The 115,343-nt window shown below is 65.5% G+C and carries 94 protein-coding genes and 1 pseudogene (1 of these 95 running past the window's edge); 28 read left to right on the top strand and 67 right to left on the bottom strand.

Features of this window, described 5'->3' with window-relative positions:
- Positions 1-2,103 carry the 5' portion of a PSD1 domain-containing protein gene (locus KF886_18975; GenBank protein MBX3179445.1) on the bottom strand. 1,296 nt of this gene lie to the left of the window's left edge, so only the first 2,103 of its 3,399 coding nucleotides appear in the window; it begins with the start codon at positions 2,101-2,103; its stop codon lies beyond the left edge, outside the window.
- A 425-nt stretch (positions 2,104-2,528) separates the two neighbouring features.
- On the opposite strand from KF886_18975, the gene KF886_18970 reads away from it, so the two are divergent.
- Entirely contained in the window at positions 2,529-4,127 is a 1,599-nt protein-coding gene (locus KF886_18970; protein ID MBX3179444.1) for a sigma-70 family RNA polymerase sigma factor, read from the top strand.
- Between the two features lie 285 nt (positions 4,128-4,412).
- Positions 4,413-5,873 carry an adenosylhomocysteinase gene (gene ahcY, locus KF886_18965; GenBank protein MBX3179443.1) on the top strand — a complete coding sequence of 487 codons (1,461 nt, stop codon included), beginning with the start codon at positions 4,413-4,415 and terminating at the stop codon, positions 5,871-5,873.
- A 110-nt stretch (positions 5,874-5,983) separates the two neighbouring features.
- Here the strand turns inward: ahcY and KF886_18960 are convergent, their stop codons facing one another.
- From KF886_18960 to ettA, 4 genes are all read right to left on the bottom strand, one after another.
- A complete protein-coding gene (locus tag KF886_18960) occupies positions 5,984-6,439 on the bottom strand; it encodes a hypothetical protein (protein ID MBX3179442.1) in 456 nt (151 codons plus the stop codon).
- Positions 6,440-6,500: 61 nt separating this feature from the next.
- The gene (locus tag KF886_18955) at positions 6,501-6,680 is read right to left on the bottom strand and encodes a type II toxin-antitoxin system RelE/ParE family toxin (protein MBX3179441.1); all 180 of its coding nucleotides are present in this window, start codon (positions 6,678-6,680) and stop codon (positions 6,501-6,503) included.
- On the bottom strand, positions 6,650-6,994 hold the full coding sequence (locus tag KF886_18950; GenBank protein MBX3179440.1) for a hypothetical protein: 345 nt from the start codon (positions 6,992-6,994) through the stop codon (positions 6,650-6,652). Before KF886_18950 ends, KF886_18955 begins: the two co-directional genes overlap by 31 nt.
- 323 nt (positions 6,995-7,317) lie before the next feature.
- Positions 7,318-8,994: an energy-dependent translational throttle protein EttA gene (gene ettA, locus KF886_18945; GenBank protein ID MBX3179439.1), complete on the bottom strand. Its 1,677-nt coding sequence runs from the start codon at positions 8,992-8,994 to the stop codon at positions 7,318-7,320.
- Between the two features lie 101 nt (positions 8,995-9,095).
- Here ettA and KF886_18940 point away from each other — a divergent pair, with 101 nt between their 5' ends.
- The 3 genes from KF886_18940 to KF886_18930 are packed head-to-tail and all read left to right on the top strand — an operon-like array spanning position 9,096 to position 10,586.
- The gene (locus KF886_18940) at positions 9,096-9,374 is read left to right on the top strand and encodes a hypothetical protein (GenBank protein MBX3179438.1); all 279 of its coding nucleotides are present in this window, start codon (positions 9,096-9,098) and stop codon (positions 9,372-9,374) included.
- Between the two features lie 55 nt (positions 9,375-9,429).
- The gene (locus tag KF886_18935; protein ID MBX3179437.1) at positions 9,430-9,960 is read left to right on the top strand and encodes an NUDIX hydrolase; all 531 of its coding nucleotides are present in this window, start codon (positions 9,430-9,432) and stop codon (positions 9,958-9,960) included.
- Positions 9,957-10,586, top strand: coding sequence for a lysophospholipid acyltransferase family protein (locus KF886_18930; GenBank protein ID MBX3179436.1), 630 nt, complete (start codon positions 9,957-9,959; stop codon positions 10,584-10,586). The genes KF886_18935 and KF886_18930 overlap by 4 nt, the downstream gene beginning before the upstream one ends.
- A 99-nt stretch (positions 10,587-10,685) precedes the next feature.
- Here KF886_18930 and KF886_18925 read toward each other — a convergent pair whose 3' ends face one another.
- The 9 genes from KF886_18925 to KF886_18885 all read right to left on the bottom strand — a co-directional run bounded on the left by KF886_18925 (position 10,686) and on the right by KF886_18885 (position 16,341).
- Positions 10,686-11,069, bottom strand: a complete 384-nt coding sequence (locus KF886_18925) for a DUF2809 domain-containing protein (protein MBX3179435.1) — start codon at positions 11,067-11,069, stop codon at positions 10,686-10,688.
- A 38-nt stretch (positions 11,070-11,107) separates the two neighbouring features.
- Positions 11,108-11,410, bottom strand: a complete 303-nt coding sequence (locus KF886_18920; protein MBX3179434.1) for a hypothetical protein — start codon at positions 11,408-11,410, stop codon at positions 11,108-11,110.
- Positions 11,407-11,685 carry a BrnT family toxin gene (locus KF886_18915; protein MBX3179433.1) on the bottom strand — a complete coding sequence of 93 codons (279 nt, stop codon included), beginning with the start codon at positions 11,683-11,685 and terminating at the stop codon, positions 11,407-11,409. Before KF886_18915 ends, KF886_18920 begins: the two co-directional genes overlap by 4 nt.
- Positions 11,686-11,802: 117 nt before the next feature.
- The gene (locus KF886_18910) at positions 11,803-12,765 is read right to left on the bottom strand and encodes a DUF1593 domain-containing protein (GenBank protein MBX3179432.1); all 963 of its coding nucleotides are present in this window, start codon (positions 12,763-12,765) and stop codon (positions 11,803-11,805) included.
- 53 nt (positions 12,766-12,818) lie between these two features.
- Entirely contained in the window at positions 12,819-13,076 is a 258-nt protein-coding gene (locus tag KF886_18905) for a type II toxin-antitoxin system RelE/ParE family toxin (protein ID MBX3179431.1), read from the bottom strand.
- A 3-nt stretch (positions 13,077-13,079) separates the two neighbouring features.
- Positions 13,080-13,283: a hypothetical protein gene (locus KF886_18900; protein ID MBX3179430.1), complete on the bottom strand. Its 204-nt coding sequence runs from the start codon at positions 13,281-13,283 to the stop codon at positions 13,080-13,082.
- 78 nt (positions 13,284-13,361) lie between these two features.
- A complete protein-coding gene (locus KF886_18895) occupies positions 13,362-14,288 on the bottom strand; it encodes an NAD-dependent epimerase/dehydratase family protein (GenBank protein ID MBX3179429.1) in 927 nt (308 codons plus the stop codon).
- A gap of 39 nt (positions 14,289-14,327) precedes the next feature.
- On the bottom strand, positions 14,328-15,521 hold the full coding sequence (locus KF886_18890) for a glycosyltransferase (protein MBX3179428.1): 1,194 nt from the start codon (positions 15,519-15,521) through the stop codon (positions 14,328-14,330).
- Positions 15,522-15,558: 37 nt separating this feature from the next.
- Positions 15,559-16,341, bottom strand: coding sequence for a tetratricopeptide repeat protein (locus KF886_18885; protein ID MBX3179427.1), 783 nt, complete (start codon positions 16,339-16,341; stop codon positions 15,559-15,561).
- A 244-nt stretch (positions 16,342-16,585) separates the two neighbouring features.
- Here KF886_18885 and KF886_18880 point away from each other — a divergent pair, with 244 nt between their 5' ends.
- Entirely contained in the window at positions 16,586-19,501 is a 2,916-nt protein-coding gene (locus KF886_18880) for a tetratricopeptide repeat protein (protein ID MBX3179426.1), read from the top strand.
- On the opposite strand, the gene KF886_18875 is transcribed toward KF886_18880, so the two are convergent.
- The 14 genes from KF886_18875 to tpx all read right to left on the bottom strand — a co-directional run bounded on the left by KF886_18875 (position 19,479) and on the right by tpx (position 34,705).
- Positions 19,479-21,314: a sigma 54-interacting transcriptional regulator gene (locus KF886_18875; GenBank protein MBX3179425.1), complete on the bottom strand. Its 1,836-nt coding sequence runs from the start codon at positions 21,312-21,314 to the stop codon at positions 19,479-19,481. The two genes, KF886_18880 and KF886_18875, sit on opposite strands and share 23 nt — an antisense overlap.
- A 208-nt stretch (positions 21,315-21,522) precedes the next feature.
- On the bottom strand, positions 21,523-22,953 hold the full coding sequence (locus KF886_18870; GenBank protein MBX3179424.1) for a sugar transferase: 1,431 nt from the start codon (positions 22,951-22,953) through the stop codon (positions 21,523-21,525).
- 42 nt (positions 22,954-22,995) lie between these two features.
- Positions 22,996-24,192 (bottom strand): sugar transferase, encoded by a 1,197-nt coding sequence (locus KF886_18865; protein MBX3179423.1) that lies wholly within the window; start codon positions 24,190-24,192, stop codon positions 22,996-22,998.
- A gap of 196 nt (positions 24,193-24,388) precedes the next feature.
- Complete coding sequence (locus KF886_18860; GenBank protein ID MBX3179422.1) at positions 24,389-24,835, bottom strand: hypothetical protein; 447 nt, start codon at positions 24,833-24,835, stop codon at positions 24,389-24,391.
- 34 nt (positions 24,836-24,869) lie between these two features.
- Complete coding sequence (locus KF886_18855; protein ID MBX3179421.1) at positions 24,870-25,664, bottom strand: undecaprenyl-diphosphate phosphatase; 795 nt, start codon at positions 25,662-25,664, stop codon at positions 24,870-24,872.
- Positions 25,665-25,766: 102 nt separating this feature from the next.
- Positions 25,767-26,420 (bottom strand): hypothetical protein, encoded by a 654-nt coding sequence (locus KF886_18850; GenBank protein MBX3179420.1) that lies wholly within the window; start codon positions 26,418-26,420, stop codon positions 25,767-25,769.
- A 1-nt stretch (position 26,421) separates the two neighbouring features.
- Complete coding sequence (locus tag KF886_18845) at positions 26,422-27,072, bottom strand: hypothetical protein (GenBank protein MBX3179419.1); 651 nt, start codon at positions 27,070-27,072, stop codon at positions 26,422-26,424.
- The gene (locus tag KF886_18840) at positions 27,069-27,635 is read right to left on the bottom strand and encodes a sigma-70 family RNA polymerase sigma factor (protein MBX3179418.1); all 567 of its coding nucleotides are present in this window, start codon (positions 27,633-27,635) and stop codon (positions 27,069-27,071) included. Before KF886_18840 ends, KF886_18845 begins: the two co-directional genes overlap by 4 nt.
- A gap of 84 nt (positions 27,636-27,719) precedes the next feature.
- On the bottom strand, positions 27,720-29,120 hold the full coding sequence (gene cysS, locus KF886_18835) for a cysteine--tRNA ligase (protein MBX3179417.1): 1,401 nt from the start codon (positions 29,118-29,120) through the stop codon (positions 27,720-27,722).
- A 101-nt stretch (positions 29,121-29,221) separates the two neighbouring features.
- On the bottom strand, positions 29,222-30,250 hold the full coding sequence (locus KF886_18830) for an HDOD domain-containing protein (protein MBX3179416.1): 1,029 nt from the start codon (positions 30,248-30,250) through the stop codon (positions 29,222-29,224).
- 41 nt (positions 30,251-30,291) lie between these two features.
- On the bottom strand, positions 30,292-32,178 hold the full coding sequence (tadA, locus tag KF886_18825; GenBank protein ID MBX3179415.1) for a Flp pilus assembly complex ATPase component TadA: 1,887 nt from the start codon (positions 32,176-32,178) through the stop codon (positions 30,292-30,294).
- A gap of 60 nt (positions 32,179-32,238) precedes the next feature.
- Positions 32,239-33,162: a signal recognition particle-docking protein FtsY gene (gene ftsY, locus KF886_18820; GenBank protein MBX3179414.1), complete on the bottom strand. Its 924-nt coding sequence runs from the start codon at positions 33,160-33,162 to the stop codon at positions 32,239-32,241.
- Positions 33,163-33,271: 109 nt separating this feature from the next.
- Positions 33,272-34,012 (bottom strand): hypothetical protein, encoded by a 741-nt coding sequence (locus tag KF886_18815; GenBank protein MBX3179413.1) that lies wholly within the window; start codon positions 34,010-34,012, stop codon positions 33,272-33,274.
- Positions 34,013-34,189: 177 nt separating this feature from the next.
- Positions 34,190-34,705: a thiol peroxidase gene (gene tpx / locus KF886_18810; GenBank protein ID MBX3179412.1), complete on the bottom strand. Its 516-nt coding sequence runs from the start codon at positions 34,703-34,705 to the stop codon at positions 34,190-34,192.
- A gap of 177 nt (positions 34,706-34,882) precedes the next feature.
- Between tpx and KF886_18805 the strand changes: the two genes are divergently transcribed.
- Positions 34,883-36,511 (top strand): calcineurin-like phosphoesterase C-terminal domain-containing protein, encoded by a 1,629-nt coding sequence (locus KF886_18805; GenBank protein MBX3179411.1) that lies wholly within the window; start codon positions 34,883-34,885, stop codon positions 36,509-36,511.
- Between the two features lie 52 nt (positions 36,512-36,563).
- Here KF886_18805 and KF886_18800 read toward each other — a convergent pair whose 3' ends face one another.
- The 3 genes from KF886_18800 to KF886_18790 form a co-directional block, all read right to left on the bottom strand.
- Positions 36,564-37,931 (bottom strand): diguanylate cyclase, encoded by a 1,368-nt coding sequence (locus KF886_18800; protein ID MBX3179410.1) that lies wholly within the window; start codon positions 37,929-37,931, stop codon positions 36,564-36,566.
- A gap of 111 nt (positions 37,932-38,042) precedes the next feature.
- A complete protein-coding gene (locus KF886_18795; protein ID MBX3179409.1) occupies positions 38,043-40,364 on the bottom strand; it encodes a PIG-L family deacetylase in 2,322 nt (773 codons plus the stop codon).
- A 27-nt stretch (positions 40,365-40,391) separates the two neighbouring features.
- Positions 40,392-41,558, bottom strand: coding sequence for an exo-alpha-sialidase (locus tag KF886_18790; protein ID MBX3179408.1), 1,167 nt, complete (start codon positions 41,556-41,558; stop codon positions 40,392-40,394).
- A gap of 112 nt (positions 41,559-41,670) precedes the next feature.
- Between KF886_18790 and eda the strand changes: the two genes are divergently transcribed.
- Together eda and KF886_18780 are read left to right on the top strand one after the other, a co-directional pair.
- Positions 41,671-42,324, top strand: coding sequence for a bifunctional 4-hydroxy-2-oxoglutarate aldolase/2-dehydro-3-deoxy-phosphogluconate aldolase (gene eda, locus KF886_18785; protein ID MBX3179407.1), 654 nt, complete (start codon positions 41,671-41,673; stop codon positions 42,322-42,324).
- Between the two features lie 85 nt (positions 42,325-42,409).
- On the top strand, positions 42,410-42,616 hold the full coding sequence (locus tag KF886_18780) for a hypothetical protein (protein MBX3179406.1): 207 nt from the start codon (positions 42,410-42,412) through the stop codon (positions 42,614-42,616).
- A 152-nt stretch (positions 42,617-42,768) separates the two neighbouring features.
- Here the strand turns inward: KF886_18780 and KF886_18775 are convergent, their stop codons facing one another.
- Entirely contained in the window at positions 42,769-44,307 is a 1,539-nt protein-coding gene (locus KF886_18775) for a hypothetical protein (protein MBX3179405.1), read from the bottom strand.
- Positions 44,308-44,555: 248 nt separating this feature from the next.
- On the opposite strand from KF886_18775, the gene KF886_18770 reads away from it, so the two are divergent.
- From KF886_18770 to KF886_18745, 6 genes are all read left to right on the top strand, one after another.
- Positions 44,556-47,072, top strand: coding sequence for an AAA family ATPase (locus KF886_18770; GenBank protein ID MBX3179404.1), 2,517 nt, complete (start codon positions 44,556-44,558; stop codon positions 47,070-47,072).
- A gap of 69 nt (positions 47,073-47,141) precedes the next feature.
- Entirely contained in the window at positions 47,142-49,712 is a 2,571-nt protein-coding gene (locus tag KF886_18765) for a hypothetical protein (protein ID MBX3179403.1), read from the top strand.
- A gap of 199 nt (positions 49,713-49,911) precedes the next feature.
- Positions 49,912-50,640 carry a hypothetical protein gene (locus KF886_18760; protein ID MBX3179402.1) on the top strand — a complete coding sequence of 243 codons (729 nt, stop codon included), beginning with the start codon at positions 49,912-49,914 and terminating at the stop codon, positions 50,638-50,640.
- Between the two features lie 307 nt (positions 50,641-50,947).
- Positions 50,948-53,092, top strand: coding sequence for a hypothetical protein (locus KF886_18755; protein ID MBX3179401.1), 2,145 nt, complete (start codon positions 50,948-50,950; stop codon positions 53,090-53,092).
- 102 nt (positions 53,093-53,194) lie between these two features.
- Positions 53,195-54,676: a peptidoglycan DD-metalloendopeptidase family protein gene (locus KF886_18750; GenBank protein ID MBX3179400.1), complete on the top strand. Its 1,482-nt coding sequence runs from the start codon at positions 53,195-53,197 to the stop codon at positions 54,674-54,676.
- A 241-nt stretch (positions 54,677-54,917) separates the two neighbouring features.
- The gene (locus KF886_18745) at positions 54,918-56,207 is read left to right on the top strand and encodes a hypothetical protein (GenBank protein MBX3179399.1); all 1,290 of its coding nucleotides are present in this window, start codon (positions 54,918-54,920) and stop codon (positions 56,205-56,207) included.
- 87 nt (positions 56,208-56,294) lie between these two features.
- Here the strand turns inward: KF886_18745 and KF886_18740 are convergent, their stop codons facing one another.
- From KF886_18740 to KF886_18695, 10 genes and pseudogenes are all read right to left on the bottom strand, one after another.
- On the bottom strand, positions 56,295-56,999 hold the full coding sequence (locus tag KF886_18740; GenBank protein ID MBX3179398.1) for a hypothetical protein: 705 nt from the start codon (positions 56,997-56,999) through the stop codon (positions 56,295-56,297).
- A gap of 416 nt (positions 57,000-57,415) precedes the next feature.
- Positions 57,416-57,838, bottom strand: coding sequence for a hypothetical protein (locus tag KF886_18735; GenBank protein ID MBX3179397.1), 423 nt, complete (start codon positions 57,836-57,838; stop codon positions 57,416-57,418).
- Between the two features lie 259 nt (positions 57,839-58,097).
- On the bottom strand, positions 58,098-59,990 hold the full coding sequence (locus KF886_18730) for a heavy metal translocating P-type ATPase (GenBank protein MBX3179396.1): 1,893 nt from the start codon (positions 59,988-59,990) through the stop codon (positions 58,098-58,100).
- A 319-nt stretch (positions 59,991-60,309) separates the two neighbouring features.
- Entirely contained in the window at positions 60,310-61,008 is a 699-nt protein-coding gene (locus KF886_18725; protein ID MBX3179395.1) for a hypothetical protein, read from the bottom strand.
- Positions 61,009-61,122: 114 nt separating this feature from the next.
- A pseudogene (locus KF886_18720) lies at positions 61,123-61,215 on the bottom strand (prepilin-type N-terminal cleavage/methylation domain-containing protein).
- A gap of 520 nt (positions 61,216-61,735) precedes the next feature.
- Positions 61,736-62,743, bottom strand: coding sequence for a hypothetical protein (locus KF886_18715; protein ID MBX3179394.1), 1,008 nt, complete (start codon positions 62,741-62,743; stop codon positions 61,736-61,738).
- 10 nt (positions 62,744-62,753) lie between these two features.
- Positions 62,754-63,521 carry an ABC transporter permease gene (locus tag KF886_18710; protein MBX3179393.1) on the bottom strand — a complete coding sequence of 256 codons (768 nt, stop codon included), beginning with the start codon at positions 63,519-63,521 and terminating at the stop codon, positions 62,754-62,756.
- Between the two features lie 46 nt (positions 63,522-63,567).
- Positions 63,568-64,500: an ABC transporter ATP-binding protein gene (locus KF886_18705; GenBank protein ID MBX3179392.1), complete on the bottom strand. Its 933-nt coding sequence runs from the start codon at positions 64,498-64,500 to the stop codon at positions 63,568-63,570.
- Positions 64,497-65,288: a hypothetical protein gene (locus tag KF886_18700; protein MBX3179391.1), complete on the bottom strand. Its 792-nt coding sequence runs from the start codon at positions 65,286-65,288 to the stop codon at positions 64,497-64,499. Before KF886_18700 ends, KF886_18705 begins: the two co-directional genes overlap by 4 nt.
- A 132-nt stretch (positions 65,289-65,420) precedes the next feature.
- Complete coding sequence (locus KF886_18695) at positions 65,421-65,801, bottom strand: hypothetical protein (GenBank protein ID MBX3179390.1); 381 nt, start codon at positions 65,799-65,801, stop codon at positions 65,421-65,423.
- Positions 65,802-65,989: 188 nt separating this feature from the next.
- Between KF886_18695 and KF886_18690 the strand changes: the two genes are divergently transcribed.
- Positions 65,990-67,138 carry a hypothetical protein gene (locus tag KF886_18690; GenBank protein ID MBX3179389.1) on the top strand — a complete coding sequence of 383 codons (1,149 nt, stop codon included), beginning with the start codon at positions 65,990-65,992 and terminating at the stop codon, positions 67,136-67,138.
- A gap of 266 nt (positions 67,139-67,404) precedes the next feature.
- Here KF886_18690 and KF886_18685 read toward each other — a convergent pair whose 3' ends face one another.
- The 9 genes from KF886_18685 to KF886_18645 form a co-directional block, all read right to left on the bottom strand.
- The gene (locus KF886_18685) at positions 67,405-67,812 is read right to left on the bottom strand and encodes a nucleoside 2-deoxyribosyltransferase (GenBank protein MBX3179388.1); all 408 of its coding nucleotides are present in this window, start codon (positions 67,810-67,812) and stop codon (positions 67,405-67,407) included.
- Positions 67,813-67,890: 78 nt separating this feature from the next.
- A complete protein-coding gene (locus KF886_18680; GenBank protein ID MBX3179387.1) occupies positions 67,891-69,786 on the bottom strand; it encodes a peptidoglycan DD-metalloendopeptidase family protein in 1,896 nt (631 codons plus the stop codon).
- 52 nt (positions 69,787-69,838) lie between these two features.
- Positions 69,839-70,894 carry a peptidylprolyl isomerase gene (locus KF886_18675; GenBank protein MBX3179386.1) on the bottom strand — a complete coding sequence of 352 codons (1,056 nt, stop codon included), beginning with the start codon at positions 70,892-70,894 and terminating at the stop codon, positions 69,839-69,841.
- Positions 70,891-71,310 (bottom strand): hypothetical protein, encoded by a 420-nt coding sequence (locus tag KF886_18670; protein MBX3179385.1) that lies wholly within the window; start codon positions 71,308-71,310, stop codon positions 70,891-70,893. The genes KF886_18675 and KF886_18670 overlap by 4 nt, the downstream gene beginning before the upstream one ends.
- Positions 71,311-71,368: 58 nt before the next feature.
- On the bottom strand, positions 71,369-72,256 hold the full coding sequence (locus KF886_18665; GenBank protein ID MBX3179384.1) for a metallophosphoesterase: 888 nt from the start codon (positions 72,254-72,256) through the stop codon (positions 71,369-71,371).
- A gap of 152 nt (positions 72,257-72,408) precedes the next feature.
- On the bottom strand, positions 72,409-74,706 hold the full coding sequence (locus tag KF886_18660) for an acetylxylan esterase (GenBank protein MBX3179383.1): 2,298 nt from the start codon (positions 74,704-74,706) through the stop codon (positions 72,409-72,411).
- A 191-nt stretch (positions 74,707-74,897) separates the two neighbouring features.
- Positions 74,898-75,578, bottom strand: coding sequence for a hypothetical protein (locus KF886_18655; GenBank protein ID MBX3179382.1), 681 nt, complete (start codon positions 75,576-75,578; stop codon positions 74,898-74,900).
- 818 nt (positions 75,579-76,396) lie between these two features.
- On the bottom strand, positions 76,397-77,623 hold the full coding sequence (locus tag KF886_18650; protein ID MBX3179381.1) for a hypothetical protein: 1,227 nt from the start codon (positions 77,621-77,623) through the stop codon (positions 76,397-76,399).
- Positions 77,624-78,263: 640 nt separating this feature from the next.
- A complete protein-coding gene (locus tag KF886_18645; protein MBX3179380.1) occupies positions 78,264-79,103 on the bottom strand; it encodes a MoxR family ATPase in 840 nt (279 codons plus the stop codon).
- 335 nt (positions 79,104-79,438) lie between these two features.
- Between KF886_18645 and KF886_18640 the strand changes: the two genes are divergently transcribed.
- The 4 genes from KF886_18640 to KF886_18625 all read left to right on the top strand — a co-directional run bounded on the left by KF886_18640 (position 79,439) and on the right by KF886_18625 (position 83,959).
- The gene (locus tag KF886_18640; protein MBX3179379.1) at positions 79,439-80,749 is read left to right on the top strand and encodes a hypothetical protein; all 1,311 of its coding nucleotides are present in this window, start codon (positions 79,439-79,441) and stop codon (positions 80,747-80,749) included.
- Positions 80,731-80,991 (top strand): hypothetical protein, encoded by a 261-nt coding sequence (locus KF886_18635; protein ID MBX3179378.1) that lies wholly within the window; start codon positions 80,731-80,733, stop codon positions 80,989-80,991. The genes KF886_18640 and KF886_18635 overlap by 19 nt, the downstream gene beginning before the upstream one ends.
- A 168-nt stretch (positions 80,992-81,159) precedes the next feature.
- Positions 81,160-82,299 (top strand): ATP-binding protein, encoded by a 1,140-nt coding sequence (locus KF886_18630; GenBank protein ID MBX3179377.1) that lies wholly within the window; start codon positions 81,160-81,162, stop codon positions 82,297-82,299.
- Between the two features lie 130 nt (positions 82,300-82,429).
- A complete protein-coding gene (locus KF886_18625; protein MBX3179376.1) occupies positions 82,430-83,959 on the top strand; it encodes an arylsulfatase in 1,530 nt (509 codons plus the stop codon).
- A 298-nt stretch (positions 83,960-84,257) separates the two neighbouring features.
- Here the strand turns inward: KF886_18625 and KF886_18620 are convergent, their stop codons facing one another.
- Positions 84,258-86,690: a heavy metal translocating P-type ATPase gene (locus KF886_18620; GenBank protein ID MBX3179375.1), complete on the bottom strand. Its 2,433-nt coding sequence runs from the start codon at positions 86,688-86,690 to the stop codon at positions 84,258-84,260.
- 92 nt (positions 86,691-86,782) lie between these two features.
- Entirely contained in the window at positions 86,783-87,073 is a 291-nt protein-coding gene (locus KF886_18615) for a metal-sensitive transcriptional regulator (protein ID MBX3179374.1), read from the bottom strand.
- A gap of 708 nt (positions 87,074-87,781) precedes the next feature.
- Between KF886_18615 and rraA the strand changes: the two genes are divergently transcribed.
- The gene (gene rraA, locus KF886_18610; protein ID MBX3179373.1) at positions 87,782-88,273 is read left to right on the top strand and encodes a ribonuclease E activity regulator RraA; all 492 of its coding nucleotides are present in this window, start codon (positions 87,782-87,784) and stop codon (positions 88,271-88,273) included.
- A gap of 81 nt (positions 88,274-88,354) precedes the next feature.
- Positions 88,355-89,236, top strand: coding sequence for a DUF115 domain-containing protein (locus KF886_18605; GenBank protein ID MBX3179372.1), 882 nt, complete (start codon positions 88,355-88,357; stop codon positions 89,234-89,236).
- On the opposite strand, the gene KF886_18600 is transcribed toward KF886_18605, so the two are convergent.
- Together KF886_18600 and KF886_18595 are read right to left on the bottom strand one after the other, a co-directional pair.
- Entirely contained in the window at positions 89,215-90,492 is a 1,278-nt protein-coding gene (locus KF886_18600) for a glycosyltransferase (GenBank protein MBX3179371.1), read from the bottom strand. The two genes, KF886_18605 and KF886_18600, sit on opposite strands and share 22 nt — an antisense overlap.
- Complete coding sequence (locus KF886_18595; protein ID MBX3179370.1) at positions 90,489-92,786, bottom strand: glycosyltransferase family 4 protein; 2,298 nt, start codon at positions 92,784-92,786, stop codon at positions 90,489-90,491. Before KF886_18595 ends, KF886_18600 begins: the two co-directional genes overlap by 4 nt.
- A 257-nt stretch (positions 92,787-93,043) precedes the next feature.
- Between KF886_18595 and KF886_18590 the strand changes: the two genes are divergently transcribed.
- The 3 genes from KF886_18590 to KF886_18580 all read left to right on the top strand — a co-directional run bounded on the left by KF886_18590 (position 93,044) and on the right by KF886_18580 (position 96,049).
- A complete protein-coding gene (locus KF886_18590; protein ID MBX3179369.1) occupies positions 93,044-93,214 on the top strand; it encodes a zinc-ribbon domain-containing protein in 171 nt (56 codons plus the stop codon).
- A gap of 834 nt (positions 93,215-94,048) precedes the next feature.
- Positions 94,049-95,077, top strand: a complete 1,029-nt coding sequence (locus KF886_18585; GenBank protein MBX3179368.1) for a Gfo/Idh/MocA family oxidoreductase — start codon at positions 94,049-94,051, stop codon at positions 95,075-95,077.
- A gap of 33 nt (positions 95,078-95,110) precedes the next feature.
- Complete coding sequence (locus KF886_18580; protein MBX3179367.1) at positions 95,111-96,049, top strand: ABC transporter permease; 939 nt, start codon at positions 95,111-95,113, stop codon at positions 96,047-96,049.
- A 31-nt stretch (positions 96,050-96,080) separates the two neighbouring features.
- On the opposite strand, the gene KF886_18575 is transcribed toward KF886_18580, so the two are convergent.
- The 9 genes from KF886_18575 to KF886_18535 all read right to left on the bottom strand — a co-directional run bounded on the left by KF886_18575 (position 96,081) and on the right by KF886_18535 (position 108,879).
- Entirely contained in the window at positions 96,081-96,494 is a 414-nt protein-coding gene (locus tag KF886_18575; GenBank protein ID MBX3179366.1) for a hypothetical protein, read from the bottom strand.
- Positions 96,495-96,528: 34 nt separating this feature from the next.
- The gene (locus KF886_18570) at positions 96,529-96,783 is read right to left on the bottom strand and encodes a hypothetical protein (protein ID MBX3179365.1); all 255 of its coding nucleotides are present in this window, start codon (positions 96,781-96,783) and stop codon (positions 96,529-96,531) included.
- Complete coding sequence (locus KF886_18565) at positions 96,767-97,333, bottom strand: RNA polymerase sigma factor (GenBank protein MBX3179364.1); 567 nt, start codon at positions 97,331-97,333, stop codon at positions 96,767-96,769. The genes KF886_18570 and KF886_18565 overlap by 17 nt, the downstream gene beginning before the upstream one ends.
- A 348-nt stretch (positions 97,334-97,681) precedes the next feature.
- Entirely contained in the window at positions 97,682-99,463 is a 1,782-nt protein-coding gene (locus KF886_18560; GenBank protein MBX3179363.1) for a GAF domain-containing protein, read from the bottom strand.
- 16 nt (positions 99,464-99,479) lie between these two features.
- Positions 99,480-100,352, bottom strand: coding sequence for an HDOD domain-containing protein (locus tag KF886_18555; protein MBX3179362.1), 873 nt, complete (start codon positions 100,350-100,352; stop codon positions 99,480-99,482).
- 171 nt (positions 100,353-100,523) lie between these two features.
- Positions 100,524-101,111 (bottom strand): NUDIX hydrolase, encoded by a 588-nt coding sequence (locus KF886_18550; GenBank protein ID MBX3179361.1) that lies wholly within the window; start codon positions 101,109-101,111, stop codon positions 100,524-100,526.
- 42 nt (positions 101,112-101,153) lie between these two features.
- Positions 101,154-104,270 carry an ATP-binding protein gene (locus tag KF886_18545; GenBank protein MBX3179360.1) on the bottom strand — a complete coding sequence of 1,039 codons (3,117 nt, stop codon included), beginning with the start codon at positions 104,268-104,270 and terminating at the stop codon, positions 101,154-101,156.
- A 55-nt stretch (positions 104,271-104,325) separates the two neighbouring features.
- On the bottom strand, positions 104,326-107,148 hold the full coding sequence (locus tag KF886_18540) for an FAD-binding protein (protein ID MBX3179359.1): 2,823 nt from the start codon (positions 107,146-107,148) through the stop codon (positions 104,326-104,328).
- Positions 107,149-107,259: 111 nt separating this feature from the next.
- Positions 107,260-108,879, bottom strand: coding sequence for an alanine:cation symporter family protein (locus KF886_18535; protein ID MBX3179358.1), 1,620 nt, complete (start codon positions 108,877-108,879; stop codon positions 107,260-107,262).
- A 401-nt stretch (positions 108,880-109,280) separates the two neighbouring features.
- Here KF886_18535 and KF886_18530 point away from each other — a divergent pair, with 401 nt between their 5' ends.
- A complete protein-coding gene (locus tag KF886_18530; GenBank protein MBX3179357.1) occupies positions 109,281-109,475 on the top strand; it encodes a hypothetical protein in 195 nt (64 codons plus the stop codon).
- A gap of 58 nt (positions 109,476-109,533) precedes the next feature.
- Here KF886_18530 and KF886_18525 read toward each other — a convergent pair whose 3' ends face one another.
- Complete coding sequence (locus KF886_18525; GenBank protein MBX3179356.1) at positions 109,534-110,313, bottom strand: ComF family protein; 780 nt, start codon at positions 110,311-110,313, stop codon at positions 109,534-109,536.
- Positions 110,306-111,625: an HDOD domain-containing protein gene (locus tag KF886_18520; protein ID MBX3179355.1), complete on the bottom strand. Its 1,320-nt coding sequence runs from the start codon at positions 111,623-111,625 to the stop codon at positions 110,306-110,308. Before KF886_18520 ends, KF886_18525 begins: the two co-directional genes overlap by 8 nt.
- Before the next feature lie 522 nt (positions 111,626-112,147).
- Between KF886_18520 and KF886_18515 the strand changes: the two genes are divergently transcribed.
- Positions 112,148-112,675, top strand: coding sequence for an ankyrin repeat domain-containing protein (locus KF886_18515; protein ID MBX3179354.1), 528 nt, complete (start codon positions 112,148-112,150; stop codon positions 112,673-112,675).
- Between the two features lie 4 nt (positions 112,676-112,679).
- Here the strand turns inward: KF886_18515 and KF886_18510 are convergent, their stop codons facing one another.
- Positions 112,680-114,344, bottom strand: coding sequence for a carboxypeptidase regulatory-like domain-containing protein (locus KF886_18510; GenBank protein MBX3179353.1), 1,665 nt, complete (start codon positions 114,342-114,344; stop codon positions 112,680-112,682).
- 400 nt (positions 114,345-114,744) lie between these two features.
- Between KF886_18510 and KF886_18505 the strand changes: the two genes are divergently transcribed.
- A partial coding sequence (locus KF886_18505) for a PTS sugar transporter subunit IIA (protein ID MBX3179352.1) occupies positions 114,745-115,343 on the top strand: 599 nt, incomplete at its 3' end.

The raw sequence follows: 115,343 nt of genomic DNA, 5'->3' as shown, positions 1-115,343 counted from the left end.
GCGCGCCGTGAGCGGGTTCTCGTGGGTCGCGATGGCCTTCGCCATCTCCAGGCGGCCGCTGCCTTCGGTGTAGGGCGCCGCGCCTTCCGGCGAGAGCACATCGAGAAACTTCCGCGGCACACTGTCGCCCCGGTTGCCCGGCTGGCCGCGGCGGAACACATACGGATCGAAGGGCGCGGTTTCTTCCAGCGCCATGGCGCGGTTCGGGCGGCCCGGGTGCGTGCTCTTGACCCGCGCGATGGCGTTGTCGCGATCGCGGACCTGGTTCTGCTGCGGCACCTCGCTCAGCGGCCACACATCGCCGCGCGCGATGTTCGAGGGGCTGTCCGTCGCGAAAAGCAGCTGGCGCACCGCTTCGAGGTTGGCGTCGGGCAGCGCGTCCGGCGCCGCAAGCGCCCGCTCCGGGCTCGTCGTCGTCATCTGCGTGTGGGACGCCAGGATGTCGCTCCAGGCCTTGACGGCTTCGGCGATCAGCCCGCGGTACCGCTCCGTGACCTCCTCCACCGACGCGGGGGGCTCGCCCTCGAAACGTTTCGCCACCAGCGGGTTCACCGCCTGGCCATTCAGTTGCTTGCCGGCAATCTGGGCCGCCAGCTCGGTGCTTTTCGCGGCGAATTCCTCCGCCGGCAGCGCGCGGTAGGCGAACCACGGCCCCAGCACGGGATGGTGCGCTTCCGACAGCGTCTTCAGGTGGTTGCGCCAGCGGATCAGGAGATCGCCCTTGAGCTCGTGCTCCTTCGCGACCACCTTCAGGTGGTTGTCCGCCATGTCCCACGCCTTGTGGGACGCCAGGAGGTAGTCGGCGGCCTTATCCCGGCCGTGCTTCAGCAGGTCAATCTGCAGGCGATCCACCAGCGCCTCCCGGTCGGCCTCCTTCTCCTGCAATTCCTTCTGGTACGCCTGGTACTCCGGGTCGTCCGGATCCGGCTCCTCGATCAGCGGCGGCTCGGCGGGCTCGGACGCGCTCCGGAAGATGCCGTAGAGCCCGTAGTAGTCGCGCGCGGAGATCGCGTCGTACTTGTGGTCGTGGCACCGCGCGCAGGAGACCGTCAGCCCCAGCATCCCCCGCGTGACGACGTCGATGCGGTCGTCCGTGACGTCGTGGATGTTGCCCACAAAGCGGCGCCCCAGCGTGACGTAGCCCAGCGCGGCCAGCGGGCGCCTGTCCTCGCCCAGGTCCATCAGGTCGGCGGCGATCTGGTGCTTCAGGAAGGTGTCGTACGGCAGGTCCTCGTTGAACGCGCGCACCACGTAGTCGCGGTAGGTGTGCGAGAAACCGAAATTGCGCTCCTGCTGGAACACATACCCCTTCGTATCGGCGTACCGCGCAATGTCCAGCCAGTGCCGGCCCCAGCGCTCGCCGTAGTGCGGCGACGCCAGGAGATGCTCGATGACCCGGTCAAAGGCGTCGGGGGCGTCATCCGCCTCGAAAGCGCGCACCTCCTCCATCGACGGCGCGAGCCCGATAAGATCGAGGTAGGCCCGCCGGATCAGGGTGCGACGGTCCGCCACGGGCGACATGCCCAGGCCCGCTTCCTCCAGGCGTGCAAGCAGAAAATTGTCCACCGGAGTCCGAACGGCGTCCGCGGACGCCACCGCCGGCGGGGTCACGTTCGAGACGGGCTGGTACGCCCAGTGCGAGGCGCGCGCCGCCGCCGTGCGTTCTTCCCACGTCAGTTCCTTGTTCGCCGCCACGATCTCGCCGCCGCCCGGCCAGGGACTCCCCATCGCCACCCACGCGTTGATCGCGTCGATCTGATCCTGCGGCAGTTTCGCGTCCGGCGGCATCTTCAGCGCGCCGTCATAGCGGATCACCGCCAGCAGGGAACTGCCGGCCGACTTGTCTCCTTCCAGCAACACGGGGCCGCCTTCGCCGCCGGACAGCATCGCCGCGCGGGAATCGAGCCGGAGTCCGGATTTCTGGGTTTCGGGACCGTGGCACTTGAAACAGCGCTCCGCAAGCACGGGCCGCACCTTCGTCTCGAAGAAGTCGAGGGCGTCCTGGCTGGGGTCGGTCGCGATGGCGCCCGCGGCCCAGATGTGGCCCCCCAGCGCCAGCAAACCGCCAGCCAGACGCCCGCCACGTGGAAACTTCAGGATCATGTATGTACTACTCCTCGTGTATGGGCTCTATCATCCCCGAAGTTCCCCGAAAGTTTCAATGCTCCCCGCTAAGCAACACTACTTAAACTATGAAATTCTGGTGTAACACCAATTTTCGGCGCGGAATGCTGTCCCTCTAGCCGGAGGGCAGGACAATGGCATTCAGATGTCTTCTTTGCGACGGTCGCCATCGAATTAGCTACAATGTCATAAGGGCCGCGTGTTGGAGCGCTGAAGACCTTGCCGGCAGAGATGCCGGCGCTCCTGCGCGCTCACTTCTCTTGATCCAAGGCTCCAAATCGCCTCAGTCATGCGCCCATACGCCGCGAGCGGGTTTAAATGCGCTTGCCGTGAACCCGAGAGTATCCCGAAACGCACGATGCGGGTCTTTCCGGGTATAATAGGGAGAATTCCGGATCCCCCCCATGAACGACCTTGCACAAACCATTCGCGCCGCCCAGGAAGGCGACACCACCGCGTTTGCGTCGCTGGTGCGCCGTTTCCACCATTTCGCCCACGATCGGGCCTATGCGTGGCTCGGCGATCACCACCGCGCGGAAGAAGTGGTGCAGGAGGCCTTTCTGGAGGCGGCCCTCAAGCTGCACCAGCTCCAGGCGCCGGCGGCCTTTTCGGCCTGGTTCAAGCGCATCCTGATCAAGCAGTGCGACCGCGTCACGCGCTTGAAGTCCCTGCCCTCGGTGGAGCTTTCCGCCGCGGCGCACCTGGCGGACGATAGTGCGCCCGCCGGGGAGCGGATTGCCCGCGATCGGCGGAGTTCCCTGGTGCACATCGCCCTCACGGTGCTCACACCCGACCAACGGGACCTGATCCACGCCGTCTACTGGGAAAGCGAGCCGCAGCAGGACCTGGCGCGGCGGCTCGGACTCCCGCTAACGACCGTGAAAAAGCGGCTCTACACCGCCCGGCAGCGGCTGGCGCAGTTTCTCCATCAGACGAACGAATTCGCCGATTCGCCGGACCCGGCGGACGTTTTCCCGCGCGAGGTACAGCTGTTCATGGCCGCCTGGCACGGGCACGCCCACCGCGTGGCCGCGCTGCTGGACGAATCGCCCGAACTGCTGGATGCCGCCAACGACGAGGGCCTCTCCCTGCTCCTGTTCGCGGCCCACGCGGCCCACTATGGCGGGAACAGCCGCGTCACCGACTTGCTGTTGTCCCGCGGGGCCCGGCCCGGACCCTTTGAAAAAGCCGCGCTCGGCTTCGGCGACGCCGCCGGCCGGGGTCCGGAGGTGGATACCCCGGGACCGTGGCGGCGCACCGCGCTGCACTGGGCGGCCTGCGGGGGACACGGCACGCTCGTACGGAGGCTGCTGCTGCTTGGCGCGGACCCGAACCGCCCGGATCAGTGGGGCTGCACGCCGGTGCACCTGGCCGCCGATTTCGGGCATGGCGACGTGCTTACCGCGCTCCTGGCCGCCTCGGGCGATCCCCGGCGCGTGATGAACAATGGCAAGAACCTGATGCACCTGGCGGCGCGCCATAGCAACCTCGACCTGCTGCGCATCGCCCACGGCGCGGGCCTCCCGTTCGATCTGTTCGCCGCCGCCTCGCTGGGAGACCTGGCGTTGGCGAGCCGCCTGATCCGCCGGGATCCCGCGCAGGTCAACGCGCGGTTGCGGATCGGTGCCTCCCCCCTGCATATTGCCGCGGAGCATGGTCACGCCGAGTTGGCGGAATACCTGCTTTCGCGCGGCGCGCGGCTCGATCCCATCAGCGCCATCGCGCTGGACCGGGAAGACGCGTTGATGGACCTGCTGGCGCGCCAGCCGAAAACCGTGGATCGGCGCGCGGGCTCGTTCGGGTTTACCCCTCTGCACGCGGCCTCTGTGCGCGGCCGCGAGGGGCTGGTCCGCCTCCTGATTCACCAGGGCGCGGAAATCAACCGGCCCGACCGCCTGTTCCGGAAAACCCCGATGCACGAAGCGCTCTTTTTCGGGCGCGAAAACGCCGCGCGCCTCCTGCGCGTGCACGGCGGCGAACTCCGCGCGGGAAGCGGCAATTAACAAGATCGATCCTTCGAGAGCCCAGTTTCGGTTGACCCAGTACTCCCTGCTTGCCGTCCCTGTAGTCCCTGTAGTCCCTGTAGTCCCTGAAAACCTCCCCTACTCCCCCTGCCTGCCTGTTGCCTCAAATCCCCTCCAAGCCCTATACTAAACCCCACGCCCTTCCCAGATTCTCCCCGCCGCGTATCCACTTGCATGCCGGGCGGGTCTCTTTAGACATCCCTGGGGAGCGCCCCGCGCGACTATCCAACGACGACACTTGACTCACCAAAGGAGAGACTATTCATGGCTGTTGCTGAAATTGACATTTTCCCGGCGATCGACGAAACCCTGCCCTACAAGGTCGCTGATATGAGCCTGGCGGCCTGGGGCCGCAAGGAGCTCGATCTGGCCGAGGTGGAAATGCCGGGCCTCATGGCCATCCGCGAGCGCTACGCCAAGGACAAGCCGCTGAAGGGCGCGGTGGTGATGGGCTCCCTCCACATGACCATCCAGACGGCCGTGCTCATCGAGACCCTCACCGCGCTCGGCGCCGAAGTGCGCTGGGCGAGCTGCAACATCTTCTCGACCCAGGACCACGCCGCCGCCGCCATCGCCGAGACGGGCGTGCCCGTGTTCGCGTGGAAGGGCGAGACCCTGGAAGAGTACTGGTGGTGCACGTACCAGGCCATGCTCTTCTCCGGCGGGCGCACGCCGACCATGATCGTGGACGACGGCGGCGACGCGACGCTGCTCATCCACCGGGGCTACGACTTTGAGGAGCACTACAACGCGCACGGCGTGCTCCCCGACATCTGCACGGACAACGACGAGATCCGGATTGTGGACTCGCTGCTGCACCGGATCCACGCCGAAGACCCGAACCGCTGGCACAACACGGTCGAAAACTGGATCGGCGTTTCCGAGGAAACGACCACCGGCGTGCACCGGCTCTACCAGATGATGAAAGAGGGCAAGCTCCGCACCCGCGCGATGAACGTGAACGACTCGGTCACCAAGTCGAAGTTCGACAACCTCTACGGTTGCCGCGAGTCCCTGGCGGACGGCATCAAGCGCGCCACCGACGTGATGATCGCGGGCAAGGTCGTCGTCGTTGCCGGGTATGGCGATGTCGGCAAGGGCTGCGCGGACGCGATGAAGGGCCTCGGCGCCCGCGTGGTCGTAACTGAGATTGATCCAATTTGCGCGTTGCAGGCGGCCATGGAAGGGTACCAGGTACTGCCCATGAGCGAAGCGGCGAAACGCGGCGACATTTTCGTCACCACGACGGGCTGTTGCGACGTGATCACGCTGGATCACATGAAGGCGATGAAACACAACGCGATCGTCTGCAACATCGGGCACTTCGACTCCGAAATTCAGATCGCCGCGCTCGAGCGCGAGCCGGGCGTCCAGGAACTGGAGATCAAGCCGCAGGTCGACAAGTTCACCTTCCCCGACGGCAAGTCCATCATCATGCTGGCCAAGGGCCGCCTCGTGAACCTCGGCTGCGCGACGGGCCACCCTTCCTTCGTCATGTCGAACTCCTTCGCGAACCAGACCCTCGCGCAGATCGCGCTCTACTCGCGCCCGAACGAATTCGAAATCGGCCAGGTTTACACGCTGCCGAAGGTCCTCGACGAAGAAGTCGCCCGGCTCCACCTCGAAAAGCTCGGCGTCAAGCTCGACACCCTCACCAGCGCCCAGGCCAAATACCTCGGCATTCCGGTCGAAGGGCCGTATAAGCCGGAGCACTACCGCTATTAGTCGGTGGCTATATTAGAAATGACGAAGCCCGGTGCGGGAAAGCGCGCCGGGCTTTTTGCATTTAGCTTTCTCTATCTCCGAAGGCTGCGGCGAGAGGGGTTGACAAGTAATCACACTTCATGTGGAAACTTGACGTGAGCGTAGCCCCCGGAATGATGATAGATCGTAAGGGTACGGCTTTCTGAGCACAGCATTACGACATCGCCGTCAAAGAACATTCCCAGATCGTAACTTCGAATGAATTCCGCGAGCTCACTCGAATCACATTTGAACGGTGGAAGCTGGCGCGACGAGCAATCATCCGTACAAATCCAAATCTCGCCTTCGTGGCCCGCATCGCTCAGGTTCAGTAAGGGATAAATATCTTCGTCGGAAAGCCTGGATGATTCGATTTCCCAGTCAACTTCGCCCAGTCGAACAAACCGATAGTCAATGCCTTGGTCGTCAAGCGCCCTTAAGATGTCATCGGGCATGAGTGAACGAAACGCATTTGTGTGCGTCCTTAGAGGAGGAACCATTCGCTGAAGCGCTTCAATCATTGGTAATAATGCCGGTTGTTCTAACATGCATTCGTCATCCGAAATACCACTCCCCCGGGGGCGATGATAAACAGGAATAAAAGTCTCACTATCGGTAGACTTCCCTGCGGTCATCAATAGTCACGACGAGGACCAGAAGCCGCCCATCGTGGATCTCGCAAATCACGCGGTAGGAGCCTACTCGAATTCGCCAAGCGGGTCTCCCCGAAAGCTTCATGCAACCCGGCGGACGGGAATTCACTCGCCGTACCGGTCCCTTATCTCGCATACGGCTTGATCGAACGGGACGGACTCACCGGACTCCGACTTTGCGGCATCGTATGCTCGAATATCGTCGAGGTCCTCAAGCTCTTCGAGGACCTGCTCCCATTTCGCCAAGGGTAGCACGAAGGGCTGGCCAGCATACTCCCCAAAGCGACGGCTCGGCTCATCCTCGCGCTCAGCCACTATCGCAAGGTCCACGAGGTCGCGTCCGATTTCCTTGTCTCGCGCAATTCGTAGGATGACGTCGTCTCGCTCCGATTTTGGCAATGCTTTCAACACGGCCAGGAAGCCCTCCGCCGTTGTTTCAGCGTTAGTCATTTCCGGATCTCCTGTGTGTATGCCACACCATTCTAACAGAAGCGAGTACCGACCTGCGGCAACGAGACCACGAATTTCCATGGCCTCGACGGGGTTCTCGCACCACTGTGGAATTCGGGAGGCGCTTCGTGGAAGACGCTCGGCAATCAGTACAGACTTCGCGCGGTCGTTGGGACCTTGCGCTTCCGTTGCCGCAGACAAGAATGTCCGCGATCCTTTGCCGTGCTTCCTCGTAATTTGCCGGACCGCTTGCTGCTATTGCTCCGCATTGCTGCTTCAGCCGACCGAAATTTCACCGCTCCGAACGACTCCGAGTCTAACCGCTACTTCCGCAGCTTCCGGTAGCGCGCGCGGCGGTTTTCGAAGAGCTTGTTGCCCATTTCCTGGACGCGCCAGGCCTCGTATTCCTGGTAGTTGCCTTCAAACCAGCGAACATTGCCCTCTCCCTCGAAGACCAGCAGGTGCGTGCAGACGCGGTCGAGGAAGAAGCGGTCGTGGCTGATGACCAGGGCGCAGCCGCCGAAGTTGAGCAGGGCCTCTTCGAGGAGGCGGAGCGTGTTCACGTCGAGGTCGTTGGTGGGCTCGTCGAGCAGGAGCACGTTGCCGCCTTCCTTGAGGAGCTTGGCGAGGTTGCAGCGGTTGCGCTCGCCGCCGGAGAGCTGGCTGGCCATTTTCTGCTGGTCCGCGCCCTTGAAGCCGAAGCGCGCCAGGTACTGGCGCACGGGCACTTCGAGCTTGCCGAGCTTGACGAAATCGGCGCCGCCGGCGACCTCCTCGATCAGGCTAACGTCGCCCGCGATCGAGCTGCGCTCCTGGTCGACGTAGGACAGGCTGACGGACGGCCCGACGAGCACGTCGCCGGCGTCGGGCTGCTCCTGGCCGAGGATCATGCGGAAGAGCGTGGTCTTGCCGGCGCCGTTCGGGCCGACGAGGCCGACGATGGCGGATCGGGGCACGATGAAGTTCAGGTCCTGGTAGAGCACGCCGTCGCTGAAGGCCTTGGCGACGCCCTTGAACTCGATGACCTGCTGGCCGAGCTCCGGGCCGGGCGCGATCTGGATGGTGGCGCTGTCGGCGTTTTGCTCGGCGGATTCCTTCGCGAGCAGTTGCTCGTATTCCGCGAGGCGCGCGCGGCTGAGTTCATGGCGCGCGGCGCTGCCCATCTTGATCCACTTCAACTCGCGCTCGAGGGCCTGCGCGCGGGCGGAGTTCTTCTTTTCCTGCGCGGCCATCTTCTCCAGCTTCTGCGCGAGCCACTCGGAGTAGTTGCCCTGCCACGGAACGCCCTGGCCGTGGTCGAGCTCCAGGATCCATTTAGTCACGTTGTCGAGGAAGTAGCGGTCGTGCGTGACGATGATCACCGTGCCGTGGTATTCGGCGAGCTGCGTTTCCAGCCAGTCCACGGTCTCCGCGTCGAGGTGGTTGGTGGGCTCGTCCAGCAGGAGCAGGTCGGGCTTTTCCAGCAGCGCCTTGCAGAGGGCCACGCGCCGCTTTTCGCCGCCGCTGAGCACGCCGACCTTCCGGTCGTCGTCCGGCAGGCACAGCGCCTCGCTGGCCTGGTTCAGCACCTGCTCCAGGTTCCAGGCGTCCGCCGCGTCGAGCTTGTCCTGCAGGGTCCCCATCTTCTCCATGCAGGCTTCCATTTCCTCGTCGGACATGGGCTTGGCCATTTTCATGCCGAGGTCCTCGAATTCCTTGAGCATGGCCATGATGTTGCCGAAGGAGGCCTCCAGCGCCTGGCGCACGGTCTGATCGGGATCGAGCACCGGCTCCTGTGGCACGAGGCCGCGCGTGAAGCCGCGGGTCAACTCCGCCTTGCCGTGGAAGTCGTCGTCCAGCCCGGCCATGATCTTCAGTACGGTCGATTTACCGGCGCCGTTCTCGCCCACGATGCCGATCTTGGCGCCGGGGTAGAAGCTCAGGTTGATGTCCTTGAGCACCTGCTTCTGGCCGTAGTACTTGTTCAGGCCGTACATGGTGAAGATGAACTGCTCTGCCATGAAATCCTCACTGGAAGGGTCGTAGGGAAGGGGGAAAGGGGCCGTCGAATGACGGCGCGCATTGTAGTATGCGCCGGATGGACCGTGCAAACAGTTGACAGTTGACAGTTGACAGTTGGATGTTGGACAGAGTGGACAGAGTGGACAGAGTGGACAGGGTGGACAGAGTGGACAGGGTGGACAGAGTGGACAGGGTGGACAGAGTGGACAGAGTGGACAGGGTGGACAGGGTGGACAGGGTGGACAGGGTGGACAGAGTGGACGGGGTGGACGGGGTGGACGGGGTGGACGGGGTGGACGGGGTGGACAGGGTGGACGGGGTGGACGGGGAATCGAGGCACTTTCACCCTGTGGTCTCCGCTGTCAACTGTCAACTGTAATCCGCCTTGCCCCGCTCCGTATACTGCGCAGCACCAGAAAGGGATCCACCCGGCCATGCGGATATTGGGAGAAGGCCGCTTTGTGCGGCTGCTGGAGCACGAGACCTACGAATACGTGGAGCGCAAGGGCTGCTCCGGCATTGTTTCGGTGATCGCTGTGACGGCGGAGGGCGAATTGCTCTTCGTGGAGCAGTACCGGCCGCCGCTGGGATGCCGGACGATTGAACTGGTCGCGGGCCTGGCGGGGGACGAGGGCGAGGAGTCGCTGGAAACCGCGGCGCGCCGCGAGTTGCTGGAGGAGACGGGGTACGCGGCGGATTCGTTGGCGTTTCTGATGGTGGGTCCGAGTGCCGGCGGAATCACGGCGGCGCGGGTCCACTATTACCTCGCGCGGGATGTGGTCCGGGTGCATGCGGGCGGCGGTGTGGCGGACGAAGACATCGTCGTGCACGCCGTGCCGGTCGCGGAAGCACACGCATGGGTCCAGCGGATGAGCGCGGGGGACCGGCTGGTGGATCCGAAGGTGTTTCTGGGGATCGCCGTCGCGCTGCACGGCTGGAACGGCGCCGCGGCGCCCGGCGCATGAATACCGCGCCCCGGCCCATCGCGCGCAACTTCGGGCAGGTCAATCGCCCGCTCCGGTGGATCTCACGGGCCTTGTTGCGGCTGGCGGGCTGGCGCCTTGCCGGGGCCGTGCCGCCGGAACCGAAGATCGTGGCCATCTTCGCGCCGCACACGTCGAACTGGGATTTTGTGGTGGTCTACCTGATGGCCAACGCCTTCGGCATCAAGGGCAATTTCTTCGCCAAGCACACCTTGTGCCGCCCACCGCTGGGCTGGTTCATGCGCGCGGCCGGCGCGATTCCCGTGGTGCGGCGGCGCACCGAGCACCTCGTGGACAGCGCGGTGGAAGCACTGTCGGCGCACGATCGCTTTTACCTCGGCCTCGCACCCGAGGGCACGCGCCGCTACACCGATCACTGGCGAACCGGGTTCTACCACATCGCGGAACGCGCCGGAGCGTCCATTCTGCTGCTGTACGCGGACTACGCGAAAAAGGAAGCCGGGCTGGGGCCTGTTATGACGCCCACGGGGGACAGGGCGGCGGATTTCGAGCGGATTCGCGCGTTCTACGCGGACAAGACGCCAAAACGCCCGGAAAACCGGAGTGAGGCGGTGCTGGGGAAACCGCGGGGGCGGGACGGGGATTGACCGCCAGACCACCAACGGCCTCAATGATACGCTCACGATCGATCCGCTCGATCTGGGAACGTTGCTTCTGTGCACGGCGCAGGATCTCGACCGTGTAATTCACTCGCCGTAGTGTTCCCGTATTTCACATACGGCCCGATCCGCCAGCGCGCCCAGCGCAATTCCCACCGTGTAGCAGACCAGATCGCTCCACAGAAAGCCAAAGCCCAGCACCAGCCCGCCCAACGTGGTGTCGCGAAGCGCGTCAATCCACGGCGCGTGATAAAGTTGGCTGAATTCTACAGCAAACGAGACGAAGAGGGCCGCCCCGCTCCGGTGGAGCAGCCGCGCGCCGGGCGCGGCGGCGCTGATACCCAGAAAGACCAGCAGCGCCCACAGGGTGTCCCCGGCGTACTCGGCCAGGAAGGGAGGCAGGTGGCTGCCGTAACGGCGGGACGCCAAGCCGAGCGCCACGACGGGGATGGCAGGCAACAGGTATGGCATGGTCGCTCGCGACGAGATATGAAGAGAAAAGGCGCCCTTCACTTGTCCTTGCCAACGGCTTTGTTCGCTGTAATGTCGTACAGCCCGCCCGATACGTATTTGTGCAGCACACTGGATACCAGGGTTTGGTAGGGGACGCCCTCCTCCAGCGCCCGCCGCTGCAACGACGTAAGGTCTCGGGTAGAAATGCGGATATTGATGCGGCGGTCCTTTCTTGAGGTCGCTTTTGCGGCTTCCGCCAGATTCCGCCTCCGCTCGGGTGTCAACACGGAGCCAAAGGCGTCCACTTCAAAATCTTCGAGCACGCGCTGTTCCTCGGTATCGAGCCTTACTTTCTTCATGATCCACCTCCAAAGTATTTCCTGGTCGCTTTCCTGCTGGGAATGATCGTCTTCAAAAAAATTTCGCTGTCATCTTCGACATAGGGGACAAGATAGGCCACGTCATCAACGCCGACAACAAATACTCGCTGGTTGGGATAGCGGCTCCTGTTGGGATGTTCCAGATCGTCCAGCACTTGTCCCTGCTGGATGTAGAAGAGAATATCTTCGAAGGAAATCCCTCGTGTCTCAACGAGCTGCTGGTTCTTGGCGTGGTTCCAATTGAAGGTCTTCACACAGGTCATTATCCCATACTTGTGTGCCTTTTGGCATCCCGAAAATCGGCGTAACTTTCCCGGCGATCATCATGACCTCCGAACGGCGTCGTTGCAAACTCCGCTGGCAACCAGGCTCTACTCCGCGCCCTTCTTCGCCCGTACGCGATCCATCCGATCGCGCCAGTCCGACAGGAAGTCCTCGCGCCAGCGGCTGACCGTCACCGCGCCGGGCTTGTCCTTGTGTTGCAGCGCCGGGTCGGGGTTGTCGCGCCAGTAGTTGGGGCGTTCATCCGGCATGGGCCGCACGTAGGCGCCGCCCCAGTGCTCGCCCTCGGGGTCCGCCGGATCGCCGTGCAGCAGGTACAACACGCTCGGCGTGTCGCCCATCTTGATGTCCCGCTTCTGCGCCATAAACAGCGCGCCCAGGGCCCCGTGCCCCGCCACGTGCTCCGCGGGAAACGCCACGTTCCCCCACTCGCCCGCCTGGTTCCCGCCCATGTACATGCCGCGGAAGGTCGTTTCGCTTTCGATCCACCACAGGTCGGGGTGGTGGTTGAAGAGGTAATCTCGCGCCTTGCGGTCCTGGCTGGTGTTCCATGACGCGATGGCGTAGACCCGGATCGATTTCTTGATTTCCGGCGCCGCGTGCACGGCCTGCGCCACATCCGTGATGGAGCCCCACACCAGCACATAAAGCGGGCGCGGGTCATCCATGCGGGCGCGCTCGATAAGAAGCGCCGCCCCTTCACTCAGTGTTTCCGGCGTCTCACCCGCCTGGGGGTCGATGGCGCCCTGGCGAACCACCGCGCGCAACGCATCCGGCGCCGGGTAATCCGCCGACCACGTTCGGAGATTTTCGTAGTCCACGGCATAGGCGTCGATGGCCTCCAGCAAATGCGCCGCGCGCCCCTTGTCCGGCGGCGAGCTTATCAGGCCCTCCGTTTCAAAGCGGTCCGCATAGACCAGGTAGTGTACCATGGACTGGAAATCGTCCGGATCGCTCCCGCCGATGTCGGTGGAAACGAAGACGCGGGGAAGCTCGGCGGCCAGGGCGAATCCTGTCCCAAGACTAGATAGTACGCCAATCGCAATAAACATGAGACGATTCACAGGTTATCTCCGAAGTAATGCCCGTTCCAGGCTGTGTCAAGTCACTTGCGGTAAACATCGCCGCGATGTCCCACGGCCACCACCCGGACTGAAAGCCTCTCATCATCAATCGTGTATAGAATTCGATAAGACCCAACGCGAATTCGGAATTTGTCCATTCCCCGAAGCTTTACGCACCCAGGTGGCCGGGGTTCCGCCTCCAGCTCAAGGATAGCCGACGCCACCCGTTCAAAGATGCCCACGGGGAGATCGTCAATTTCCTTTTCCGCGGACCGCTTGATAGAGACGCTATATGGCACGCCTCATTGGCCCCGCTTTTGTTCAAGATACTCACGGAATGGCCGCTCGGGTTCGTCCTTTCGGGCCTCAATCGTGGCAAGGTCGATCAGATCCTGACCAAACTCTTCGTCGCAGGCGATTCGCGCCAATACGGCATCTTGATCGGCTTTTGACAACGCCTTCAGTATGGCCACAAACCCTTCCGCAGTCGTCTCGGAACTCGTCATTGTCGGATCTCCAGCCTGTTTTCCCTGTTCCGATTCTACCAGAACCTGGCCACAAACTCGCGCCGGTCTGGGATACCTTTACCCCCGATTATCCTGAATATATTCCGCGGTCGCCCGGAGCCCTTCTTCCAGGCCCACCTCGGGCTTCCAGCCCAGCACCTTCGCCGCGCGGTCGCCGGTGATGTAGTTCTCCTGGACTTCGCCCGGGCGCAGGTCCGCCAGCACCGGCTCGCCCCGGAAATCGAGGGCCTTCTTGAGAATATCGAAGAGCGCGCGGACCGAGGTTCCCTCGCCCGATCCGAGGTTCAGCGTCTCGCCGTCGCCCATATCGAGCGCGAGCAGCCCGGCGCGGGCGATGTCCTTCACGTAGACGTAGTCGCGCAGCGGCATGCCGTGCCCGTAGAGGGTGGGGTTCTTGCCGTCGAGCATGAGTCCGGCGAGAATCGCGCAGACGCCCGCCTCGCCATCGGCGCGCTGCCGCGGCCCGTAGACGTTCGGGAAGCGAAGAATCGTGTAGCGGAGGCCATAGAGGCGGCCGTACAGCGCGAGATAGTGCTCGAAGGCGAGCTTGCTCGCGGCGTACTGGCACTCCGGTTTCGGGATCGCCTCTTCGGAAGCGGGCAGCGTATCCTGAACGCCGTAGATCGCGCCGCCGGTGGACGAGAACAAGACCTTCTTCACACCGTGGGCCACGGCGCATTCCAGCATGTTCAAGCCGCCGAGGATATTCACGCCCGCGTCGAAGATGGGATCCTGCACGCTCCGGCGCACGTCCATCTGCGCGGCGAGGTGAAACACAATCGACGGTTGCTCCGTTTCAAACACGCTCGCCAGCCCGCCGGAGCGGATGTCCATGTCGTAAACCGTCGCGGCCGCGTTCACGTTTTCGTGCACGCCGGAACTGAAATCGTCCACGATACACACCACGTGGCCCGCCTCGATACAGGCGTCCACAATGTGGCTGCCGATAAACCCGGCGCCGCCGGTAACCAGAATCTTTGCCATGTCGCTCTCCATGTTCCTGTGCGGCCTTGCGGCCCCGATTCAAACGCCGTCCCGAACGCGCGCGCGGCGATCGGCATCCCGGTCGCCGCGCGCGGTCAATTCTTCAAAGACACCCGCCATATCCGCCACCAGCCGCCCGATGCCATAGCGCGCCACCGCGCGGCGCCGCCCGGCCTCGCCGAGGTCCGCCGCGCCCGCCGGATCCCGCAGCACGGAAAGCACCGCCGCCGCCAGCGCATTGGGATCGCCGGGCCTCACCAGCCGCCCGGTCTCCCCTTCCACCACCGTGTCCAGCGGGCCGCCCGCCGCCGTCGCCACCACGGGCCGCGCCGACGCCATCGCCTCGATCACGGTCAGCCCGAAGGGTTCGGGCGTTACCGAGGGTAACACCAGGACGTCCGCGTCCGCGAGTATGGCCGGAATATCATGCCGCACCCCGGTGAAGCGCACCCGGCCCTCGAGGCCCAGTTCCCGGCAACGATTTTGCAACGCGACCGCGTATTCCGGCTTGTTGACCGCCGCCCCGCCCACGATCAGGATATGTGCTTCGGGCATGCCGGCAAACAAGGCCGGCGCCGCCTCGATCAACACATCCTGCCCCTTCCACGGCTCCAGGCGCCCCACCGTCACCACGAGCGGCGCGCCGTCCGGAACGCCAAACTCCGCTCGAACGGCGCCGGTGCGCTCGGATTCCAGGTAGCGAGCCAGGTCGATGCCGTCCGGGACCGTGCGCAGGCGTGCGCCGCATCGCTCCAGGCTCGCCGCCACCGCGCTCGAAATCGCCACCGCGCGCGTGGCGAGGATCGGGACCATCGCGCGCATCAGGGCGCCGGATCGTGAATCGGGGATAAGCTCGCGCACGTGCCAGACCAACGGCCTGCGCGCCAATCGGGCGGCCACGGCCCCTTGCAGGTTCGTGCTCGTGTTCACGTGTACCAGATCGGCGTTCCAGCGGCGGAACTGGCGCGCGGCGCGCAGCGTGTGCGGCCAGAACCACAGGAAAAACGCCGTCAACTTGCGCCATTCCAGCGCGCGCCTCGGGGAGACAAACGGGATCTCGGCCACCTCCGCGCCCAGGGCGCGGTATTCCGCCGCCATCGGGTCGCCGGCCTTGAGCAGCAGGAAGGGCGTGAAGCGTGAAGGGTCCAGGTGCGCCACCAAATCGAAAAGGGCGCGATCGGACCCCCCGCAGGTGTCGGATGTGAAGTGGCAAAAGGCGATCCGGCGTGTCATCGGGCCGTCGCATCCCGCCAACGCGCGCGCGACCGGGTCACGGGTCCGACTTTCCGGCGGCGGCGGCCGCAATCTGCTGCAATACCCGCTCGCCCGCGCGCCGGAGTCCCGGGCTCTCCGTGTTTCGAAGCATCGTCTCGACGACTTCGCGCGCGGCGTCGAACTCGCCGCGATCGATCAGCAGGCGCGCGACCGTGTTTGCCGTCGAGTGGCCGGGATCGATCGCCAACAGGTCCCGGCCATACCGGAGCGCGGCGTCGACGTCCCCCTCCTCCCGGGCGACGCCGTGCAGGACGTGGCGGGCCCAGACGCGCTGCGTACTGTCCGCCTCGGCGTCCGCTTTCTCCAGCCAAATCTCCCCGAGTTTCCGCGCGCGTTCCAGCGCGCCCGTGCGCCACAGCGCGGTCACGTATCCGGTGTAGTGCCCGGACAGGCGGAAGGCTTCCGGGGGAAGTTCATCGTAGGCCTCGGTAGCCTCTTCATGCATGCCCTGCCGGACCAACAGGTCGCCTATTGCCCGCCCGCACATGAAGCGCGACTCGTCATTCGAGAATCGCCCCCCCAACGCCTGCCGGTACTTCAATACCGCCTGCGCCAGGTTACCCTGCGCTTCGAATTTCTGGCCCGCCTGAAACGAAGCCTCGGCGCACGCCGCATCGAGACCGGCCGTCAATTGCGCGCCATACACGCGGTAACCTATCAAGGCCCCGGCAAGGACGAGGAAGGCGATTGCGCTGATTGCAAGCAGCACCTCGTAGGCGCCGCGCGGCGCAACCGGCGCCAGCGCGCAATCGGTGGGGCTGGGGGTATCTGCTGTCATGGAATCCATTGCGGGGCCGCGGATACGCGGCCCCTGGTTGTGGGCGGGTTATGCGCGGCATCCTAGCAGATCCGCCCGCCGCAAGTCATTGCGCCTTCCCGGATGGCAATGGTAGCATACGCACTTCACCCCCCATACGGGGAAACGCCCCGCCGGCATCTCGCGGTGCGCGCAACTCGCCGTTTGCCGGCGGGAACGGCGTCTACCGGTCGCCCCGCGCCGCCCGCGATCCCTGGAGATACTCGTGAGCCAACCTGCTTCCAAGCTCGATTCGTTCTACCGATTCGCGCTCGCCGCCTATTTGTTTGTTCTGGTGCTCGCCATGTACTGGGGCACGGACGATCCGACGATTCACATCAAGGAGCTGATCACCGCCTGGGCGGCGGGGCTGCTCGCGGGCAGCTATGTGCTCGTCAGCTGGATTACCGGGCGCCCGCTCCGCCGGCCCGCCATCTTTGCCGAGGTCATCCTCTGCCTGCTCGCGTTTTTCGCCATCGGAACCGCCTTTTCCGGCTACTTCCGCTACAGCCTGCTCGAGACCGGGCAATTCTTCGGCCTATTTGCGCTCTACTGGCTGGCCAGCCAGATCTACCGGACGCCCGAGCAGGTCCTCCGCCTGTTCACCGTCTTCTGTACCGCGGTCTTTGTGGCCGGGCTGTACGCCGTGGCGCAGAAAGCCGGCCTCGACCCCTTCCCCTGGGAGGACAGGACGAGCGATACCTACACGAATCTCCCGGCGACCTTCGGCAACCCCAACTACGCCGCGCACGCAATTATTCTCGCGCTGATCATGATCGCCTGCCTGTTGCGCTCGGGCGCGGCGTGGACAGCCTGGGTGCTGGCGCCCGTGCTGCTCTTCCACCTCGCCAGCACCGGGCAACGCGCCGGCTGGATCGCGCTGGCGGGGGCCGCCGCGCTCGTGGCGATCTCCTGGGTGTTCCTCCGCAAGTCCCGGCGCCCCGTGCTGGGCGTAACGGCCTCGCTCCTGATCTTCGCCGCGCTCGGATTCGCCGCCGCCGGAAGCGCCATGTACATGACCCACCTGCGGACGGGCCAGATCTTCCCCCTAGACCTCTCCCTGCTCCTCCGCTACCAATCCTACGTCAGCGCAACCAGCATGCTGTTCGAGTCTCCCCTGGTTGGGCATGGGCCCGGCGTCTACGCGCTGGCCTACGCGCCCCACTGGACCCCCTTCGAGCAGGCCTGGTTCGCGCAGGAGCTGCGGGTCAACGAACATGTGCACAATGACCTCCTGGAGCTGGCCATCGACGGCGGCATCGCGGCCGCCGGGCTCTACCTCACCCTGATTGTGCTCGGCGCGGGTTTTGGCCTGCTGATGGCCGCGCAGGGACCCTCCCCCGCCCACCGCCGCCTGGGCTACGCCTTCGCCGCCTTCTTCGCCGCCTTCGCCATCGACGGCCTCTTCGGCTTCAACCTCCGCGTACCCGTCACCGCCGCGCTCTTCTTCATCGTGATGGGCCTGCTCGACGGGCTCTGGCGTGAGAACCGCCAGAACGCGGCCTCCTTGCCGCCCGGCTGGTCCCGCGCGCTGCGCGCCGCCTTCGCCGTGCTGCTGGCCCTGGCCACCTGGCAGGAAACCCGCCGTTTCGTCTCCGAGTATCACTTCAATGCGGGCGAGGATGCCCGGCAAGCCGGCGATCTGGACGCAGCCATGCGGGCCTTCGAATCCGCCGCGGGGCACGCCGGCTGGAACTGGAGGATCCCCGGGCACATGGGCCTGGCCGAGCTGGACCGGCAGCGGCCCGATGCCGCGCTGCGGCACTTCGAGACCGCGCTCGCGCTCAATCCCCACGCTTTTCTGAACCACCTCCCCGCCGGGCGCGCGAACCTCATGCTCGCGCAGGCCGCTGCGCGCGAGGAAGGCGGGATCCCGGTGGCCGAAGACCGGCTGGAGGCGGCGCGCGAAAACGCGCGCGCGATTCTGGAGACCGCGCCCGGCCTGCCTTCGGCGCACGGTCTCCTGGGGCGCGTTGAGTCGATCGCCGCTATACTCAAGCGCGACCAGCCCGACCGCGCCGATGAGGCGGGCGCGCACTGGGCCGCCGCCCGCGATCACTTCCAGGAGGCCATTGACGGCGGCGCGCGGAACCCGGCCGAGATCTACCGCATGATCATGCAGGTCGAATCCGCCCAGGGCGATTTGGACGCGGCGGGCCAGGCATTGGCCGCCGCAATCCAGATCGCCCCGGAAGACAAATCATCCTGGACGGCGTTCTACGAGTTTGCGAAGCAGCACGATCGCTTCGATCAATACCGCGGCGTGCTGTACAGGCAGATCGACATGCTGCTGGCGATCACCGACCCGTCCGCCGCGGATCGGGCGGAGCTCGCGGAGGCGTGGTCCTGGCTTGCAGCCGTGCTGGACGAGGGCTTTGGCGATGCCGAAGGCGCCGCCGACGCCCTGGCCCGCGCCGTGGAGGCCGGCCCCATGCGCCCGGACCTGTGGAACCGCTTCGCCACGTTTACCGAGAAACATCAACGGCGGCAGGACTTCGACGACACCCTGCTGGCGTCCGCCGATGCGCTCGCGGAGCGCGCCGAAACCCCGCTGCCCCAGGTGGAGGCGGTCGCCATGGTGTTGCGCGATCCCGCGGGCCAGCTCGACGCCGCCTCCCGCGTATTGCTCGCCGCGCTGCGCGCGCAACCCCCACAGACGCCCCCCCTTGCGCTTATGCTGGCGTATGGCTGGGCGGCCAGCCGGGTCCAGGAGGCCTACGACCAGCTCCAGGCGGACGTCGGGGCGCCCTGCGAAAGCGCCCTCAATCTGGGGATCGTGGCGGCAACCCTCGGCGGGCGGGACCTGGCGGCAACACTCTTCGAACGCGCCCATGGTTGTCTGGAAGGCGAACAGCGCGCCGCCTGCGCGGTCCACTGGGGCGATCTGCTTCTGCGCGGCGGCGACGCGGAGGGCGCGCTTGAACGCCTCCGGGAAGCCGAGGCCGAATTCCCGGATCACCTGGAGATCCAGTGGAGCATCGCGCGGGCTTTGGCCGCCGCCGGCAATGCGGAGGAAGCGCGCGCCACCTTCCAGCGCCTGCTCGCCGATCCGGACCTCGCGCCGGGCGCGGCCGGCCAGATCCAGCGCGAACTGCAAGCGCTGAGCGGCGCCGGCGCGGCTACAGAAGGCGGTACTCGCTGACCTTCCGGTAGAGTGTGCTGCGCCCGATATCCAGCAGCTGCGCCGCCGCCGCGATGTTCCCATCGCAGCGGAGAAGCGCCTCGTGAATGTGGGCCTTTTCGGCCTCCTCCAGGGTCGCGAGCGGCTGCTCGCCGTCCGAGTGCGCCGCGTCGGGACTCTGCTCCAGGTCCTTGCGCCGGATACGCTCCGTCGGCGCGGTTACCATCGCACGTTCGATCCGGTTCCGCAGTTCGCGCACGTTCCCGTGCCACGGCTGGCCCTCCAGGTAGCGGAGCGCGTCCTCCGTAAAACCCAGGGTTCGGTTGCCCAGGCGCTCGCGCGCCTGGCGGTGGAAATGCTTCGCCAGGAGTTGAATATCGCTCTTGCGCTCGCGAAGCGGCGGGATCGTGATTTCGAAGACGCCCAGCCGGTGGTACAAGTCGCGCCGGAATGCGCCGCTCTTGACCTCTTCGGCCATGTTCCGGTTCGTCGCGCTGATGAAACGGACGTTCACGCGGATGTCCGAGGTCCCGCCCAGCCGCCGGAAGATCCCCGTCTCGATTGCGCGCAGGAGCCGCGCCTGGTTCGCCGGGCTGAGATCGCACAGCTCATCCAGGAACATCGTGCCGCCGTCGCTTTCTTCGAAAAGGCCGGTTTTCTGCTTGTGCGCGCCGGTAAACGCCCCGCGCTCGTAACCAAACAGTTCGCTCTCCAGCAGCTCGGGCGGTATCGCCGCGCAATTCACCACCGTCAGCGGCGCGGACGATCGGGCCGACAGCTGGTGGATAAGGCGCACGACGAGTTCCTTGCCCGTGCCCGTCTCCCCGAGCACAATCGTGTTCAAATCCGACCGCGCGCAGTCCCGGGCCAGGCCCCGAACCCGCTCGACGGCCGGGCTCTCCCCGATCAGCGCCACGCCTTCCGCGGCGCCCGCGACCAGCAGCTCGTTCTCGCGCTCCAGGATACGGAGCCGGTCCAGCGCGTGCGCGTAAGGCGCCGTGACCTGCGCCACGGCGAGCAGATACTCGAGATCGCCCTCGTCGTAGATCTGCACAGGCGACTCGGCCTGCACGATGAGCGCGCCGATCGCCTCCTGGCCGAGCACCATGGGCGCGACCAGCGTCGTGCGCACCCCCGCTTCCTCCCCGTTGCGATAACCCTCCGGCAGAAGCACCCCCTGCTGATCCTGCATGCAACGTCCGATCACCTCGTCCACAGGATACCGCGAGGAAAACAGCCGGTGGCTGTCCTGCGGGTAGAAGTCGAGGCCCTCGCCCAGGTAGCGGCGGTACGCGACCAACACCACGCGCGGCGAAAATCGATCCGCCACGCGCTGCACCAGCGCCATAATGAGGCCCGAGAAGGAGGAGGCCTCGCTGAGCAGTCGGCCCAGCGCGAACAGTTCGGCGAGATCCTCCGCCGTGCGCGGGCGGCCCTGGACCGCGAGCGCGGTGCGGTCGCGGTCGAGATAGAGGGGCTCGCCGGGCACCAAAGATTGAGTGGGCGGAGGCGAGTTCGGGGAAAACGACGGAACCTCGGTGTCCATCACCACCCGCGCAACGAGGAATATCGCGCTGCCGACCGCCACCTCGTCGCCAGGCTCCAGCCGCGCCTCCTTGACCGGCTCGCCGTTGACGAAGGTAGCGTTGCTGCTGCCCAGATCACGCAGCGTCACGCGATCGCCATCCAGCCAGATCTGGCAGTGACGGCGCGATACGAGGGGATCGCTCACCCGGATGTCGCACACGATGTCACGCCCGAACACGAGCGGACGCTCCGCGATCACCCAGGATGTGCCCTTCGACGCCCCGCTCCTCGCCGTGACTTGAAACAATTGCGGCTCCTATCCAATAGGTTACTTATGCGACCACCGGACCGGGGCGCGCGGCGGCTGCTGCGGCATCGCGGAGGCCACGCGGAACAGGGACAGGGCGCGCGACGCTACAATCCTGGCCTGAGCGTCAGACCTGGCGCGCCGAGCGGCGCGCCACTTCGTGCGAACAGCCGTAATGGCCGCGGGGAATGGCCCACAGGGAAATTTTTTAGGACGCGCCCCGCCCGGCGACAACCGCCCGGAAGGTTTTCATCAATATAACAAAATCCAGCCAGATGGACCACGAATCGATGTATTCCAAATCCATCTCAACCCACTCTTCGAAGGTAACGTCATTTCGCCCGCTCACCTGCCAGAGGCCGGTCATCCCCGGGCGAACGCTCAACCGCCGCCGCTGGCTCCAGGAGTATTCCTCCACCTCCGAGGGAATCGGCGGGCGCGGGCCGACCAGACTCATCTCCCCGCGCCAGACATTGAAGAGCTGCGGGAATTCGTCCAGGCTGTACTTTCGTATGAAGCGCCCCAGACGCGTGATCCGCGGGTCATTCTTAATCTTGAAGACCGGACCGTCCATTTCGTTCTGCTCGAGAAGCTTCGCCTTCAATTCCTCGGCGTTCGTCACCATGGACCGGAATTTGATCATCTTGAAGCGGCGCTGATTCTGGCCGACGCGTTCCTGCAGGAAGAACACGGGCCCCTTGGAGTCAAGCTTGATGAGCAGCGCCAGGATAGGAATCAGGGGAACCGGTACGCACAGGATGAATATCAGAATGGACGAGCCGATGAAATCAATGGCCCGCTTCATGAACACCTTGCCGTGCGCTTCCGGGATCGTCGAAAGGTTCAGCAGCGGAATGTCTTCCAGGTGCATCAGCCGGCTGGTCGCCACCCGCATCGGAAACAGGTCCGCCACCATGTGCACCGGCGCCGAGGCGCCTTCACACAGGTGCGCGATCCCCTGGATCTCCTCGTAGCACGACCGGACCGGAAGGGATATGTATACTTCCTCGACCTCCCCGCGCTCGACCATGCCCTCGAGTTGCTCAATTTTCCCCGCATAGGGGACGCCGGTCCCTTCGATGGCGCTCGCGCGCCCGGGGTCGTCGTCGAGCACGCCCACAAGCGTATACCCGAGACCCTGCTGGCTCCGCAGCACCTCGATGAGGCGTCGCGTGCGCACGTTCGCGCCCACAATCGCGGCGCGCTGCTGGTTATACCCGAAGTCGCGGAGCTTGTGGATAATCAGGCGCAGGCCGAAGCGAAACATGAGCAGAAACGCCAGCGTGGAAAGGCAAAACACCACCAGGAAAACCTGGTTGAGCGCGCCGCGCGTGAACAGCACCATGACGAAGACGCAGATCACGCACGCGTCGCCGACGGCCTTCGTCACGGCGCTCAGATAGTGAACGACATCCTGGCGGTTGCGCACGCTCCACAACCCGCGCTCGAACGCCGCGCTGTACCAGACGAGCAACATGACGGCCAGGTAGGGCAGGTTTTCGCGCACCGACGGCCAGATGGGCTCGGTCATTGGAACATACTGGTTTATCGCCGTCGCAAAAGCGCCCACAATGCAGCAGGTGTCCAGAAAGATAAGCACGCCGGGCGGGACTGCGCGTTTTCGCGGGCTGGAAGACATTAACAATGTAGTTACCTCAACCTGATCGGGAGCGTGTTCGGACTAAACGGGGCTATCCACCTTGCTTGCGCGGCCATCGCCGGCTATCGGGCCGGACAGGCTGATCTCCCCCCGAAACACGTTGATCAGCTCGGGCAATTCGTCGATCCCGTACCGCCGGAAAACTTGCCCGGTGCGCGTCAGCGCCGGCTCGCCGCCTTCCGGGGTGGAGGCGGACGTGGTGCGGAACACCCACAGGTCGATGGACCCGCCCGGCGTCCTTCGGGGCCGGGTGGTAAAGACCGGCCCCGGCGAGTCGAGTTTCACGAGGGCGGCCGCGAGCAGAAACACGGGCGACAACACCACCAGCAACAGCGCGGAAACCCCCATATCCACGGCGCGGTGCAAGGCGAATTGCGGTCGCGCGCCGGGCTCCGTGGAAAGCGACAGCAGCGGGATGTCCCCCACATGGTTCATCTCACTGGTGGCGAGGCGAAGGGGGAACAGGTCCGCCATGAAGCGCACGGGCACGCCGACGCCCTCGCAGAGGTGGGCCGCGCTCTGGATCTTCTCGTAATAGGAGCGCACCGGCAGCGCGATATAGACCGCGTCAATGACGCGGTTAACCAGGATCTTGTCCAGCTCGTCCAGGGGGCCCAGATAGGTCACCCCGCGCTCCTCCAGCAGCGGGCGGCGATCCGGGTCCACTTCCAGGAAGCCCTCGACGTGGTAGCCGTACTGCTCGTTTGCGTGCAGAATGTCCACGAGCTTCTGCGTGCGCGCGTTGCTGCCGATGATCAGAATCCGTCGCGAATTGAAGCCGCGGCGGCGCAGGTTCCACAGGCTCAACCCGAGAAGCAGCCGGAACAAGAGCAAGGTGCACAGCGCCAGAAGCCCGAAAACAAAGAGAAAGGTGCGGTCCAGATCGGAGCTTCCGTCGTCATTGCGCATGTACAGCGCGATCACGAACACCGTGAAAAGGAACGCGGTGAAGAAAGCCTTCGCCACGGAAAAGAGCAGCGCCACCATGGCTTCGCTCCGCCGGGAGAGAAAGAGGCGCTGATCGGTCGCAACCAGGATCCAGATCGTCGAGAAGGCCACGAGGTACGGAAGGCCCGATCGCGCGTAGGCTACGAGCGATCCCCCCTCGGGCAGGACCAGCACGGCCGCCAGAAGGTAGACCCCGGCGAGACAGGAGAGGTCCAGCGCAATCCGGAGACTCGCATTGAGGAACTCATGGCGCCTGGAAAAGAAACCCAACTCAAACCTCCTGCTGAGCACGATGAGATTGACGAACGGCGCGCGACCGGGAAAGCCGTACAGGAGGAAATTACGACAGGCGGCGAGATCCTCCCCTGCTGGCCACGCTCCTCGCCCATACTGTAGCGCCGCTACGCCCACCGTGTCAAAATGGTTACCGGCATTCGGCGGCGATCCCGCCGCGCGGGTGGGTCTGTTATTGCGTTGCGCCGCCGAACGCGAGCCAGTGGCGGCCGGGAATATGAAAACAGGTTATGGCGAAGGAGAGACCGCAGAGCAGGCCGCCGTAGAGAAGGTTGCCGGTCATCAGCATCAATACCAGTCCCAGCACGGCCCCGGACTCCGACAGCGCCATCGATACCAGCGCCACGTGAAAGCGCCCCGGCGGCGTACTGGACTGGCGCTGCCGCGCCATCAGAACGGGCTTGAGGAAGAAGGACGTGAGCGGGGCCACGACGCCGGCGCCGAGCAGGGCGAGCGATATCAGCGGCGCAATGTCCGCCGGAAACTCGACGAAGCCGTTCTCCGGCAGGGCGCCCGAGAGCTTCATAACCAGGATTACCAGCATGTAGACGGGCGGCGCGGCGGCTATCGCGAAGGCAATAAGCTGGTACCTGGCTATCTCGCTTGAATACCCGGACATCTCGCGTACACTCCCGCGGCCGGAGCGGCCGGATCTAGAGCACGTATAGAACCAGAAGGACGATCAACCCCAGAACGATACGGTATACCCCAAACGCCACAAAGGTGTGGCGGCGGATGTAGGCCATGAACATCGCAATTACCGCGTACGCCACCAGAAAGGACACCACCGAGCCCACCGCGATCAGCGCCCACTGGTGCGATGTGAAGGCGAATCCGCTCTTCACCAGCTTGTAGGCCGTCGCCCCAAGCATCGTGGGAATGGCGAGAAAGAACGAAAACTCCGCGGCAACGGGGCGGCTCGCGCCAAGCAGCAGGCCCCCGATGATGGTTGCGCCGGATCGGGATGTCCCCGGGATCATCGCCAGGCACTGAATGAAGCCTATCCCCACGGCCTGCCGGTACGTCAGCGCCGCGATCGTGTCGGTCGCCCCCTGGTGCTTCCGCTGCTCGATGACGATGAGCACGATACCGCCCACGATCAGCGCGGCCGCCACCACCAGGTCGTCGAACAGCGTCTCGATGAAATCGTCGAGCAGGAAACCGAGCACGGCGGCCGGAAGAAACGCGGCGACCACCTTCGTCCAGAGGGTCACCGTGGCGGGATCGAGCGACCCGCCCTCAAACGGCCACAAGGTCTTGCGAAAATAAACACAGACCGAGAGAATCGCGGGCAACTGGATAATGACGATAAACGTCGCCGTAAAGCTCGGGTCGTCGCCCATCGCCAGGAGCGACTCGACAAGAATAAGGTGGCCGGTGCTGCTGACCGGAAGGAACTCCGTCACACCTTCCACCACCGCCAAAATGAATGCTTTAATGTAATCCAACGGAAACTCCAGAAGAAAAGGCCTTTGCTGCAAACGAGCGTGGATGGTACCATACCCGCGCCGCGACGCGCCAGCATAGCGCGAGGCCGTTTCCCCGGAAAATCAGGGGGTTTCCGTTCCTCCGCCTCCGGCGGGACCCGTGTTGCCCTCGTCCGGCTCCGTATCCTCCCCCTCCGCGGATTCGCCGGGCCCGCGGGCGCCCCGCTCGCGATCCGGCCCGCCGCGCATCTGGCCACGCTGGATCGCCTGCGATCGGCGCTCCTGCGCCTGGTTGAGCAGGCGCCGCATGTCGGCTTCAAATTCGTTTACGAAGATAAGCAGCCGGGCCTGCTGCCACGCCGTCAGATCGAGGCCCTCCACGTCCAGCACCTCCTGGCGCGCGCGGAACGCGGCCTCGTCGTGCTCCGCGATCTGCTCGAGCAGGGCCGTGATCGCGCCCTCATCCTGGCTCTCGCGCACCGCCTGCTTGAGCGACCGCATCAACTGCATGCGATCCCGGCGGAATCCCGCCGCCCGCTCGCGAAACTCGGCCAGGCGCTTGACCAGCACGACCGTCTGGCCCTCTTCCAGCGCCAGGTCCCGCGAGAGCCGCGCCATCAGCACCTCTTCCAGCAGCTTTCGCGACTCCTGCGCCTGCGCGCGCCGCGCCGCGCTCCCGTCTTCCTGTGCCCCGCCTTCCGGCTGAGCCAACACGGGCCCCGCCAGCAACAGCAGGAGCGCCGGCAACACGATCTGCAATAAACGCCCGATGTTCATTTCACACCTCGCCTCTGTATTCTTCCAGCATATCGGCCAACACGCGCCGATCCAATTCCACCAGGTCATCGAGCGGCGCGCCAAACCCCGCATACGCCTCCTCCGCGCCGCCGCCGCCAATCGCGCCTTCCGCCAACATATCCAATACCTCCTCCAGCGGAACGTCGCCGCGGTCCGGAAGCTCGTCTTCCACGCCATCGAAGGCCGCGAAAAGATCCGTGGGGGCCCCGGTCTCCAGCAGGTGCGCCAGCGCCGCCACCACCGGCTCGTCTTCGCGCCAGGCCGGGTTCAGCGCGGGCGCCAACTCGGCCCCGATCCGGGGCGGCGCATCCGCGCGCATGGTGTTGAAGGCCGCGACACCCGCGATCACCGCGAAGATGGCCGCACACGCCACGAGGGGGTGGCCTCCGGCCCAGAGCCACGAAATCTCACGCTCCTGCGGTTCCGCCGCCCGCGCGACCACCCGGCCCTCAAAGCCGGCGGAGACAGCCGGCCCCTCCAAGCCGCGGATCTGGTAGGCGATCTTCAGCAGGTCGAGGTGGCGGCGGGCGCAGTCCGGGCAGGATTGCAGATGCCGGGCTATGCGATCCGGGTTGCGCGCCTCGCCGTCGATATAGGCGCTCAATTCCCGCAGAACGTGGGGGGACTTCATGGTGCGTCACTCTCCTGTTCGAGGATCAGCCGCCGCAACTGGTCGCGCGCGCGGGCCAGGCGGCTTTTCACCGTGCCCGGCCGGCACCGCATGATCCGGGCGATGTCCGCGTAGTCCAGACCTTCGATTTCGCGCAGATGGACGGCCATCCGGTGCTCGGGGCTGAGCTGCGCCAGCGCGGCGGCGATGCGCGCGCCGGTTTCGCTTGCCTCGGCGTCGTGCGCGGGGCGCCCGTAGCGCGATTCCACATCGGGGCGCGCGTCCAGGGGCTGCGCCCGGTCCCGGCCGCGCCGGCGCGCATCCCGCAGGTGATTGAGCGCCAGATTGCGCGCGATCCCGAAGAGGAAGGTGGAAAACCGGGCTTCCGGGCGCAGGCGGCCCAGATAGCGGTAGACCCGCAGGAAAGCCTCCTGCGCAATATCCTCGGCATCCTGCCGGGAACCGACCATACGGTAGCAAAAGTGCACGACGGGTCCCTGATACCGCCGCACGATCAGGGCAAACGCATCGCTGTTTCCGGATTGCGCCCGCTCTACAAGCGCCCAGTCATCGAGTTCCCTCATGCGGGGGCGAACCTCTCTGTCACAGAGTTGAACCCGGGTGCGCCGGAAAGGTTCCATCCGCCGGGCGGCAGCGCGCCTCCGGGATCAGGCCCGCTTCACCCGGGCGCCGTCGGGGGTGTCTTCGATGATCCAGCCTTCCGCCGCCAGGGCGTCGCGGATGGCGTCCGCCCGCGCGAAGTCCTTGTCGCGGCGGGCCTGTTGCCGCTGGTTGACGCGCTCGATGATATCGGCGGGGGTTTCCTCGGAACCCGCGCCGGGCGCGAAAAGGCCGGTCACCTCGTTCAGGCGATCGAGCAAGGCGAGCGCATTGGCCGCGCCCTCCTCGCCCACCGCCTGCGCGTCGAGTTCCCGGTTCGCCGCCCGAATGAAATCGAACACCGCTCCCAGGCCGCCGGAAATGTTCAAGTCGTCGTCCAGCGCGCGGGTGAATTCCGTTTCGCAGGCCTCGCAGCGCTCCCGGAGGTCTCCGCCCGGCCCGCGGACTTCGCCCAGGCGCTGCCGGAAATCGCGGATGCGCTGGAGGGCCTGGCTGGCGTCTTCCACGGTCTTGATCGTGAAATTGTTGGGCTGGCGGTAGTGAATGGCCAGCAGCGCCCAGCGGATCGCCAGCGGGTCGAGCCCGCGTTCCAGCAGATCGCGGAGCGTGTAGAAATTCCCCAGCGACTTCGACATCTTGCGGCCGTCCACCATCAGGTGGGCGCAGTGGAGCCAGTAATTCACGAAGTGGCCGCCGGTCGCGCAGCAGGACTGGGCGATTTCGTTCTCGTGGTGGGGAAAGATGTTGTCCACCCCGCCGCAGTGAATGTCGAAGTGGTTGCCCAGGTACTTCACCGCCATGGCCGAGCACTCGATGTGCCAGCCCGGGCGTCCCTTGCCCAGCTCCGTCTCCCAGAAGACATCGCCATCCTCTTCGACATAGGCTTTCCAGAGCACGAAATCGCGCGCGTCGCCCGCTTCGTATTCGTCATGATCGACCCGGCCGCTGGCCCCATTCTGCAGTTGTTCGAGGTCCATGTGGCTGAGCTTGCCATAGTCGGGAAAGCTGCCCAGGCGGAAATAGACGCTTCCATCCGCTTCGTACGTGTGTCCCTTCTCGCGCAACGCCTTGATCATCGCCACCATCTCCTCGATGTGATCCGTGGCGGCCGGATATGCGGACGCGCGGCGGATCCCCAGGGTATCGAGGTCCTGAAAGAACGCGTTGGCGTAGCGCTCGGTCACCGACTTGAGCGACTCCCCCGTTTCGCGGCAGGTCCGGATGAGTTTGTCCTCCACGTCCGTGAGATTCATGATGTGCTTGACGTGGTAGCCGCGGTAAGTCAGATAACGGCTCAGCAGGTCCTCAAACATGTACGCCCGGAGGTTGCCGATGTGCGCGAAGTTGTAGATGGTCGGCCCACAGGTGTACAGCCCCACTTTTCCGGGTTCCAGGGGGGTAAAGATCTCCTTCTGGCGGGAAAGGGTGTTGTGAAAACACAGGGCCATGCGCTATCTCTTTCATTTGACAAGGATTAGGGGATGCGGAGGGGACGACCGGTATTGTAGCGCGCGCCCCGAAGCGATTCAAACGGATCGGCCCGGCGCGTTCAGGAGGTGGCGTCGAAAAGGGCCTCCAGCGCGTCGCGCAGGTCTACCCGAAGCATCGCCAACTTGATATCGGAAAGGCCAAGGTATTGGGTCGACGGGTGGGACGCCAGGAAGGTGTCCGCACCGGCGGGGTACATGCCGTATCCCTCCACGCGGACGATGGTGTTGGCCAGAGCGACGGTGTGGACCAGGGGCAGCCAGTCGGCTTCGGGGCATTGCTCCGGGCGGTGATGAAAGAACGCCGCAGCCCGGAATTCGGCAGGCAGCGTCCACGCCTGGCATACCAGCAGCCCGAACAGCGGGTGCATGCTGTCCAGGATCTCGCGAAACAGCTCGGGATTGTCCTCCACGTCACGCAGCACGCCGATCTCGGGGTTGCCGACCGCTTGAAGCAGAAACAACTTGCCCGCGTCGTGCACCAGCCCCGCCAGAAAGACCGCCTCCGGATCGGGCGCCAGGGTGAGGCGCGCGATCTGGCCTGCGCAGTAGGCCGCCGCCACGGAGTGGCGCCAGAGCAACTGCATCGTGATCTTCACGCGCGGGTTGCCCGCGACAAACAACCGCTGGTTCGCCACGATCTGCACCGTGTTCGCGACATTGCGCATGCCGAGGCGCGCGCAGGCCCCATTCAGGTCCTTGATCGGGCTCAGGCCGCCGAACGCGGCGCTGTTCGCTTGCTTCATAATTGCGAGCGCGATCGCGGGATCCTCGCGAATCATACCGGCCAGTTCGGGCATGCCGAATTCCGGATCGCGGAGCAGCGTAAGAATCCGCTGGGAGATCTCGGGCAGGACGGGCAGTTGCTGGAGCGCGGGGCCGGCCTGCGCCAGAATCGCTCCGGCAATGGTGTCCGGGCCGCTGTTCCGGCGCATATCCCGATGATCCGAAAGACGGGTAGCCTCGAAGCCGCCGTCGCTCCAGCTCAGGCGGAGCGGATTGAAACAGTGCACACAGACTGCCAGCCCGGGGCCGTCTCCAGGCAACTGATCCTCGGGTACAGGGCTCTCACAGAAAGGGCATGCGGTCATTTTTCACAATTCCCGGACGCCGCCCGGCGCCCGCATTAGAGCTATTCGGACATTGCCAGGATATTGCGCAGGGGGCGCACGGAAAAGGTCCGCGGCGTATGGCGCAACACTTCTTCAAACGTCGTATGCCCCCGTACCACCTTGGCGCAGGCGTCTTCCCGCATGCTGATCAACCCCGTCGTTTCCACGCTCAACTGCCGGATCGTGTGCGCCGGTTTCTTCGCAAGAATGGCCTCCTTGACCGGCTCATTCAGGACCAGCAGTTCGTAGGCGCCGATCCGTCCCCGGTAGCCGGTATGCGCGCAGCGATTGCAGCCCCGGCCGCGCATGTACTCGTGCCGCCGCAAATCCTCGAGCGGCAGCCCGACCGCGTTGGCTTCCTTCGCCGTAGGGACGTAGGGCGCCTTGCAATGGTCGCAGATGCGGCGGAGCAGGCGCTGCGCGACAACGGAAACCACGGTGGAGGAGATGAGAAACGTCTCGATGTCCATATCGATCAGGCGCAGGAGGCCGCCAATGGTGTCTTCGGTGTGGAACGTCGAATAGACCTTGTGGCCCGTCAGCGCCGCCTGGATAGCGACTTCGGCGGACTCCTTGTCCCGGATCTCCCCCATGACAATGATGTCTGGATCCTGCCGCACGATTTCGCGGAGCGTCGAGTGGAACGTGCGCCCGATCTTCTCGTGGATCGTGCACTGGATGATCCCCTCGATCGTGAACTCGACCGGGTCCTCCGCCGTGATGATCTTCGTATGGATATTATTGCAGTACGCGATACTGCTGTACAGGGTCGTCGTCTTCCCCGATCCCGTCGGCCCCGTGTACAGCACGACGCCGGTGGGCGAGTGCAGCACGTCGTCCCGGTAGCGCGCCAGCATGCTCGGGGCCATCCCCAGCTTTTCGAGCGTGACGAGCGCCATCTCGCGGTTCAGGATGCGCATCACCGCGCATTCGCCGTGAACGGTCACGTAGATGGACAGGCGCAGGTCCACCTCGCGCTCCTTGTGCTCGATCTGGAATCGACCCCCCTGGTGGCGCTGGTGTTCGGCGATGTTCAGTTCCGCCAGAATCTTGAGCCGGGATATGAGCTTCACCAGCAGATCCTTGGGCAGATCCGTCTTGTAGACCAGGACGCCGTCGATGCGGTATCGGATACGGACCACATCCGCCATGGGCTCGATGTGAATATCGCTGGCGCCATCTTCGATCGCCTCCTGTATGAGGTGATTGAGAATGGGAACGATGGTGTCCTCGGCGCGGTCCGGCGCCCCGGCCTCCGCTCCTTCCCCAATATTCCGCCGGTGCCGTATGTCTTCGATACTCTGCCGGATCACGTCCGCCGGGCCCAGCGCGTAACGCACGTCCCGGTGATAGATATCGCGGATGGCCTGCCGGGTGGGATCGGATTCCAGTTCGGAAACCACAACCGTGAGCATGCCGTCTTCACCGCGAATGAAGGGGACGAATAGGTAGCGGAGGAGGTAATCCGGGGAGAGCCCCCGGAGCAACTCGGGGTCGATCATATTGATATTGGGCTCAATGTACGGGACCCCCATCTGGTGGGCCACGTTGCGCAACAGGGTGCGCTCGTTAATCGCGCCGATTTGGATTAGCGCCTCGCCCAGGCGGAGACCGCTCTCCCGCTGCAACTGCAAGCCCATCGCCAGCGCGTCGGCGGTGATGATGCCCTGCTCCAGCAACAGATCCCCCAGCCGCAGGCTTTTCCCCTGGCGCGTGATGGCTTCATTGAGCGCCGACCGCTCCCCGTATCCCAGCTCCACCAGGACATCCACGAGTTGGCGCGGATCTTCGAGCAGGGACTGGACGCGCAACGCGCGCGCCAACTGCTCTTCGGTAATTGCCCCGGCGGCCATCAGCGCGTCGCCGATGGCTGATCGTGTTTGTTCGTTACGCGCTTCTGGCGTCATATGGCTGGTTTCTCACCCTCCCCCCGAGGGCCTGCGGCGGAAGTATACGGCGCCGCGCCGCTATTGTGCGAACAGGGCTTCAACAAACTCGCGGGCATCGAACATATCCAGGTCATCGACGCTTTCGCCGATGCCAATCATCTTGATCGGGATGCCCAGTTCGCGCTGGATCGCCACGGCCATCCCCCCCTTGGCGGTGCCATCCAGTTTCGTCAGGATTATGCCCGTCACATCGAGCGCCTGGGTAAACTGGCGCGCCTGCTCCAGCCCGTTCTGGCCGGTGGTCGCGTCGAGCACCAGCAAGACTTCGTGCGGCGCGTCGGGGATGCGCTTGCGCACCACCCGCTGGATCTTCTTCAGCTCCTCCATCAGATTCACCTTGGTGTGCAGGCGGCCCGCCGTGTCGATGAGGACATTGTCTATCTTCCGCGCCACCGCGGCGTCCGTCGCGTCATACGCCACCGAGGCCGGATCCGCGCCATCGCTCAGGCGCACCAGGTCCGCGCCCGTGCGCTCGCTCCAGATGGCGAGCTGCTCCGTCGCCGCCGCGCGGAACGTGTCCGCCGCGCCGAGCAGCACCGTTCGCCCGTCGGCGATGAGCCTGGAGGCCAGTTTGCCGGTCGTGGTCGTCTTGCCGGACCCGTTCACGCCCGCGACCAGGGTCACGTGGGGGCTCCCCGGGCGCGACCAGTCAATCGCGTGGTTGCCCTCGGACAGCAGCCCCGTCAGCTCCTCCTTGAGCAGCGCGATCAGGTCTTCCGAATCCGTGAGCCGGCGGGCCTTGACCGCGCCGCGCATTTCCTCGATGATTTTAAGCGTGGTGGCGACGCCCACATCGGCCCCGATAAGGACTTCCTCGAGCGCGTCAAACGCCTCGTCGTCAATGAATGGCCGCCCAAGCGCTCGCTTGACGTTTCCCACGAGGTTGTCGCGGCTTTTCTCCAGTTTCTCCCGAAGCCGGCCTATGAATCCTGTTTTCGCCATGTCGTAAGCGACACCTCTCCGGTACAATCAGCCCTGCCGGGGCCACCGGTCGCACAATGGACCGGCGGTTCCGCCAGGGCGGCACGAAAATCCTGGAATCCCTCAATACTCAGAACGATGACACCTGGCAGGCCACGAAGGAAATCTGGCTGTTCAGGTAATCGCCAATGCAGTCCACCACGCCGTTCCCCCGCGGCATGGCCACGCCGCGCGCTTCCGTCGTGTACCCGCGCCGGCGGACCCCCGTGTACTCCAGGGGCGCCGCAAAATAGTTGCCCTGAACCGCGCCCCGCCCGCGCACTTCGCTGCCGTTGTCCAGCAGCGCCACAAAATAGATACCGTCCCCGTCCACCTCAACGAGCGCCGTCCCCACGAATGCGCCATCTTGAAAGAGGGCGTAATTGCCTTCTATTGACCCGAAGGGCCGCGGGTTCTCCAGCGATTCCCGCGCCAGTTCCTCTGAAATGCTGGTCTGGCTGAGATCGCCGGTCATCGCCTCGAACCGGGCGCTGTCCGCGCCGCGCCAGAGGGCCGCGGCGGTCTCGGATCCGCCCGGCGCCTGGATCAGCCACGAGACAATAAGATCCTGATTAACGAGCGTGGCGACGATGACCCCGATTGCGACGACGAAAAGGCCGGCCGAGGCCCAGGTCCGGCGGCGTCTGCCGGTATGCTCCAGATCCATCACCTGATCGGCGGCAAGCCGGATCGCGCGCTGGTCGCGGAGGTTATTGCCACAGACCTTACAAAGGAGGGTGCCTTCGGCATTGACGGTGTTGCATTGGGCGCAAACCGCATCGGCGTCCAGCACTTCCGGCCGGGGATGAGCACCGATATTATCACTATTCATGAATTCTTCCTGGTCAAGGTCTACTTTATGATGCCCTGTACAACGCCGCCGCGTCAACTCGCTTGTATGTTTGGGCGGGTTTCCGGCCAATTCCGCCCGAAACCGTCCCCTTAACAACGCAATGCGGGGCGCTCCCAAGCGGAACGCCCCGCACGAACTGCTTCGGAAAAGTATCCCTCAGGACGCCGCGCGCGCCGCCGAAAGCGCCGCGTCGAAATTCGGGAAATCGGTCATCTCCGGCACATACTCCACATGAACCAGCTTGTTGGCGCTGTCCACAACGAAGATCGCGCGCGTGTCCAGCCGGAGTTCCTTAATGTGCACGCCATAGGCATCGCCGAAGTTCATATCGTAGTGGTCCGAAAGCGTCTGCACCTGATCGACGCCCGCGGCGCCGCACCAGCGCGCCTGCGCAAACGGCAGGTCGGCGCTGACCGTAAGGACGGCAATCTTGTCGCCCAGAGCCGCAGCCTCCTCGTTGAAGCGGCGGGTCTGCTGATCGCATACGCCGGTGTCGAGCGACGGCACGACACTGATAATGCGGACCTTGCCCGCGCTATCGGCCAGGGTAACGGGAGACAGGTCATTCGCGGCGAGTTTGAAATCGGGGGCGGTATCGCCGGCGGACAGGCGGTTGCCCAGCAGCGTCAGCGGGCCGCCCTTGAAGGTTAATTCACCGGTGCGCTCGTTCATCTTCGTTTCTCCTTGTTGGTTGGGGTGAAAACGGGCCTCACTATACCGCAAAACAGGGGCGCGGCGGCAACCCGGCATCCGTGGGCCGGTTGACCCGGCGCGAGGCCGTGGGGTAGCGTGTATGGTTCGAAGCAATTGCCAAACCGCCGGCGCCGGCCGGCGCAGGGAGAAAACTTCATGCGATACTATTCTGGCTTGGGCGCCGCCCTGATGCTTGCCGCGGCATGCTGCGGCGCGGCGGCCGCCGAAACCGTTCACGGGCGGGTTTTCAACGATATCAATGGCAACGGGTCCTGGGACGCGGGCGAACCGGGCGTGCCGGGAGTCGGGGTTTCCAACGGGCGCCAGGTCGTCGCGACGGATCAGGAGGGCCGGTACGCCCTGGACATCGAAGGGGACGCCATCCTTTTCGTGATCAAGCCCTCGCACTGGCAGGTGACGCTGGATCCGGTCACGAAACTGCCCCGCCACTACTACGTTCACCGCCCGGAGGGCTCGCCCGAACTGAAGTTTCCCGGCGTCGCCCCCACGGGCCCCCTCCCCGCGTCGGTCGATTTCGCGTTGACGCCCCGGGATGAGCACGGCCCCTTTACGGCGCTCTGCTTCGGCGACACCCAGCCGCGCAACCAGATGGAAGTGGATTTCGTATCGCATGACGTCGTGGAGGAACTTCAGGGCGCCCAGGTGGCCTTTGGCATCACCCTCGGCGACCTGGTTTTCGACAACCTGGACATGCTGCCCCAGATCGCCGGCGGCGTGGGGACGCTCGGCCTGCCCTGGTACCACGTCATCGGGAACCACGACATCAACTTCGACACGCCGGACTACGAACGGCAGGCGGAAACCTATGCGCGCGTGTTCGGCCCGCCGTACTACAGCTTCAACTACGGGAAGGTCCATTTCCTGGCGCTCAACGACATCTACTGGGAGGTGGAGAACAAGCGCTACCACGGCGAGCTTGGCGAGGCGCAATTGCAGTTCATCCGGGAAGACCTGGCGCTCGTGCCAAAGGACTATCTCATCGTGCCGCTGATGCACATTCCCCTGCAGGACGTCGCCGATCGCGAGCAGCTTCTGGAGCTGCTGCGCCCCTTCCCGAACACCTTCTCGATCGCCTCGCACTGGCACCGGCAGAGCCACTTCTACTTTGGCGCGGAAGAGGGCTGGCACGGCGAGGGTCAGCACCACCACCTCGTGCAGGGCGCCTCCTGCGGATCCTGGTGGGGCGGAAGTCTCGACGAGCTCGGCATCCCCCACGCCACCATGTCCGACGGCGTCCCCAACGGGTACGCGCTGCTGGATTTCGATGGAACGAACTACCGCGTTCGGTACCAGGCGTCGCGCCGGCCCGCCAGCTACCAGATGAACGTCTGGGCTCCGGAGTCGATTACGCCCGCCGAAGGCCCCGCGACGGAAGTCGTCGCCAATATCTTCTCCGGCTCGGAGCGCTCCTCCGTGCGGATGCGCGTGCGCGATCACGGGGACTGGACCCCCATGACGCAATTCCGCGGCCTGGACCCCTTCTACGTGGCCAACAAGGACCGTGAACTGGCCCTCGCGAGCCTGCTCGCCAGGGCCGAGGGCATCGAAGCGCCGGACGACCGGGAGCTGAAGCGCGTGGTGAACGACAACGCGGCCATCGTCGGGCGCAGCCTGCCCGATCCCCGCGAAACGGATCACCTGTGGAAGGCCGCGCTGCCGGCCGGTCTCCCGGCGGGTTACCACGTGATCGAAGTGGAAACGACAGACCAGTTCGGGCAGCGCGAATCCGGAACCCGCATCATCCGGGTCGTCGCGACGAACTGATCACAAGTCACCGCGGCCTCGCCGGCGCGGCCTCCTCGGGGCTGCGCCGGCCTCAGGCTCCGGCGGATGCCGGGTCGAGGTGGCAGCCATCGCCGCCCGCCTGCTTGCGCCGGTAGAGGGCCTGGTCGGCGCGCCGGACCAGGTCCGCCGGCGCCTCGCCCCCGCCGCCAGGAGACAGCGTGGCTATCCCCGCGCTGATGGTGACGCAGCCGCCACCGCGCGACGCTTCATGCGGGACCTGAAGCGCGCGGACCGCTTCCACGGCCATCTCGCCGATATGCCGCGCGCCCGCGAGATCCGTGTTCGGCAGAATAGCCACAAATTCCTCGCCCCCGTATCGCGCCACCAGGTCCCCGGGGCGCGAAGCGGTGTTGCCCAGGGCTTCCGCGACGCGCTTGAGACATTCGTCCCCCGCCTGGTGGCCGTAGTGGTCGTTATACGGCTTAAACTGGTCGATATCGAGCATCAGGAAGGCAAGCGGCGCGCCGGATCGCTGCGCGCGCTTGCACTCCAGCTGAAGTGCCTCGTCCAGGTGGCGGCGGTTGGCCACGCCGGTCAATCCGTCGATTTGCGACAGCCGCGCGAGTTCATCCTGAAGCACCTTGTGCGCGGTTACATCCTGAATCGCCATCTGCACACCCAATTTGTCGTCGAACAGGATACAGCCGATACTGAGCTCCACGTAATTCCCCCCGGTCAGGCGGCAGGGTACCGCATCGCTCCGTCCGCCGCACCGGGCGATTTCCTCGATCTGCGCCCGCACGGTGGCGCGGCCCGCCTCCTCGACGAACGAATGAAACGGCAAATCGCGCGTTTCGGCCTCGGAAGTCAGTCCCAGCAGACGGCTGGCCGACGCATTGTGATAGACAATACCGCCTTCGACCTGCACGAGAATCGGAATCGGAGAAAGGGCGATAAGCGAACGGTAGCGGGCCTCGCTCTCCATCCGCGCCTCCTCCAGCTGGCGGGATTGCGCGAGAAGCCGCTCCAGCTCCGCGTTGCGGCTTTCCGCCTCGGCGTAGAGCCGCTTCAACTCGCGCTCCTGCTCCACCAGATCGCAGAGTTGTTGCACCTTGCGGCAGAGTATACGGGAATGCACCGGCTTCACGAGGTAGTCGATTGCGCCCGCGGCGTACCCGTCAAAAACCGCCTCCTCCGCGGTCGCCGAAGCGGTGATGAAGATGATGGGGACACCGGCGGTATTCCCGCGGGCCCGGATCCGGCGCGCGACCTCGCATCCGTCCATATCCGGCATTTGCACATCCAGCAGCACCACGGAAACGGGCTCCGTCTCGATCAGCGCCAGCGCCTCCACGCCGCTGGTGGCGCGAACACAGTGAAACCCCTCGCCGGACAGTATCTTCTCGAGGATCATGAGGTTCGAAACCACATCATCCACCAGGAGAATCGTGTGCGCCATGCGTTTCCTCGTCGCCCGCGGCCAGTCCTCGCAGTCCTTCACTTCGGGCGCCGCGCCGCCCGCACCGACACTATACCACAACCGGTTGCGAAGTCCGCGCCCCGCCGCCGGTCACAGCGCCAGCATGTTCGCGAACACGCGCAACGCCCCGGGATGCAGCTCGCGCAACTGGCGGTACCAGCCCAGTGCGGTATACAGATAGATGCCCTTGCCGGCCTCCGCGATCAGGCAGCTGCCCGGGGGGATCGGCTCGCCGGGGTCCTGCACATCAATAAGGGGCGTGTAGTTGTCGTGCCACGACTCCGGAAAATACAGGCCGCGCTCCTGTATCCAGCCATCCCAGTCGGCGTCCACAATCGCGTTCGGCGTCGTGAAGAGCGGGTGGCCCGGCGCCAGCACGCGCACGGGCGCGTCTTCCCGGGTCACGCGGTTTCGGGAAAGCGTAATGGGGTACGGCGCATAGTCCGGAAGCCAGTCAAACTCTTTCTGGTACATGACCAGCAGGGTTCCGCCGCGCCGGACAAAGTCGATCAGCGCCCCGTTGTTCGCCGCCAGGTCCGGGTGGTACTGGTACGCGCGAATGTCGACGATGATTGTGCTGAAGGTGTCGAGCCGCGCCGGGCGGAAGTCATCCAGGGCCAGGGTTTCGTGCGCGACGCCCAGCTTCTCCAGCGTCTCCACAAAGGTGGTGTCATAGCTCTGAATCACGCCGGCGCGACGCCCGGGCGCCACCCGAACGTCGGCGGCGCGCACCAGCAACTCGGCGCGATCCGCGCCGCCGGTGATGCCCGCGCGGGCGACATAATCGCCCGCATCCGGCGCGGCGTCCGGCGTGAGCGTGAAGGGCACGATGCGCTGCTCGCCCTCGCGCGCGAAGGAAACGGAAATGCGCTCGGGCGAAACCCGCCAGCCCGGGGGTGGCGTAACGCTGACGTACTCGGTATACGCCTCGGGCATATGGTTGGTCACGTGCATGTCGGCGGTAAGGGGCTCGGTATGCCCCGCGCGGGCGAGCACGGGCGCGCCGGGAAACCGGATTTCTATGGGCGGCGCCACGTCCAGGTACACCGGGGCAATCAGTTCCAGCACGCCATCGCGGCAGTTGACGCGCGCGCGCACTTCGAGCTGCGGCTCAAGAAAACGGGGCGCGAACAGGCGCGGTGCGTGGGGAATCGTGAGCGCCGCGCCATCCGGGATCGCCAGCGACAGGCTGCCCTCGCCCCGCTGCGCGCCGTGCAAGGGCAGCTCCATCCGGTGCGCGCCGGACAAACCAAGCCCGTGGCGCTCGTGGATCGATACCTCCGCCAGGATGGCGTCCGGTTCGCCGAAGTCTTCCAAATCCACGTGGATCGCGACCGTCTGGCCCCGCGTCACCACATCGTCATCGGGCCGCGCGCGCAGGCGAAGCTCCGACGCCACGGCGACCGCGCGGGCCGCGTCATGCCACGCCTCCCGCTCGTCGGCGTTGCCTTCCTTCCAATGCTCGTGTTCCTGGAGCCAGCCAAAAAGCGCGCGCTTCGCTTCGGCGCGATCCTCCAGCGCCGCGATCGCCGCCAAGGCGTCGCGGCCGCTGCCGGGGTCGAGCCCGGCGAACAGCGGGCCAAACGGCGCGGCGGCCCGCGCCGGGTTGCCGGCTCCGTGGCGGCTCTGCACGATTTGGTAGTGCGTCTCGTGGCGCTCGTTGCGCAGCAGGTTGATGAAGTAGAACATGCCCTGGGATTCGTGGGCCTCGAGCGCGCTGGCCGCAATTTCCGCGATGGTGCGACCCCGGGCCGGTTCCAGCGCACTGATGTTTGTCGCGACCGATCCCGTGTTGCCCTGAAAATCACGGATGTACAGGCGCGCAACCTGCCAGGGCTCCAGGCCGGCCTGCCGGTGCTCCGGGAATCGCTCGGGATCCGCCGCGGCGGCATACGCCTCCTCCACCACCGCGCCGATCGCCTGGTGGTGGCCGTGATCCTGCAGGCGCCCGTGGTTCGTAATGATGATATGCGGGCGGGTCTCCCGTATGGCGCGCACGGTGCGTTCCAGGGCAACCTCGCGCCCCCAGATTTCAAAGGTTTCTCCGGGGGTCTTGGAATAGCCGAAGTCGGGAAGATCCAGAAAGTGAAGTTGCGCCCCCTCGATCTCCGCCGCGGCCAGCATCTCGCGTGTGCGGATCACGCCCAGTTCGTTGTAAAGCTCCGGTCCGATCTCGTTCTGGCCGCCCTCCCCCCGCGTCGCGATGACCGCGTGCGTCTTCACGCCGTGCAGCATCCGGTAGTAGGCCAGCGTGGCGCCGTCCTCGTCGTCCGGGTGCGCGGCGACGCACATCATGCGGAAGGGGCTCGCGAGATCCTTCCGCGCCTGCTCCCACGCGACCGCGCCGAGATCCAGCGCAAGCGCGGGGGCCGAAAGAACGAAAAGGAGACCAAGAATTATCAGTTTTTTCATCGCGTAGCTACCTGAATCCATTCGGGTTTACCGGCCCGTTACGGCCAGCGCGTCAAGTTCGTCCAGCGTAAAGCGCACCGAAACCACGTACGGTTCCTCGCCGGGCGTCCAGTGGCCATAGGTTGTCGTGACGAATTCGCCGCCGGGCAGAACCTCGACGCCGGGGTAGGCGCAATCCGCCCCCTTGTGGTTGTCCATCAAGCGCACGCGGTACTGGCCCTCGCGGCCCGAAACAATGTCGTCGTAAGTCCCTACCCAGCCTACCCAGTCGCCCTTGGTCGGGCTTTCGAGCGTGGTGTCCCGGAACGAAATAAACAGCCGCCCGTCGGGCGCGTACTTGCCCGTATGGCGATCACCCGTCAAGGCGCCCGGCAACTCGCGCGGTTCCGACCACGCGGTCGCCTCATCATCTGACGTGATCAGAAACGAATTCATCTTGCGGCTGTTTTCGCGCAGCAACACGGCGATCTGATTCCCGTCCGGCGACCGGATAAGCCCCGGCTCGCAGAGATGCGCCGTGGGGTGCGCCGCGATCACGCGGGGCGCGCTCCAGGTGAGCCCGCCATCCGCCGATTCAATCTGGTAAACCTGAAACACCGGGCCGCCGGACGGGGGAGCGCCCCTGGACCCGCTTCCGTCAATAAAGCGCCCGTCGTCGTGAAACAGCGCGATATAGTTCCCGTTCTTCAACCGCTCCACGGCCCCCATGGCCACGATGCCGCCGAAATCGCCAATGGGCTCCAGCGGCGACCAGGTATGCCCATCGTCCTCCGACACCGCCATGCGGATCGGGTACAAGCCCGAGAAGAGGATCAGGCGCTTGACGCCCCGCGGATCGACCACGCGGTGGATCGTGGGAACTTCCTGCGACGTGGCCCAGTTCTCCGGCACGGGCAATCGCTCGCTCCACATGCGCCCGCCGTCCTCGCTGCGTTTCATCACAATCGCGCCGCGCCCGTGGCCTTTGGGATACACCGCGATCATCGTCCGACCATCTTCAAGCAACACGGTCGTCGGGTGGCCCAGATACTGGCCGGGCTCGCGATCTACGACCACCTGGCGGGCCGTGTCTCCGCTGACATCGACAACGGGGATGGTGTAGCCGCGGTCGGGCGCCGCGCCCGCCAGGGCGATCGCCGCAACACACAAGCCCGCGGCCCCGAAACGCCGCCAGGGCCTTGAAATCCTCGTCATAATGCAGACCTCACACAGAATTTGCGATACTATTCGCTCAACCAATCAGAACGGCGAGCATACCACAGTCCCATGCCGGGGCGGAATGCTCGCGCGCGGGAGCCAGGCATCCATGGACCGGTATCAGCGGATTCAATACCTCAAGGACAAGGGCATTGTCGCGATTGTGCGCGCGGACGGCGGCGGCGACGATCTCGCGCACACGGTGGACGCACTCGTGCGCGGCGGGATCCACTGTGTGGAGATCACCATGACCACGCCGGGCGCCCTGCAGTGCATCGAGGCCGCCAGCGCGAAACTACAGGGCCAGGACGTACTCCTGGGTGTCGGCAGCGTGCTCGACGCCGAGACCGCGCGGCTCGCCATTCTTGCTGGCGCGCAATACGTCGTCTGCCCCGTCACCGTCGCACCCGTCATCGCCATGGGCCACCGCTACGGCGTCCCGGTGCTACCCGGGGCCTTCACGCCGACCGAAATCTTCAACGCCTGGGAACTGGGCGGCGACCTGATCAAGGTTTTCCCCGCAACCCTCGGCGGCCTCGACTACATCAAGGCGGTGCAGGCGCCCATGCCGCAGATTCCCCTCGTCCCCACGGGCGGCGTGAACGCCGAGAACCTCCACACCTTCGTGGCGGCGGGTGTCGCGGCCGTCGGCGTGGGCACGGCGCTCGTATCCAAAAAACTCATGGCCGAGCGCGATTTCGCCGGTATCGAGGCCGCCGCGCGGCGCTTCGCCGATGCCTACGCCGCCGCGAGGAAGCACTAATCGATTCGGGCCCGCGCTAAAGTTTCCCGGCATGCCGTCGATAAGACCAGTACACGACGGGCAACCGAGAGAAAGGGCCAACGACATGCCAGCCACCCTCGCGATCAGTGAAGAATTCCGGACCACCGCGCAGCAAATCGTCAAAGCGCAGCCCGCGCTGGAATCCACCCTTCGCCGCTACGCGGAAGAACTGGGCGTCTCCCTCGATCACGTCGTTCTCGGCTCGCTGATGGCCGTCGCCGAAGAATACCGCCGCGCCACCGGCAACGGCGCGATCCCCTGCCTTTATTGATAAGAAGGGGGACCGCATCGGAGACAAGGGGACTGCATCGGGCGGGCAAACCAGCCCAACACCCGGAGCAAACACCGCCAATCCCGCCCGAGGCTGTACCCCAAAAGAGCGTTCTCAGGGTAACGCCAGGCGACCTCCCCCATTCCGCCACGCTACTCCCAGCCCGCCTCCAGCATCGCGGCCTCCGGAAAACAGAACAACACCACCGACACCCCATCGAGCCGCGCTTCCTCCCGCAGAAAGCGCGGCGCCGCATCGTCGGACACGTTGCGCGGCGGCCCGGCGACCGCGCAGTCCAATAAACGCCCCAGGTGCGCCGCCACCGAAGCCCCCCGGACCTGGTGCGCCAGCCCATAGCTGCCCAGCACATACAACGCCCCGTCCGGCGTCAGCGCATGAAGCGCCCCCGCAGCATCGCGCACGGTGTGAATGGTATTCTCCTCCGGCGCCACCAATTCGCGCTGGCTCGGGAGAATCTCCTCCACCAGCGGCTGTTCCAGCGGCAACCGGTGCGTTTCGACGGTGTAACCGCGGCCCGATCCGGGCGGCGGCAGCAGCGCCGCGAGCGCTGGAGCGGACCACGCCGCCATCGCCAGCGCCGTCGCGCTGGGCAGATCGGTGTTCGCGCGCCAGAAAGGCGCCTCTCCCGCCATGCGCATTCGCCACAACTCGGGCGCCACATCAATCACAAACACATCATCCGCCAGCAGGCGCTCCACGAGCAGGGCGTGCGCGCGCAGGTTAACCGGTGCGTCCGCCGCGGGCTTGAACAGCTCGTCCGCGTACAGAGGCATCCGGCCCGGAACCGGCATCACAACGAAATGCACCCCCCGCGCGGCCAGGCTGCGCTCCGCCCGCACCAGCGCCGCATACGCGGGCCGGACCGCGCCGCTGGCCTCCTGCGTGAGACGCTCCGTCTCGGCGTATTGCGCAAGTTCCTCTTTCCGGAACACGTACCCGTTGTAGCCGAGCACGCTGGTCCCCGCGCGCGATTCCGCCTCGCCCAGCACGCGCGCCACGTTGCGTTGCACCGGCGCGACGCCGCGCAGCCATTCGGTTTCGCCCCCGTATAGCGCAAGCTGCGCCCGCACCTGGTCCAACGTGGCGGCAAGGAGGCCGCGCCGCACCGGCTGGTCCGCGACTGTGGCGGGGATGCCCGGATCCGCCGCGCGTTCCAGCGCCCACGCCGACCACACCACGTCGCCGGGCAACCTGCTGTCGGGATGAACCTGGCTGGCGATCAGCACCCGCCCGCCCGCAACGGTCTGAAATTCCCCCTCGTATCGCGCGGGCTCGCTCCCGCGCACCCGGACCACATCCCGCGCGATCACCCGCCAGCCCCCCGCGCCATCGCCCTCCCAGACGCCCAGCGACGCAATAACGCCATCATCCGCCTCCGCCACGGCGGAAAGGCGATACCAGGTCTCCGGATCAAGCGTCACGGCGGCATGAAAGCGATCCGGCGGCGGCGCCATTAGATCGCTCCGAAACCACGTCTGGCGCGCGGTGTAGCCCGGCGTATCCAGGCGACCCGACCGAACATCGCGCCGCACGCGGGTCACGGCGGGGTCCGCGGGCGCCACAAAGCCGGGCGGGGCCGGCTGGGCGCTCAGCCATTCCTCAAACGCGCCGTTTGGAAGCAACGGCGGCCCGGAATCGATGGCATAGCGTGTCGGGACCTCCGGCGCCATGGGCGGAATTCCCCCGGTATCCACGGTGGCGTTTGGGCCGCAAGAGGCCAGAATCAAGGCCGGCGCCACGGCATATGTGAGAAGATTTTGTCGCATGGTCGTGATTTCGGGTCCCTGGGGCGAGTGTAGGTCCGAACATGTTCCAAATACAACCGCGCGCCCCGTAATTGACTGCCTTTTCATGAAATGCTAGGCTATCCTGTGGTCTTGGGGACCTCGCTGCATTATTGACGCTGGTTGAGGACACTATGTACAAAGCTTTTTACGGGCTCCGCGAGAAGCCATTCAACCTGACGCCGGATCCCCGCTTCCTTTATTTGAGCGAAAAGCACAAGGAAGCCTTCGCCCATCTGCTTTACGGCATCCGAAACCGGAGCGGCTTCGTGATGGTGACCGGTGAAATCGGCACGGGAAAAACGACGATCTGCCGCAACCTCCTGAACCAGCTGGATGAGGACACGGAGGTGGCCTTCATCTTCAACCCGATGCTGGGCCCGCTGGAACTGCTGCGCAAGATCGTTTCCGAGTTCGGCATCGAAGCCCGCGGGGCCAATGCGCTGGAGCTGACCGAGGAACTCAACGAATACCTGCTGGAGGCCGCGGCGAAGGGCAAAAACTGCGTGCTCCTGATCGACGAGGCGCAGAATCTCGATCCGCAGGTGCTGGAGCAGATCCGCCTCCTCTCCAACCTGGAAACGGAGACCGAAAAGCTCCTTCAGATCGTGCTCATCGGCCAGCCGGAACTGGGCGAGAAGCTGGAGCTCCACGAATTGCGCCAGCTGAACCAGCGCATCACCGCGCGCTACCACCTCCGCCCGCTGAGCGAGAAGGAAGTGCTGCAATACGTGGCCTACCGCCTCCACGTCGCGGGCGGGCGGCGCACGGTGAAATTTGCGCGTCCGGCCATCAAGGCGGTCTACAAGATCTCCAAGGGCACGCCCCGCGTCATCAACGCCATCTGCGATCGCGCGCTGCTTATCGGATTCACGAAGGAAACCCACACGATCACGAAGGCGATCGTATACCGCGCGTGGCGCGAGATACGCGGGGACGCGATCTTCGGCCGCCCGCAGCCGCGCCGTTCGTTGCGGCAGTGGATCTTCAATCCCGTGTCCGGCCTCGCCGCCGCCTGTATCGCCGCCGCGATCTACCTGAATTCGCCCGTGCTCCAGTCGCACGCCGCCAGCCTCATCGAACGCGGCGCAAAGCTCCTGCCGGAACCGGGCACGGCGCGCACCGTGGAACCGTCGGCTACCACCGCTCCGCCAGCGGAGACCGCCCGGCCCGAAAAACCGGCGGAAGACGCCCCCGCCGGCGAACAGCCGGACACGGCCCCGCCCGCGGAGACGCCGCCGGTATTGGCCGCCGTGGTTCCCGAGCCCGCGGAAAAGCCGGTAGCGCCCGACGTGGCGCCGCCGCCGTCGCCCGATCCCACCCTCGCGGTCAGCGCGGATCCATCCGCGGATCTCGAGGCCGAGTTGCGGGCCGCGAGCGCGTCCGATACCCATCGCGCGGCGCTTGCGGCGCTGCTCGGCGCCTGGAACAAGACCCCCTCGGGCCGGGCGCCCGCCAACCTGGACGACGCCACCCTCGACGCCTTTCTTCGCGCACAATCGTGGACCTACGAACGCCTGAACCCGTCCCTCGGACAGCTGATTGCCCTCGACCTCCCCGCGCTCGTCCGCGTAATTGTGGACGACGCGCCCCGCTGGATCGCACTGGTCCACGCATCGGGCGACACCGTCACGGTTTCCTCGGGCGGCGAGGCGCCCCACGCGGTCAAACGCGCGGCCCTGGAATCCATCTATGCCGCCGAGGCCATCGTGCCGTGGCAGGATGCCGCCCAGGGCGCGCGCGCGCTGCGTCAGGGTCAATCCGGGCCGGCGGTCGCGGATCTGAAGGCGAAGCTCCGCAACCTCAATCGCCTGAACGCGGACAACACCACCGACAGCTACGATATGGAGACCGCCACGGCGATATCCCGCCTCCAGGCCGAAACCAGCCTCGATGTCGACGGCGTCGCCGGGCGCCAGGTGCGTCTCGTACTGTCGAGTTGGCTCAAGGACAACGGCGCGCCAGGCCTGACCGGCCCCGTTCCCGCGCCGGTCGCCCTGGCGAAACAGGAACCCGCGCCCGCACCGGCGCCCAAACCCGAACCGGCTCCGGCGCCCAAACCCGCACCAGCCCCGGCGCCGACACCGACACCGACACCGACACCGACACCGACGCCCACGCCCACGCCGACGCCCGCGCCGACGCCCGCGCCTGAGCCTGAGCCGGCGCCCGTAACGGAATCGGCGCCCGCGCCTGAGTCTGAGCCTGTACCGGAGCCCGAACCTGCGCCTGAACCTGCACAGGAGCCCGAGCCCGACGCAGCCCCGGAAGCCGATGCCACGCCCGACCTGGAACCTCCGCCCGCGCCGATCACACTGAGCAATGTCAATCGGGAGTTGGAGGAAGACGCGCCAGAAGATGGCGCGTTGCCCGGGGCGATCCATTCTACCCCGGAATCCGTTGGCCCGGCGCCGTCCGCCGCCCCCGCGGAGGTTCGCGGCGCGGGCGGCGTGCAGATGGAGATCAAGGAACTGGACGACCCGGGTAGCCTGCCGCCGGCCCCGCCCGCAGCCCCAGAGGCGCCCGCCGACGTCGACGATGCGGATGGTGCGCCAGCCAGTGACTCCCCAGCCAGTGATGCGCCGGCCCCCGAGACTTCCGCGGAGCCGGACACGCCGGACGATCCGGAAGAGCCGGTCGAAGAAGAGTAACAGAGCGCGACGCCCGCGACGTCTCTCCGGGGCCCGCCACGCATTGACCCCACAGGAGCCGCATTCACCATGCCCCCTTGCCGCCCGCGCGCGCTGATCGCCCTTATTCTGCTCGTGGCGCGCTCCGCATTCGCGGCGGACGGCGCCTGGCCGGAGCCGCGCCAGAATCCGCATCTCACCGCCCTGCAACCGCGCCCCGGCGCCATGCGGGACGCGCCCGCGCTACTTGGCGAATACGATCTGGGACGCACCCGCGCCGACATCACGCCCGTCGCCGTGGAAGACGGACACTGGGCCCTCTCGATTGTCGCGGGCGCGCTCTATTGTCACGACGCCGAGGGAAACGAGGTGTGGCGGGCGCATCCGCCGGGCCTGAACTTCGAGACGCTGGTGCGCGTCGCCGATCTCGATGGCGACGGCGCGCGGGAGATCCTGCTTCAGGCCGGCCGCCCGGGCAGCCCCTACGCCGCCGCCGTGTTGGCCGATCTCGCGACCGGCGCAATCCGGTGGCGCTACGACGTCGATCCCATGTCGTACCAATGGTACCTCTACGCGGGAAGCTATCTACCCGATCGCAAGGACGAACAGATCTTCGTGGTCATGATGGGCTATCCGCCCGATCCGGAGAACGGCTATTGCGCCCTATTCGCCTTCGAAGCGCCGGGCGGTCTTCCCCGGCTCCAGTGGCGCTACGACTTCCACGAATACACCTGCTTCCCCAGCTTCCTCCAATCCGATCTTGACGCGGACGGCGTGCAGGAGCTCGTCCTCCAGACCCACAGCCGCATGTGGTTCCTCGACGCGGTCTCCGGAGCCCTGAAGCATTTCGCCTCCTGGGACGTCAGCCCCGGCAACGTGCGCAGCTACGGCCTGACGCGCTTCGTCGATCTCGATCGCGACGGCCGCGAGGATTTCCTTTGTATCGCCAACTTCTCGCAGCACCACGAAGTGCTCTTTAATCGCGGCGGCGCCATGGAAAAGGCGTGGCACTACGGGTGGCCCGAGAGCGTGACCACCGGGAAGGTCGCGACGACCTGGCCGGAGCCGCCCTACGCCGATCTGGATGGCGACGGCGTCTACGAGATCGTCGTTTCCATGTTCAACAGCGAAGGCGAGGGCGCCTGGCTCGTCCGCGCCTACGATGTGATGGATGGCGCGCTCAAGTACACCTTTCCCGGCGTGATCGCCGAGCGAATCCACGACCTCGATGGGGACGGCCGCGCGGAAATCCTCGGCAATGCGTCCGAGGACCCGACCCGCACGCGCCTGGCCGGCGCGCGTATCCTCGGCGTGCGCGACGGCGCGCTCGCGCAGCGCTGGGCGGACGACGCCGCAACGGCGCTCGCTTCGGGAGACCCGCCCGTTATTCAGCGTGACGGCGCGCCGTTCCACGCGGCTGTATCCCCGGACGGCGCATTCTCGCTGGCGCCCGCGCCCCCGGCGCCGCCCCCCACGCCCGGCCCCGACTTTTCCCGCCTCCCGGCCCTGCAAGGCCCGCCCGCGCCCGTGCTGCTCGCCGCCGATCTGACCGGAGATGGGCGCAATGAACTCCTGCTCTTCCAGGAACCCGACCTGACCGTCCTGTCGTACCGGGACGGATCCTTCGTCGAGGCGGGGCGCCACGCCGCAAGCACGCCGCCCGCGATTGCGGACTTCAACGGCGATGGCCTGACGGATCTGGCCCTGCTGCGCGTCTCCCCCACCGCCCTGCCCTCGGTACGCGTCATCACGCCCGCGAAGGACAACGCACTGCTCTGGGAGATGACCTTCCCCGAACCCGACCGCCCCGGCCTGCCCCAGCCGCGCCGCGCCTACCTCCGCACGATCCACCTGACCGGGCGGGATACGCCGGATCTCTACGTGTGGGCCGGCACACCGGTCGTGCGCAGCGCCGGCCTGAACGGATCGAATGGCGGGCTCCTCTGGGAAAAGGGCGAGACCGAAGTCCAGCGGTACTGGGGCCCGAGCGTCAACTATGCGTCCGCGTTCGATTTCAACGGCGACCGCAAGGAGGACCTGGTTTTCACGAACCCGGACTACTACTGCGTCGCCGATGGCCCGACCGGCGACCTGCTCCTCGGCCCGCTGTTTCCCCCCCACATTTTCGATCAGCCGAGCCAGGGCCTCTACACCTTCCCGGCCGTGCTCCCCCGTGACGGGGACGCGCCGCTCGTCTGCCTCGCCGGCGGACACTACTTCCAGGGCGGCATGTCCATCGCCGCCGATCCCTACTGGCATCGCGCCGGGCGGCCCGGCGACAGCCGGACAGGCCACGAAGCCTTCCTCCCCTTGCCGGACGGCGCGTGGCTGATGGGCTTCGGGCGCCAGAACGGCCAATTCGCCTGCGTGAACGCCCGCACAGGCGAACTGCGCTGGGAATTTGACCTGCAGGCCGCCGCGACCGATGTGATTGCCGGCGATGTCGACGGCGACGGCCAGTTCGAGTTCATTTTCGGCACGAGCCACGGGCAACTCCTGGCCCTCGGCGACGACAACGGATCGCCCCGCGTCGTTTGGACCCGGGATACCGGCGCACCGCCCGGCGCACCCATCCTCGCCGATCTCGACGGCGACGGCGCCGTGGAACTCATCGCCGCCGGCGCGGACGGGCGAATTCGCGTCTTCGGCGCCGCGGATTGAATGTTTAGACGCGCCGCGCGTCCATAACGGCGGAGGCTGGTCGCATGCCGCGTTTGAAGGCCCCCGCGTTTTTTGCTATCGTTTACGGGTTCAACAGGCCCGGCTCGTTGCGGTCGGCCGGGCATTACATGTAGCGGGGGAGCTGCGGCGCGCCGCCGGCATGCCCCCGAAGCCACTCACTTCAGGAGTACCCAGTCCGATGAATTTCTCTCTTCGAAACGCCGCCGTCTTCGGCGCGGCGGCCCTCTTTACCTGCGGCGTCGCGCACGCCGGCTCCGTCACCGGCAAGATTGTATACGAGGGCGATATCCCCCCCGTGCTCAGCAAGCCGCTTGACGTCAGTTCCGACCCGAATTGCGTTCATCACACCGAGGGGAAACCCGTGATGAACGAGATCCTCGTGCTGGGTGACAACAAGGAACTGGCCAACGTCATCGTCCGCGTCACCAAGGGCCTCCCGGAAAAGGAATGGCCCGTGCCCGAAGAGCCGTACCGGATGACGCAGGAAGGCTGCAAGTACTCGCCGCACGTGAACGTCGTGCGTCTCGGCCAGACCCTGTACGTGCTGAACCCGGACAAGATCTTCCACAATGTGAACTGCGCGCCCAAGCTCAACACCCCACAGAACCGCGCCATGCCCGCCAACACCACCGTCCTCGAATTCACCTTCGACAAGGTCGAGGAAGAGCCCTTCCGCTTCAAGTGCGATGTGCACCCCTGGATGATGGCCTACTGCGCCGTGCTCGACCACCCCTTCTACGACATCTCCGAGAAGGACGGACTTTTCGAGATCAAGGACCTGGAACCCGGCGAATACGAGATTGAAGCCTGGCACGAGCGCCTCGGCACGCAGACCGCCACGGTCACCGTGACGGCGGACGCGGCGGCGGAAGCCAACTTCACCTTCTCGCGCCCCACGAAGAACTAACCCACGTTCCGCGCCCCCGCGCCCCGGCGTCGCCCCCGCGATGCCGGGGCGCTTTACTATTGGGCGAGAACCACCAACAAACGGTTGGCCGCGCGGCGGCGGGCTGGGGTATACTCCGAGGAGTCCGGCCCCGGAGGGCCGCATCCGGTGCGCGCCGGGAAACGCAATGCCCACGCAACGCTATCAAACCGCCCTCCAGACGCGACAACGGGCGATTGAGCCCCAATCGATCCACTCTCAAAGCGCCGCGACCGCAATTCGCGTTGAATACCGTTCAGTAGCGAAGTTTCAAATCAAAGGCTTTATCATGCGCCTGCTTCTCATGCTCGCCCTCACCGTGTCCGCACTCCCCGCCTCCGCCGAAACGGCCGATCTCTCCACCCTCCCCTTCCCCATCTGGAATGTGGTCCCACCGCTGCGCGATACCGACGACCCGCGCGCGCTCGCGGAACCCGACCCCGGTCGACTCCCGATCAAGGTCGGCCCCGTCGAGGAACACGTGCGGCGCTGGCTCCCGGACACCGTGCTCCAAGGCGCCATTATGGGCGTTCAAATTACCCCGGAAGGCCTTGTGGTCAGCACTTCAGGTGGCGAAGCCACCTACGACACCGCAACCTGGAACGCCGGCGCGGTCGCCCTGGTCAAGCGCAAGGCCCTCTACCATCCGCGGCTGAATTTCTTCGGCGAAATCGGTGACTACATTCGACCGCACGAGGCCGCCCTCACCCTGGCCGGCGCGCGCGTCATCCAGGACGCCGTTATGGAGGGCGATGGCGCCTGGCTCGCCACCAGGAACGGGCTCTATCGCGCGGATAAGACCACACTCACCCGCCACGAATCCTATGGCGTCGATGGCCCGCTCGCCACCAACGTCACCGCCGTCGCGCTCGACAGTCGCGGCGCGCTCTGGACCGGATCCCCGGTGGGCATCGCCGTGCGCGAGCCGGACGGCGCCTGGCGCGCCATCCGCGGCCGCGACGGCCTCCCGGTCGAAGACGTCACCTGCATCGCAATCGATACGAATGACCGTCTGTGGATCGGGACCTCCCACGGCCTCATTCACCACCGCCCCTACGAAGAGGGCCGCCAGTGGTTCTACCGCGAGAGCCAGCGCTACCTGCCCCACAACCACATTCACGACGTTGCGCTGACGCCGGATGGCCGCACAGTCTACACGGCCACGGAAGACGGCGTCGGCCAGCTCGATATCACGGAAACCACCCTGCTGGCCCGCGCCGAGACCCTGGAAAAACAGGTCACCACCTACCACCGGCGCCTGGGCCTCGTTGCCGATGCCGTGCTCGATAATCCGGTAAACCCGACGTCCTGGTACTCCCCCGACCAGGACAATGACGGCCTGTGGACCGCCTACCACGTCGCGGCCATGGCGCTCGCCCACGGGACCACCGGCGACCCCGCCGCGAAGGCCTCGTCCCGCGAGGGCATGGAAGCCCTCTACATGCTGCAGGACGCCTCCGGCACGCCCGGCCTCGTCGCCCGCACCGTCGTCACCCCCGAGGAAGCCGCCGAACGCGGCTACGACAAGACAACCCAGTGGCGCCGCACACACGACGGCGCGATGTACTGGAAGAGCGACACCTCGGCGGACGAGATCGACGGCCACTACCTCGCGTTCTACACGTACTGGGAGCACATCGCGAAGCACGATCCAGAACTGCGCGCACGGCATATCGAGCAGGTCCGCGAAGTCACCGACTACATCGTCGACAACGGTTACCTCTTCCTCGACTGGGACGGCGAACGCACGCGCTGGGGCTTCTGGAATCCCGAGCTCCTGAACAACGACCCGAACCGCTTCCTCGAGACCGGCCTCAACTCGCTCCAGATCCTGTCGTTCCTGAAGACCGCGCACCACATCACCGGCGACGCGAAGTACCAGGAACATTACGAGAAACTCATCCACGAGCACGGCTACCTGGCCAATGTCCTCCTCGAAAAGAAGACCTTCCCCGACTCGAACAACCACTCGGACAACCAGCTCGCCTACGTCGCCTGGTACCCGATCCTCCAGCTCGAACACGACCCCCAGATTCGCGAACAGCTTCACAAGGCCGTACGGCGCCATTACAAAATCATCGACCGCGACCGCAGCGCCTTTTTCTACTTCGTCACCGCAACGATCGACCCGCACTACGTGGATCTCGAGTCCGCCGTGCTCAACCTCAGCCGCATCCCCACCGATCGCCGGCAGTGGCCCCAGAAGAACAGCCACCGCGCCGACGTCGTCTTCGATCCCCGTGTGGACCGCTTCGGCGTCTCCCAGCTCCTCTCCGTGCTGCCCGTCGACGAGCGCTGCTTCGGCCGCTGGAATCGAAACCCGTATGTCCCCGATTTCGGCCGAGACGGCAATCTGCTCGACACCGGTTCCGCCTACCTCATCGCCTACTGGCTGGGCCGCCACCACGGATTCTTCACCGAAATGGAAGAGTAGCCGTCCCGGCTGTCCAAACCCAGGCGGGACGCCCGTCCTACGTTCTTGGAACCTCCCACGCGCGGCGCGCTATAGTGGGAAAAAACCGAGAGGATTCCCGCTGTGCCCCTGTTTCGCCTTTACGTCCTGTGTTTGTTTGCCGCATCAGCCGCCGCACTTCCCGCACAACCCGCGCCGCTGGAAACTATCGCCCCGCTCGTCCGCGTGGTGGATCTCAACATCGGCGAACACGCCACCGTCACCCTGCACGACGGTTCAACGGCCAACATCGCCCTGATCGGTGTGGAGGAACACAAAGAGCCCGTACGCGAGGCGGTCTACGGCGCGACCCTGCGCCTCCGCGTCAACGGCGAGTCCCACCTGCTCGATGCGGGCCCCTACCGCCTCCCCGTGACGCTCGCCGGCGTCCAGATCGACTGCACCGCGACCCGGGGCCTCAACGAGCGCGGGACCCCCGCCTTCTGGGGCCTCGAAAAGGACGCCCGAATCCGCCTCTGGCCCGCGGGCTCGCCCTGGCTCCAGCCCGGATCCATGATCTACCCGATCAAGCAGGACTGGAACGCCACGCGCACCTGGTTCGACAACGAACCGGTCCACGGCGGCGACGCCATCAAGCCGAGCATCTACTACCACGCCGGCATGGACATCGGCGCCTCCGAAGGCCTCGCCGAAGTCGTCGCCGCCACGGACGCGCTGGTCGTGCAGCGGGGCGAAGACGTGCTGCCCGGCCACGAGACGGATACCCCCGCCAGCCCGCGCTACGACGTCGTCTACCTCCTGGACGGGCGCGGCTGGTACTACCGCTACTCGCACCTCAAGGAAATCGCGCCCATCATCCAGCCCGGCGCCGTCGTCCGCCAGGGCGACCCCGTGGGCATTGCGGGCAAGGAAGGCGCCAGCGGCGGCTGGTCGCACCTCCACTTCGAGATCAAGAGCCGACAGCCCTCCGGCAAGTGGGGGACGCAGGCCGCCTTCGCCTTTCTCCACGAGGCCTATGTCCGCGAGTTCGGCCTGGCGCTCTATGCGAACGCGCAACCCATGCAGATGATTGTCGCCGGTGAATCCGCCGTGCTCGACGGCAGCCGCTCCTGGTCCGCCAGCGGCGATATCGCTTCCTATACGTGGACCCTGCAGCGCGGCGAAGCCCTCGAAAGCCCCCGCCACACGGTCGCTTACGACACCCCCGGCTTCTACTGCGAAACGTTGAAAGTAACGGATCCCGGCGGCGAATCCGCCTGGGACTTCGCCCACGTCATGGTGCTCGACCCCGATGACCTCACGCAGTACACCCCCAGCGTTAACATCAACCACCACCCCGCCCGCGGCATCCGCCCCGGCGACCCGATCACCTTCAAGGCCCGCGCCTTCCGGATGGAGGGCGGCGAAGAATCCTGGGACTTCGGCGACGGCAGCCCCGTGCGAACCACCCAATCCCCGGAAGACGCCGAACCCCTCGCGCCGGAAGGCTACGCGGAAATCCAGCACGCCTACGCCAATCCCGGCGACTACATCGTAAGCGTCACCCGCACCCACAACAACGGCCAGACCGCCACCGCCAAAGCGTGGATACGCGTATTGGAGTAGGCTGGAGGCTTTGGGCTTTAGGCTGGTGAAATAAGCAAACTCGAAAGCGGTGTAAATCAACAACAAAAACACCCTATTCCCCTTTACTATATTTCCACCAACTGTCAACTGTCAACTGTCAACTGTCAACTGTCAACTGTCAACTGTCAACTGTCAACTGTCAACTGTCAACTGTCAACTGTCAACTGTCAACTGTCAACTGTCAACTGTCAACTGTCAACTGTCAACTGAGGCTCGCTCAATGCACCCGCTGCTCCTCCATGCCGTCTGCGCCCTCGCCGCGGCGCCCACCGTGTTCCTCTCCCCGGCGGATCTCCACGATGCCGATGGCGTCCGCGTGGAAGCGCGCATCCCCGAGCCGGGGCGGGTGCTGATTCCGAAGGACCCGGATCGCCCGAAGCTCTGGTATGCGCCCGTGGCGTCGCGCGCGATCGACAGCGGCGTACGCCTTTGGTACCAGCGCGTCAACACCGAAGAAACGGCGTGGGAAGACCAACGCACCCTCTGCGTCGGCGATCTCCGCGACGGGAAATGGACCTTGCCCGCGCTGCACCCGGATCCCCCCGTCTGGGGCGGACCAAACAACGTGTGCCTGACGCGTTCGCCGCACCGGCCGACGTGGGGCGGCTTCAACGTCTTCCAGATCGTGGAGCACAAGGACCGGCTCGCCCTGCTGTACTGGGATCAGCCCGCGGAAGAAGGCCTGGCGGGCGCAATGCTCGCCTACTCCAGCGACGGCCTCTCGTGGGAGAAGCAGCGAGGCGCGGTGTTCACCGAGCACAACGACGCCTACACGCTGATGAAGCGCGAAGACGAATTCTGGCTCTATCAGACGATGCTCGAAGACTGGCCGGATAAACCCTACACCGACAACCTCCCCGAAAAGCGGCGCGTCCAGGCCTTTCGCACGTCCCCCGATCTCCAGGTGTGGACCGACCAGGAAATCATTCTCCGCCCGGACGATCAGGACCCGCCCGAGGCGGAGTTCTATCTGATGAAAGTCTTCCCGTATGGCAGCGGCTTCGCGGGCCTCCTGATGAAATACTACGCCGACCCCGCGCTCGAAGGAAAGCACAGCGGCATCATCGTGAACGAACTAATCACCAGCCGCGACGGCCGCGCCTGGGAGCGCCCCTTCCGCGACACAGACCTGGGCTTCTGGAGCTATGCCGACCCGTTCCCCATCGGCTCCGAGATCCACTTCGCCATCTGGAAGGACGGCGGCATGGAGACCGTGGCCTACCCGAAGGATCGCCTGACCGCGGCCGCCGCCGAGGCCCGTGGCGGCTTTACCCTGCCGCTCAACGCCGACCGGGGACTGCCCTCCACCATGAACGCCGACACGAGCCAGGGATGGATTGAATTGGACGTTGTGGACGGCGCGGGCGCGCCACGGGAATCCTTCGGTCGTTGCCGCGTGGAGGCGCTCGACGCCCGGGCCATCCCGCTTGCGTGGAAACAGGAGGAAGTTGAGCGCGGACTTAAGCTGCGCGTCCGGATGGAGCGCAGCGCGCTCTACGCACTCGACTGATCCGCACAATCCATAGCCACCGTGAGGAAGGGCGCGGGCCCCGCTGGACCCGCGCCCTACTTTCTTGCCAATCGGCCCCCTGCTATCTCACGGGAAATCGCTCCCCGGCCACAGGACGCTCTGGTAGAAGCCGCTTTCAATACCCTCCTCGCCCGGAGCGAAGATATGGTTGGCGACGTGAAGCGCGATGCCGGCGGCATTCATCGGGAATTGCCCGCCCGTCGGGAGCGGGTCCTCTTCCAAAACCACTGTGCCACCGCCGCCATCGGGATACTTGTAGAACGCCACGTGCCCGTCCGCGAAAAGAATATTCGCGCCCCCCGGCACATGGTTGAAGCTCTCGGCCGCATCCGCAATGTTGTCCAACATAATTGCCAGATTCGATTGCGCCACGGCGGAGGCCCCTGGATTGTTGATGTCCGTGATGAAGAAGCGCTCCACCCCCTCGCGAAGGCGCGGGGCCCGATCATAGCCGCCCGGAAGCGGAACGGCGAACACCCAGTCCTCCTCGGCGCGGTACGCATTCTCGTAGATCCGCGTCCCGAAGTCCTGGATGCTCTGGTAAAAGGCCAGCGACTGCGCCGGCGTCTGCACCATCGCATTGCTCACCGCCCAGCCCAGGTAGGTGTATGGATGGCCCAGAAACTCGCACGGCTCCACGACGCCGCTGTTCGTAAAGCCGGGCGTATCCACGTAGTTGTCCGATCCGACATTGCCCCGGTCATAGGTCTCCAGGGCGTTGGCGCTTGCGGAAATGGCGCTCGGGCAGATCAGGATGTTCGGATCCGTCATGTAGTCCGGATACACCGTCTCCCCCTCAAAGATGGTGTCCAGCGATGACACCGTGCCGTCGCAGCGCTTCGTTTTGATCGGCGGGAACTTCCCGCCCTTGCTCTCGCCGGCGTACATCTTGAAGATGAGGCCGAATTGCTTGAGGTTGTTCTGGCAGCTTGCGCGCCGCGCCGCTTCCCGCGCGCGGGAAAGCGCGGGCAGGAGAATGGCCGCGAGAATGCCAATAATCGCGATAACCACGAGAAGTTCAATCAGGGTAAAGCCCCGGTACGGGCGTCTTTTCATGAGAAGGTTCCTTTGAGAATAGTCCGGGTGGGCGCACGCGGGGCATCCGGACACCGGTGGCCCGATTGGACACACCGCGCCCGTGCTGCGCGCGGGTCAGACCGCGCCCGGTAATGGTAGTGGGGAAGAACTCAGGCGATTGGGGCGGTGGCGGGAGGCGGCGCGCGCGGGCGGCCGGAAACACGGGATTCCGCCGATGCCGCCCGGGCCATGGGCGCGATTACCCCCCGTACGGCAAGCGGCGGCGCGGGAGCGGCGAAGCCCCCATCCGCCAGGGTGTCAAGCGACGCAAGGCAGAAATAGGCCCCTTCCGGCGACGCCGGATCCCGATCCGGGGAGTCCGGCGCCTCTTCCACCGGCGGCCGCCGCACCGGAATGCGCACGGGAAACGCGTTGGTTTCACGCGCCGCGCGCGCCCCTTCCACCCCCGCGCCGCCACGGTGACCGTGCGCCACACCGCCCGCCCCGTGCGAGTGCGCCACGGCGCCGTGGTAATGCGGTGTCGCGACCAACGGCAGGCCAGAGACCAACCGGATCGACACGACCAGGGCCAAAAAGGTCGCCCGCCATGCGAGCCGACGCGCAAGAGCGCCCCCTATCCTTCGTTCAGTACGTAGCGTGGATCTGCTCAATCAATCGGTGATTCCCAAAGACAATGCAACGAGCATCAGGCGCACCGGAGAATCCAGCACGCGCAATTACGAGTCTTGGGAATTATGGTATTTCGGATGGGCGCCGCGCAAGATTTCGCAGCCACGAACCCTGCCGGAACACCAGCGTAAGGGCAGCCAATCCTCTGGTGGCTGGCGCACACTACTCTCCGGGTCGCGGGTTGCGAAGTATCCGGAGCCCGTTCAGGCAGACCAGCACAGTGCTTCCTTCATGCCCCAGAACGCCAAGCGCCAGTGGAAGCGATCCGGCCAGGGAGCAGGCGGTCAGAATCAGTATCGAACCCAGCGCAAAGGTCAGGTTCTGCCGCGCGATCCGGGTTGCCCTGCGCCCCAGGGCCAGTGCGGCGGGTACACGCAACAATTCGTCGCCCATCAAGACACAATCCGCGCGGTGCAGCACCGTATCGATACCCGTGCCGCCCATGGCGCAACCGACCGTGGCGCGGGCGAGCGCTGGCACATCATTAATACCGTCGCCAATCATCAGAACCCGGCCCCACTGATTCTCAAATCGCTCAACCCACGCGATTTTCTCTTCCGGCAACAGATCCGCGTGGAATTCGTCCAGCGCCAACTCACCGGCCAACCTCTCCGCTGCGGGCGCGTTGTCCCCAGTTAGCAGGGCAATTCGCTGCACGCCAAGCTTCCTGAGTTCCGCAATGGCCTTCAGCGCGGAATCTCGCGGGGGATCAAGGAATCCAAGTAGCCCCAGCCATTTACATTTATCCCGCGCCCGCGTACCCTTCCGGCAACGGTGGACAATTACCGTGCTCTTCCCCGCGGATTCCAGCTCGCCCTTAGCGCGCATCAACCAGTCGGGCGCGGCTTCGCCGTGCTGGTTGAAGAGCCGCGCGTTACCGACCCAGACTTCATATCCATCAAGGTCGGCGTGGATTCCCATGCCCGGTTCGGCCTCGAAGTGGACTACTTCGCCGATGTCCAGGTGGCGCTCCCTCGCGGCGCGCACGATTTCTTTGGCGATCACGTGCTCCGAGCGCGCCTCGAGAGCCGCGGCCTCGGCCAGCAGTGTTTCTTCCGTGTAGTCTTGGGGCGCATCGGGTGAAAGGATAATGTCGGTGACCCGGGGCCGGCCAGTGGTGAGCGTCCCGGTCTTGTCAAACATGACGGCGTCGATATGCGCCAGCTTCTCCAACGTTGATCCGCCCTTGAAGATGATACCTTGGCGCGCGCCGGCCGCAATCGCCGCGAGCGTGGCGGCGGGCGTTGAAAGCACAAGCGCGCACGGCGACGCAACCACCAGTAGCACGATTCCCCGGTAGAAGGCGTCTGGCCCGGGGAACCCGGCGAACCAGAGAACAAGAATGTAGAGCGTGACGCCGGCGAGCACGCCCGCGGCATAGCGGTTCTCCAGGCGTTCAATGGTGCTCTGAAACCGGGATTTTCTTTCCTGCGCCCTCTCGGCGCATTGTACGATTCGGGCGAGCGTGCTCTTGGCCGCGGGTTCCGTGACCGTAACGTCAATCGAGCCGTTCCGGTTCACCGCGCCAGCCATCACCCGATCCCCGCCCCGCTTGGAAATGGGAACGAACTCGCCTGTGAGGGTGGACTCGTCCATTGTGGTTTCGCCCTCGCGCACGACCCCGTCCACAGGCGCGATCTCCCCGGGGTGAAGGCGCAGAATGTCGCCCCGATCAATCTCCTCGATCGGTGTCAGGGCCACCCCTTCGGGGCGAAGCACCGTGGCGTGCGACGGCCGCTCCCTCAAAATGCTCGTGATGGCGCGCCGGGATTTCTCCTGCGCAATATCCTCGATCACGTGGGAGAGTGAGAAAAGAAACAGCAGAACGATACCCTCGTCGTAGTGGCCGATGGCCGCCGCTCCGGCAGCCGCCAGGATCATCAAGAGTTCGATGTCGGCCTTTCCCCTCAACAGGCCCGGAAATGTCTCGATGGCGGCGCGCCAGGAACCCGACAGGTAGCCCCCAACCGCCAAGGCGATACCGGCAGCGGGGGGCATGCCAAGCCACTCTCCAGCGATAAGCGCCAGCGCGAAGGACCCGGTCAAGGCTGTCAAGGCGCAATCCACCCACGGCAAACCGGCGAGATAGCAAGGTTTCGCAACACTCATGATACGATCCAGAGCGGGCCGCAATCTTGCGGGCGCCCGGTATAGGGAGGAGTTCACGGGCCGCGCTCGGCGCGCCGCGCCAGCTGTTGGAAAAATCCCGATATCAAGGAATTTCCAATCCGGAAGCCCATTGTCCGTCTTATTGTCGTGCTGCTCCGCCCTATTTTCGTCTCGCTCCGCCCCTGCGCCAAGTTGCTCCGGCGGGCCGCGGAGCAGGTGCGGCCCGCCGGTGCTTCCGGCTTCCTGGAGAGGAGCGCAGATCGGATTACGGGTGGTGGTGGCCACCCTCGCCGGCTTCATGGAGAATGAAGCCGGCCTCGTTGGCCGGGAATTCCCCGGTTTCGCTGGTGTACTTGATAAACGCCACGTGCCCATCCATGTAGAGCACGTTGGCGCCGCCCGGCACGTGGTTGAAGTGCGTCGGCTCCTCGGATACCGCGTCGTGCATCACGACGATCTCGGACTGCGCCCGCGCGCTCGCGCCGGGATTGTTGATATCGGTGATGAAGAAGCGCTCGATGCCTTCACGGAGGCGAAACACGGATCGGAGGCCGCCGACGGGAACCGGGTTCCCGTCTTCATCCACCATGGGCCAGTCCTGGTCCACCGCGTTTATGTTCCCGTCTTCGATGTACTCGTACAGCGCCTCAACGGCCAGTTCAAAGTTCTCGAAGTCCTCTTCCACGCGAAACATGCTGTCCGTCAGCGCGTAGCCGTAGTAGTAGTAGGGCTCCGTGTTCACCTCGCAAGGTTCGACCACGCCATTGAAACTGAACCCGGGAATCTCTTCCCAAAGCGGGCTTGGGGTTTTGCCCTCGTCCCAGTGCTCCAGGGCCGTGCCGCCGCCCGCATTGCTCGGGCATATCAGAACGTTCCAGTCGGTCAGGTATTCCGGATACACGAGCGACGGCTCGAACACCGCGTTCCAGGGCTGAATTTCATTGTCACAGTTAAGCACCTTCATCTGCGGGTAGCGCTCCCCGCGGGATTCATTGGCGTACATCTTGAACACCAGGCCCAGCTGCTTCAGATTATTCTGGCAACTGGCCCGGCGGGCCGCCTCGCGCGCCCGCGCAAGCGCCGGCAGGAGAATGGCGGCAAGAATGCCGATAATGGCGATAACAACAAGAAGCTCTATCAGGGTGAAACCGTTGCGGTTCAACTTCTTCATGGTGGTTTTCCTTTTCATGCTTGATTTCGGATGAATTCATTCGTTCCGCGGGGTTCGGGGGCCCGGCCGCGCGCCTCCAACCGCGCGGGCGGCGCGCGTGGCTCACTGGCTTCCGGCACAAGGGACCCGAAAGCGGCGCCCCCGCTCCATATCTCCTCGCCCCTGGCGGTCGGCGCGCCACAGCCAGGAACCGCCAGCGCGCCTGGCTCAACGGGCGCGTGCAGGCCGCAGAAGTACGCAAACACAGCCGGCTCGCCACCCGATTCGTCGCCGTCCCGCGCCGGGTTTTCACACCCTTGTGATCCGTACGGATGCGGATACGCGCCGCCCGGCGCCACGACAAACACCGCCCCGTGCCAGTGCGGGGTGGGCGCGCCGGGGAACATACTGGCCAGCCGGACCGCAAAGGCGAGCACGAGAAGCGCGGACAAGGCGGTACGCGCGCCCGGCATGAGCGGGAATCGGGTTGCATCGGGATTCGCCCGGTTTCGCGGCCCGGCTGTCATGGTATCCAATACCGTCATTCGGTTCGGTCCTGATTTCCTTCGTCCGGCCTCACCTCGCCGGTCTGCAGGCGCTCGGCGACGCGGCGCTGAACCCGTATTAAGTGAAACTTCGAGAATTCCCAGCCCTCGTCGCAGACGGCCACGGCCTGCTCGTAGTCGCCAAGTTCGGCAAGGGATTTCGACAGGAAGACGTACGACTCGCCGTGAATCTGTTTCTGAAACTCGTCAAAGGCCTCCTGGCGATCGCGCAGCGCCAGTTTCAATCGCAATGCATCGTCCACGGCCTCGCGAAGCAACTCCACCGCCATCGCAAACGCCTCTTCCCTGCTTTCCGGCATGTATGGCTCGTATTCACCGGGTGCATGGTGCTCATCCTCCAATTCCTCCAACCGGTCCGCATATTCAAACAGCAAGCGGCCCAGCGCGGCCTTCACCTCGAAACTGTTCGGATTTGCCTGAAGCCCCGCGACCAGCATTTCGCGCGCCTCCGCCGGCTCCCGTGCGAAGTCCGACAAGAAGAAGGCGCCCATGGTGTAAAGGCGCTCCAATTTGGGGTTCAGCTTTACCGCCATCTGGTACCATGGAATTAACTCGACCGGATCGTCGTGTATGTGTTCCTCGGAGTAGCACGCGATATTCCGCTCAATTTCCCCGATGAGCCCGCGCCAGTCCCGCTCCCGATCAAGCACCAGATTCACCCCCTCCGTATGACCCAGCCCCACCGCCGTGTTGGATGAATCCCGCTTCATGAAACCTAATTCTTCCTCGCCCCGTGTCGGCATACGCTGCAGCGATCCCCGGTGCAGGTACTCCATGCTCTTCAACCACATCAGATCCGCGATCGACATCTGGAGTTGTCCCATGAGCGACAGCGCGATCGATTCGCGCGCCGCGTCGATTTCGCTGGGCTGGTAGGTCGCCTCGCGCACCACCACGGCGTCGCGCACGGCATTCGGCACCATGCCCATCAGCCCGAGCAGGGCGGCAGCCGCGATCGCGCCGGTGAGAAGTTTCGGCTTCATGGTGTGCTCCTCAAAGGTTGAGCGCGCGGAAGCGCTGCATGCCGGCGGCCATGAACACGCCGGAGTACAGGGCCGCGTACACGGTCAGCGCTCCGAGCACCCACAACGGCGCCGCCGGAAAGTTGTGTACTTCACGCTTCGTCAGGTCGAAGAGCTCGAGGTGCGGAAGAATCCAGTAGAGCGCGTCCACCAGCCACAGGCCCCAGCCTTGCAGGTCGGTCCGGACGGTGATGAGGGTGTTGGCGAAGGTCTGCATCGCCAGCGCGAGAAGCAGCGACACCGTAACATTTCCGCTCTGGGTCATGTATACGGATAGGCTGAGCGTCATCCCGGCGATGATCCACATCGCCAGCACGCGCAGGTAGACGGCCTGAAAGAACACGCCGTTTACCGGAATCCCCAGCACCCGAAACAGGAAATAGAGTTCCAGCGAGAACAGCAGCACGACGGCGGACGCCATGACGCCCACCCCGAGATACTTGCCCAGGAACACCTGGAACCGCGAGACGGGCTTCGCCAACAATGGGTAGAGCGTCCTGTTCTGGATTTCATTGGGGAGCTGGCGCGCCGCCGTCACGACGCATATGAGGACCGAGAGCATTCCGGTGACGGTATACCCCACATCCTTCACGAACTTGCCGAGGCCTTCGGTGCCGAAGCGGCTGAAAAGGCCCGCGCCGAAGATGATCAGGGCGGCAAGAATAAGCAGTACATAGGGGTCCTTCCGCCGGAACGACTCAATGATGGTGACCTGGGCAATGCCCAATACTTTTTCCATGGTTTTCTATCTCCACCGGGGCGCGGGCCCGGGTACCGAAACGGGGTTAGCTGACTTTGTGCCCAATACTGTGTACGAAGTAATCCTCAAGCGATCCCGGCTCCTCGTACGCCGCCTGCGGAACCAGACCATCCACCTCCAGCATCGCCAGGAGCGCGTCCCGGGCCTCGCCGTTCTCCGCCGAGAACGTCGTCTGCCCGTTGCTCACGGCATGGATGAACACATCCGCCGGCAGTTCCGGCGGCGAGTGAAGGCCGTCAACCTTCACGATGTGGCGGCGCATCGCCCCGGAGAGCGCGGCCAGCTGGTCCTCAACAAGCACGCGGCCCTCATCGATGAGGATCACGCGATCGCAGAGCATGGTGACTTCCGACAGCTCGTGCGAAGAAAAGAACACCGTCTTCCCTTTCGCCTTGAAGTCCATCAGAATGCGCCGGACATCGTAGCGCGCCACGGGATCGAGGCCCGAGGTCACTTCGTCCAGAATCAGCAAATCGGGATCGCCCATGATCGCCTGCGCAATCCCAACCCGCTGCAGCATCCCCTTCGAAAAGCCGCGCACCGGCTCGCGATCGCGCCCGCTGAGCTTCACCTTCGCAAGCAGCTCGTCGATCACGGCTTCCCGGCGCGCGCGCGGAATTTCGCGTAACTTCGCAAACATCCGAAGCGTCTCGCGCGCCGTCAGGAACGGGTAGTACAGCGCCACCTCCGGAAGAAACCCAACCTGGCGCCGGCCCCGCATATCGCCCGCGGGCAGACCCATCACCCGGACCGTTCCCCGCGTCGGCGTGCGGAACCCCATGAGCACCTTGATGCAGGTCGACTTGCCCGCCCCATTCGGCCCGATGAATCCCACCACCTCGCCGCGCCGAACGGACAGGTTCAGCCCGTCCACCGCGCGTATAAGCTTCCCGCCGTCCGTCTTGTACTCGACCACCAGATCGCTGACTTCGATTACCTTCTCCGCGTGCGCGCTCATTCGGCCACCTCCCCATTCACCGCCCCGGCGTATTGTCCGCTGTTGCGGCGTTGGATTGGGCTGCTGGGGGGATCGTGCCGCTCGCCGCCGGCGAACGACCCCGCCGAAGGATCCGCCGCGCCGGCCTTCGCGTCATGATCGCTGTGGCTACGTGCGTGATCGTGCCCGTGCCCGTGCCCGTGCCCGTGCCCGTGCCCGTGCCCGTGCCCGTGCCCGTGCCCGTGAGCATGTCCGTGATCGTGCCCGTGATCGTGCCGGTGCGAAGCAATGAACGGATTCTCCCCCGCGTCTCGGGCTTTCAGATGAGCCTCGGCCTTTGCGACATCGAAGTCAATGCCAATCGCCTTGTCGAAAACGTGATCCTCCACGGACATGCCATCCGCGAGGTAATGCTGAAACGCGCGAACATGGTGTTCCTTCGCGCCGCACCCCGCGCTGTCCTCGAGAACCCATGCCCCGTTTTCCATGCGGTAGTAGTACTCGACCCCTTGGAACGTCTTGCAATCCACGTCGCCCTTGTCGCGAAGGTAAACGTGAACCACGCCGTAAGCCGGGCCGAAAAGCTCATAGGGGCGCACCATGTCGACAATGGCCAGGTACTCGTAGTCCTCGCGCCGCGTGCCCTCCGGTTCCGTCGCGAACCACTCGTCTATATGCCCGCGCCCCAGCTCACGCAGGCGATCGCGCGCGTCCTTGTTGTCGTAGGTGGCGTATGCCACCCAGCTGAAAAAAAGGCTCGATGCAATAGTGACAACATAAATGTCACGGCGGCGTATGATGATCTCCATGATCCATACCTCTCCCGGGTGAAAAGACTCTACCGGATGCGGTTCCCAATCCAGACGCGCGCGAACCGGCGCACGTGGAGCGTGGGAATGCGGGAAGGGGGAAATTGACCTGACAGGGCCAGGATCGGCCCGTCAGACGTCCCGGGGAGGCGCGCGTTGCGCGATGTGGAGGGGGCGCCACTGCGAAAGCGGCGGCTGGATGACCGGCATGGGCCGGTGGGCGGGACGGCAACGATCAACGGCCAGAACAGCCTCAAAGGCTCCCGCCGTGCGCTTCATTGCCGCACAAGCGGCACAGGTAACCGCGGTGTCACAGCCGTGATCATGATCGCCGTCGAGCGATGTCAACAGCACGATCGTATGCGCCGTGGCCTCTGTGTCGGCGGGATGCCCGCCATGGTGGGTCGCGGGATGCAGCGCGGCAAGTAACACAGCGATCCCGTAGGCGGCAAACACCGCCCAACAGGCCGTGGCTCGGCCCGCGGGTATCCATCGCTGTATACGTTTACGCATCTGAATTGACTCCTGCGCCAGACTCTGCCGATAACGATAATACATTCTCATTGGATTGTCAAGTTCTTTGTACGGGGCCAGGCACAAGAAAATGACTACCTCCGGGAGCATCCGCCCGTGCTACTATCCAGTGGCAGATTTTGTGGGTTCAAGGCAACAGTCGCGCCACGCGCAGAGGAGGGTTCGTCATGCCGGCCAAACTCAGTCCCATCATCTATGGGGAGAAGAAGAACATCGACTTCAGCAAGTTCAATATCGGCAATGTAATGAAGGCCATCACGTACGACCTGGAGGAATTCGGCGAGAAGGGGGTGCAGGGCGTGCCCGTCAAGACATCCGACGCCCTGAAGATGAAGAAGTACCACGAGGCCAACAAGAACCTGAAGGACCCCTACTTCATGGCCGGCGTGGTGAAGAATGATCTGGTCCTCGTCATACACGACAAGGTCGATGCCAAGTTCGAGGCGATGTCGGTCCTGGTGAAAAACTACCTCGGCCTGAAGGCCCAGCTCAAGAAATCCTCCGCCGCCGTGGTCAACCTGGACAAGGGTGACAAGATCATCGACGGCGCCGCGAAGGCCCAGGGCGACAAGTTCAAGACGAAGGTCCAGGACGAAGACTCGATGGACCTGGGCGGCATCACGGGCAACATTCTGCTCTGCGCGCACGGCGCGCCGAAGATCAAGCCCGGCCGCGTCATCGGCGTGGAACTGGCCGGAAAGAAGCCCGCCCAGATCTGTGACCTCCTGACCAAAAACAAGGACAAGTCCAAGCGCATCGCGAAGGACTACAGCGGCAAGATCACCCTCAGCGGCTGCTTCACGGCCTCGGGCGGCCCCGAGAAGGACAAGCAGGACGACGCCTTCGCCAAGAAAGTGTGGGACGAACTCAAGAAGCGCGGCTACAAGAAGGTCTCTGTCGTCGGGATGCCCGGGCCCAGCGCCACGGCGCGCGAAACGGACGGATCGGACCGCGACAGCCACGGCAAGGTGATGAAGCGGGGCGAGAAGGAGGTGTGGGCGAAGAGCGAGGAGATGCTGGAGGCGCAGAAGAAGAAGGCGGAGAAGATGCGCAAAGAAATCGACACCATGACCAAGAAAATCCTGAAGGGCTGGGAAAGCTTCAAGGGGGACAAGGATTCCTTCCTGGCCAATCCCAAGGTGAAGAAGGCGCTGGGCGAATTGCGGGCCAAGGAGACGGCGCTGGAAGAACTGAAGAAGGAAATTGCGCGCATCAAGAAGGATATCCGGGACACGGGCGACGACGATGGCAAGAGCATCAAGGCCCTGACGGGCACCTTCGGACTGCGCGTTATCCGCCACGAACTCGGCGTGTAACCCAACACAGCGCTTCCGGAAAACCAGGCGCGCGGCCGCGGATCCTCCGTGGCCGCGCGCTTTCCCCGCCGGCAAACCTTCAGCGGGGCAGAGCGCCCACCGGCGAAAAAGCGTGTCTCGATCATGACGGGCGTGAGTCGCGGGACGGCGTGCATTCCGCGAAAGACGCGGGGTAGCCGTCCCAACTGTCCACGGCGGCGAAGCCGGCCATGCCGGCGCTCCCGCGATACGGAAGGGCGGGAGCTTGCCGCTGATCGGGCGTCCGATTAGAAGTGCCGGTCGATATAACCCAGCGCTTCGCCCAGATCCGGCAGGATTTTCGTGCAATGTTTCACCATCCAGGGCGACATGTCCTGAAAGGCGAAGGGGCTGAACGCGATGACGAACTTGCCGAGGTCGTGGGATGCGTAGAAGACCTCCATGGAGGTCCCTATGGAGGCCTTGGTGTAGTTGACGAGCAGGATGTCCGCGTCGCGCACGTCTTGCAGGTCGAAATCCACGATCTCGTTGGCGCTGTCAATCTCGCGGTCGCGGAAGTTGCGGCGCATCGGATCCAGCACGACGAATTTGCCCGAGAGGCGCTCCTTCGCGCGGCTGCGCCATTCCGTGCTTTCGCCGCCGCTCACGTCCATGATCGGGCCGCAGAGATAGATTTTTCGGGGATTGTTGCTCATGGAATCACACGCTCCTCTGCCGGTTCGAACGCGGATCTTACCGCATTCGCGCCGCCCGCGTCGAGCGCCCGTCCGCCCTCACGGCACGGTGATGTTGCGGGTGTACCGCGCGGTGTTTCCGGCGGCGTCGGTCAGGGTGAACACCAGTTCCAGCGGCCCCGGCGGGAGGTCGGCGTCCTGTTCCCAATACAGGAGATCGCGTTCGGGGTCGTAGGCCGAAAGGAGCCATTGCCCGCCACAGGTAATCGAGAAACCGGCGATCCCGCTGCCCGTGTCCGAGACGTTCGCTCGAATCTCGGGACGGCGCGTCTGCGCGGCATAGCCCTCCGGCGGCGTGACGTTGGCGAAGTTCGGGCGCGCGGCGTCCTCCATCGCCATGAAGATCCCCGGCGACGTCATTTCGAATTCCAGGCGTCCGTTTCGGTGGGTTGTATCCTCGCGCGACCAGGAAGCGCCCCGGTGGCGGTACACGTGCACGTTGGGGGCATAGCGCGCGCCCTCCGAGAGCGGAATCGAGACCTGGACGGCGTCAAAGATGGGCGCGCCGGTCGGCCAGATCTGGTAGGCGTCGCTCCGCGCGGGCAGCGGGTGCGCCGGCGGCGCGGCATGCTTCCAGGCGCGGAGGAAGAGCACGCCATAGCCGCTGTTGGGGCGCGCGGACAGCTCCACATCGCCCATCGTGACGGTGGTGCGGCGCTGGCCCTGGACAAAGGCCGCGACTTCGCGCGGCGCGTCCGGCAGTGCGTCGTGGACCGCGTTCAGCGTGTAGCGGCCGCTGGCGGAGGGCTGAAAGGCGGCGCGGAACAGGCCATCCCCGAAGGGCGCGAAGGGCAGGTCGGGGCCGCCGCCGGTGTGGAGGCGGGGCGCGCCCGAGGCGCCCGGGGGCAACTGCTGCGAAACGATCAGCTCCGGGCCCCATACGTCGATACTGCCGACATAGCGTTCGGCGGGCAGGCTGGGCGGGGCGCCGGGAACGATCGGGATCGTTACGGTGGTGGCGTTCTCGTGGAAGTCGGTTGCTTCCACCGTGAGTTCCCGCAGGTCCGGCGTCACGGCCAGCCAGCCATCTCCCCGGCTGTGCTGGTAGCTTGAAAAGGTGTTGCCCGGCCAGCGCCAGAGCACCAGAAAGCGGCCCTGGTCACGCATGTACGGATGGTAGGAAACCGCGCCGTTGCGGTGGTTGCCGTAGCTCATCCGATCATGCTGCACGCGGAACACTTCGGTGTCGCCCGCGAGCAGGCGGAGGCGGTGCACGCCCAGGTTGTACCCGCCCGCGCCGGGGTCGGTGACGTCCGCGCCAACCCCAATAAGCCCTTCCACGTAGATGGGCGTGGTGCGGAGGCGGCCGCTCTCGTCACGGGTCGCGTCCAGCACCATGGGAACGATGTCGCCGTTGACGCGGCCGTCCAGGCCCTTTGCCGCCACGAGCACCTTGTCGATCCGCGGCGGCGTCGAATCGGGCCAGTCAAAGCCGAGGAGGCGCGGGTTGACCGGATCCCCGGAGGTGTCGCGCATTTCGAAATGGAGGTGCGGCGCCCCGATGCCGGTCTGGCCGCTCTTCGCAATAAGCTGGCCCTTGCGGATCGGAAACTGGCCCGCCTGGAGGTGGATATCGACGGTGTAGCTCTTGCGGCCGTGCTGCTCCCGGCGGACGAACTCTTCCAGTTCCGGGTAGAAACCGGAAAGGTGCGCGTAGACCGCCGAGTTGCCGTCGTTCAATTGCAGGTAGACGGCCTTGCCGTACCCGTACGGCGAGCAGCGAACACGGCTGATGTATCCGTCACCCGCCGCGAATACGTCCCGCCCGACGCCGTTGGTGCGCAGGTCGATGCCCGCGTGAAAGCGCCCGGGCCGGTACTCGCAGAAACTGGAAGTCAGCTGGGGTTCCAGGGCGAGGGGCCAGGCATACGTACCCGGCGCGCTCCCGCAGAGCAGGCTCGCGCCCAGGAGGGCCAGGGTCGGGATGATGCTCACGTGGGAATGGTCCTCCCGGGTTGTTGCGCGCCGTGGCCGTGGCGCGGGCCGATCAGCGCGTGTTGGCGGCGGCGTCCTCGGGGATCTTCAGGTCCAGGAAGATTTGGACGCGCCCGGCGTCGGCCATGATCGGGCGGCAGTAGTCTTCCACAACCGCGAGCTTCTTGATTTCGCGGAGCTGCCGCTTGATCCCGTCGCGCGCCTTCTCAAAGGGGATGTCCGCCTCGCTCTCGCGCGCCATGAGCCGGATGATGTGCCACCCGAACTCGCTCCTGAAGGGCTCGGACGTTTCGCCCTCCTTCATGGATTTCGAACGTTCGACATAGACGGGGGGAAGGTTGCTCGCGGGGCGCATTTCCATGTCGCCGCCCTGCTCCCGGTCCTTGCCGTCGGACATGGATCGCGCGACCGCCTCGAAGGTGTCGCCCACCTGGAAGCGCGCGGCCGCATTGCGGACTTTCTTCTCCGCGTCCGCCCAGTCCTTCTCCGTGGCGGTGGCGGGGTCCTTGCCGGGGCGCACATAGATTTGCTTGAGGTGGAGCATTCCGGGGCGCTGGAAGCGCTCCTGGTACTTGTTGTAGAAATCGCGGGCCTCGGCGTCGCTCACGGTGACCTTTTTCTCGTCGGCGAGCGCGTCGCTGGCCAGATCCACCATAAGGGCCTTGCGAATATCGCGCAGGGCATCCTCCTTCGTCTGGCCGGAACGCTCCAGCAGGTCGTTCTCGGTCGGCGTGAATTCGTCGGTGCTGAAGCGCTCGATCAGGGTCTTCATCTGCTCCGCGTAGGCGTCGTTGACTTTCTTCTGGGAGATATCCAGCTTGCGCCGCTCGCCCAGCTGGTTGAGGATCTCGCGCTGCACCAGTTCCGCCAGGGTGGTGATGCCCGCCTTGATCCGGGTGGTGTCATCCAGCTTCTTTCCCTGCGACGCCAGGATCATGCACTGGCTCTGGTAGAGAAACAGAAAATCGCCGCGGGTAATGGGAGCGCCATCCACCAGGGCGACCGGCCCGTCGGGAAGCGAGCGCTGCACCACGTCCATGCGTTCAAGATTGGGCGCCTGGGCCAGCGCGGGCGCGGCGAGGAGGAGGGCGAGAAGGTAACGTGTCATGATTGTTCCTCGTTTTCCTGAAATTCTTGTGGTTCCGCGGGCTCGGCGGGGGCGTCCGATTCCGGGGCGGTTCCGGCGGCGGCGGGCGCATGGCCCGTCAGGTGCTCCGGGCCGGCCGGGGCTTTGCCGCGGTCCAGTTCAAGCTCGGCCAGGTGAAGCAGATACCATACGAAAAAACCGGCGCCGGTGTAGCCCAGAAAAAAAGTCAAGGCGACCCTGATCAGTATTTCATCGATACCCATCACCGCGCCGCTCAACAGCCGGATTAGATAGAATACCATGGCGCACGTGGCGAAAAACAGGCCGCCCACCAAAGCGAGTCCGGCGGGCTCCAGTTTGAGCCAGGTGGGCCCCCGTTTGGGAAACCACGTTCGGAGTTTCGGGCGGGGCGGCTTTCTCAGTCTCTTTTTCGCCACGCACGTATGCTAGCACCGGCCCGAAACGGGTTGCAACCGGGCCGGCCCGCGCGCGCGGTTAATTGGCCCCATCCGCCGCGACATCCACCCGCGTGGCGCTCCAGGCGCCGTCGAAACTGTGCCAGTCCACCTGGAAGCCATCCGCCCGCGCGCTTACGGTGCTGAAGGCGCCCTGGCAGGCGTCGCCCGGACGCTGGAGAAAGAAGGCTCCGGTCGTGAGGTGGCGCAGGGTGGGATAGCGCGCGTCGCGGGTAAAGCTGAACCGGTGCACGTGCCCCGCGATGTACAGGATGTCTCGGCCGGTTTCACCGAGGGCCGTGCGCAACGCTTCGGCATTGCGAAGTTGCCGCGAGCGGGGGCTGGTGTAGCTCGCCGTACGGTGGAGAATCGGGTAGTGCCCCGCGACGAAAACCGGGCCGGGCGGGGCCGCCTCCACGAGTGCGCCCGTGGCCTCGGCCTCGGCCCGGGTTATCCGTCCCGCCGAGGAAAAATAATTGGGGCAGACGGTGGGCGTAAGGATGAGCGGTGTGCCGCCCGGAAGCGCCAGGGCGCAGGGGTAGCCGGCGTCCGGCGCGAGGCCGGCGAAGTAGTGTTCGAAGCGCCGCGCGCGCACGGATTCGAAGGTGTAGACGTCGTGATTGCCGGGCATCAGGTGGACATTGAGGCCCCGGCGCGTCAGGCCATCGACAAACGCGCGCCCCATGCGATACTCGGCGTGGGTGGCGGTCGAGGTGAAGTCGCCCCCGATGAGGCATTCGGAAATGCCCAGGCTGGCCAGGTGATCCGCGTAGGGCTCCGCCTGCCGCATGTGGAATTCCTTCCTGCGGCGGTAGATTACGTTGGCGTTGCCGAGAAAGCGCTTGTTCAACAGGGCGAAGGGATTTTTCACGACTTCCCAGAAATGGAGGTCGGTGATGTGAATCAGGGTGTCGGTGGGTGTGGTCATGCGATAATCCGGGCTGAGCCAACGGGGTGTTCAGGGACTACAGAGACTACAGAGACTACAGGGACATCCCACAGCGTCTCTGCCGTCCCTGCTGTCCCTGATGTCCCTGCCGACGCTGCCGTCCCTGTGATCGGTTGAGGGCCAGCCAGGGTCTACTTCAACAGGCTCAGCAGCGCGGCGTCGCCCGATGCCGAGGCGACTCCCACCGCCCCAATCATCCCCCTGGGCGCGGTGGCGCTCTCGGTGGCCACGAAGAGCGGCGCCGGCGCGATGAGTGCGGAAGCCGTTTTCACATCCCTCACACTCCGAATGCAGGGCAGATAGTGCTGTTCCACCCAGGCCTGGTCGCTTTCCGGATCGAAGCCGCCGAGGTCGGCGTAGGTCTTTGTCATCTGCCCGTCGACCGCGCTCGCCAGCAATGTCCACAGGCCGGCGGAATCGAGGCCCGCGACGGTCACGCTGCCGGTCAGGTCGCGGCGCGCGCGGAGGAAGGCCGCCGCCGTGATCACGTCCTGCACCCGGTAGCCCGTGTCGGTCGGCTGGAAGGTGTCCATGAAGCCGCCGGCGCGCAGGCGCTGGACGTGTTCCGTCACGCCGCGCTGCTCGCCGGTCAGGAACGGGTCGATGCACAGCACGGCGTGGCCGGCGTCGATCAGCCCTTGAACCAGCGCGCCGGGCAGGCCGGTGGCCGGATCGAGGAAGGATTCCTTGCCGCCTCCGCTGACGAGCAAGACGGCATCCTGCGGCGCGGGGCCCACGCCCCGGAAGAACAGCGCCGGGATGGCGTCACCCTCGCCGCGGCGTCCGAGGACCCAGTTTTCCTGTACGTAGGCGCCGCGCTCCTCCATCCGGAAGCGCTCGCAGGCGAGATCGGCGGCGTCGGGAACGGCCGTGCCCATGACCTGCGCGAAGGCCTGGCGGTGCGCCGCCGCAAAGGCCGCGGGATCGTGACCGGCGCCCGCGAGGAGGCCGTCCCACCGCGCGGCGATGGATTCGATGACGCGCTCGACGATCGCCTCGCCTTCGGCGGTGTTGCGTTCCTGGTCCGGGAACACGCGGAGGGCCTCTTTCGGCTCAATCTGATACGGCGGCTCCGTGAAGCCGTCCCAGCCGGACTCGTTCAGCAGCCAGCGGCCCATGAAGCGGTACATGGCCTCGCGGCTTTCGAGGTTGTAGTTGTGCGGGGCGTCCACGTGCACGTTCTTCACGCGATCGCCCGCGCCGTAGAGGTCGAAAATGCTGCGGATTGCCGGGTACTCCACGCGCGGCGTCTCCCGCGTCCAGTCGCCCGTGGCGGACACGAGCAGGAGGGGATTTGGCGCCGTGAGCGCGCCGATTTCCATGTTGGAATTGAAGAGGCGCAGGATCGGCGCGTTCTCGCAGAGGCAGCCGCCCTGCATGCGGGAGGAAATCATGTTGACCGGCGCCGAAACCCGGATGCGCGGGTCGATCGCCGTGAGCGCGAAGGTCTGCGTGCCCCCGCCGGACGCGCCCGTGCACCCGATGCGATCGGGCATGACCTCGGGCAGGGACTGGAGGAAGTCGACCGCGCGCACCGAGGACCAGAGCTGGAGGGCGAAGGGATGCACGCCCCAGAGCTTCTCCCGCTCCCCGCCCCAGTTGTGATCGAACTGGAGGCTGTCCACATACCCGATCATGTCGTACATGAAGGTGACGATGCCCATGCGGGCGAGGGTGATGCCGCGCGCCGGGATGGATCCGCGCTCGCTGTCTTCCAGGCGCCCTTCTCCCCAATGGCCGTGCGGGCAGATCATGCCCGGAAACGGCCCATCGCCCAGGGGGCGGTAGAGGTTGCCGGTCACGTAGAAGCCCGGGTAGGCCTCAAACTTCACCTTCGAGACGCTGTAGTCCTCGCGGGTGATGGTCCCGGTGATCTCGGCGTTCAGCGGCGTCTTCTCCGGCCACGGGTAGAGCCCCGAGCTCAGGCGCACCTGGAGGCGCAATTTCTCCGCGTAGGCCTCCCAGTCCGCCGCCGTTTCGAAGGGCGGCATGGTGAAAATCGTATCCGTGTGGCGCGCGCGCTGACCCCGCCCGTCCACCACCGGCTCCGGCCGGTCCAGCACCCGCCGCCGGGCCTGGGCAATCGCCGGATCGAAGTCCGCCGCCGTGGAGAGCGCCACCGCCGCCACGCCCTCGCCCAGCTTGATGGACGCCTGGCCGTCGGGACACGCGGCCTCGCCCGCGCGGACCCAGTACCAGCCATTCTTGTTCCGGGACTGCGCGTTTTCATCGCCCGCCGGAACGGCCAGCGTCTGCCCGTTCACCGCGAGGCTGCCGCCGCTCGCTACGGGGACCCACGCCCAGACCTGGTACGTTCCCGGCGCGACGGCGCGGGGGCTGTCGCTCAGGTCGATGGCGTTAAACCAGTGGGTGGACGCCGTCGCGGGCAGCGCCGCGAGACACAGCAGGGTGGCGAATAACGTTTTCATGGGGGCGCGTTCTCCTGATACGGGTAAATGCAGCGCCCCATGATAAGCGATTTTCGGGTTTGCCGCAAGGACGGCAGAGCGGTGGGAGTCAGGAGCGCGCGCGACACGTCCAGACAGTCAACAAACCTACGCCGCCACGGTCCGGGGAACGTGGCGGCATGGGTACTATCGGTGATGTGTGTTCGCCCGCGTCAGGCGGCGCGTTTCCGCCAGCGCAGGGCGAGGCCGGCGAGGCCCATGCCCAGCAGACCGACGCCGGCCGGGACCGGGACGGGTTGCGGCGCGACGTCATCCGTCAGGTAGAATGCCACATCGACCCCCACCGCATCCTGAAACCACGGCCCGGACGGATCGCTGCGGAAGTAGCCGTCTCCGCCCGGGCGTTCATGGGTCGCCCAGAACCAGTCCGCGCTCGAATCGCCGGAGTGATTGGTAATACTGAGAAAGTAGGTTTCCCCCGCGGTCAGGGTTATCGGGTCTATGAACGCGCCGTATTCGTAAATGTCGAACCCGCCTGCCAGGGTGTCCACTCCCGTATCGACGCCCGCAACCATACCCACGTTAACGGTGTGCAGCGCCGTAACCGCCGGCGCGCCGGATTCCTGTTCGTAAATCGTGATGATGAAGTCGGTTACCGGGCCGGGCGCGGCAACGTCCCACCCGCCCCACCAATGGACGCTTGTAATGGTATTGTTTCCGGCGCTCAGCACAAAGTCGTCGGCGGTGTACTGGGCGGGGCCGGGCAAGTCGCTCGCGTCCGAATAGAGACCGGTAATGTTGTCCGGCCCCCCGTTGTCGTAGATGGTTGCCGCTGAAACGCTGCCGGCAAAGAGCAATGCGGCCAGGGTGAACCCACAGTGATGGCATTTCACGATTCTCTCCTCCTTTCTATTGTGTAGAAATGATTTGAATTAAACATAATGTCGTGCAAGATATGTTCCGATGCTCGGCGCGCTGGGTTAGTTGTTGGCATGACTGGCGTTACGGAATCTTTCCCTCGAGGCGCACAATGCAATTCCAGCGCCAATCAAACACAGAGTTGTCAGGAATGACTACTTCTTGTCGAGGGGGATTGTCGAGCAGGCGCGAGCCGAATTGGCTGCGCGACGATGTCCCGCCGATCATCCGCGGCGGCATTTATTGCTCACGCGGATACCCCAACATGCCCTTGACGCCACGCCGCGTCCGGTTCATCGGGTGATCGGATTGTTCATCATGAAGCTGTAGTTGGCGTCGTTGCGCAGCGCCATGCGGTGTGCGTGCCTGGCGAACACGGCGAGCACGGGATCCGTGTGGGCATCGATTATGGACATCGCGGCGGATTCTCCCCGCGCATAGCAGGTGTCCGCCGCCCAACACGGGGAGCGCAGGTCGAAGACACGCCGCATGAGGGAGCCCCGCCCACAAGGCGCCGTAGGTGCACAGCGTTTTTTGAAGATCGGCACATTGGACTGGCGAGGCGATTCTGCCCGGGCTGCCGCCATGTATCAGATTCGCGCCTTCGGCGCGATGCGGGCGGGCCGCCCGCGCTCCCATTGGTCCGCTCTCCCGTTGCGGCGCGGGTTGGTGTCGTCAAGAAATCAAGCCAGCTACATTCCGCTAATGCGTCACCAATCAGGACGGGACACGGCCCTCTGTCAGCTGTCAACTGTCAGCTGTCAACTGTCAACTGTCAACTGCCAACTGCCAATCACTTCTCGCTCAAAAACTCCACCATGCCCTTGATTCCCCCCAGGGTCATGTCCTCCATGTGGAAGATCCCGCGGATCTGATTCAGGGTGTAGTAGCCGTAGGTGTCTTTCCAGAGATCTTTGGACAGCGGATTCAGCCAGCAGGCGTGGGGGAAGCGGTCGGCGATGCGGTTGAGCCAGTAGAGGCTGGGCTTGTGGTGGACGCCGCCGCTGTAGTTGCTGATGGCGCCGCCATACGACTCCAGCTCTTCGGGGGCCATGGAGGCGTCGCCGAGAATGACCACGCGCGTGTCGTTGCGCCGCTGGAGCAGCTGCTCGGTGGGATAGGTCCGGAGGCGGCGGAAGTCCGTCCAGACGTTCTCGTAGATCGTATTGTGGAAGTAGCAGGTCTGGATGTCCTCGAAGCGCTCGTGCAGTTTCGCGAAGAGGAGCCGGGTGATCTCGACGAACGGCATCATGGAGTAGCCGCCGTTGTCGATGAGGAGGAGCACGCTGATCTTGTCGCGCAGGTCGCGCTCGAAGCACAGGTCGATGTCGCCGCCGTTGCGCGCGGTGCGGCGGATGGTCTCGTCGAGGTTCAGGCGATCGCGGGGGCCCTCGTTCTTCATGTGCTTCATGGTTTCGAGGGCCTGGCGCAGGTTCTCCGCGCGGAGCTGCTGTTTGTCGGAATACTCCACGTAGCGGCGGTCGCCGATGACCTTGAGCGCGCTGCGGTTGCCGGGCTTGCCGTGGACGCGGATGCCGCGCTCCGAATTGCCGCCGTGCCCGAAGGGCGAGTTGCCGCGCTGGCCGATCCACTTGCTGCCGCCGGCGTGCGCCTCCATCTGCTCGCGGACGGTGTCCCAGAACTTCTGCATCAGTTCGTCGGGATCGTAGTGCCAGATGGCCTTTTTCGGGATCTTGCCCTCGGCGATCTGCTGCGCGAGCCACTTCTGGAACTGCTTCGTGTTGAAGAGCGCCATGTCGCCCTCGGCCACAGGCGGAATGTCGATGTCGAAGAAATAGAGACAGAACGCGCGCTCGAAGGCGTCCATATGCTCCACCCGGCGCACGAACACGAGGCGCGAAAAGACAAAGAGGCTGTCGAGATCGCTCGCGAGCCCTTTTTCCAGGCCCTCGTTCAACTCCAGCAGATCCCTCGGGCTCACGGGCACGCCATACTCGCGCAGGAGGTAGACGAAGTCCATAAAGAGGGCGTTGCTGTAGTCTGGCGAGACGGTGAGCATCAGTAGCGCGTCCCCCGGGTTCGACCTGTCGGTCTAACGCCGGTTGGTCGCCATGCGAGGCCCCTCGCGACATCCGTCATTCCCATGAAAATGGGAATCCAGAAACGCGATCGCGGCAGCCGTTGGAAGCCACTGGATTCCCGCGTTCGCGGGAATGACGCCCACGGTTTAAGGCGTATCGTTGCGGGAAGCCAGCATAGACCTTCGGATTTCACAAAGCCCGTCATTCCCATGAAAATGGGAATCCAGAAACGCGATCGCGATAGCCGTTGGAAGCCACTGGATTCCCGCGTTCGCGGGAATGACGCCCACGGTTTAAGGCGTATCGTTGCGGGAAGCCAGCATGGACTTTCGTATTTCACAAAGCCCGTCATTCCCATGAAAATGGGAATCCAGGAACGCGATCGCGATAGCCGTTGGAAGCCACTGGATTCCCGCGTTCGCGGGAAGGACGCCCACGGTTTAAGGCGTATCGCTGCGGGAAGCCAGCATGGACTTTCGTATTTCACAAAGCCCGTCATTCCCATGAAAATGGGAATCCAGGAACGCGATCGCGGCAGCCGCTGGACCCCGCTGGATTCCCGCTTTCGCGGGAATGACGCGGTAATCGATCTACTGGCGCTGGCTTGTATCGCGCACATCAGTAGCGCGATCCGCGCGAGGGGCTGCCGCCGCCGCGGTAGCGGAGGATGTCGCCCGCGCGCTTGAGCAGGGCGCCGGTAAGCGGGGGCATGTCGGGATTCGGGACCTGGCCCGTGGCCTCGAGCGCGCCGATCCAGTCCAGGAGCTCGCTCGTCGCCGGGGGCTTCTCGAAGCCGCGCTCGCGGAGCTCGTAGAAGATGTTGATGGCGGCCTCCAGGAGTTTCGGGCTGGTCTGCGGGTAGTGGAGGTTGACGATTTCGCGCATGTCCTCCCGCGAGGGGAATGCGATATGGTGGCAGTAGCAGCGGCGCAGGAAAGGATCGGAAAGCTCGCGCTTGGCGTTGGAGGTGATGAAGATCGCGGGGCGGATGGCCGCCTTGATGGTGTCGTTCACCTCGCGGATGGTGAACTGGCATTCCTCCAGGATGTCGAGCAGGTTGTCCTGCACATCGGACTCGGTCTTGTCCACCTCGTCCAGCAGCAGCACCACCTTTTTGTCCGCGCGAAAGGCCCGCCCGATGGGACCCCAGATCACGTAGTCGTAAAAACTCTCCACGTGGCGGCCGGATTCGCCGGGACCAAAGCGCGCGTCGTTCAGGCGGAGCACCGTGTCCTGCGTGTAGCAGGCCTCCTCGCCCTTGATCGTGGATTTGCAGCGGAGGATCTCCGTGTCCATACCCAGCGCGCGCGCCACTTCCATGGCAAGCTGGGTCTTGCCCGTGCCCGCCTCGCCCGTGAGGAGGAGCGGCTTCTCCATGGTCAGGGCGATATTGACGATCCCCTTCAGCTCGGGGTCCAGGTAGTACTTATCGGTGCCTTGGAACTGCGGAATGGACATGGACGTGCTCGATCGCTCCGGTCTTGGGGGTAAGGGCCTGTTGGGTATAGTGTACGGCGCCCGGCGGGGGACTTCAACGGGGACTGCCTCCCGCGACAACGTTCGCCCGGGCCGCGCAAGCGCTAGCAAAACCGATGATTCGCGGGTGGCTGTACCCGTCGAAAGACGCGTATCTTGGGGTACAGGCCCCCGCGCTGCGTCGCAATTATCAGCGCTTGCGCGGCCCGGGTGATTGCCGTCGCGGGCTCCAGTCCCCCTCGACGGGTGTAGCCCCGAGGAGCACGCTGGTATACTGGCTTCCCACTACCGAAGGCCGTATCCGGAGGACCCATCCCATGCCGAACCCACCCTCGCAGGGCGCGCCGGCCCCGCGAAAGCACTGGCTCGTTCGCGCGCTTCGGGCGCTTGCCGTGCTCATTCTCGCGATTGCGGCGGCGTACTTTGTTGCGGACCAGATCGCGTCCCAGGAGCTCCAGAAGCGGAAAGAGGCCTTTCGTGCGCGCTTCGGAAAGCTGGAGTTGGACGAGTTTAAGCCGGATCGTCCACCGGCGGCGAAGGACGCGGGGCGGATCTACCGCCGGGCGGCGGGCTCGATGGCGGGGGTTGACGAGGAACTCGGGGACTGGTCCCTCTACGACGCGTTGACACAAGGGCCGTCCGCCTTTGCGGGGCGCGGGGCCCGCGATACCCCCGAGCCGCCGGCGGATGAGGTTGAACGGCGCGTACGCGAGAAGTTCGCCGCGCTCGACGAGGCCTTTCGGCTCGTGGAGGAGGCCCGTCCGCTTGAACCGGCGACGTTGCTTGAGAACTACGAACTCGAAGGACTCTTGCCCGCTTCTTCGGACGTGCTATTGCTGGCGCATAACGTAGCGGCCAGGGCAATCGATGCGGCGCGTTCCGGTGATTTGGAGGCGGCCTGCGCCTGGCTCGATTCGGGCGTGCACGTGGCCTGCACGCTGGAAGGCGACCCGACGCTGATGCTTCAAATGGCCCGGCACTTCGCACTGGAGCGCGCGTTGAGAAGCGCCGAGGAAGTCTTCAATGCCACGGATGTCCCGCTGCCGCTGGGGGAGCGCTACTGGACCCTGCTGGAGCGGGCGGCCGGTCCGGGGGCCTTTGCCGACAGCCTGGCGGGGGAAGCCGGATTCATGATCGCGCAGGAGATGCCCCGGCCGCGGATCTTCTGGACAATCAACAACATAAAGACACTCGAATTGATTGAAGGGGCCGTCTCCGCGTTCGAACAGGAACCCGGCGCGGCGCGCCAGGCCGCGCTGCATGCGCTGGCGGAGGAGACCCGGAACTGGCCCGTTCTCTATACTTGCGCGCGGAGTCAAGCCCCGACGGTGCTGCTAATCGCCCGCGGGTACGACATGATCGTCGCGCGCCGCCATTGCTTCTATGTCGCGGTGGCGCTTCGCAACCACAAGCACACGCACGGCGCCTACCCCGGCGCCCTCGAAGCCGTGGCGGTTGCGATGGACGCCGCCATGCTCGCCGATCCGTTCGGCGGCGGCCCCCTCCGGTATCGCGCCGAGGGAGAGGGATTTGTCCTGTATAGCCTGGGGCCCAACCAGCAGGACGACGGCGGCGGCGCTGGGGGCAACCGCGACCATGACGACATCGTATGGACGGCGATACGTTAGGCGTCGGCCACCCCGGCGCACCCGCCGTGATTGCGGAGACCGGCGCGATCCCGATGGCGCCCGGTGAGGTGATTTCGCTGAATTTGAATACGCAGTATTTCATCCTGCCGGGCGGAGTAGGGCGGATTGGAGGCAACAAAAGGGGCGGTTGTTCAGGCGCTTATGGTGTTCTGGATACCGTAGTTGGGACCTGGCAGGCATTCTTTCCCGATGCGTTGGGAGGCTGCGGAGTGCGGGCTTGAGGCTAGATTATCATTGAAATCTCGGAGTCTTGCTCCGAAATTTCAATGATGATGAAAATCAGGCATCCAAAAAAGAAAATAATTTACAAAAGTAATAATTTTATATCGTTCATTGAAATTACGTCGTAATGCCTTGTAATTTCTATGAACTTTGGCTAAAATAGGGACATGATAACCCGCTCTACAGACATAGCGCATCTCAAGGACCTCCTACGGCAATTCCCTGCCACCGCGATCCTCGGACCGCGCCAGTCGGGTAAGACCACACTTTCAAGGCAGTTTTCGGCGGACCACTACTTCGATCTGGAGAATCCAGCGGATCTTGCACTGCTCTCGCAGCCGAAGCTCGTTCTGGATGATTTGTCCGGTCTGATTGTGATAGACGAGATTCAGCGGTTGCCGGAGTTTTTTCCCCTGCTGCGGCACTTGATTGATACGCGACCCGACCAGCGTTACCTGATCCTGGGCAGCGCCTCGCGCGATCTCATCCGGCAGTCGTCGGAGTCGCTTGCCGGTCGAATCGCCTATCACGAACTGGGTGGATTTCGCCTGACCGATGTCGGCGTTGAAAACTGGCGTCCACTCTGGCATCGGGGCGGGCTGCCGCCGTCGTATGGCGCGATGGACGATTTCGACAGCTATGCGTGGCGGGAGCAGTACATCGTCAGCTTTCTCGAGCGTGACATTCCCCAGCTCGGCATCACGGTACCGGCCGTCACGCTTCGGCGCTTCTGGACCATGCTTTGCCACTATCACGGGCAGGTGCTCAACTATGCGGAGTTTTCCCGCTCTTTCGGTGTGAGCGACCTGCTGGTGCGACGCTATATCGATATTCTGGAGGGCACGTTCATGATTCGCACGCTCCATCCGTGGCATGTGAATCTGAGTAAGCGCATGGTAAAGCGGCCCAAGGTCTACATCAGGGACACCGGTCTACTGCACACGCTCATGTCGGTGCGCAGCGATCGCGATCTTGCGTCCCACAATAAGTTGGGAGCTTCCTGGGAGGGCTTCGCGCTGGAGGTCGCGGCGCGAGCCATCGGCAAGCGGAATGTGGAGTTGAACTTCTGGGCAACGCATGCGGGCGCCGAGGTGGACCTGTTCTGGCAGGAGCATGGGAAGAACTGGGCCATCGAGGTGAAATACGCCGATGCGCCGCGGATGACCAAATCGATGAGTAGCGCCCTGGCCGATCTGGAATTGGAGCACCTGTGGGTGGTGTATCCGGGCGATCGGGCGTACCCGCTGGACAAGCGTGTGAGCACGTTGCCCATCACGAATATTGGGGCGGGGTGGAACTACCCTTGATATCCTGATTATCGCACCGCCCTTTTCCCGACGAGACGCGGACCATATTCACCCGCGCGCCGCCCCAAAGCGCGGTATGATACTATCGAAAACAGGCCAGGGACCCCGCAGCAGCAGGAGCGCGCATACGATGAGACCACTGAAGACCATTGTCGCAATAGTGCTGGCGGCCTCGTGCATGGGCGTCCACTCGGCGATGCCCAACATCGTGGTGATCCTCGCGGATGATCTGGGCTATGGCGACGTGGCCTGCTACAACCCGGACTCGAAGATCCCCACGCCGCACCTGGATGCGATGGCTGCGGCGGGCATGCGCTTTACCGACGCGCATTCGCCGAGCGCGGTCTGTTCCCCCACGCGCTACGCGTTGCTCACGGGGACCTATGCCTGGCGATCGCGCCTGAAGAGCAGCGTGCTCTGGCCCTGGGACGGGCCCCTCATCGACCCGGAGACGCCCACGCTGCCCGGCATGCTGGCGGCGGCGGGGTATGACACCGCGTGCATCGGCAAGTGGCACCTGGGTTGGGATTGGGCGACGAAGGACGGTTCGCGGCCCAACGACCACGTCCCGCTGGGCCAGTGGGACGTGAAAGTGCGCGGGCCGCTGGGGGACACCATCGATTTCACGAAGCCGATCGCGAATGGCCCGACTACGCGCGGCTTCGGCTATTACTTCGGCGACGATGTGCCCAACTTTCCGCCCTATGCCTTCATCGAGAACGATCGCCTGCTCGGCCTGCCCGACCGGCCCAAGCCCGAGGCCATGTTTGGATCGCCGGGGCCAATGGTGGAAGGCTGGGACCTGACCGAGGTCCTGCCGGCCCTGCTGGAGAAGGCGGTGGCCTTCATCCAGGCCGCACCCGGCGAAGCGCCGTTCAACCGGCGCGCGGATGCGCCATTCTTCCTGTATCTTCCGTTGACCTCGCCGCACAACCCGGTGGCGCCCGCGCCCGAATTCATCGGGACGAGCGGCGCGCACCGCTACGGGGATTTCGTGCACCAGACGGACGCATTTGTCGGCGCGGTGCTGGCCGCGCTGGAGTCGGCCGGCCAGCTGGACAACACGCTCGTCATCTTCACCAGCGACAACGGGTCGGCGCAGAACGACGGCGAGAACATGGCCAACAAGCCCGGCACCGTGCTGGCCTACGGCCACAACCCGAGCCACATCTACCGCGGCATGAAGGCCGACATCTGGGAGGGTGGCCACCGGGTTCCCTTCATCGCGCAGTGGCCAGGCCAGATCCCCGCTGGCGCGGTATCGGACGAAGTCATCGGTCACATGGATCTGATGGCGACCGTGGCCGCAATAACCGGCGCGCAACTGCCGGAGGGCGCCGCGCGCGACAGCTACAACGTCCTGCCGGCCCTGCGCGGGGAAGCGCGGACGGCCCCGATCCGCGAGGCGACCGTGCACCACTCGATTCACGGCATGTTCGCGATTCGCCAGGGCCAATGGAAGTATATCGACGGGCGCGGCAGCGGCGGCTGGACCGAAGGCGGCCACGACGGGCCCGAGGGCCAGCTCTACGACCTGGAAAACGATCCGGCGGAAACAACCAACCTGTACGAGGCGCACCCCGAGATCGTGGCGCGCCTCGCGGCGCTGCTGGATACGTACAAAGACTCAGGCCGGAGCGTGGCCGACCGCGGGCGGTGACGGGGACTGCCTCTCGCCGAAAAAAACGCCCGGCCGCGAATGCGGTGCCGCCACCCCGAATCGGCGGGAGGAATTGGAAAGGACCCACGGGTGCCACCCTCAAGCGGGCCGCTTCAAGCGGCCATCAGCTTGTGGGTGAGGGGAGCGGTCGGTCCTTATCGCTGCGTATTCTCTCTTGATCCACCGCCAAAGGCGGTCGCGACTTGTGGGTGCGGGCCTTCAGTTGAGCGCCAACAGTCAGGGCAGCGTTTTATCCCCTAACGGGCAACCCGACGCGTCACACAATACCCCCGCACCATTACAAGTCCACCCGCCGCAGGCGCAGCGCATTGCCCACCACCGACACCGAGCTGAAGCTCATGGCGGCGGCGGCGATCATGGGGCTGAGCTGCAGTCCGAAGACGGGGTAGAGCGCGCCGGCGGCGATGGGGACGCCGAGAGCATTGTAGGCGAAGGCGAAGAACAGATTCTGGCGGATGTTGCGCATGGTGGCGCGGCTGAGGTGGCGCGCGCGCGCGATCCCGGCGAGGTCGCCCTTGACGAGGGTGATGCCCGCGCTTTCGAGGGCGACATCCGTGCCGGATCCCATAGCGATGCCCACGTGGGCCTGCGCCAGCGCGGGGGCGTCGTTCGTGCCGTCGCCGGCCATGGCGACGCGGAAGCCTTCCTCCTGGAGCGCTTTCACGTGCTCCAGTTTCTGATCCGGCATCACGCCCGCGTGTACTTCGTCGATGCCCAGTTCGCGCGCGACGGCCTCGGCGGTGGTCTGGCTGTCGCCGGTGAGCATGACGATGCGGAGACCGGCCTCGTGGAGGGTTTTCAGGGCGTCCGGCGTGCTTTCCTTGATCGGGTCCGCGATGCCGATAAGGCCCGCGGGCTGGCCGTCCACCGCGAGCAGCACCACGGTCTCGGCCTTCTCGCGGCGCGCCTCGGCCCGCTCCGAAAGATGGCCCGTGTCCACGCCGCTGTCCTCCAGCAGGCTGGCGTTGCCAAGCAGGACGCGTTTTCCGTCCACGGCGCCGGTGACGCCCTTGCCGGTCACCGCGTCGAAGCCCTTCGGGTCGGCGAGGGCGGCGCCGCGATCTTTCGCCGCCGCGAGGATGGCCGCGGCGAGCGGGTGTTCGCTGCCGCGCTCCAGTGAACCCGCGATGCGCAGCACATCCTCCTCGGAAAAGCCGTCCTCGGCTTCCACCGTGACGACGCGCGGCTTGCCCTCGGTCAGGGTGCCGGTCTTGTCCACCACGAGCACATCCACGCGCTCCATGGCCTCCAGCGCTTCGGCGTCACGCAGGAGCACGCCGGCCTGGGCGCCACGCCCCGTGCCCACCATGATGGAGATGGGCGTGGCGAGCCCCAGCGCGCAGGGGCAGGCGATGATGAGTACGGCAATGGCGTTGACGAGGGCGTAGGCGATGGCGGGTTCGGGGCCCCAGATCATCCAGGCGATGAAGGAAAGTATCGATACGAGCACCACGGCGGGCACGAAATAGCCCGCAACGGTGTCGGCCACTCTCTGGATGGGCGCGCGGCTCCGCTGGGCCTGGCGGACCATGTCCACAATTTGCGAGAGCGTCGTGTCCGCGCCCACGCGCTCCGCGCGCATAACGAAGGAACCGTTCTGGTTGACCGTGCCGCCGGTGACGGCATCGCCCGCCCCTTTCTTCACAGCCATCGGCTCGCCGGTGATCATGGACTCGTCGACGCTGCTTTCGCCCTCCTCGATCGCGCCGTCCACCGGCACCCTCTCACCCGGCCGGACCCGGAGCCGATCGCCCTCCTGGAGCTCGTCAATCGGAACGTCCTCTTCTGCGCCGTCCTCGCGAATGCGGCGTGCGGTCTTGGGGGCGAGTTCCAGCAATGCGCGGATGGCCCCGGCGGTCTTGCGGCGCGCGCGGAGTTCGAGCACCTGCCCGACCAGCACGAGCGTGATGATTACGGCGGCGGATTCGAAATACAGCGCGACCTGGCCGTTGTGGCCGCGGAAACCCTCGGGGAACAGGCCGGGGACGATCGTGGCGACGATGCTGTAGGCGTAGGCGACGCCGGTGCCGAGCGCAATCAGGGTGAACATGTTGAGGTGGCGGTTGACGAGGGACTGCCAGCCGCGCTGGAAGAATACGGCGCCGCCATAGAGCACCACAGGCGTCGCGAGCGCCAGCTGCACCCACTTCCACGCCGGGTGGGAAAGGGCGTGTTGGAGCGGCGGGAGCATGTCGCCCATGGCGATGCAGAAGATCGGCACGGTCAGCGCCAGGCTGATCCAGAAACGCCGTGTCATATCATCCAGTTCCGACGTGTCCTCCGCGCCATCGCCGCCGTCCGCCGGTTCCAGCGCCATCCCGCACTTCGGACAGGAACCCGGCCCCCGTTGCTCCACTTCCGGGTGCATCGGGCAGGTGTAGAACGCGTTTTTGTCAGCTGGGGGCGCGTCTTGCGCTTCGGGCTTCAGGTAGTGGTCCGGATCCTTCTCAAACTTCACGCGGCAGCCATCGCTGCAGAAGTAATACGTGGCGCCTCCGTGATCGGCGCGGTGTTTCGCGGTTTCCGGGTCAACGTCCATGCCGCAGACGGGATCCTTCACGCCGTCCCCCGAATCGGCATCCCGCCGGGCGGTGTCGAGGTATTTGCCCGGCGCCGCCTGGAACTTCTTGCGGCAGCCATCGCAGCAGAAGTAGTAGGTCGCGCCGTCGTGCTCGGCGGTATGGCGCGCGTTCTCGGTCTTAACCGTCATGCCGCAGACCGGGTCCGTGGCGGCAGCGCCTTCGTGGTGATCGTGGTGGCAGCAGTTACTCACAAGTACCTCGCTTTCCTGTAGGGGTTGGGCTAGCGCAGGCCGGGTCCGGCATAGCGGATGAAGACATCCAGCAGTTCCGCGATCTTCTGATCGCGATCCGCTTCGTTGCCATCCTCGAAGGTGTCCTTGACGCACGTGGCCATGTGCTGGCCCAGCACGACCTTGCCGGTCTGCGCCAGGGCGGACTGGGCGGCGGAGATCTGCGTGAGGATGTCCACGCAATACTTGCCGTCCTCCACCATGCGGCGGATGCCGGCGACCTGGCCCTCAATGCGGCGGAGCCGGTGTGCGATTTTTTTCTGGGTTTCCGGGTCGTGCATGGGCGATATCCGTGGGGTTAGTCTGATCGGATTATATACCCCCAGGGGGTATATGTCAAGTGGCGTGGCATGCGGCGGGATGGATCGGGCGCCACAAAGAGTGGGGGGCAGCCGCTGGCCGCAACCGGCGAGGGGATTGCCACGAAGCTCTTAGAGCAGCCGCTGGCCGCGATCAGGATTTGTGACCACGGATTACACTGATGACACGGATAGATGATCGTTCCGGTGATTGAGACCTGCCGGCGGCTGCGTGCGATTTCCGAGGCGGCCCGCTCGGGTTCTTCCTCATCAGCATTGTAGCGGGGTTGATCGGGCGGCGGGCTGGCCGGCGTCATCCGGTTCGCGCGTCGCTGCAATCCGTGTCATCGGTGTAATCCGTGGTCAAGAAAAAGTATACCGACCACGAAATTCACGGAAAGGCCCGGAATGTCTCTCTGGATTCTAAACGAATAACGAAATGCTTGATTCGTCCTGGGATTCCGAAGCTGCATTCAAGGCTTCAATCGGTCGCTCGAATACACCACTCATGTTGCCTCAGGCTGGAAGCCCAAGCCACGTTGGCGCGTGTTGATTGATTGATGTGAATGCCAGTGCTGGACGGCTGCCGGCGTAAGGACGGTTGATATACGATTGTCCCGCCGTCCGCATTGAGCGGCCGCGCGCCGGCTTGCTACACTCCCACCGGCAACCATGCAGGGAGAAGCGTTCATGGCATTCAAGACGGCTGATTTGTGCGACCAGTTTCCGGAGCAGGTGGATATTGCGGAGCAGCCCTTTCGCGATTTCGGCGGCCGCTCGCGGTTTTGCGGCGTGATCGAGACCGTGAAGGCCTTCGAGGACAACAGCAAGGTCAAGGAATGCCTGGCGGAGCCGGGCGAAGGCAAGGTGCTTGTGGTGGACGGCGGCGCATCGATGCGCCGGGCGATGCTCGGGGATATGATCGCCGCGAGCGCGGTGAAGAATGGCTGGGCGGGCGTGCTGATCAACGGTTGCATCCGCGATTCGGCCGATATCGCCGCGATGGATCTGGGGGTGAAGGCGCTGGGCACGCATCCCTGCAAGACGGAGAAGCGGGGGCTGGGGCGGCACAATGTTCCGGTGCGTTTTGCGGGAGTGACCTTTCACCCCGGACACTATATCTACGCGGACGAGGACGGCATACTGGTGTCCGCCACACCGCTGGAGCTACCGGCGGGCTGAGGCCCGGGAGACGCCTGATCGTATGAGCGCGCAGGGACAGCCGGGGCGGCGGGCCGGGACGGCGGCGGGACAGTTCGCCGGATGATCGCCTGGACGCCGAAGTTCCCGAAATATGCGCTGCCCCTGGCGTACTGGCGGCTGCTGCGCGCGCGGCGCGGCTACTTTGATCGGGTGGGGCTCAAGCTGGGCCCGTGGGGTATGCCGCGCTTCACCCACATCCCCGGCAGCCAGCAGCGGCTGGCGCTCATGCGCAACAAGCAGCGCGGCCGCCGGTGTTTCATCATCGCGAATGGGCCGAGCCTCCAGGCGCTGGACCTGGCGAAGCTGCGGCGCGAGGTCACGATCGGCTGCAACGGGATTTACCAGGCTTTTCCGGAGTGGGGCTTTCACACGTCCTACCTGGTCTTTGAGGATATCGAGCAACTGGAGCTACGGCGTCACGACGTCGGCCGGGTTTCCGGGCCGGTGAAGCTGGCGGCGATCTACAACGCCTACGCGTTCAAGCCCGATCGGCGGACCCTCTTCTTCAATGCGCCGCGGATGCGCGGGCAATTGTACTACTGGGAAGATCTCTATCCCCAGTTTTCCCGTGATTTCGCGGCCATTGTGCATCTCGGCAGCACGGTGACCTACATCATGCTGCAACTCGCGTATCACCTGGGCTGCGACCCGGTGTATCTCATCGGGCTGGACCACGACTACGGCGAACTGCCGAAGCGCTTTCCGCCGGGGAAGATCACGATCACGGAAGAGAACGTCGAGCTGATCCGGGGGCTGCATTTCAGCAACCAGTATTACCAGGTCGGGGATCAGATCGGCGTGCCGGATGTCGCGCGGCAGGAAGCCGCCTACGCGGCGGCGCGCGCGGCCTTCGAGGCGGATGGGCGCCGGGTGTTCAACGCGAGCGCCCACACCGCGCTGGATGTGTTCGAACGCCGCGGCTACGACGGCCTCTTCGATTGATCCGCGCCGCCCACGTGCGTCTCAAGTCGCGCGACCAGGGCGCCGTAGGCCGCGTCGGGGTGGAATCGCTCCCGCGCGCAGGCGGCGGCGCGCTGTTCGAGATCATGCCGGCGCGCCGTGTCGCGCAGGATGCCCAAGATCGCCGCAGCCATATCCGCCGCGGGATCGGCGACGATGATGGGGAGTTCCGTTGGATCCCCGAGGCCGCCCGCGCCCGCTTTCGTGCAGATCACGCAACGTCCATGGGCCATCGCCTCCACCGTCTTGATCTTCAGGCCGGTGCCGTAGGGAACCGGATTCAAGACGGCGGCGGCCCGGGCGTAATACGGGTTCAGGTCGGGCGTATGGCCGACGAGCGACACGCCCTCCGGCGCGCGGCGGACGGTTTCCGCGACGCGCCCGCACACCGTCAGCGCCGCGTCGGGACAGGCCGCGCGCACGGCGGGCCAGACGTCGCGCAACAGGGTGCGCAGGCCGATGACGTTGGGGTCGTAGCGGTTGCCGACATAGAGCAGCTCGCGGGATCCGGCCGGCGAGGGCTTGTATGGGAGCGGTTTCAGCGCGTGCCCGGCGACCAGCACCTCCCGATCGGGGCGCATCGCCCGTATCTGGGCCGCCTCCTCCGCCTGTATCGCAATCAGCACATCCGCGCGGCCAAACTCCCGAGTTTCGTCGTCCCGCGCGCAACGGGCGTGCGGCAGGCTTCCCCCGGCGGCGCGCGCCGTTTCCTCGCGCACATGCTGAATATCGATGGTGTCGAGAAGGCGCAGCGTTCCCGGCGGCATGCGGTCGAGCGCGGGGGCGAGCCACACGTAGCTGGCGATGGCGGCGGTTGGATGGATGCGGTAGGCGATTTCGCCCGCGAAGGCCTCCAGGGCGGGGCGGCGGTTGCGCACGAGGGCGTTCAGGGAAGCGGAAGGCCGGTTGGAACGGGCGGCGAGGCGGCGGTAGGCGCGGAGGTCGGGGTCCAGCCGGCGCCAGAGGCCTTTCAGCGTGCGTTCAAGAGCGGCCTTCGTAGCCGGGCGACCCGAAGGGGGGGCGGCGCCCCCGGGGATCCACAGGCGGTCCACCAGCGCCTCCAGCCCCGCGTTGTGCTCGCCGTGATCGCCGGTGACGAGGTGCACCGCGAAGCCGCCCGCGCGGAGGTGCGCGATGAGCGCCCACGTTCGCGCGGCGCCCCCGCCCGATATGGGGACCAGGCCGCCGGGATGGATCCAGAGCACAATAGGCCGGGTGTCGACGGGTGGGGCGGTCATGGGCCATCCGCCAGCGCGTCCAGCGCGCGCAGGGTCTGGGCGATCATGGCGTCCTCGCTGAATTCCGCGACGCGTTCCCGGGCGGCGTCGGCGCGGCGCGCCATCGCTTCGGGATCCGCCAGCGCGTCGAGGATCGCGTCGCGCAGTGCGCCAATATCGTCGGGCCGGCAGAGCAGCCCGTGGACCTCGTGGGCGATGATCTCCGGAATGCCGCTGGCGGCGGCGCTGACCACGGGCAGGCCGGCCGCCATCGCTTCAAGCACGGAGAAGGGCTGGCCTTCAAAGCGCGCGGGGTGCACGAGGAGGTCGCAGGCGTTCAGGAGCTCCGGCATATCGTCCCGCCGCCCGAGCAGGGTGACGTGCGGGGACGCGCCATAGGTAACCAGCAGGGCGCGCAGTTTTTTCTCCCGGGGCCCGTCGCCCGCCCAGAGAAAATGAACCCCGGGGAAGCGCGCCACAACGTGTGGGATGGCCGGGACAAGGATATCGTGGCCCTTCTGGTGGCTGAGGCGTCCGACGGTCAGGCAGAGCACGGCGTCGGGGGGGAGGTTGAGTGCTTCCCGAACGCGCGCGCGGGCTCCGGCCCGTTGCTCATCGTCGAAGGCGAAGCGGTCTATCCGAACGCCATTCGGGATAACGAGAATCTCGTCCGGCGGCATTCCAAAGGCGCGGGCGAGCCGGTCCCGGTTTTCGGCGGACACAGCGACGTATCGCTGGCCCCGGGCGCGCATCCAGCGGTAGATGGCGCGGCGGCGTGGCGGGATGCGGATGTCGTCGCGCACGAGCTGGAAGACCACGAGGGTCGGGGTTTTTGCGACGGCGCACGCGAGCAGGCTGAGGAAGCCATACTGCATGCCACAGAGCATGTAGAGCGCGGCGTCCGGTTTCAGGCGCCGGAGCAGACGGATGGTGCGCGTGAAGCGTTTGTAGAAGAGGGCCTGCCCCGATTTCGGGCCGACATCGCAGATTTCCAGCGTGTGGTGAAAGACCCCGGCGCGAAAAAAGTCCCGCGTCAAATCTCGCAGGGCGGTGCGCTTCGAGCAGGCGGCGTGGACATCATGGCCCGCGCGAACGGCGCCCGCCGCGACGGCCAGCGCGTAGTCTTCCGCGCCCCCACGTAGCGGCGAGGGGAAGAGTATGGCGATGCGGCGTTTGCCGGGTACGGCGTGGTCCGGGGCGAGCCGGACGCCGTGGAACGGCTCGGGCGGGGCCAGGGGGCGGCCCTCGGGCCACGCCGCCGGGGGCGCCTCCAGGGCCGCGTTGAGCATGGCGGCGAACAGTTCCACGTGCCGTGGCATGGCGCAGGGCCGCACCGCCGCATGCGCCGCCGCCCCCATACGCGCGAGGCGAGCGGGGTCCGAGGCGAGTTGGGCAATGGCGTCCGCCAGGGCATCCATGTCCCCGGGGGGCGCCAGGAAGCCGTTCTCGCCGTGCGCGACGATGCCGTCCACGCCGCTGGCGGTTCTGGTCAGGACCGGCACGACGCCAGCGGCCATGGACTCGAGCATGCTGTTGCTCGTACCCTCGAAGTCCGACACCTGCACGAATACATCATGATCGGCCCAGAACGCGGGCATCTCCGGCGGCTTGCGGCGCGGGTGGAAGCGGACGCGTCCGGCGGTATCGACTCCCGCGATGCTCCGCTCCAGTTCATCCCGTTGCGGTCCCACGCCGGCGATATCGAAGCGGAAATCCACGCCGCGCGCCTCGAGGGCGGCGACAAGCGGAACGAAGTCCATCACGCGCTTCTGCTCCTGCACGATGCGGCCGCCGTACGCGAGGCGGATGGGCGCGGTTTGCCAGGCGCGGTCCAGCATTTCGGGAACATGCACCCCGGCGGGCAGGGTGTGGATCGAAGCCGGATCGCGATCGAGGCGTTCGGCCAGCGCGCGCGTGCAAGCGGGGCTGACCGTGGCGAATTGCGCGAAGGCGGGGGCGTACCAGCGGAGCGGCGCGTAGTACTCCGGCTCGGAATCCGCGCGGCAGTACCCGATGCACCGAAGTTGCTTGCCAGTTGCGTTGATCTCCACACAGATCGGTATGAGATCCCAGACGAAGTTGGGGACGACAATGGCGGTATCGAAGGCCGCCAGGAGCTCCCGCGCGCGGCGGGCGCTGGCCGCGTGGAGATCGAAGTCCGCGATCCGGTTGCGCGTGTCCGTGCAGTTCATCAGCAGGATTCGGTAGCGCGGGTGGGCTTCAAAGGCCTCGCGAAGCCGAAGCGCCCACGACGTAACACCGCTGGCGAAATCGCCGACCGCGATGATTACGGGGATTTTTTCGGGGGAAGTCACCAGGCGGTTCCAGGGTTGCGCAACGGCGCGTATTATAGGGGGCGACTGCGGAAGCGTCAACGGCGGATCGGCGGCGGGCTGTCACTATGACAAGAATATGACGATATTGCGACGGGCTCGGCCCGGCGGCGGTTATTTGTAAGCTGTTCAATATCAGTAGTTTATTCAGACTTACCCCATGCGACTCGAGTTGGCACGCACGTTGCATAATGGTTGGCGTGGCTTCACGATCAACAACGATCACGGAGGATGTGGCTATGCAAGTCTGTTACACGAAATGTCGCTCCTGCGGAGAGTCCATACGGGTCAGCGCGAAATTCTGCTTCCACTGCGGGCGAAGCGCGCGTCCGATTCCGGTCTTCTGGTTCTCCTTTCTCTGCGTGCTCTATGGCGCGTATGTAATCCTTCATAACATGGAACTCGTCTAGGGGTTGCCGGCGCAAGCCGGACCGTTCGGTTCGGTGTTGGGGAGGGTAGGTGCAGCGGGATCCTCTCGCACCGGGGATCCCGCTGCATTTGTGTGCATTGGTGTCCATTCGTGGTTAAAGACACGCCCCCGTTCAACCGCCACAGTCCGTCCGCGCACAATAACACCCTATGCGCTCTCTGCGTTCTCTGCGGTTAAAGCTCTTCTCTGTTTTTCCTCGTGTCCTTCGTGCCCTTCGTGATGATCTCTTTTTCTTGACCAAGGATTACACCAATGACACGAATTGCGGCAACGCGCGAACCGGACAAGACCGAACAACCCGCCGCCCGATCAACTCCGCTACCATTCCGATGCTGAACAATCCGAACAGGCTGCGTCGAAATTCGCACGCAGCCGCCGGCAGGCCTCAACCACCGGAACGATCTTCTATCCGTGTCATCCGTGCAATCCGTGGTCACAAATTCTGACCGCGGCCCGCCGCTGCTCCCGATGCATTCGCGGTTATAAAACATGCCCCCATTCAACCGCCCCAGTCCGTCCGCGCACGATAACACCCTATGCGCTCTCTGCGTTCTCTGCGGTTAAAGCTCTTCTCTGTATCTTCTTCGTGCCCGTCGTGGTGATCTCCTTTCTTGACCACGGATTACACCGATAACACGGATTGCAACGACGCGCGAACCGGATGAGACCGAACAGCCCGCCTCCGGAAAAGGCTGTGCGGGCGGCGTTTCGTTTGCGCGCGCGCAGGGCCCGGGTCCGGGATGCCAAGGGGCGCCGCCGGATGCTACACTCCCCGGTACCACGTTAACCAGAAGCGGAACCGAAGGAGAACGTCATGAGCAAGCTCGGGGTGGTGATAGTAGGCACGGGATGGGTGGCCGGTGAACACGTGAAGGCGTTTCAGGCCGATTCGCGGGCGGAAGTGCGCGCGGTGTGCGGGCGGGACGCGGGCCGGACAAAGGCCTTCGCCGAGGGCCTCGGCCTGACCTGCCCCACGTATACGGATCTGGACGCGGCGCTCAAACAGGACGGCATCGACATTGTGTCGATCTGCACGCCCCCGAATGTGCACAAGGAGCAGGCGGTGGCGTCCGCCAGCGCGGGCAAGCACATTCTGCTGGAGAAGGCGATGGCGGTAACGGTGGAGGATGCGCGCGCGATACGGGACGCGGTGTCGAAGGCCGGCGTGAAGTCGGCGGTGAGCTTCGTGCTCCGCTGGAATCCGCTTTTCGACATTATCAAGAAGCAGATCGCGGACGACGCGATCGGTCGGGTGTACATGGGCGAGGTGGACTACTTCCACGGCATCGGCCCCTGGTACAAGCAGTACGCGTGGAACGTAAAGAAGGAAATCGGCGCGAGCTCGCTGCTGTCCGCCGGCTGCCACGCGATGGACGCGCTGCGGTATTTCATGGGCGGCGAAGTGGCGGAAGTGACGCAATACGCGACGGCGGGCGGCGGCCCGAACTTCACGGAGTACGAGTATTCCCCGACCACATGCACGATCCTGCGCTTTCAGGACGGGCGCATCGGCAAGGTGACCTCCTGCATTGAGTGCGTGCAGCCGTATGTCTTCAACATCAACCTGATCGGCACGCACGGCACGATCAAGAACAACCAGATCTTCTCCAAGACGAAGTATCCCGGGCAGACGTCGTGGGCGAGCGTGCCGACGATCCTGCCGGACAGCGGGGACGTGACGCACCACCCGTTTTCGAACCTGGCGTCGCACCTGATCGACTGCATCCAGCGGGATGTGGAGTCGCACGCGAATATCGCGGACGCGTTCAAGTCCCACGAGCTTTGCTACGCCGCCGATCTCTCCGGCCTGGAAGGGAAGCCCGTGGCGCTGCCGCTGGCCTGATGCGCGGCGCGCGCATCGCGCCTTGAGGTACCCATGAAGCGGTTTATCGCCAAGCATTCCCCGCTGTTTATCCTGGCCGGACTGTGCATCCTGCTGGCCGTGTATTCCGACGACTTCCGCAAACCGGGCAACCTGCAGACGGTGGCCAGCCGATCCGCCATTATCGGCGTCATCGCGATCGGCCAGTTAATGGTGATCCTGACGGCGGGCATCGACCTGTCCGTCGGAAGCGTGGCGGCGTTGGCCGGCGTGGTGGGCTGCCTCGCGATGAAGAGCGGCGTGCCCATGCCCCTGGGCGTGCTCATCGGATGCGGGGTTGGCGTACTTTGCGGCGCGATCAACGGCGCGCTCGTGGCCAAAGGCAGGATCGCGCCGTTTATCGTGACCCTCGGCATGATGATGGTGGCGCGGGGCCTGGCCTTGTTGATTTCCGGCGGCAAGCCCATCTTCGGCTTGCCGCCGAGTTTTCTCTGGCTCGGCGACGCGAAGGACTGGCGGATCCCGGTGGTCATTGTGGTGGTGCTCTGCCTGATATTCACATTCATGCTGCTATTCACGCGCTTCGGGCGATCGCTCTACGCGATCGGCGGCAACAAGCAGGCTTCGCGCCTTTCCGGGGTGCCGGTGGACCGCGTGCTGATTCTCGCGTACACGCTGAGCGGCCTCATGGCGGGCTTCGGCGGTATGATGTTGGCGGCGAAGACCAGCATCGGATCGCCGACGGCCGCGGAGATGTATGAACTGGACACAATCGCGGCGTGCGTGATCGGCGGCGCGAGCCTGATGGGCGGGGAAGGCAACGCGATCGCCTCGGTGGCGGGCGCGTTGATCATGTTCGTGCTCCGAAACTTCTGCAACCTGGAAAACCTCGACCCGTACTGGCAGCAGGTGCTGATCGGGGCGCTGATCGTGGTGCTCGTGTTCTACGACACGATGCGGAAGCGGCGCGCGGGCCTGATGAAAGCGGACTGACGGGACTCAAGCCGTAACCGCCGCGCCCGCGCTAATCCTCGCGCTGCCACCGCTGCCGAATCGCGTCGAAGCGGGCGCGCCACTGTTCGCGCTGATCGGGGCGGAGGTGGGTTTCCACATCGGCGCGGAGGGCGTCCAACTCGGCCTGGATTTCGGGCCGGACACGCTCGCGGATGGCGCGGAAGCCCGCCAGGCGATCGCGGAATGCCTGGCGGATCGCGGCCCGTTGCGCTTCGTCGAGGTCCAGTTGGCGTTCGAGGCGCTGGACTGCCCGTTCCGACAGCAGCGCGGGATCCGCGATGGCGCGCTGCGCGGCGTTACGCAGGTACACCGCCGTCACGAGGCTGCCGATGATCAGGCCGCACAGCAGGAACAGCAGGTTCTTGACGTAGCCGGGCATGCGCCAGCGCGGGCGGCCGGCGGGGGCGGGAAGGGGTTCGCTCATAAGATAGTTCTCCCGTAATTGCGTGACGCCCCACTCATGGCATGGCCCCGTAGGCGGCGTGGAAGACCGCCTCCAGCGGGTCCGGCCCGGCGAGCAGGGCGGGCGCGCACACCAGGAGCACCGCCGCGGCCGCGGCCAGGGCGCCGGAGAGCAGCCAGGCCTGCACGCGTTCATCGCGCCGCTGTATTCGGAAGGCATCCGCGAGCGCCGGGCCAAAGGCCACGGGCGGCGCGCCCTCCTGGCGGGCCAGCCGCGCCAGGGCGTCGAGCCGGTCAAGAGGTTCGTTCATAGCCGTGTTCCTCCAGCAGCGTTTTCATCCGTTGTCGCGCGCGCATATTGCATACCTTCACCTTGCTGGCCGACCAGCCAGTGCGGTCCGCGATTTCGCTCACGCCGCATTCCTCCAGGTAAAAAAGCGTCAACACCAGGCGCTGGTCGGGCGGCAAGAGCGCCAACAGCGCGTGGAGCTGCTCCGCCGCCTCGACCGGTGTCTCCGGGTTTGCCGGTGCGGCCGTGGTGTGCTGTTCCGCCTCATAGGCGCGCCGGCGTTCGAGATCGCGGGCCTGGCGTTTCCAGAAGCGGTATCCCGTGTGCGTGGCGATGCGCCGGATCCAGTGCGGGAACGGGGCTTCTCCCCGAAATTCGCGCAGGTTGCGGAAGGCGCTGATCCAGACGTCCTGCGCGAGGTCCTGGTGAATCACCGGGTCCCGGGTGAAGCGCCACATCTGGCGGGCCACATCGGCGGCGTAACGCTCGTACAGCCTGCGGGCCGCGGCCTCGTCGCCGTTCGCGGCCAGCGGGATGTCTCGCGCGTCCTCTGTCGATAGCGGGCCGTTCAAGCCATATCCGCTCCTGCATGTTGCGCAATCTCACCCAAGAAGATACACGAGACGGGAAGTTGGTTACAGTGGTTTGGGGATTGGCAGCGGGGCATGTTGTCGGGGTATCGGGTTTTCACGCTGGGGCCGTGCGTCATGGGAGCGGCGCCGTACGCATTCCCACGGGGGACCATGGGAGCGCGAGGAGGAACGTGGCACAGGTCCATGACGCGCCGGAGGCGGGCGTCCGGCCTGTCCCATGCGCCGCAAGGCGCAGCAGGATCGCGGACATTTCCGCCACGGCGGACCTTCGGCCCGTCCACGGCATAGGAAGCCCGAATCCGGACGGAAGCGCGCCGCCCCACGGGCCTACCGGCGGCGGGCGGTAAGCGCCTCGCGCACCACTTCGGCCATGGTCGCGATCAGGTAGGGCTTTTGCAGAAACGCCGTCGGCGTAGACTCCGGCGGCCAGCCGTTCGAACCGGGCGGGGCCATGCCCGAGGAGTAGATGATCGGCAGGGAGGGCGTGGCCGCGCGAAGCGCCCGAAGAACCGCCTCGCCGCCCATGTCCGGCATATTGAGATCGAGGATCACGAGGTCGATCTCGCTGGCGTGCGCCTCGTATGCCGCAATGGCCCCCCGCCCGTTCTCGGCCGTGAGCGCGCGGTAGCCCAGACGCCGCAAAATTGCGGCCCCCATGCTTCGCACCAGCGGTTCGTCGTCCACCAGAAGCACACAGGCCGACGCCGCCGACGCCTGCTCCGCCGGGGCGGCGGGCCCGCGCTCGGGAGGCGGCACAGGCAGGTAGATGTTCACCGTGGTCCCCTGGCCGGGGGTGCTGTGCACGTCGAGCCAGCCCTGGTGGTACCGGACGATGCGGTACACCGTGGAAAGCCCCAGGCCCGCCCCCTTGCCGGGGGGCTTGGTGCTGTAGAACGGTTCGTACATCCGCGCCTGAACGTCCGGCGTCATGCCCTTCCCATTGTCCTTCACGTATAGGCGCACAAATTCCCCGTCGACCGCGTTCCCCCAGGGGCCCGGCGTGGTGGTATCCAGGCGCACGCCCTCGGCGCCCAGGCGTATGTGACGCGGGCCCGGGGACAGCCGCTCCTCCAGGCCATCGCGCGCGTTCATGCCCAGATTGATCAGGGCCTGAACCAGCTGGCCGCGGTCGCCGCGCACCCGCGGAAGCGACGGCGGCGCATTGGTCTCGATCGTGATGGAGGCGCCGGCGGAATAGTGCAATATCGCCGCCGCCTCTTCGATGAGCGGGGACGTGTCGATCAGTTCCCGGCCTTCCCGCGAGACGCCCGCCCGGCTGAACTTGAGGATCTGCTCGACTAGCTCCCGGCCGCGAATGCTCGCCCGGCGCGCGCGCGCGATGAGATCGCGCGTTTCCGCGCCCGCATCCGCGACTAGCGCCAGATCGAGGTTCCCGGCGACGCCGCTCAGCAGGTCGTGGAGGTCGTGCACGACATTCGCGGCGAGTTGCCCGAGCATGTGTTGGCGCTGCACGTGCAGCAGCTTTCCGGCGGTTTCCACGGGCGGCGCGGGAGCGGCGGGGCCGGCCTCCCCGCCGCGCATCAGCGCGCCGAGAATCCCGCCGATACGGCGCGCCGCCACATGCATGGCGTGTTCGCGATCCCGATCAAAAAACGCCGGCTGCCCGTGACTGACGTTCAGCACGCCGAGGACGGCGCCCCGGTAGTGCAGCGGGAAGCACATCAGCGATCGCACCCGCACCGGGCTGTGGGGAAGGCTGAGGAAATCCGGGTGGGCCGCCGTGTCGTCGATGCGGACATGCGCCCCGGTGGCGGCGACGCGCCCCGCCACGCCCTCGCCCAGCGCGAATCGCTTCCCGTGCCAGATATCCGATCCGATCGCGAAACCCTGGGTTGAATAGCGGGTTGCGACGGACCGCAACTCGAGATAGGCGCCTTCGGCGTCGAGCAGCATCACCGACGCGTATTCGGCCAGGCCGCTCAGGGTTATGAGGCCCACAATCCGCGTGCACCCCTCGTCAAAGGCCATCGCCTCCTCGGAAAGATCCTCCAGCTGCCGCAACAGGCTGATGTCGCACAGCAACGCCTCATAGCGCTCGTGCGACCGCACCAGCGTCTCCTGGCTCCCTGCCTGCGTCATATCTGACATCGCGCTCTACCCCCGTTCACGTTTGCTGGAATAAGCCCAGCAGGGTGCGGGCGTCGTCGAGCATGATCGACAACGTATCCACAATCCCCGCGATCTCTCCCGCTTCCAGGCCGAGCATTTCGATGCGTTCACCCGAGAGCGCGCCATCAAGCGGCTCGCCCGCGCGGCCAAAGCCCGCCGCCCGCGCCATGTCGCCCGCCACCGAGACGATCATCACTTCGCGCTGGTAGGGCCCACGGTAACCAAGCGGCGCGTGCTGGTTCCGAACCGAGGCGACGATCACCGCCGGGAAGCCCCACTGGTGCATCAGCCAGCCGCCCACTTCCGCGTGATCGGTCTGGAGAATGCGCTGCTCCATGGCCCGCAGGCTCACGCGATCAAGCGCCGCCTGCTGGATCACCTCGTCGTACTCGCCCTGCAGGTTGATCGAAAGCACGATCTTGCCCAGGCCGTGCAGCAGCCCCGCCGTAAAACACGCCTCCGGCATCGAGATGTGATCCGTGCTGAACGCGAGCAGCTGGGCCGCCTTCGCGCTCCCCAGCGAATGGAGCCAGAAGTCTTCCCGCTCAAAGCACGGCTGCGAGACCTGCTGAAGCGAATCAAAGACCGCGGTGGCCAGGGCCAATTGCTTCACGGCCTCAAACCCAACCGTCACGACAGCGCGTTGAATCGTATCGATCTGAAAGCGCGCCCCGTAGAATGCGGAGTTCGCCAGGCGCAGGATCCGCGCGGTGATTACCGGGTCCGAAGCCAATACGGCGGTGATGTCCTCGGCGGAGGAGGCCTCGTCATCCAAAACATCGAGGATTCGCGTCAGCACCTCGGGAAGGGTGGGCAACTGGCCACGCGTCTGAATCCGCCGAAGCGCATTGCTTTGTGTCAGTGTCATTCGCTGCTGATCCCTGCAACCCCTCGCGCACACTTCCTGAAACCCACGACTCCACCGGTCTCAGAGCGAGATCCAGTAAAGAGACTATACCGCAATTTTCCACGATTCGCCACTATTCGCGCGGAATCTTCCGCATTCGATTGGGCGGATGTGTCCGGGCCTGTGAAATTGTCACTTTTCACCAGCGATATCCGCAGCAATGGCGCCGGTGTCGCGTCCGGATCCGTCTTTGGAGGCTATCCAGGCGTCGTAAAGCGCGAGCAGCTCGCGATGCACGCTGAACGCCAGTTCGGGCCGGTCCCGGCGGGAGAAAAAAGAAAGCGCCATCGCGTCCGTATCCGGGCGCATGCCCTCTTCGCCGTCCCAGCTTTCCACGATATACCCCAGCACCATAATCGCGCCGGAGACGGGGCTTTGCCGCGTACTCACTCCCAGCAGACGTACGCGGGAGGCGCGCAGGTTGGTTTCCTCGCGCAGTTCCCGCAGGGCGGCTTCCTCCGGGGTCTCACCCAGTTCAATGAAGCCGCCGGGCAATGTCCAGCCGCCCTTGCAGGGCTCGACGGAACGCTGGGCGAAGAGCAGATCACCGTTGGGGCGCGCCACGAAGCAACAGGCGGCGGGAATGGGATTGCGGTAGTAGAAACGGCGACACCGCGGACAATGGGGGCGGTCGCTCTGCCCGTCGTGGGCGAAGAGCAGCGGCCGCCCGCACGTCCCGCAGTACTTCCATTCAAACGGTTCGGGCGCTTCGTAGGGCATGCCGCCATGCTAGCAGTTCAATCGAGGCGGTGCAACGCCAGTTCAGTCTTCGGCCACTTCCAGGGGCAGCCAGAGCACGGCGGTGGTCCCTTTTCCGAGTACGCTGTGGTACTCCACGCCGCCGCCGTGCTTCTTCATGGTGTCCTGCACGATGGAAACGCCCAGGCCCACGCCAAATCCTTTGGTGCTGTAGAGCGGCTCGAAAATCCGCGCCAGGCTTTCCTCCGTCATCCCCGCGCCGTTGTCCTTCACCACGATCTCGTGGCGCCCGTCCCGGCGGCGGCTCTTGATCCGCAAGCGCCGGTAGGGGTCGCCCCGCTCCTCCATGGCCTGGATTGCGTTGGTCACGATGTTCAAGACCGCGCGCCGGAGCCGTTCCGGGTCAACCTCGAGCGCCGCCCCGCTTTCGAAGGTGTACCTGCAATCGACGGCGTCGGGTATCTCCATTTCCTGGAGCACGCCTTCGAGCCAGGCGTCCATGTCAACCAGCTGGCGCTCGGGCGAGACCGTCCGGGTGAAATCCAGGAATTCCTCGATGATGCGATCGCAGCGGCGGATGCTGCGATCCGCCCGGGCGAGCGGCTCCGCCAGGTCCACCGGAAGATCCTGCACCTTGCGCCCGATGCTGAACAGCGTACTGCGCAGCGTGCCCAGCGGGTTGCGCAGTTCGTGGCTTACCGAAGCGGTGATCTTGCCCAGCAGGGCGAGACGTTCCTGCTGCACGAGGGCGCGCTGGGCCGCCTCCAGCTCCGCGGTTCGCCCCCGCACAAGATCCTCGAGCTGCTCGAAGTGTTCGTTGAGCCGTTGCTCGGCGACAAGGCGCTCGCGAATTTCCTTCATCAGCTGGCGGTTGGACTGGAGCAGGGCGGCGCGGGAGTGGCGCAGCGCCATGTTCGCGCGAACGCGCAGGCCAAACGCGAACAGCACCAGGGCCAGCAGGAGGCCCGCGGGTACGAGCACCCCCGGCTCCAGGTAAAGCGGCGGCGAAACGGCGAATTCGATGGCCGCCGGAGTCGGATCGATGTTGCGCGCGTCATCCGATGCCCGCGCCTCGATCCGGTAGGCGCCGGGGGCCAGCGCGGGCGTCACCACCGTGGAGCGCGCGCTGAAGGGGCTCCAGGGGCCTGGTGGCGAATCGCTGTCGAGGCCGATCAGGCGCCAGGAGTACAGGAGCGCGTGGGCCGGCGTCACCTGCCATCCATCGGCGGCGCTGAAAGTGAACACGCCGAATCCCCCGGCCGGCACTTCCAGGGTGGCCCCGACCACCTGCGTGTTGGGCGGCGTGGGGTCCGGGCGATACCGGTATACGCCCGACGTGCGCGACTGGATCCAGATCTGGCCGTCCGCGTCCTCGAACAGGCCCAGAATCGCGTCGCTGGGCAACCCGGTCTGCGCGCCGAAGTTGAGCCAGCGGCCGTCGCGGTAATTCCCGAGCCCGGATCGGCGATAGGCGATCCAGACGGTCCCATCCCGGGCTTCAAGCACATCGGACACGGAATGGTGTGCGAGGCCGTCCTGCTCCGTGTGGCTTCGAAACGTATCGCCGTCAAACACGTACACGCCGGCCCCGTACGTTCCCAGCCATAGACTTCCGTTTCGGGCCAGGCGAATGGCGTTGGCCGCGTCCCGCTCGGTGAATCCATCCGTGTCGCCGTAGAGCCGCACGCCGCCGCTGTCCCAACGCTCCAGCCCGCCCGCAACCCCGACAAAAACGACCCCCGGTTCGGGCTCCACCGCCGCATAGGCGGCGCGGCGGCGGTAGCCGTCGAAGTCAGGCCGGGGCGCCCAGGCCCCGCCGGCAAAGGCATGGACACCGGTGTCGTTCAAGACCCATGTCTCGCCCCCGGAGGTTTGAAAGATGCGCCGTTCGGTCCAGGGGCTGTTCTGGGGGGGCAGGGGCTCTTGAAGGAGGCGCGCGCCATCTTCAAGCGAGAACTTGTAGAGGTGCGAGCGGCCAAACGCCCAGAGGTGCGGTTCCGGCGCGCGCGTGTGGAAGCCCCCCAGAGTCTCGCCGGCGTCCAGCCGCAACACAGGTTCCCAGCCCCAGCCGTCGAAGCGGTTTACGCCGTTGGCGGCGTCGATCGCCAGCAGGAAGCCCGGATTCCGGGGATCGTGCGCCAGGGCAATGAGATCCTCACCCGCGTGCGACGCGGGAAAATGCTGCCACGTGCGCAGGGCGCCGCGCACGAGCCCTTCCTGCGTTCCGATCCAGAGCGCGCCGTCGGGCGAGACGTGTAGCACGTTGACGTACGGCTGCCCAACGGACTTTCCGAGGTCTACGGGCTCGAAGCCGTGTTGCCCGAGGAGAAACAGGCCCCTGCGCGTCCCGGCGTACACCTGGCCGTTCTCGTGCAGCAGCAGTTCCGTCAACAGGTCGGGCGCCCGGGCGACCACCGGCCAGGCGTCACCGTCCAGCGCGAAAAGGCGATAGCCGTACCAGTCCGCGGCCCAGCATTGGCCCGTATCGGACTCCGCCAGGTACAGGGCCCCCGAAGGGGCGGGGAGCGCGGCCAGCGCGCCATCTTCAATGGCGTAGGTTTCTCCCGCGCGCGTGGAGATCCATATGGCGCCGTCTCGGCGCTCCAGGAGGTCCGCGAGCCGGTTTTCGACGCCACTCGACGCCTCCATCACCGTGATCCAGCGTTCCGGCGCCGCGAGGGCCGCGTCCGCGCCATCCGACGCGCCGGGAAGCAACAAGACCTGGCCTTCGCGGGTTCCGAGAATGATATCGCCGCCAGCCGTGGCGTGAATCTGGTCCAGATTGTTCGAGGGCAGTCCAGGCAGCGAGGCCGTCGTGTAGGAATCAAGAATCCCGTTGCGGTACAACGAGAGGCCATCGGCGGTGGAAATCCAGACGGCGCCGTCGCGGCCAACGGCGACGCCGCGCGTCCAATTCCCCGCCAGCCCCGTCTGCTCGTTCAGCGCAAGCCATTCGGAAGCGCCTATCCGTGCGACACCGCTGCCCCACGTGGCGGCCCAGATGCGCCCCTCCGCGTCTTCGGCCAGGGCCCGGACTTCGGTCAGGGGCACGCCGTCGGGTGTGAGGAGGAATTGAAACTCCCACTGCTCCCGGGCCTGGGCGGCAAGCGCGGCCAACAGCAACGGCGCACACCACAGCGGGATCCGCCAGGGCGGGCGGTGCGGCCGGCAGTTGGGCATGCGTGCATCCCTCCTATTCCCCGGCCCGCGGCGCGCGCCGTCTGACAAACGCGCGCTACGGCAGAAACTGATCGAGCAACTCCGCCATATGCAGCGGCGTGCGTCCGGCCAGGTGTTCGATCTGGTGGCGGCAGCTCGTTCCGGAAGCGACCAGCAGCGTGTCCTCGTCCAGGGCCTTCACTTTCTCGATCAGCGGTTTGGCGACCGCAAGCGAGAGTGCGTACTTCGACTCCATATTGCCAAAAGCGCCCGCCATGCCGCAGCAACCGGTGTCGAGCATGGTAACGGAATTGCCCGGCACGGCGCGCGCCACCGAGGCCAGTTGGGCCTTGTCGGTCAGGGCCTTGGCGTGGCAGTGGCCGTGCACGGCGGTCCTGGCCTCGACCGCGGCAAAAGGAAGCGCGCCGGGATCGTTCTTGAGCAAGTTCGCGATGAAGGTCTCGAAGAGGACGCTGCGCCGCGCGAGTCTTTCGGCGCCGGCCAACCCCAGCTCCCGGTAGTCCTCGGCGAACATGGCGTAGCACGACGGCTCCAGGAAGATGATCGGCGCCTCGGCGTCGCCCGCAACGGCAATGTTCTTTTCACCGAAACGCGCCGCCACATCGAGCCGGCCCGTGCTGAAGGCGGGCCGGCCGCAGCAGGCGCGCCCCGTCAGAACGTTAACCGTATAACCCGCCGCCTCCAGCACGCGCACCGCGGCCTGGCCAATATTCGGCTCGTTGAAGCGCACAAAACAGTCGTCCCAGAGGTAGACCGTCCCCCGCTCGCCAAGCACGGACGGCCCGCGCCGCTTGTGGAACCACGCGTCGAAGCGCTCCCGCGCATAGGGCGGCAGCGGGCGCTCCATGGAAAAGCCGGCGAAGCGGTTGAGCAGCGCGCGCAACCACCGCCACTTGAGGGTCGCGTTCGCGAGGCCGGGCGCCAGGCTCGCGAGTTCGCCAAGCATGTCCACCCGGCTGACAAGGCGGGCGGAAAGAGGCACGCCATGCTTGCGGATGCGCGCGTAGAGCAACTCGGCCTTCAAGAGCGCCATATTCACGTTGGACGGGCACTCCACCGTGCAGGCCTTGCACGAGAGGCAGTTGCTCAGGGCGGCCTCCAGCGCGGGCGAAAGAAGCGGATCGGCGTCCGCGTCGAGCCGGCCCTCAAGCACAGCGCGAATGGTGTTCGCGCGGCCGCGCGTCGCCATGATGTCCTCGCCGGTCGCCACGAAGGTCGGGCACATGGTGGGCGCGGACTTCCGGCAGCCGCCGCAGCCATTGCACTGCTCCAGGTTGCCCACAAAGGACCCATCCTTCGCGGCGAACTGGAGCACGGGCTCGAAGGGCAGCTCGGTCATTTTCGAACCCGCGCCCTGGCGCAGATTCGTGTCGATGGCGTAGCGCCCGTCCGGAAAGACCTTACCCGGATTCATCACGCCCTGGGGATCGAAGTGCGCCTTGATGCGACCCATCAGGTCGAGGATTTCCGGGCCGATATGATCGTGCATGTATTCGGTGCGCGCGATGCCCACGCCATGTTCCGCGGCGAGCGAACCCTTGAACTGACGCGTCAGCGCCGACACCCCGTCGCACAGGCTCCGGAACTTCTGGATATCGCCCGCGCCGTGCAAGTCCACCACCGGCCGCACGTGCAAAAGCCCCGACGCCGCGTGGCCGTAGAATGATCCCCGCAGCCCGAGCGGCGCCATCAGCGATTGCAGGCCCGACACGTACTCCGGGAGCTTGTCCGGCGGCACCGCCACGTCCTCGATGCCGGCCGTGGGCTTCGCGTCGCCCTTGCACCCGGTCAGCAGCGAAAGGCCGGACTTGCGCAGGTTGAGGATGTGCGCCTGATCCGTCGCGTCGCGGCAGAGGCGCTTGCGCTTGCCGAGCTTGAGCTTTTCCAGGGCCGCCAGCTTCTCCTCCACGTGCTCGTAGAACTCCACCAGGAGAATCGATGTGCAGGGCTTCTCGTCCAGCTCCAGATAATCGCGCGCGGCCTTGAAGGCCAACTGCCCGCGGGTCTGGTCGAAGAGCACGTCGTCGATGTGCTCGATGGCGGCGGGCTGGAGCGAGAGCAGTTCGACGGTCGCCTGCATGGCCTCATTCACCGTGTCGAAGAAGATGAGGCCGATGCCCTTTTCCCCGGGCAGCGGAACCAGATCCAGCTCGGCGGAAAAAATGCCCGCCAGCGTGCCTTCGGAACCGCCAAAAACCTTGGCGAAGTTACCGCCCGCGCGGAGGTAACGGTCGATCCCGTAGCCGGGCCACCGCTTGATCACACCGGTGTGGAAGCGCGACTCGATCGCGCCCCGGTGCGATTCGATGAGCGCGTCCAGCTCGGGAAACTGCGGCCCGCCGCCCTTCAGGCCGATGGTCTCCACGCGCCCATCCGCGTACACCACATCCACGGACCGCACATGGTCAATCGTCGTGCCATAGAGCGGGGTGCGCGCGCCGGAGGAATTGTTGCCGATCATGCCGCCGATTGTGGCGCGCGAACTCGTGGCGACATCCGGGCCAAAGGCGAGGCCGTGGGGCGCGAGGTACGCGTTCAACTCGTCCAGCACCACGCCCGCGCCCGCGCGCACGGTCCGCGCTTCGATATTCAGGCCCGAGATGGTCTGGTTGTAGCGCGCGAAATCGACCACCACACCCTCGCCGATCGCGCCCCCGGCGAGGCCGGTGCCCGCGCCCCGGGGCGTAATGGGGACGCCGTCCTGCGCCAATGCGGCCAACAGGGTGGCGGCTTCGTCGATGGTGCGGGGCAGCGCGACGCCCTGCGGCACGATCTGGTAGATCGAGCCATCGGTGGCGTAGAGCTGGCGGCTGTGGTCGTCAAAACGCAGTTCGCAGGCCGTCGCCTGCCGGAGGGTGCGCTGGAGGGTCTTCTGCATGGGCGCCTTCGGATCGTGGTTGTGACATGGGTACGCCGGCGGCCGGTCCGGAATTACGGGCCAGGCCCTGCCCGCCAGCCTCCCATTGTACTACACGGCGCCCGCCGGATGTCACCAGCGCGGCTGAATTTCGCCCGATTTCAAGCGCGCGATGTAATCCCGCTTGAGCTGCCGGACCTTGCCGGACAGGAAGACCATACCGATGATGTTCGGGAAGGCCATCGACAAAAGCATCATGTCCGCGAAGTTCACCACGTTGGTCAGGCTCAGCATGGGGCCCAGGATGGCCACCAGCACATAGGCGATGCGGTACGGCCCGATGCCCTTCTTCCCGAAGAGGTACTCGGTGGCCCGCTCGCCGTAGTAGGACCACGAAATCAGCGTGGAATAGGCGAAAACGAACACGGCCAGCGCCAGAAACCACGTGAAATAGGGCGAAATCGTGCCGAACGCGTCCACCGTGATAGTCACGCCCGCGTTCTTGTCCGCCGCCCGTTCGTGCGCGCCGGTAATTAAGATGGCGAGCGCCGTCATCGTGCAGACCATGATCGTGTCGATAAACGGACCGAGCATCGCCACAAGCCCTTCGCGAACCGGCTCCCGGGTCTTCGCCGCCGCGTGCGCGATGGCGGCGGAGCCGAGGCCCGCCTCGTTGGAGAAGGCCGCCCGCTTCATCCCCTGGATGAGCACGCCCAGAAAGCCGCCAAAGGCCGCCTCGGGCGAGAAGGCCTGCACGACGATATCGCCGAGCATGGCCGGTACCAGGGTGTAGTTGGCCAGGACGATGTAGAGGCAAATGGCCATGTACCCGATGCACATCGCCGGCACGAGTTTGGACGTCACATCGCCGATCCGCTTGATCCCGCCGATGATCACCATGCCCACAAGCGTGGCGATGCCAATCCCGAAAAGGGGCTCGAAGATGGGGTAGGCTTCCAGGCCGAAGATCATCTCGGCCACGGCGTAGGTCTGGTTGGACTGGAACATGTTCCCACCGCCAAAAGACGCCATGATCGTCAGAACCGCGAAGACGGGGCTGAAAATCGCGCCCAGCCACGCCATCTGCGGCCAGTAGTCCTTCAGGCCCTTCTTCAGATAGACCATGGGCCCGCCCATGACATGGCCGTCGGCGTCCACCTCGCGGTACACCTGCGCGAGCGTGCACGACGAGAACTTCATGCTCATCCCGAAAAACGCCGTCAGCCACATCCAGAAGATCGCGCCCGGCCCGCCAAAACTGATCGCCACCGCCACGCCGGCGATATTCCCGAGCCCCACCGTGGCCGCCAGGGCCGAGGTAAGCGCCTTGAAGTGCGTAATCTCGCCGGGATCGTCCGGATCGTCGTAGCGCCCGCGCACCACGTCAATCGCGTGGCGAAATAGGCGCACATTGATGTACCGGTAGCGCGTGCTGAAGAAGATGCCCCCGAGCACCAGCACGACGATGATGAGCGGGACGCTCCCCGCCTCCATGTAGCCGTATCGCGGGACGTCGCTCCATGTGAGCACGCGGTGGATGCGCCACGGAAGCTCCAGGATGTCAAAGAAGAGCACCGGCGCGAAGACCCGGTCGACCATCAGGCCGAAATACTCGTCAATCTGTTGCTGCAAGTCGACACGCACCGGCGCGGCGCCGTTTTCCTGTGCGCCCGAGGGCAGGCATGCGCACAGCGCCAGGAGCGCGGGCAGAATCCAGCGAGTTATGGGCGGGCCAGGAAAGCAATGCGGCATCGTATGGGTTCCTTTTCGCGGGCAGCCAGAGGATCTTGCGGTTCAAACGGGCATCCTGTCGCGCCAGCACAAATTATTTGAGCACGATGGGCCCCGACGCCCGACATGGGTTATATCGCGCCCGCCTCCCCGGGATCAAGCCCCGGCCGGCCGCGCCCCCGCACCTCGGCGCACTCGCTCAACCGAGACTCGTCCTCGACCCCCTGTTCCAGCGGTCCGCCGCATGATTTCGGACTTTTTACAGTTGACACTTCGTGCATTCTATCCTATACTTTGAAACCAATGCCCGCTCGCGGTGGGAGCGGGTTGGCCCCATTCGGCTCCTGTGGCAATACGCGCCATTCATAGTGCCCTTATTTCAATCCGTTGTTCGCGTATTCCACACTTGGGAGGAATTGATTGTGGCCGTCTTCAAGTACAGCGCACTTGCCCTGGGCAAGGAAAGAGAGGACCACTACGAGCGGGGAACCGTCGTTGCCCGCGATCAGATGGACGCGTTGGACAAACTCCGGCGCGCGCGCCTCACGCAAATCCGCCTGAAGCAGATTCGCGGACTGAACGCCTTGTTCATGCAGTTCACGGCGGATGTTCGCTGATCCGCGGATCGCGCCGGGTATTTGAGGCTCCCCCGGGCGGGGGAGCCCGCGCCCGCCCTCAGCGCCACCGCCGCGCCAGGGCCACCGCCAGCACGTCGGCGCGAATCGCGCCCGCGCGGCGCACCGCTTTTCCGCATTCCTGAACCGTGCCGCCCGACGTGACAACATCGTCAATAAGCAGTATGGAACGGCCCGACATCCCCTCCCCCTCCACGGCGAAGGCGCCGCGCACGTTGTCCCGGCGCTCCTTTCCGGTAAGGGTGCTCTGGGTCCGGGTCGGTCGGATCCGCTTCAGATCCTCACACAGCCGCGCGCCGGGGAATGCGGGCAGCGCGAATTCGGCGAGGAGCGCGGACTGGTTAAAGCCGCGCTCGCGCAGCCGCACGCGGTGCAGGGGCACGGGCACGAGCAGGTCGTAGGCGCCGGTGTCGATGTATTCGGCGGCGAATTGTTGCAGCCAGAGGCCGAGCGGGCGCGCGAGGCGGTGCTTCCCGTGGAACTTGAAGTGCTTGATGGCCTCCGCCGCGACGCCTTCGTAAACCACCGCCCCGTAGATCCGGCCCACCCCCTCGGGAGGCCGCTCCCGGCAGCGGGCGCAGGGGAAATTCCTTCGCTGGCCGAGGCCCACCATGGCCTCGTGCGGGCGCCCGCAACGGGTGCAGAAGGGCGCTTCGACGCGGCGGGCAAGCTCCCAGCACGTGGGGCAGTAATAGCCGTTCTCCTCCGTCAGCAGACGCACGCGGCACGCCTGGCAGAAGATCGGGAAGCAGAGGTTCTTGAAGGCAAGCCACCACGGGCCCAGCGCGCCCCGGACGCGAGCCGCACGCGCCTCAGCCAAAGGTATCCTGCACCGCCGCCTCGTGGCGGGTCAGATACTCGTCGAGCATGGCCTCAGCGCTCTCCAGGTCGAGCCCCAGGATCTCGAGGCACGGCTTGTACTCGTCGAACAGGGTGGGGTTGTCTTCCAGATGCGTGCCCGACGCCTGAACCATGGCGTCGGCCAGGGCCACGATCGCCACGTGCTCCCGGGCCGAGGGCGCAAGTTCCGGCTCGTGGTGAAACCGGATGGCCTGAGCAATTTCCTCGGGCAGGTCCCAGTGGCGGGCCAGTTCGAACCCCGCTTCCACGTGGGTAAGGCCCACCATCTCGCGTTCGGCCGCCAGCAGCGCGCGGCCGGCGACGGTGTTCTCGATCCGCTTGCACTTCTCCGGGGCGACCTCCCAGAGCGCCGCGCGGCCTATATCGTGCAGCAGGCCGGCGGTGAATACGCCCGGGAGCTGGCGCCGCCCGCTGACCTTGGCCACGATCCGCGCGGCGCACGCCGAACAGACCGATTCCAGCCAGAAGGTGCGGTAGTCGAACTCTTCCATCTGGTTCACGAGCTCGACCACGGCGGCCGAAAGCACAACCGCGTAGGTTTCCTTCAGGCCCATCAGCGACACGGCCAGGGTCAGGTCGGTGATCTTGTGCGTGAAGCCGTAGGCGGCGGAGTTCGCCACGCTGAGCACTTTGGCGGCCACGGGCGGGTCCAGGGTGATGATATCCGTCACGCTGGAAATCGAGCTGTCGGGCGTGAGCATCGCCTCGCGGACGCGGTGGACCGTTTCCGGAAGCGCCGGCAACGTTTGAATCTGGCGGACCAGGTGGGCCATGTGCGCCAGCTTGATGGGCTGCGACAGGCCCGAAACCCGATCCGACGCGGGCTGGGCGCCGCTCCCGTTTCCGGGATAGTAGCGGTTGAGCACGCCTTCGACGTCAACGGGATCACACAACAGCACCTTGACCTTGTGCCCGGTTACCTGCTCAAGCTGCTTTTCGCCATCGGCGGAGATCGGCGCACACGCGGCGATCGTGAGCACGTCCCGGTACAGGTCCACGGGCACCGCGCGGTACGTGCGCGCCACGTCCCCCGGCACCTTGCCGAGCAGGTCCCCGTCGATTTCCAATTCCTTCAGGTCCGACGGCAACACGCCGGGATAGTTCATCAGAAAGTCCATGAAGGCGTTTGGCTCCACCGCGCCGAGCGAAAACAGGATGTCGATGAGTTCCGCGCCGGTCTCCTCCTGAATCTGCACCGCCGCGTCAAACTGCCCCTGCGAAATCAGACCGGCTTTCAGCAACAGCTTTCCGACCCGCTTCTTCATTGCCATCTTCCAGACTCCTGTCCTTACCAACACCCTGCGGACACCGGCGGATTGCCCTCCACCGGCTGCGCCGTGCGCGCCTTCCGATTAGGGCAGTATAGCGCATGGCGCCAACAAACTCGAATAAATCATTGACACGCGCCGGGGGCCACCCCCGAATAAAACTCCTTGAACAGCTGACCATGATTGCGTGGCCCGATCCCGCGCGCCGCGACGTTGACGCAACGGAGCGCATACTCTACAATCACGCGCAGCCGCGGAACGGGCAGTCCGATAAAAGCTACTCACACAAAACAAATTCTTTCGACGGGCAACCGCAATTTTGACAGATTTCCGGCAGGCCCGCGAAACCGCGGAATTCTTGTCGATTCCATAACCAATTAAAAACAAAGCACTTAGCAAGACACGCCACCAACCGCCTGGGGCAGCGCGGATTGGTACGGTTATTGCTTACAGTATGACGGAGCGACAACCCACCAATCGCCCCACAGGCTACCATCGATTCGACCGTACAGGAGCAGGCACGGCATGGAAAACCCGTGGATCTATACCATGGACCAATCCGGCGAGACGCCGGCCACACGCGCGCGCAAGAGCGGATACACCGTGTTGGCCGAAATGCTGCTCAGCCAGGAACGGGCCCGGCAGGACAAGGAAGTTCTCCGGTCCTCGTCGCCCCCCGTGGATGGCGAGGCCTATTGGGGTATGAGCCACACGGTGCGCCGGCTGGTATCGGACAAACCGACGCCGCGCGCGCCGGTTTCCGAGATCGACCTGCTGCTCCAGGAAGCGACGCGCGAGGGGGATGTCGCACGCGCCAAAGCCTTGATCGGTTCGGGCGCCCAGGTCAATGCGATTTCGGAGGAGGGCCTCACCCCGCTCCACTGGAGCGCCTTGAATGGGCGGGCGGACATCGCCGAACTCCTGCTCGAGCACGGCGCCGACATCAACGCGCGCGAAAGGTACACCGGCAAGCTCACGCCCATGGCGATCGCGCTGCTCATGGGATACGACGACCTCGTGGAGATCATGGCCGCCCGCGGCGGCGTCTGCTGATCCGCTACCGCCAGGGCGCCGCCCCCATCCGCAACAAGACCGCCTGAAGTCCCGACGGCCCGACCGACACCGGCCCGAACGCCGAGGAACTGGCGCTAAGCTTTCTCGCGACAATCCGGATCTGATCATCCGGATGCAGCCCGCCGATGTGAAAGCGCCCGCCGGCGTCCGCAGCGTGAACATACGGGCCGTCCGGCGCCCCGGCCACCTCAACCACGATGTTCGGATCCGCCACGGGGTTGCCCGCGTCGTCCAACACTTCCCCCGACACATATACCGCCGGCGCGGCCTCGAATACCGGTCCCGTGACCGTGCCGGACCCATCCACGTTCGCTTCGGCCACAGCCGAACTCCCCAGCGCAAAAATCTGATCCGGCCACCGCTCGGTCCAGATCGTATACGTTCCCGGGACCAACCCCCGAATATGGTAATACCCCCCCTGATCCGTGACCGCCTCCCGCGGCGCCCCGGCGGCGTCCCCGCCCCGGGCCAGGACGCGCACGCCGGGCACGCCGGCGCCCTGCGTGGAGTCGAGGACGCGCCCCCGGATTGCCCCCGCCGGGTACGCCAGTACCGGCGTCGGGGCTGGCGCCGTTTCCCGCGCGGCGGAGTCCGATGGGGCGCGCCCGGATGCCGGCGTCGCAACCGCCGTTCCGGTCAGCGGATCGATGCGCATGTTCCGCGACTCCGGCGTCGCCGGCACAAGGCCCGCGCGCTGGCCGGGCGCCACCGTCAGCGACGCGCTCGCGGTGTAGGTATCCGATATCAGGGACAGCGCATACGTCGCCGGACGAACATGATCCACCGTGAAGTGCCCGCTGCCGCTCGTCTGCACGGTGTACGTTTCGCCGGGCGGATCGGTCGCCCGAAGCGCCACCTTGACGTTCCCCAGCGGCCGCCCGTCCCCCTCGCGCAGCAGCTGCGCGAAAATGGTCTCGCCCGTGTCGAGGACGGCGGTGATCGGCTCGGCGCCTTCCGCGCGAACGGCACGGGGCGCGAGGCCCGGCGCGGCCACAAACAGATTCCACTCGCCCGGAGGCAGGTGGGGCAGGGTGAACGCGCCGTTCTCGTCGGTCCCGGCCTGTAGCGCGCGGTAGGGTTCGGCCACGCCCGCCCAGTCCCGCGCGCTCAGCGGCGTAACCGTGGCCCCGGCGACAGGCGCGCCGGCGCGATCCTTCACCGTACCGGCGCGCGGCGCGTTGGGCGAGAGCACGAGGATCGCCTCCGCAATGCCGCTCCCCTCCCCCACGTCTACCCGCGCAACCGCATGATCGCCGGCGCGGGTCGCAAGCACAAGAAAGGCCCCGGCTGGCAGCCCCGCGATCGCCGCCTGCCCGCGCGCATCCGCGGAAACCTCCCAGAAGTGGGGGTGGGGCGCGGGTGGAACCAAAACACTTGCCGCGGGCGGGATCGGGGTAATCCGCAATCGGGCGCCGGAGGCCCCCTGGCCGCTCGCATCGCGCACCAGACACCGCAACCGGCCGGGACCGAGATCCGGGTTCTTGAGCGGCTCCCGGTGGTACTCGCCACTCAGCAGCTGGCGCACCTGATCCCGGCGCAATGCGGTATCGGACACTTCGGGCGGCACGGCGGCCTGCCGCCCCACCAGATGCATCACCAGGAACAGAAGCACCAGCATGCTGCTGATGACAAATATCGGCCCACTCATGCGCATGGCGTCTTCCTTACCCGTGTGCCCGGCGGCGCGCGCCCCGACCCGGCCCCGGTTGTTTTCGGGGGAAACCGCCGCGCCTCCGCATACCTTACCCCGGCGGCGACGCGGGATCAAGCGAAGCAACGGGGCGGGGCAGGCGTCCGCCAATGGGCATGACGGCACGATCGGCCTCCCGCCGCGCGCCACGGGAAAACAATACGCGCCGAAATACGGATGCCACGGCGCGAATTGACGCCCCCGCGCGGGCCATCGGAATGCACGGGCGGTTCCGATCAACAATTTGACACCGATTCTTATTCCGATGTAAACTTTGTCGGGATGGGTTTAAAACCCGTTTCTGTTTTTCCCTTCCGGCAGACCGCTCCGTCGCGAACCTCCTGAAAGCGCCCCGCCCATGATCTACCTGCCTAAACTCGTGACACCGGACCTCGTGCGCGTGCATATCTCGGCGCCCGACAAGTGGGGGCTTCTCGAAACGCTCTCCACGCTGTTGTCCGCCGCGGCGCCCGCCGCCAATGGGCGCCTGCTGGACGCGGCCGCGATCCTGGCCGCCGTGCGCGCGCGCGAGGAGATCCGCACATCGGCCATAGGACACGGCTGCGCGCTGCCCCACGCGCGCATCGAGGGGCTTGCGGCGCCATGCGCCTGCCTGGCGACCCTTTCGCCCGCGCTCGATTTCGGCGCGCCCGACGGCGAGCCCGTTTCGATTGTATGCCTGCTGCTGGCGCCCGCGGAGGATCCCTCCACCACGCTCAAGGTCATGGCGGAAGTGGCGCTCCTCATGGCCGATCCCGCAACCCGGGCGGGGGTGGACGCGGCCCACAGCGAGGAAGCCCTGCTCGCGCTGCTGCGCGATCTGAACACGGGCGAGGAGCGGGCCCTGCGCGCGCGCAACATCATGCGCGCCCCCTACTACAGCATTTACCCCGACACGCCGCTGACGCGCGTGACCGATCTGCTTGCGGAATACAACCTCGAAGCGACCAGCGTGGT

Source organism: Candidatus Hydrogenedentota bacterium, from assembly GCA_019637335.1.
Lineage (GTDB): Bacteria > Hydrogenedentota > Hydrogenedentia > Hydrogenedentales > JAEUWI01 > JAEUWI01.
Note: the sequence above shows the minus strand (reverse complement) of the source record. Positions and strands in the feature narration are given on the sequence as shown.

Coding starts and splice junctions, on each gene's coding strand:
- KF886_18790 (MBX3179408.1), bottom strand. CDS start 41,558: ATGACGAGGATTTCAAGGCCCTGGCGGCGTTTCGGGGCCGCGGGCTTG.
- KF886_18635 (MBX3179378.1), top strand. CDS start 80,731: ATGGACGGCGATACGTTAGGCGTCGGCCACCCCGGCGCACCCGCCGTG.
- KF886_18840 (MBX3179418.1), bottom strand. CDS start 27,635: ATGAGGGAACTCGATGACTGGGCGCTTGTAGAGCGGGCGCAATCCGGA.
- KF886_18895 (MBX3179429.1), bottom strand. CDS start 14,288: ATGGCAAAGATTCTGGTTACCGGCGGCGCCGGGTTTATCGGCAGCCAC.
- KF886_18780 (MBX3179406.1), top strand. CDS start 42,410: ATGCCAGCCACCCTCGCGATCAGTGAAGAATTCCGGACCACCGCGCAG.
- KF886_18560 (MBX3179363.1), bottom strand. CDS start 99,463: ATGTCAGATATGACGCAGGCAGGGAGCCAGGAGACGCTGGTGCGGTCG.
- eda (MBX3179407.1), top strand. CDS start 41,671: ATGGACCGGTATCAGCGGATTCAATACCTCAAGGACAAGGGCATTGTC.
- KF886_18860 (MBX3179422.1), bottom strand. CDS start 24,835: ATGTCCGGGTATTCAAGCGAGATAGCCAGGTACCAGCTTATTGCCTTC.
- KF886_18705 (MBX3179392.1), bottom strand. CDS start 64,500: ATGAGCGCGCACGCGGAGAAGGTAATCGAAGTCAGCGATCTGGTGGTC.
- KF886_18590 (MBX3179369.1), top strand. CDS start 93,044: ATGCAAGTCTGTTACACGAAATGTCGCTCCTGCGGAGAGTCCATACGG.
- KF886_18765 (MBX3179403.1), top strand. CDS start 47,142: ATGCCCCCTTGCCGCCCGCGCGCGCTGATCGCCCTTATTCTGCTCGTG.
- KF886_18715 (MBX3179394.1), bottom strand. CDS start 62,743: ATGAAGCCGAAACTTCTCACCGGCGCGATCGCGGCTGCCGCCCTGCTC.
- KF886_18625 (MBX3179376.1), top strand. CDS start 82,430: ATGAGACCACTGAAGACCATTGTCGCAATAGTGCTGGCGGCCTCGTGC.
- cysS (MBX3179417.1), bottom strand. CDS start 29,120: ATGGCCCTGTGTTTTCACAACACCCTTTCCCGCCAGAAGGAGATCTTT.
- KF886_18920 (MBX3179434.1), bottom strand. CDS start 11,410: ATGAAGAAAGTAAGGCTCGATACCGAGGAACAGCGCGTGCTCGAAGAT.
- ettA (MBX3179439.1), bottom strand. CDS start 8,994: ATGGCAGAGCAGTTCATCTTCACCATGTACGGCCTGAACAAGTACTAC.
- KF886_18830 (MBX3179416.1), bottom strand. CDS start 30,250: ATGACCGCATGCCCTTTCTGTGAGAGCCCTGTACCCGAGGATCAGTTG.
- KF886_18885 (MBX3179427.1), bottom strand. CDS start 16,341: ATGACAGCAGATACCCCCAGCCCCACCGATTGCGCGCTGGCGCCGGTT.
- KF886_18575 (MBX3179366.1), bottom strand. CDS start 96,494: ATGAGCGAACCCCTTCCCGCCCCCGCCGGCCGCCCGCGCTGGCGCATG.
- ahcY (MBX3179443.1), top strand. CDS start 4,413: ATGGCTGTTGCTGAAATTGACATTTTCCCGGCGATCGACGAAACCCTG.
- KF886_18630 (MBX3179377.1), top strand. CDS start 81,160: ATGATAACCCGCTCTACAGACATAGCGCATCTCAAGGACCTCCTACGG.
- KF886_18925 (MBX3179435.1), bottom strand. CDS start 11,069: ATGCCATACCTGTTGCCTGCCATCCCCGTCGTGGCGCTCGGCTTGGCG.
- KF886_18710 (MBX3179393.1), bottom strand. CDS start 63,521: ATGGAAAAAGTATTGGGCATTGCCCAGGTCACCATCATTGAGTCGTTC.
- KF886_18685 (MBX3179388.1), bottom strand. CDS start 67,812: ATGAGCAACAATCCCCGAAAAATCTATCTCTGCGGCCCGATCATGGAC.
- KF886_18815 (MBX3179413.1), bottom strand. CDS start 34,012: ATGAATAGTGATAATATCGGTGCTCATCCCCGGCCGGAAGTGCTGGAC.
- KF886_18950 (MBX3179440.1), bottom strand. CDS start 6,994: ATGACTAACGCTGAAACAACGGCGGAGGGCTTCCTGGCCGTGTTGAAA.
- KF886_18775 (MBX3179405.1), bottom strand. CDS start 44,307: ATGGCGCCGGAGGTCCCGACACGCTATGCCATCGATTCCGGGCCGCCG.
- KF886_18545 (MBX3179360.1), bottom strand. CDS start 104,270: ATGCCCAACTGCCGGCCGCACCGCCCGCCCTGGCGGATCCCGCTGTGG.
- rraA (MBX3179373.1), top strand. CDS start 87,782: ATGGCATTCAAGACGGCTGATTTGTGCGACCAGTTTCCGGAGCAGGTG.
- KF886_18870 (MBX3179424.1), bottom strand. CDS start 22,953: ATGTCTTCCAGCCCGCGAAAACGCGCAGTCCCGCCCGGCGTGCTTATC.
- KF886_18620 (MBX3179375.1), bottom strand. CDS start 86,690: ATGACGGTTAAGACCGAGAACGCGCGCCATACCGCCGAGCACGACGGC.
- KF886_18800 (MBX3179410.1), bottom strand. CDS start 37,931: ATGGCGCACACGATTCTCCTGGTGGATGATGTGGTTTCGAACCTCATG.
- KF886_18725 (MBX3179395.1), bottom strand. CDS start 61,008: ATGAAGGTGCTTAACTGTGACAATGAAATTCAGCCCTGGAACGCGGTG.
- KF886_18535 (MBX3179358.1), bottom strand. CDS start 108,879: ATGCCGCATTGCTTTCCTGGCCCGCCCATAACTCGCTGGATTCTGCCC.
- KF886_18930 (MBX3179436.1), top strand. CDS start 9,957: ATGAATACCGCGCCCCGGCCCATCGCGCGCAACTTCGGGCAGGTCAAT.
- KF886_18570 (MBX3179365.1), bottom strand. CDS start 96,783: ATGAACGAACCTCTTGACCGGCTCGACGCCCTGGCGCGGCTGGCCCGC.
- KF886_18640 (MBX3179379.1), top strand. CDS start 79,439: ATGCCGAACCCACCCTCGCAGGGCGCGCCGGCCCCGCGAAAGCACTGG.
- KF886_18760 (MBX3179402.1), top strand. CDS start 49,912: ATGAATTTCTCTCTTCGAAACGCCGCCGTCTTCGGCGCGGCGGCCCTC.
- KF886_18795 (MBX3179409.1), bottom strand. CDS start 40,364: ATGAAAAAACTGATAATTCTTGGTCTCCTTTTCGTTCTTTCGGCCCCC.
- ftsY (MBX3179414.1), bottom strand. CDS start 33,162: ATGGCGAAAACAGGATTCATAGGCCGGCTTCGGGAGAAACTGGAGAAA.
- KF886_18850 (MBX3179420.1), bottom strand. CDS start 26,420: ATGAACATCGGGCGTTTATTGCAGATCGTGTTGCCGGCGCTCCTGCTG.
- KF886_18700 (MBX3179391.1), bottom strand. CDS start 65,288: ATGGAGATCATCATACGCCGCCGTGACATTTATGTTGTCACTATTGCA.
- KF886_18650 (MBX3179381.1), bottom strand. CDS start 77,623: ATGCTCACCGTCTCGCCAGACTACAGCAACGCCCTCTTTATGGACTTC.
- KF886_18515 (MBX3179354.1), top strand. CDS start 112,148: ATGGAAAACCCGTGGATCTATACCATGGACCAATCCGGCGAGACGCCG.
- KF886_18540 (MBX3179359.1), bottom strand. CDS start 107,148: ATGCAGAAGACCCTCCAGCGCACCCTCCGGCAGGCGACGGCCTGCGAA.
- KF886_18935 (MBX3179437.1), top strand. CDS start 9,430: ATGCGGATATTGGGAGAAGGCCGCTTTGTGCGGCTGCTGGAGCACGAG.
- KF886_18845 (MBX3179419.1), bottom strand. CDS start 27,072: ATGAAGTCCCCCCACGTTCTGCGGGAATTGAGCGCCTATATCGACGGC.
- KF886_18910 (MBX3179432.1), bottom strand. CDS start 12,765: ATGTTTATTGCGATTGGCGTACTATCTAGTCTTGGGACAGGATTCGCC.
- KF886_18585 (MBX3179368.1), top strand. CDS start 94,049: ATGAGCAAGCTCGGGGTGGTGATAGTAGGCACGGGATGGGTGGCCGGT.
- KF886_18770 (MBX3179404.1), top strand. CDS start 44,556: ATGTACAAAGCTTTTTACGGGCTCCGCGAGAAGCCATTCAACCTGACG.
- KF886_18600 (MBX3179371.1), bottom strand. CDS start 90,492: ATGACCGCCCCACCCGTCGACACCCGGCCTATTGTGCTCTGGATCCAT.
- KF886_18665 (MBX3179384.1), bottom strand. CDS start 72,256: ATGACCACACCCACCGACACCCTGATTCACATCACCGACCTCCATTTC.
- KF886_18970 (MBX3179444.1), top strand. CDS start 2,529: ATGAACGACCTTGCACAAACCATTCGCGCCGCCCAGGAAGGCGACACC.
- KF886_18675 (MBX3179386.1), bottom strand. CDS start 70,894: ATGACACGTTACCTTCTCGCCCTCCTCCTCGCCGCGCCCGCGCTGGCC.
- KF886_18605 (MBX3179372.1), top strand. CDS start 88,355: ATGATCGCCTGGACGCCGAAGTTCCCGAAATATGCGCTGCCCCTGGCG.
- KF886_18755 (MBX3179401.1), top strand. CDS start 50,948: ATGCGCCTGCTTCTCATGCTCGCCCTCACCGTGTCCGCACTCCCCGCC.
- KF886_18690 (MBX3179389.1), top strand. CDS start 65,990: ATGCCGGCCAAACTCAGTCCCATCATCTATGGGGAGAAGAAGAACATC.
- KF886_18740 (MBX3179398.1), bottom strand. CDS start 56,999: ATGACGGATCCGAACATCCTGATCTGCCCGAGCGCCATTTCCGCAAGC.
- KF886_18510 (MBX3179353.1), bottom strand. CDS start 114,344: ATGAGTGGGCCGATATTTGTCATCAGCAGCATGCTGGTGCTTCTGTTC.
- KF886_18520 (MBX3179355.1), bottom strand. CDS start 111,625: ATGGCAATGAAGAAGCGGGTCGGAAAGCTGTTGCTGAAAGCCGGTCTG.
- KF886_18645 (MBX3179380.1), bottom strand. CDS start 79,103: ATGTCCATTCCGCAGTTCCAAGGCACCGATAAGTACTACCTGGACCCC.
- KF886_18615 (MBX3179374.1), bottom strand. CDS start 87,073: ATGCACGACCCGGAAACCCAGAAAAAAATCGCACACCGGCTCCGCCGC.
- KF886_18955 (MBX3179441.1), bottom strand. CDS start 6,680: ATGCGAGATAAGGGACCGGTACGGCGAGTGAATTCCCGTCCGCCGGGT.
- KF886_18805 (MBX3179411.1), top strand. CDS start 34,883: ATGCGATACTATTCTGGCTTGGGCGCCGCCCTGATGCTTGCCGCGGCA.
- KF886_18580 (MBX3179367.1), top strand. CDS start 95,111: ATGAAGCGGTTTATCGCCAAGCATTCCCCGCTGTTTATCCTGGCCGGA.
- KF886_18695 (MBX3179390.1), bottom strand. CDS start 65,801: ATGCGTAAACGTATACAGCGATGGATACCCGCGGGCCGAGCCACGGCC.
- KF886_18555 (MBX3179362.1), bottom strand. CDS start 100,352: ATGACACTGACACAAAGCAATGCGCTTCGGCGGATTCAGACGCGTGGC.
- KF886_18960 (MBX3179442.1), bottom strand. CDS start 6,439: ATGTTAGAACAACCGGCATTATTACCAATGATTGAAGCGCTTCAGCGA.
- KF886_18900 (MBX3179430.1), bottom strand. CDS start 13,283: ATGACGAGTTCCGAGACGACTGCGGAAGGGTTTGTGGCCATACTGAAG.
- KF886_18550 (MBX3179361.1), bottom strand. CDS start 101,111: ATGCCCTACGAAGCGCCCGAACCGTTTGAATGGAAGTACTGCGGGACG.
- KF886_18890 (MBX3179428.1), bottom strand. CDS start 15,521: ATGACACGCCGGATCGCCTTTTGCCACTTCACATCCGACACCTGCGGG.
- tpx (MBX3179412.1), bottom strand. CDS start 34,705: ATGAACGAGCGCACCGGTGAATTAACCTTCAAGGGCGGCCCGCTGACG.
- KF886_18660 (MBX3179383.1), bottom strand. CDS start 74,706: ATGAAAACGTTATTCGCCACCCTGCTGTGTCTCGCGGCGCTGCCCGCG.
- KF886_18745 (MBX3179399.1), top strand. CDS start 54,918: ATGCACCCGCTGCTCCTCCATGCCGTCTGCGCCCTCGCCGCGGCGCCC.
- tadA (MBX3179415.1), bottom strand. CDS start 32,178: ATGACGCCAGAAGCGCGTAACGAACAAACACGATCAGCCATCGGCGAC.